Here is a 112,126-nt window from a genome sequence, read left to right on the forward strand (position 1 = left end):
GTCGCGACCAATCTGCTCGGCACGATCCGGATGACGTATGCATTCCTGCCGCTGCTGGGGGGCAAGGACGACGCGGTCGTCATGAACGTCACCTCCGCGCTGGCGTTCGTGCCGTTCCCGATCACGCCGACCTACAGCGCGACGAAGGCCGCGCTGCACTCGTTCTCCGAGAGCCTGCGCATCCAGCTCGCCGGTGCTGACGCCGGTGTCCAGGTGATCGAGGTGGTCCCGCCGAGCGTGCGCACGTCGCTGCTGGGCCAGCAGGACAGTGACCAGGCCATGCCGTTGGACGACTTCCTCACCGAGATCCTCGACCTGCTGCGCGAGAAGCCCGACGCGAAGGAGATTGTCGTCGAGCGCGCCAGGTTCATCCGCGACGCGGTGGCCACCGGCTCCTACGACGACGTCCTCGCCATGATCAGCAGCAGCTGACCGCCGACCTATGCCCGACGCGGAACAACAGCACGCAGGCGCGTCGGCCAGGGCGAGCGGCGAGGCCCGGGGCCGGTCCGAAGCGCTGGGTGTCCTCGACGGCGCACCGCCGACGGTCGGCGAATTCCCCAGCAGGCCATGCGGGTCAGGTGACCATCGGGTCGTCTGACTGCGAGCGCCCTCGGCGTCGGCCGTACGAGCGGCTTCGCGCGGGCGGGACAGGACTGCTCAGCCATGGATCGGTGGTCTCTGGATAGCCGGGCGGGATGCGGCGAGGATGGGGGCATGGACAAGAAGGAACTGGCGGAATTCCTGCGGCACCGGCGTGAGATGTTGCGCCCCCGCGATGTCGGGCTGATCGAGGGGCCGCGTCGGCGTACGCAGGGGCTGCGCCGCGAGGAGGTCGCGCAGCTCGCCGGCATGTCCACCGACTACTACGCCCGGCTGGAACAGGAGCGTGCTCCGCAGCCCTCCGTCCAGATCACCACGGCTCTCGCCCGGGCACTGCGGCTGACCCTGGACGAACGCGACCATCTCTTCGTCCTCATCGGCCACAACGCCCCGGCCCGCTTCCAGCGCTCCGAACATGTCAGCCCGACGCTGATGCGGGTCCTGGACCGCCTGGACGACACGCCGGCCCTGGTAACGACCGACCTGGTCGACACCCTCGCGATGAACCCCCTGGCCGTCGCGCTGCTCGGCGACCAGACCCGCCACACCGGTCTGGCCAGCAGCGGCTACTACCGCTGGTTCATGGACCCGGCCGAACGTCTGGTGTATCCCGAGGAGACCCACGAACGCCACGGCCGCGCCCAGGCGGCACGCCTGCGGGCCGCGCTGACAGCCGGCAGCGACACCCCCCGAGCCGCCCGGATCCTCGCCGAACTCCAGGAACACAGCCCCGAGTTCGTGCGCATGTGGGAACTTCAGGAGGTCGCCCGCTACGGCGACTGCAAGACCCTCCTCCATCCCGAACTCGGCCGCATCGACGTCGACGCACAGCTCCTGTACACCGAGAACCGCGCCCAGACCCTGGTGGTGCTGACCACTCGCCCCGGCACGGAGAGCCACAGCAAACTCGAACTGCTCTCCGTCATCGGGCACCAGCAGCTCACCCCCTGACGTCCTGGACCGGGGACCGGGCCGGGCTCGGCGCGGGAGGGGCCGGACAAGGGCACCCCGGAGTGGTGCGGCCCGCACGGCTTTTGCCCTGCGCTCTACGGCCAAATATGTCGGCCCCTGCGCTGTCCGGGCTCCGTGGCCGGGTCGCCGGTTTGACCGGATGCCGCCTCCGTTTTACTCTCGGATGCGTACGGAGGCAGCATCCGTTTTGATGCGGCCGCGGGATCATGGCAGGCAGGAGGGCGCATGAGCGCCGGTGAACAGCGGGGACGCAAACCCCGCGCGGACGTTCAGCGCAACCGCGCGGCCCTTCTGGAGACCGCGCAGCGTCACTTCCTGCAGCACGGGGTCGGCACCTCCCTGGAGGCGGTGGCCAAGGAGGCGGGCGTCGGGCCCGGCACCCTGTACCGGCACTTCCCCACCCGGGAGGCACTGCTGGCAGCCGTGCTGCAGACCCGCTCCGAGGAACTCGTGGCCCGCCAGGCGGACATCGAGCAACTCGGCGACGCCGCCGAGGCCTTGGAGCAGTGGCTGCGGGCGATGGAGGAGTACTTCAGCGCCTTCAACGGGCTGCCGGACCCGCTCATGGCCGCGGCCCGGGCGCAGGAGCCGGACAACCCGCTCACGATTCCCTGCGACATCCTCATCTCCGCCACCGACCAGTACGTGCGAGCCGCGCAGCTCACCGGGCGCGTGCGCGCGTCGGTGCGGGGGCACGACCTGTTCCTCGCGGCCTGCTCCGTGGCCTGGATCAAAGGCACCGGCACCGGGGAGGAGTCGCTGGACCGGCTCCGCACACTCATCGCGAGCGGCTACCGCCAGCGGGACACCCAGGCCTAGACCGCCGGCACCCCTGCCCCGACCCCCGCAACGCCAGACGGCACCACCGCACGGCCATCCCATCGCGCAGCCCTCAGGGGCGTGGCACAACCATTCAAGGAACAAATCATGAAAATTACTGTCATAGGCGCCGGTGCCATCGGCGGGAACCTCGCCGCCAAGCTCAGCACGGCCGGTCACGACGTCCAGGTGGCCAACGCCCGCGGCCCCGAAGCCGTCCGGGCGGAAGTGCTCGAGTCCGGGGCCCGCGCGGCGGACCTCGCCGACGCCGTCCAGGACCGGGACGTCATCGTCCTGGCCATCCCCTTCGGGGCGGCGGGCCAGCTGGCCGGCCTGTTCGCCTCGGTCCCCGACGAGACGGTGGTCATCGACACCGCGAACTACTACCCCGGCATGCTCAGCGAGCCGATCGAGGCCGTGGACCACGGCCAGGCGGAAAGCGTGTACACCGCCGAGCAGCTCGGCCGCCCCGTGGTCAAGGCATGGAACGCCGCCCTGGCCGAAACCCAGCGGACCAAGGGGGTTCCGGCCGGAACACCCGGCCGCCTCGCCATCCCCGTCGCCGGCGACACCGAGGAGGCACGGAAGGTGGCCATGCACCTCGTGGACGACACCGGCTTCGACCCCTACGACGCCGGCACACTGGCCGACTCCTGGCGCCAGCAGCCCAACGGCCCCGCCTACTGCACCGAACTGACCCTCGACGAACTGCCGGCAGCCCTGGCCGCGGCCGACCGCGCCAAGGACGCGGCCATCCGCGACAGCCTCCCGCAACGCTTCGCCGCCCTCGGCGCCAACCCCACCGTCGACGACGTCGTCGAGATGAACCGCGCCGCCCACCGCTGAGTCACCCGACGCCACTCTCGTCCACGCAACGACACGAGAGCGGCAGCGCCGGCACGCCACGCACACACACGACGAACACGAAGAGCGCACAGTCCCCCGCACTGCAACCCGCGTCCGCAGTCCGCCGCAGCCCCGGTCGCGCCGCAGGGACCAAGCCCCGGAACCCCGGCGAAACCCGAGGTTCCGTTCCGGACAAGGAGTTTCACCATGAAGATCGGCATTATCGGCACCGGGAACATCGGCAAGACGCTGACCAGGCGGTTGAGCGCGGCCGGGCACGAGGTGAAGGCGGCCAATTCGCGCGGCCCGGAGACGATCGAGGCGGACGTGCTGTCCTCGGGCGGACGCGCGGTGACCGCGGCGGAAGCCGTAGTGGACGTCGACGCCGTGATCCTCTCCATTCCCTTCGACCGCATTCCGCAGGTCGCACCACTGATCGCCAAGGCGCCGGCTGACACGGTTGTCATCGACACGTCGAACTACTTCCCGCATCGGGACAACGGAGTCGCGGCGATCGAGGCCGGCCAGGCCGAGAGCGTGTGGGCCGCCAAGCAGCTGGGCCGGCCCATCGTCAAGGCGTGGAACTCGATCGGAGCCGGGTCGTTCGCGCACAGGAACAAGCCGGCGGGCAGTGCGGACCGCATCTCGCTCCCCGTCGCCGCGGACAGTCAGCGAGAGCGTGACCTGGCCATGGCACTCGTTGAGGACACCGGGTTCGACGCCTTTGATGCGGGGCCGCTCGCGGAATCGTGGCGGCAGCAGCCCGGCACACCCGCCTACTGCACGGATCTCACCCGTCAGGAGCTGCCGGACGCACTGGCGACGGCCGACGCGGCGCGATCACCGAAGCGGCGCGACCTCGAGCTCGCCGTGGTTCAGGAACGCTTCGGTGCCGGCGTGCAACCAGAAGCGGAATACCTTGTCCGCCTGAACCGCGCGATCTCCATGTGAGGAGGGACGGGGTCCTAGGTTTCTTCGTCCCAGGCCTGGATGATGGTCTGGTCGACGATCTTGCCGTCCCGCAGCGACACCATCGACTCGGCGAGCACGCGTACCCCGTCGGGGTACTGGCAGGACTCGCTGAAGGCGGCGCGGTCCTCCTGGACGACGCACTGCTCGAGCTTGTGTGTCATGTCGCGGCCGTAGACGTCTTCGAGCATGTCGGCGATCTCGTCACGGCCGTGCAGGACCTTGGGGTGGCTGGGCTGGGTGTTGTGGTCCACGATGCGGAGCTCGGCGTCGTCCGCGTAGAGCGACAGAAGAGTCGACGCCGTCTGTCCTTCGATGCCCCGGCGGAGTGTTTCGGTGTCGAAGCCGGGGCGTGCCGTAGTGCCCATGGTGACCTCCTTCGGAGGGCGCGGCCCAGCGAGGAGAGGGGCCGCGAGGGGTCTCTCCTAACGAGGCTCCTCCGCCCCGGCGGGCTCGGCAAGCGCAGGCGGCGCGCTCCGCCTGACGGGTGAGCGGCGCCGGGCGGCCGTGTCCGCCGCGGGCCCGCCGCCGTTGCTGAAGGCATGATCTCAACACGACGTATCGTCGCCGCCGTGGGTCTTGCCGTCGGCGTCACCGGCCTGGCGGCTCCTCTCGCGAACGCGGCCGACGCGGGTGACCCGAACGCCGGCAGGTTCAATCCCGTCGCCACGCTCGACTCGCTCGTCCTGAGTGACATTCCCGCGGAGCACAAGGGCGAGGTCCCGCGGGTCTCCGAGCAGTTGTCCGCGTTCAACCGCGTCAATGATCTGAACAAGCTGAACGAACTGCACCAGGTCACCGACCTCGTCGCCCCGGTCACCGGGCTGCTCCCCGCTGTCGAGGCCTGACCGCGCGGCAGGCTTCCCGAGGGCCGTCCGGATATCCGGGCGGCCCTCGACGCATGCTTGCCCCTCTCGTCAGACGGACGTCGTGTCCAGGAAATGGAAGCCGGGCTGGGGATGCATCAGGAACTCGTGATGGGAGATGTTCCACGCGTAGGCACCCGCCAGTGCGAACACCACCCGGTCGCCGGCCCTGAGCCCGGGTGCGGGCACCCGCCGGGCCAGGACGTCCTTGGGCGTGCACAGCTGACCGGCCAGGGTGATCCATTCGCCCTCGGCGGCCGGCCGGGGCCAGGGATGCGGCCAGGATTCCACCGCCAGCACGGAACAGGGCTGGTCGTGGCCCTTGGTCGCCGGGGTCCGCAGGTGATGGGTGCCGCCCCGGACGACGGCGAACTCCTCGCCGTGACTGTGCTTCACGTCCAGCACCTCGGTGGCGTACCAGCCGCAGTACGCCGTCAGCGCCCGCCCCGGCTCGATACGCAGGGTGAGTTCCGGGTGCGCCTCGGTCAGCCGGGCGAGCCCGCTGCCGTAGGCGGCCCAGTCGAAGCGGCGCTCCGGGCGGGCGTAGTCGACGGTCATGCCGCCGCCTACGTTCACCTCGGCGAGCCGGACACCGAGACTCGTGGCCCAGTCCACGACGGTCTCGGCCACCGCGAGTTGCTCCTCGGCCGCCAGACCGCTGGCCAAGTGAGCGTGGACACCCCGTAGTTCGAGGTGCGGATGGCTGCCGTCGGCGAGGGACCTGACGACCTCGAAAGCCCGGCCGGGATCCATGCCGAAGGGTGCCGGACGGCCTCCCATCGCCAGCGAACTCCCCGCCAACGCCCCGTTCGGGACCGGCAGGTTGACGCGCGGCAGCACTGCCACCCGCCGAGCCGGGGCGTACCGCCGCGCCAGCTCGGCCAGCATGCGCAGCTCGTACTCGCTCTCGACATGGAAGCGGTCGACTCCCCGTTCCAGCGCGGCCGTCACCTCGTCCGGCGTCTTGCCGGGACCGCCGAAGGCGAGCGGCCGCCCCGGTACGGCCCCGCCGACGTGGGCGAGTTCGCCGCCCGAGGAGACCTCGTAGCCGTCGACGTACGGACCGAGCGCGGTGAGGATCTCCGGCTCGGGGTTGGCCTTGGCGGCGTAGTACAGCTCGACCCGTTCCGGCAGGGCGTCCCGCACGGCGGCGGCGTGCTCGCGCAGTGCCGCCAAGTCGTAGACGTACGCGGGCAGTTCGGTGGCGGGCAGGGAGCGGACGCGGTCGCGGACCGCGGGCGTCGGTTCGGTCATCGGGAGGTCGGTCATCGTGAGGTCGGTCGTCAGGAGTTCGGTCATCGGGCACCCCCGGCCGTGCCGCCCAGGACGTCCTCGGCCAGCGGTGACGGCAGCCGGACGTAGCCGGCCTCGCGGTCGGCCTTGCGCTCCCAGCGGGTGAGCAGGTTGGCCTTCGCGGGCAGGGGCACCCCGGCCAGCAGGGCGGACAGGCGCGGGGGACAGCCGCACCGGTCCGTGTACGCCCGAAGCGTGGCGCGCACCCGGCCCCAGAGCGCGGCCTCCGTCCGCGGGTGCAGGTCGGCGAGGGCGGCGAGCAGTTCGGCGACGTGGTTGACCAGCAGGCAGTACACGACCCGGTCCCAGCCGCGCTGTGCGTCGTACGTCAGCGGGCCCGCGACCTCGGGCGGCAGCGCGGCGAGCGTGTCCGCGTGGTGCTCGGGGACCAGCTTGGTGCCCTCCAGGTCGCGAAAGAGGACCTGGGCGGGCATGCCGTCGCCGTCGACGCAGATCAGGACGTTCTGGAGGTGCGGTTCGAGGACCAGTCCGTGGTCGAAGTAGGCGGCCAGCACGGGCGGGACGAGGAGGTCGAGGTACGCGGACCACCAGTCGAGGGCACGCCGGGAGTCCGCACCCTTCAGGAGGCGGGAGACGTGGGCGGGCCCGGTCGGGTACTCGTCGGCGACGGCGGCGGCGAGCAGGGGAGTGGTGCCCGGGGCGAGCCGTCGCGGCAGGCCCTCGCGGACGATGACGCCGAAGCCCTCGAACAGTGCGCGGTCCGGTGTCCCGTCGGGGCCGGGCAGGGCGAGCGTGCGGTAGGCGGGTTCGCGCAGCACCGCGCTCCCGGGAAAGCGTTCGGTCAGGTCGGTGAGGGCCGCAGTCAGGGCCCGGGTGAGGGCGACCGCGCCGCGCAGTTCGTAACTGCTGTTCTTGCGCAGGCAGTTGGTGATCCGCACGTTCAGGCTGAACTTCAGGAACGTCTCGCCGTCGTACAGGGTGCGCACGGAGGCGGTGGCCGCGAAGGGCTGTCCGCCGGGGCCGAGGTCGAGGACGTCGCCGCGGTCGAGGGCCGCGCGCAGGGCCGGGTGCTCCCGCAGCGTCTCGTACTGCCAGGGGTGGGCGGGCAGCAGCCGGTAGCCGTCCGGGACGTCCCCGCGCTGCCGGTCCAGCGGGGCGAGCGACGACGGCTCGGCGTACTCCTCGGCGATCAGGTGGGACCGGACGGCGAGGTGCCGCAGCGGGAAGACTGCGCCGGTCTCCGGCGCGTACGCGCACCAGGCGCGCGGGTCGCCGGAGCGGGCCTTGGGCGTCGGGTGGAAGCGGTGCCCGAACAGCAGCGACTGCTCGGAGGCGAGGTAGGCGGACAGGTCCTTCGGGGACCGGTCGGCCCGCGTAGCGGACAGCGTGGTCGCGATCGCCTCGTGGCTGGAGGCGACCTGCTCCAGGAACTCCTCGTTGCGCACCCCGGTACGCAGCCACAGCTCGTCGTGCGCGTACTCGGCCAGGTGCCGCCAGTCCACCTCCGCCCAGCCGCCGTCACGCCGCTCCCGCACCGGCCCGGTGAACCGGTGTGCGCCGATCAGCGAGGTACGGCGCAGGGCCACGCGCAGCAGGACCCCGCGGCGGGGCAGCCGCAGCAACAACCGCCCGTCGCTGACGACGGACTGGTGCTCGGGCCCCGACACCTCGCGCAGCAGGCAGTTCAAGAGGGTGTGGGCCACCACCTCGTCGGCGGCGGGCAGCCCGGCCGGTGCGACGGGGGTTCCCCCGGGAGCGAGCGCGCTCGACAGCTCGGTGGAGCTTGCGGGCGAGTGGGTCAGCGTGGGCATCAACGGCTCCAGCGGGTGCGGAACTTCAACGGGAGGAAACGATCACAACGACGGTGACGGCGGCACAGCACGGCTACGCAAGGAGAGGACAGGCTCAGCCCCAACTGGGTGCGGGGCAGCGGCCGCATCCGCACGGCCTCGGCGACGCTCATGCCCAACTCCGCGCAGGCAGCAGGTAATTGGGGCCACTGGTGTAGTGCTTGTTGATGTCGGCCGCCCCCGACCGCTCCTTGGACAGCAGCGTTCCGGCCCTGACCATCGCCTTGACCGGCAGCGTCGGCGCGTCCAGGACCCGGGCGCGCAGCTGCGCCCCCGCGTCCGAGCCGAGTCGGTCCACCGCCTCCGTCAGCCGGTCGCGTAGGAGACCCAGCAGGGTGTCGCGGTGTCGAGGGAGCCCGAACGCGTAGGCTCCCGCGCACAGATGGACGGTGATGGTGGCGAACAGGTCGGCGACCGGCCCGTCGTCCCGGCCGAAGATCCGTGCGTCGTCGAAGCCCCACGGCCCGGGCAGTACGGCGTCCAGCCGGTCGGCGTTGATCCGAGGCCCGTCGTTGTCCTTGAACAGCAGCCGCAGACTCCCCGGCCCCAGCACCAGCGAGATGTTCTGCTGATGCGACTCCAGCGCGATGCCGTACCCGAACAGCGTGGCCTGCCAGTCGAACAGCAGCGTCAGGCAGGCGTCGAGCAGGGCGAGCGGATCGCCGCCGTAGAAGCGGTCGGCGAGGTGATCGATGACGGGCCGTCCGTCCGGGGCCTCGGCGAGGAGCGCCGCCATCGATACGACCGTCGAGTCGTCGAGCCCGGCCGGGTAACGGCGGCACAGGACGGCGAGCAGTTCGTGCCCGGCGTGCGCGTAGGTGGTCTCGTCGGCGTGCAGGATCGTGTCCCGGAAGCGGGGTTCACGGGCGATCACCGCCTCGAACAGGCGCTGCCCCGCCGCGCCGTCGGCGAGGGTGCCGGGCTTGATGGTCCGCCTGTTCCGCAGGCCCAAGGTCGCGGTGGCCAGCGGGAGTTTGAGGTGGACGGACGGGTCCGCGACCGTCGCCACGGTCCGCATCGACAGCGTCGGTACGACGTCCAGGTACGCCCGGTCGGAGAGTAACGCGCCGTCCGGGAGGCCGGCGGCCCGCAGTGCGCCGACGGTCAACGGATGGACGGGCAGGGCCACATGGGTGTCCTGTACCTCGGGCAGACCGAGCGTCGCCGGTGTGGGCCAGAACTGCGGAAGCGTGCCCGTCAGGGAGACCGCCGCGCGGGGTACCGCGATCCAGCGCAGTGGGAACCGCGGATGGAACTCCGGTGCGTACGACCGCAGTTGTTCCTCCGTCAGCCCCGAGCGGCCCCGGGCGGTCGGATAGACGGGATGGTCGAGGCGGGCGGCCAGGGCGTCGTACGACAGGCCGCCGCGCAGGCCGGTCCAGTTCCCGAGCCTCCGCAGGAGCTCCGCCCCCGTCGCCGCGTGCAGCCGCACGGTCGCCAGCGTCTGGCGGCACTCCTCGGCGAACGCGTCGAAGCCGCCCCGGTCCTCGGGCTCGGCGAGCGCCCGCAGCGCGCCGAGCACACTCGCGTACGAGGTCAGCTCACCGCCGTCCGACTCGCGCAGCAGGAGGGGCCGCCGAGCGGCGTACACGCACTGGTACCCGTCCTCGGCGACGGGCAGCAGCAGGGCGTCCTCGCCCTCGGTCGGCAGCCGCAGCCAGTGACCGTCCGGCCGGGCCACGAGGGTGCTGCGCGTGCGCAGTCCGACCACGTCCTCGCGCAGGAGGGCGCTGAGCACACGGGTGAGCAGTTCGGTCTCGCAGCTGTCCGTGGTGGTCGGGGTCGCGGTCACGGCTGGATCTCCCAGCGCCGCGCGGCCAGGAACTCGGCCGAGACACGGTCGACCGCCGGCTGGTCGGTGCCGACGGCCCGCAGTACGCCGAGGTAGTCGCGGTTGGTTCGGTACAGCGCGTGCCGCTCGCCCACCGCACGCAGCGGACGGTACGTCAGATGGACGTCGTCCACGGTGAGTTCGGTGGCGGCCGGGGCGTCGGTGAGGAGTCCGGCCCGGTCGGCGCACGGGTAGTCCACACGAGCGGCACCGTCGCTGCGGGCGCCCAGGTCGGCGGGGAGCGGCTCGCCGAGGTGGGTGCGCAGGATGTGCTCGAAGAGCGGGATGCCCAGCAGCCGGGCCAGCAGCAGATCGCACTGGTCGCCGATGGCACGGTAGTTGACCTCGATGAGCCGCGCCCGTCCCGCGTGCACCACGAACTCGGTGTGGCAGGCGCCGAACCCGACGCCCAGCGCGTCCAGTTGCTCCAGCACCCCCGCGACGACCGGCTCGGGGTGCGCCGGGACGAAGGTGAGGCTCTCCTCGATGAAGTACGGCGGCGGCGACACCTCGGTGTGGAAGCCGCCCAGGACATGGCGCACGTCTTGGTCGCCGAGGGTCTCCAGGGTGTACAGCTCGCCGGGGAGATACTCCTCGACCACCAGCACGGCACCCGGGCGCCGGTCCAGGATCTCCTTGGAGCACGTGACCAGCTCTTCCGCGTATCCGACGAGAACCACGTCCTCGCTGGCCACGCCCTCGCGCGGCTTGACCACGCAGGGGTACGGAGCGTCGAGCGCGGCGGGTTCGGTGATCTCCGCCGACCACACGGTGTCCACGCCGGCGGCGGCGAGCCGGCGCCGCATCTCGGCCTTGTCCTTGGTGCGCAGGGCGGCCCGCCAGTCCTTTGCGGGGAGCCCGAAGTAGACGGCGGCGAGGGCGGCCTGGGTCTGGAGGTGGTCGCTGTTGGTGAAGACGGCATCGGGCCGGTGATGCGTGGAGATCCGCCTGATCACGGCCCGGACGTCGCGGACGTCGCACTCCAGGATCTCCACGTCCGGATACCTGGCGCGGTGCGCGTCGGGTTGGTCGGTGAGGACGGTGACGTCCAGGCTCAGCCGGCCGGCGGCGGGCAGGAAACCCTCGGTGACGGAGTCCGTCGGATTGAGGGCAAGCAGGTACAGGCGCATGACTGAGGAACAACTTCCGCTGGCGGGTGTGGCGGGTGCGCCCCATGGGGTCGCAGTCACGAAGCGTGAGCTTAGGTGAGCCTTGGCTTAGTTCTCAAAGCGGGAGCTCCTTGATCACCGTCGATTGATCTTAGGGGTAAGGTAAGCCTTGCCTTCGTAGATTTCCGTACGCACTCCCTGCCCTGGAGCTCCGATGCCCGTGGCCCTGAAGACTCCGCCGACCGGTGCCGTCGCCCATGCCCTTTCCGAGGTCTACCGGCGACTGGCCGATGTCTGTGAAGCGCTCACCGTGCGGGTCGGGGAACCGGGCGGCGAGACCACTCAAGCGGGCGTGTCGACCGCCGAGTTGATCTCGGATCAAGCCGCGCTCGACGCCTTCGTCGAGGCCGAGGCCGCCCGCGTCCAGGACCGCTACGGAACCGTCCCGCGCCGCGATGTCGCCGCCACCCGCGCCCTCCACGACTACGCCTGGTCCGTCGGGCTCCTGATGGGCGGCGTCTGGTACCTCGAACGCCGGGTGCCCAGCATCCGGCCCGAGGAGATACGGCTGGACCTCGCCTCGGGCACGTATACGATCACGCCCGGCACCGCACTCGCCTGCCTCGCAGACGATCCCCTGGCCGCCCGCCCTGGAGTGCTGACGCTCCCTCAGGAAGAGCAGCTGCGGGCCGCGTTGAGGATGGCGGTCGCCGATCACATGCGGCCGCTCCTGACCGCGCTCGGCCCCTGGGTGCGACGCGGGTCGCGCACCCTGTGGGGCATGGTCTCGGACGATCTCGTCTCCGGTATCTGGTACCTCGGCCGCATGCTCGGCGAGGAGGACGTCGCCCTGCGCGCCGCCACCGACGTCCTGCCGGCCGCCGTGCCCCCGTACCCCGCCGGCGCGGACTTCCGCTACCTGGAGGGTGACGACGGCCGACGGCACGCCACCCGTACCCGCGCCGGCTGCTGTCTCTTCTACACGATCCGGCCGGACGAGGCCTGCGTGACCTGTCCCCGCACCTGCGACGCGGAACGGCTGCGCAGGCTGGAGGACTGAGCGAGCGCTCAGGGCAAGGTCAGTCGACCGTCGCCAGGAACTGCGTGGCGGCAAGTTCCGCGTACAGCGGGTCGGCGCCCACCAGTTCCCGATGCGTGCCCACCGCCCGCACCCGGCCCGCGTCCATGACGACGATCCGGTCGGCCATCGTCACCGTGGACAGCCGGTGGGCGACGACCAGAACGGTGGTCGTACGCGCCACATCCGCCACCGTGTCGCGCAGCGCCGCCTCGTTCACCGCGTCCAACTGCGACGTCGCCTCGTCCAGGAGAAGCAGCCGGGGCCGGCGCAGCAGGGCGCGGGCGATGGCGACGCGCTGGCGCTCGCCGCCCGACAGCTTGGTGCCGCGGTGCCCCACCAGCGTGTCCAGACCGCTGGGCAGCCGGGCGACCAGTCCGTCAAGCCGGGTCGTCTTCACCACGCGGGTGAGCGCGGCGTCGTCCGCCTCCGGATTGCCCAGCAGCAGATTGTCCCGCAGCGAACCCGACAGCACCGGCGCGTCCTGCTCCACATAGCCGATCGCGGAACGGAGCCCGGACAGCTCCCAGTCCGCGAGATCCCGGCCGTCGAGGGTGATGGTGCCCGACTCGGGGTCGTAGAACCGCTCGATGAGCGAGAAGACGGTGGTCTTGCCCGCGCCGGACGGGCCGACGAACGCCGTCATGCCCTGCGCGGGCACGGCGAACGTCACTCCGTGGTGGACGTACGGCAGGTCGTCGGCGTACCGGAAGCGGACGTCGGTGAAGGCGAGCGCGGCGGGCTCGGCGCCGGGGGAGGGCAACGGCGCGGGCCGGGCCGCCGGTTCGGACGGCAGGTGCAGCGCCTCCTGGATGCGGGTGAGGGCCGCGGCGCCCGACTGGTACTGCGTGATCGCGCCTACGACCTGCTGGATCGGCGACATCAGGTAGAAGACGTACAGCAGGAAGGCGACCAGCGTGCCGACGTCTATGGCGCCGGTCGCGACCCGCGCCCCGCCGACCGCGAGGACCGTGATGAAGGCGATCTGCATCGCCAGCCCCGCCGTATTGCCCGCCGCCGCCGACCACTTGGCGGCGCGCACGCTCTGCCGCCACGACTCCTCGGCTGCCGCGTGCAGCGTCAGCTCCTCGCGGTGCTCGGCGCCGGACGCCTTCACCGTGCGCAGCGCGCCCAGGGTCCGCTCCAGCGAGGCGCCCATCACACCGACCGCGTCCTGCGCCTGCCGACTGGCCCGGTTGATGTGCGGCACGATCACGCCGAGGACTACGCCCGCGCCCGCGATCACCGCCAGTGTGACCCCGAGCAGCACCGGATCCACCAGACCCATCATGACCACCGTGGCGACGAGCGTGAGCCCCCCGGTGCCCAGGCCCACCAGTGAGTCGGTGGTGACCTCGCGCAGGAGAGTGGTGTCCGAGGTGATGCGGGCCATCAGGTCGCCCGGTTCGGTGCGGTCCACGGCCGCGACGCGCAGCCGCAGCAGATACGACGACAGGGCGCGCCGCGCGCCGAGCACGACGGACTCGGCGGTGCGCCGCAGGGTGTACGAACCCAGCGCGCCCAGCGCCGAGTTGGCGACCACGAGCACCGACATGAGGACCAAGGCCCCGGTGATGGTCCGGTCGTGCGACAGGTCGTCGATCAACTCCCGCGCCACCAACGGCAGCAGCAGCCCCGTGCCGCCCGTGACCAGCGAGAGCAGCGCGCCCGCCAGCAGGGCCCACTTGTGCGGTCGGACGTATCCGAGGAGCAGGCGCCAGGTGGGCGGGCCGGTCTCCGTCGTGGCGATGCTCACGGGGCTCCTTGGGTGTCTGTCGGAGCCACCAGGCTACGTCGGCGCCCTCGTACGGCGCCTGCCTGGTTCGTCACGGTGCGGGCGGCCGAGGGCGAAACCGAGTGGCCGGCCGGAGCCGGCCGCACATAGCGTCGGCCGCATGGCTGACGAGTGCTTCGAAGTGCCCCGGCTCGCCGCGGTCTACGACCCGCTCGACCCCGACCGCGGCGATCTCGACGCGTATGTCCGCATCGCGGAGGAGTTCGGGGCACGCCAGGTGCTGGACATCGGCTGCGGGACAGGCGTGCTCGCGCTCCTGCTGGCCGAACGCGGGATCGAGGTCGTCGGAGTCGATCCCGCCGAGGCGTCCCTCGACGTGGCCCGGGGCAAACCGGGCGGCGCAGGGGTGCGCTGGATCCACGGTGACGCGACGGCACTGCCGCCGCTGCGCGTCGACCTCGCGACCATGACGGGGAACGCCGCCCAGGCCGTCGTCGATCCGTGGACCTGGCGCGAGACCCTGCGCGGGGCCTACGCGGCACTGCGGCCGGGCGGGCATCTGGTGTTCGAGACCCGGGATCCGGCACGGCGCGCCTGGGAGGAGTGGAACCGCGAGTCCACGTACCAGGTGACGGAGATCCCGGGCGTCGGCACGGTCGAGAACTGGGGCGAGCTGGTCGAGGTGAACGAGCCGCTGGTGACGTTCCGCTCGACCTATGCGTTCGCCGCGGACGGACAGGTGCTGACCTCGGAGTCGACGTTGCGCTTCCGAGAGCGGCGGGAGGTCGAGGCGGATCTGCTCGCGCAGGGATACCTGGTGGAGGACGTGCGTGACGCTCCCGACCGCCCGGGCCGCGAGTTCGTCTTCGTCGCGCGGCGTCCGGAGGCCGGCTCGGTATGAGGCTCCCGCGAGGCTCATGATGTCGTGCCGTTACCGATCATTCACACGTAGGGTCGGAGCAGGGACGGATGGGTCGATGGAAGTCGACGGAAGTCGATGGAAGGAGCCAGCACCATGGCGCAGGAAGTACGCGGCGTGATCGCACCGGGCAAGGACGAGCCGGTGCGGGTGGAGACGATCGTCGTGCCCGATCCGGGCCCCGGGGAGGCTGTGGTGCAGGTGCAGGCCTGCGGGGTCTGCCACACCGACCTGCACTACAAGCAGGGCGGCATCAGTGACGACTTCCCGTTCCTGCTGGGGCACGAGGCGGCCGGGGTGGTGGAGTCGGTGGGCGACGGCGTGACCGACGTGGCCCCCGGTGACTTCGTGATCCTCAACTGGCGTGCGGTGTGCGGGCGGTGCCGCGCCTGTCTGCGCGGGCGCCCCTGGTACTGCTTCGACACCCACAACGCCGACCAGAAGATGACCCTCGCCGCGACCGGCCAGGAGCTGTCCCCGGCGCTCGGGATCGGCGCCTTCGCCGAGAAGACCCTGGTCGCGTCCGGGCAGTGCACCAAGGTCGACGCGTCCGTGGCGCCGCAGGTGGCGGGGCTGCTGGGCTGCGGTGTGATGGCCGGCATCGGCGCCGCGATCAACACCGGGAGCGTGGGCCGGGGCGACACGGTCGCGGTCATCGGCTGCGGCGGCGTCGGCGACGCGGCGATCGCCGGAGCCAACCTGGCGGGCGCCGCGAAGATCATCGCCGTCGACATCGACGACCGCAAACTGGAGACCGCGCGCTCGATGGGCGCCACCCACACGGTCAACTCCCGCTCGAGCGACCCGGTCGAGGCCATCCGCGAACTGACCGGCGGCTTCGGTGCCGACGTCGTCATCGAGGCCGTCGGCCGTCCGGAGACCTACCAGCAGGCCTTCTACGCCCGCGACCTGGCCGGCACGGTCGTCCTGGTCGGCGTGCCCACGCCCGAGATGAAGCTCGAACTCCCGCTCCTGGACGTGTTCGGCCGCGGCGGCGCCCTGAAGTCCTCCTGGTACGGCGACTGCCTGCCCTCCCGCGACTTCCCCATGCTGATCGACCTGCATCTGCAAGGCCGCCTGGATCTGGGCGCGTTCGTGTCCGAGACGATCGAACTCACCGATGTGGAGAAGGCCTTCGAGCGGATGCACGGCGGCGACGTCCTGCGCTCGGTGGTGATGCTGTGATGGCCGCCCGCATCGAACGCCTCGTCACCTCCGGCCAGTTCACGCTCGACGGCGGCACCTGGGACGTCGACAACAACGTGTGGATCGTCGGCGACGACCACGAGGTGATCGTCATCGACGCCGCCCACGACGCCGACGCCATCGCCGAGGCCGTCGGCGACCGCCGGCTGACCGCCATCGTGTGCACCCACGCCCACAACGACCACATCGACGCCGCGCCCGCCCTCGCCGAGCGCACCGGAGCCACCATCTGGCTCCACCACGACGATCTGCCGCTGTGGAAGCAGACCCATCCGGACCGGGATCCCGACGCCCGCCTCCTCGACGGCCAGGTCATCGAGGCCGCCGGCGCCGATCTGAGGGTGCCGCACACCCCCGGACACGCGCCCGGCGCGGTCTGCCTGTATGCCCCGGGCCTGGCCACCGTCTTCACCGGCGACACCCTCTTCAACGGCGGGCCGGGCGCCACCGGCCGCTCCTACTCCCACTTCCCGACGATCATCGACTCGATCCGCGACCGCCTCCTGGCCCTCCCGCCCGAGACGAAGGTCCTCACCGGCCACGGCGACCCGACGACCATCGGCGCGGAGGCCCCGCACCTCGAGGAGTGGATCGCCCGTGGCCACTGACGAAGCCGCCGAGTCCTTGGACGACGTCGTGCGCCTGCACGGCGTGCGCCTCGCCGTCGTAGGGGACGTCTCCCGCCACGTCAGCGGGAGCACGGCCCTGCGCGACTTCGTCCACGAGACGAATCATGGCGGCCACATCTGGTTCCTCGCGGACTTCGGAGCGCTGGACGAGAAACTGCGTACGACCAGGTGACCCGGGCGTAAAAGGCGACAGGAGATGTCCGGCTTCTGCGTCATGCTCGGAACGACATCGGGCACATCGGGCATACGGGAGGCCGGACATGTCACAGCCGCTGGAAGACAAGCCAGGCAAGCTGAAAGGCAAGATCGCCCTGGTCGCCGGAGCGACACGCGGAGCCGGACGCGGCATCGCCGTGGAACTCGGAGCGGCCGGGGCCACCGTCTACGTCACCGGACGCACCACCCGCACCCGCCGTTCCGAGTACGACCGCCCCGAGACCATCGAGGACACCGCCGACCTCGTCACCGCGGCGGGCGGCCACGGCATCGCCGTACCGACCGACCACCTCGACCCGGCACAGGTCCGCACGCTCGTGGACCGCATCGCGGACGAACAGGGCCGCCTCGACGTCCTCGTCAACGACATCTGGGGCGGCGAGAAGCTCTTCGCCTGGGACAGCCCCGTCTGGGAGCACGACCTCGACAAGGGCCTCAGACTGCTCCGGCTCGCGGTCGAGACACACGCGATCACCAGCCACCACGCCCTGCCCCTGCTGCTGCGCCACCGCGGTGGGCTGGTGGTCGAGATGACCGACGGAACCGCCGAGTACAACAGCGACACCTACCGCGTCAACTTCTTCTACGACCTCGCCAAGGCGTCCGTCCTGCGCATGGCCTTCGCCCTCGGCCACGAACTCGGACCACGCGGCGCCACCGCCGTCGCGCTCACCCCCGGCTGGCTGCGCTCGGAGATGATGCTCGACAACTTCGGGGTCCGCGAGGACAACTGGCGCGACGCCCTCGACCGCGTCCCCCACTTCGCCATCTCCGAGACACCGCGCTACGTCGGCCGCGCCGTCGCCGCCCTCGCCGCCGACCCGGACGTGGCGCGCTGGAACGGCGAGTCCCTCTCCAGCGGCTCCCTCGCCCAGGCCTACGGCTTCACGGACCTCGACGGCAGCCGTCCGGACGCCTGGCGCTACCTGGTCGAGGTCCAGGACACGGGCAAACCGGCGGACACGACCGGGTACCGGTGAGTTCGCGCAGTTCATGCAGTTCGTGCAGCTCCTGTGCGGCGTGATCGTTCCGGCACTACCTTTTGCCCCATGACGGACACAAGGCGTTTCGCCAAGTACGGAGTTCTCGTCACGGGTGCGGCCCGCGGCATCGGCGCTGCCACCGCGCGGCGGTTCGCCGAGGAGGGGGCGCGGGTGCTGGTGACCGACGTGGACCCGCCCGCGGCGGAGAAGACCGCGGCGCGCCTGCGCGAACAAGGGCTCGTGGCCGAGGCGCGGGTGTGCGACGTGGCGGACCGGGATTCCGTCGAGGCGGCCGTCGCCCACGCCGTCACCGCCTTCGGCTCCCTCGACGTCCTCGTCAACAACGCCTACAGCTGCACCCCCGACACCCCGCTCTTCGAGGACGAGCCCGACGAGGTGTGGGCACGCGACCTGGACGTCACCCTGACCGGCGCCTACCGCTGCGCCCGCGCGGCCCTCCCGCACCTGGCGGCCTCCGGACGCGGCGCCGTCGTCAGCATCGGCTCCGTCAACGGCCTCCAGGACTTCGGCAACCACGCCTACAGCGCCGCCAAGGCGGGCCTCGGCTCCCTGACCCGCACGCTCGCCGGACACGCCGCCGCGCGCGGTGTCCGCGTCAACCTCGTGGCGCCGGGCACCGTCCGTACGACGCCCTGGGAGGGCCGGGAGGACGACCTGGAAGCGGTGCGCGAGCTGTATCCGCTCGGCCGGGTCGGCGAACCGGAGGACATCGCGGCGGCCGTCGCCTTCCTCGCCTCGCGCGACGCGTCCTGGATCACCGGGACCACCCTCACCGTCGACGGCGGCCTCACCGCGGTCAACACGGGATTCCGCCTCGCGGTCAACCGCCCTGGGAACGCCTGAGCCCCGCCGAGGCCTGCGCGAGGGCGCTCAGCACCCGCTCCCCGTCGCCCTCCTTGGTCCGCCAGTTGCTGAAGGCCGCCCGCAGCGCCGGAGTGCCGTCGTACACGGTCGGCGTCAGGAACGTCTCGCCGGACGCGGCCACCGCCCGCGCCAGCGCGTCGACCCGCTCCTGGGTCGGCTCGTCGGCCAGGGTGAAGCAGACGACGTTGAGGCGGACCGGCGCCGACAGCCGCAGGCCCTCGACCGCCGCGATGCCCTCGCCCAGCGCCCGGGCGAGCGCGACATTGCGCTCGACGATCTCGCGGTGCCCGGCACGCCCGTACGCCACCAGGGAGAACCACGCCGGCAGGGCCCGCAGCCGCCGGGAGTTCTCCGGCGTCAGATGCACGAAGTCGGGCTCCCCGGTGGGCAGTCCCAGATACGGCGACGCGTTGTGGAAGACCGCCACCTGGAGGTCCGGGCGGCGGGTGAACTGGACGGCCGCGTCATAGGGCACGTTGAGCCACTTGTGCAGGTCGACGCAGACCGAGTCCGCCGCGTCCAGCCCGGCGACGAGATGCGCGTACGCGGGGGAGAGCGCGGCGAAGGCGCCGAACGCGGCGTCCACGTGGAGCCAGAACTCGTGCCGCTCCTTCAGGGCCGCGATCGCCCGCAGGTCGTCGAAGTCGACGGTGTTCACGGTCCCGGCGTTCGCCACCACGATCGCGGGCCGCCCGCCGAGCTCAGTCAGCGCGGCGTCGAGTGCGGCGACGTCCACGGCCTCGCGGCCCCCGGTCCGCACGGGCACCTGCCGCAGCCGGTCCCGGCCGATGCCCAGCACGGACAGCGACTTGCCGATGCTGGAGTGCGCACTGCCCGACAGCACCTCGACCGGCCCCAGCGCGGCGGCGCCGTCCCGCGACACGGACACGCCCAGCCGCTCGCCCAGCCATTCGCGGGCGACGGCCAGCCCCACCGTGTTCGACACGGTCGCGCCGGTCACGAAGGCTCCGCCGTGCGCCTCGCCGAGCCCGAACAGCTCCCGCAGCCAGGCCACCGTCTCCCGCTCCAGGGCCGTCGCCCAGGAGCCGGCCGCCCCGGACCCGTTCTGGTCGTAGGCGCTCGTCAGCCAGTCCCCGGCGACCGACGCGGGCGTCGCACCGCCCGTCACGAAGCCCAGGTAGCGCGGACCCGCCGAGCCGGAGAAACCCGGCGCCCACCGCTCGGCGAACCGCGCCAGGGCGCCCTCGGCCCCGGCTCCCTCGGCCGGAAGAGCCGCACGGCCGGGCGCCTCGCCGAGGTGGACGACCGGTCGGTCGGACAGCCCGGCCAACTCCCCGGCGGCGAGGTCGCGGGCGGACTGGAGAAGCTCGGGAAGCCGGACCAGATCGGCGGCGAGTGCGGGATGCATGACCGGCAGCGTAGGCGGACAGGATGGCCCGGGGCCCGGTCCAATCGAGGACGACTGGACCGGTCGGCCGCGCGGCGCGGATTGTCACCGTTTCGTCGCAGTGCGACCGGCGCTACAACCGATGCCTCCGGACACCGGTCTAGCTGGCAGACCGCACGCGACCGTTCGACATGAGGAGAATGCCCGCCATGGGGGACATACGCAGACGGGGAGCCGTCGTACTCGGGATCACCGGACTGGTGGTACCGCTCACGCTCGCGCTGGGCGCCGCGCCCGCGCAGGCCGCGAGTTGCACCACACAGACCGGCCCCTACCAGAAGCAGGTGGAGAAGTTCCTCGGCCGGCCGGTCGACGGCAAGCAGTCCGCCGCCGACTGCAAGGCGACCCAGGCCTTCCAGACCAAGCACGGCATCACGCCGAACATCGGCTACGCGGGCCCCATCACCTGGGGCGTGATGGACCTGATGAACAAGCAGAAGGCCGTCGGCACCAACCCCAACAAGGCCGGCAAGTGCCCGACCAACAAGGGCCGCATCGCCTGCGTGAACCTCACCCTCCAGCTGAGCTGGATCCAGGACGGCAGCAAGCTCGTCTACGGTCCCGTCCCGGTCCGCACCGGCCGCGACGGCTACGAGACCCGCACCGGCCTGAAGAAGATCTACTGGCGGCACATCGACCACGTCTCCAGCATCTACGACGTGCCGATGCCCTACAGCCAGTTCTTCGACGGCGGCCAGGCCTTCCACTCGGTCGGCCTCAGCATGTGGAACCCGCCGGGCTCGCACGGCTGCGTCAACATGACCACGACCACCGCCAAGAAGTACTGGTCGCTGCTGAAGAACGGCGACGACGTCTTCGTGTACGGCCGCAAGCCGGGCACCTGATACACAGGCGCCCGGCCCGCGCACCGCTACTGGGGCGCGTCCCCGAAGTCCGGGATCTCCAGCCTGGCCCCGCCCTGCCGCGCGGAGTCGTGCGCGACGATGCCCGGCAGGGTGTAGCGGGCGGCCATCCACGCGTTCACGGACGGCAGCGTCCGCGTGTTGACGGCGGTCACGAAGTCGTCCACCAGGAAGTGGTGGCTGCCCTCGTGGCCGTTGTGCAGGTTGTCGAACTCCCGCGGCAGCCGCGCCCGGTCGTGCACCGGCGCCGAACCGGAGGTGAAGGCGGCCCGAAGATCCGGCGCGATGTGCTGGAGTGACGGATCGTCAGGGGACATCGTGGGCTTGGGCTCCAGCAGCTCGCTGATGTCCTTCACCCCGTTCTTGTCCTGCCACAGGGCCACGGTGGCGAGCTGCTCCATGCTCGCTTCCGTTCCGAAGAACCGGAAGCGGGACTCCCTGATGTGCGAGGGGTAGCCGACCCGCCGGAACTCATTGGTCCGGAACGACCCGCCGCCCGCCACCTCGAACAGCGCGGTCGCGTTGGAGACGTCGTTGCCGAACTGGCTGACCTCCTTGTCGAAGACCCCGTCGCCGCGGTCGTCGACCACCCCGATCGCGGAGACGCTGACCGCGTGCGTCTGCCAGGCGCCCAGCACCCCGCCCACCGCGTGCGTCGGATACAGCAGCGGGGGATAGCTGGCGGTCGCCTTCCAGTTCTCGCCGCCGCTGTACTGGTACGCCTCGTAGAACCCGAGATCCATGTCGTGGACGTAGTCGCCCTCGGCGTAGAAGATCCGCCCGAAGGCACCCTCCGCTATCTGGTTGCGGGCGTGCACGGTCGCCGGGTTGTACTGGCTGGTCTCGCCCATCATGTACGTCAGCCCGGTCGCCTTGACCGCGTCGATGATCGCCGCGATCTCCTCGGCGGTGATCGCCATGGGGACGGCGGAGTACACGTGCTTGCCCGCGTTCAGGCCCTGGAGGACCAGCGGGCCGTGTGTCCAGCGCTGGGTGAAGATCGCGACCGCGTCGACGGCGGGCGACTCCAGCATTGCCTCGTACGACGGGAAGGTGCCCGTCAGGCCTTCGGCGGCGGCCAGTTGCTCGGCCCGTTCGGGCAGCAGGTCGGTGACGTACAGGTCACTGACGCCGGGATGGGCCAGGAACAGCTTGGCGAACTGGCCCGAGAACTGCCCGGCGCCGACGATGCCGAGGGAGAACGTCATGAAACGCGTGTCCTTCACTGGGAGAGGATGAGGTTGATCTGGCTGTTGGTCTGGTCGAGGCTGCTCACGGACTTGCCGTTGCCGTAGATGTCCTGCATGGCCGGGTGCATCAACGCGTACATGTCCGCCGAGTAGTTGGTGATCGGGAAGGAGAAGGTGGTGAAGTCCTTCTTGTCGGCGACCGGCTCGGTGAAGGCCGTGACGTCGATGTCCTTCTTCCGGTAGGCGGCGACGGCCGCCTTCGTGCCGTCGGGCGTGGCCGGGAAGACGATGCCGTAACCGCCCACCGTCTTCTGGCACTCGTTCGACGCCAGGTACGTGACCCACTTCTTCGCGCCCGCCTTGTTGTGGGCGTTCTTGGTGATGGAGTCGGCGAGACCGTTCATCATCGTGGCGCGCTTGCCAGTGGGACCGACCGGGGTGACGGCCGTACCGATGTCGAGGCCCTTGAAACCGTCGTACGTCGAGATCATCCACGCCCCGTCGAACGCGGCTGCCGCCTTGCCCGCAGCGACCTGCGTGTTGGCCTGGTTGGACTGGATGTTGTAGTCGGTGAAGGGCGCCATGTAGCCCTTCTTCGCCAGTCCGAAGTACCACTTGACGACCGACTGGAAGGTCTTGCTGTCGTACTGGTACTTCGTGCCCCACCGCTTCTTGTCGGTGTAGCTCCAGCCGGCGGAGGCGGCGAAGGTGCTCCACTGGGTCTGGCCGTCGCCGTCACCGCCGCCGTTGGTGGCCAGGCCGTACACCTTGACGTGGTTCTTGTCGAAGCCGGGCTCGTCGCCCCGCCTGCCCTTGTCGTCGACGGTGAGGTGCGCGACGGCCTTCTCGAAGGTGCCGCCGTCCTTCGGGTTCCAGGAGAGGCTGTTCAACTGCTCGGCGGTCAGGCCCGCGTCCTGCGCCAGCTTCCGGTTGTAGAAGAGGGCGACGGTGTCCCAGTCCTTCGGGGCGCCGTAGCGATGGCCGTCCTGGCCCATCCAGTTGGCGGCGAGGCCGGGCTGGTAGCCGGCATCTTTGATGCCCAGGTCGTCGAGCGGCTCCAGCACCTTCAGGTCGGCGAACTGGCCGAACTTCTGGATGTGGTCCGTGAACACGTCCGGCTCGGTGCCGGCGATGAAGCTCGCGGTGAGCTTGGTCCAGTAGTCGTCCCAGCCCAGCTGGGTGATCTTGACCTTCAGGCCCGGGTTCCGCCGCTCGAAGCCCTTGGCGCACGCCTGGTAGGCGGGCAGCTGGTTGGCGTCCCACAGCCAGTACGTCACCGTGTTCGCCGACGCCCCGGTGCCGCCGCCCTGGGCGCATCCGCTCACCAGGGACAGCGCCAGCGCTCCGGTCAGTGCCCCGACCGTACGCATACGAATACGCATCTCAGTCCCCTACTTGATTCCGGTGAAGCTGATGGAGCCGACGATGCGGCGTGCGAAGACCCCGAAGAGCACCAGCATCGGCAGGGCCGCGATGAGCGTCGCCGCCGTGAGCCCCGACCAGTCGACGCCCGAGGCCGGAGTCTGCGCCCGGAAGATGGCCAGGGCGACGGTGAGCACGCGCGAGCTGTCGCTGTACGACACCATCAGCGGCCAGAAGTAGTCGTTCCAGGACGTGATGTACGTCAGCACGGCCAGCGTCAGCACCGGCGTGGACGCCATCGGCAGCAGCACCCGGAAGAAGATCCGCACCTTGCCGGCGCCGTCGAGCAGGGCCGCCTCCTCGACCTCCTTCGGGATGTTCATGAAGAACTGCCGCAGGAAGAACACCGCGAACGGCGTCATGAACATCGTCGGCAGGGAGATCCCGAGCAGGGTGTCCACCAGGCCGAGTTGCTTGATGAGGACGAAGTTCGGCAGCAGGGTGAAGATGGTCGGCACCATCAGCCCGGCGAGGAAGAGGCCGAAGACCTTGTCCCGGCCGCGCCAGCGCAGCCGCGCGAAGGCGTAGGCGGCCATGGCGGAGAAGAAGATCTGGCAGCCGGTGACCATCGTCGAGACCGCCACCGAGTTGAGCAGATAGCGCCAGAACTTCAGTCCGCCGCCCGCGCCGCCCTCCGCGATCGCCTCCTTGGTGGACTGGAGGCCGAGGGCCCGGGCGAAGCCGGTGTCGGTGAGATCGACCGGCAGCGGATCGGTCGGGTGGGCGTTCAGGCCGGCGTTCGAGGACAGCGCGGTGCGCAGGATCCAGAAGAACGGCAGCAGGGTGACGAGCACGATCGCGGTCATCGCCGCCCAGGCCATGACCCGCCCGAAGGAGGGCCGGCGCCTGAGGGGACGTACGCGTGTCCGTGTCGTGGGTGCGGTCACAGTGGCCATGTCGACTCCTTCCGTTCAGCCGAGGTCGGACTGGCCGGCCCGGGTGAGCCGGTACTGGAGGATGGTGATCGCGCTCAGGACCACGAGCAGGGCCACGGACATCGCGGACGCGTAGCCGAACTGGAAGCGGCCGAAGGCGGCGCCGTAGATGTAGTACTGGAGCACGTTGGTGGCGTTCGCCGGACCGCCCGCGGTCGTCACGGCGACCGTGTCGAACACCTGGAACGAACCGATCACCGTCATGATCAACACGACCGCCAGCACCGGCCGCAGCAGCGGCATGGTGATGCGCCAGAACATGCGCCACTCGCTCGCGCCGTCCACCTTGGCCGCCTCGTACATGTCGCCCGGGATGGCCTGAAGACCGGCGAACAGCAGCAGCGCGGTGTAGCCGACGTGCCGCCACACGTTGATCAGCGCGATCGTCGGGATCGCCCAGGTCTCGTCGGCGAGGAACGGGATGCGGTCGAAGCCGAGCCCGGCGATGATCTCGTTGCCTATGCCGAGCTGGTTGTCCAGGATCCACAGCCAGACCAGACCCGCGACGACGTTCGACATCAGATACGGCGTGAGCACGATCCCGCGCAGCCACGCCGACTGCGTCAGCCGCTGGAGCAGCACCGCGATGGCGAGGGCCGAGACCGTCTGCACCCCGATGTTGATGGCCACGTACTCGACGGTGACCGCGAGCGAGTCCCAGAAGATCGGGTCCTGGACCATCCGCACGTAGTTGTCGAGGCCCACCCACTCCGCCGGGGTGAGCAGGTTGAAGCGGGTGAAGCTCAGGTAGATGCCTCGCAGCGTCGGCCAGAGCAGGAAGACCAGGAAGCCCAGCAGGGCCGGCGCGATGAACACCGCCGCGAGGCGGCCGTCGCCCTGGTTCTCACGGGCTCGCGCCCTCTTCCTCGGCTTGGTCCCGGCCCTCTCCGCGCCACTCAGTGGCAGACGCGACGGAGGGCTGCTGGAGGCGATGGTCATCGGGAGACTCCCTCGTCTGCGGCGGCTCGTCCTCGGCCACTTACTTTTGGGGCGGAAGAATCCTGTCGTCAAGGGGCGTGCAAACATCTTTTCCAGACATGCAAAACGTCTTAGAGTGGCCATGTTACTTTTATGGCGAAAGAAATCTTGGGGGTTCGACCTTCATGACCGCAGGTGCCGCCAGCTGGCTTCCGCTGAGCCCGGGCGAACGCTCGGTGGCGATCGAGGTGCTCGTCCACGGACCGCTGTCGCGCTCCGAGCTCGCCCGCCGGCTGGACCTGTCCGCGGGCAGCCTCACCCGGCTGACCAAGCCGTTGATCGAGTCGGGCCTGCTGATCGAGGTCCCCGAGGCGGGCTCCCCGGCCGAGGCCAGGCAGGGACGCCCCTCGCAGCCCCTCGACGTCGTCGCCGAGTCCCGCTCCTTCCTCGGCTTCAAGATCACCGAGGACATGGTCTACGGCGTCGTCACGACCTTGAGAAGCGACATCGTCGCCCGCTACGACCGCCCGCTCACCACCCACGCCCCGGCCGAAGTCGCCGACCTGGTGGCCGAGATGACCGAGGAGCTCACTCGCGCGCACCCCCGGATCGCCGGGGTCGGCATCGGAGTCGGCGGTCTGGTGCAGGACCGGTCCGTGGTGGGGGAGTCGCCGTTCCTGCGGTGGCGGGACGTACCGCTGGCCGCCCTCGTCGAGGAGCGCACCGGGCTGCCGGTGGTCGTCGAGAACGACGTCGCCGCCCTCATCGAGGCCGAGAGCTGGTTCGGCGCCGGCCGCGGCCTGGACCGCTTCGTCGTCCTCACCATCGGCGCCGGCATCGGCTACGGCCTGGTCCTGGGCGGCAAGCGGGTGCCGTACGCCGAGGAGGACCGCGGGTTCGGCCGACACTGGATCGTCGCCCCCAACGGCCCGCTCACCCCCGAGGGCGAACGCGGCAGCGCCGTGTCGCTGCTCACCATCCCCAACATCCGCTACCAGGTGCACGCCGCCACCGGCCGCGACCACACCTACGAGGAGATCCTCGCCCTGGCCACCGCCGCGGAGCCCATGCCCGCCCGTGTCATCGACGAGGCCGCGCGCGCCCTCGGCACCCTGGTCGCCCAGATCGCCAATTTCGCCATGCCGCAGAAGATCCTGCTCGCCGGGGAGGGGGTCGGCCTGATGGACGTGGCGGGCAAGGTGGTGGAGGACACCATCCGGGTCCAGCGCCATCCGCTGGCCTCCCCGGTCGACCTGGAGACCAAGGTGTCCGACTTTCACGACTGGGCCCGCGGCGCCGCCGTACTGGCCATTCAGGTGCTGGTGCTCGGGGCGGTGGAGGCGTGAATCCCGCGAGCGCGGCGGAGCCCGAACTCCCAGGCCGGCCTGGGCAGATGGACGTGATCAGCAACACTGTCCGAAATGCCGGGATAGCTCGTGATTACTCACGTGGCCTTCACCTGCACCGCCGTATGCTTCACATCATGTCCACCACTGTTGAACCCGCCGCCGAACGATCGGCTGACGAGGTCAACGAGGAGATCCGGGCCCTGTGGCACCGGTCGGGCGGGACACTGAACGGCGAGCAGCGCGAGGAGTACCAGCGACTCGTCCTGGAGTGGTCCGCCGCAGCCCCGCAGCCCGCACAGGCGGCCTGACCACAGTCCGAGGCCGCCCGGCCCGGGCATCGGACCACCCAGCCGGGGCACCCCTGACCGGATGGGTCCCCTCCTCGCTCTGGCCTCGGCGGTCTGCTACGGCATCGTCGACTACCTCGGTGGCCTGCTGTCGCGCCGAGCGCACTTCGCCGCCGTCTCCTTCCTCGGCCAGCTGGGCGGGCTGCTGCTCGCCTGCCTGGCCGGTCTCCTCCTGCCCGCCGATACCGTCCGCCCGGCCGATCTCGCCTGGGGTGCGCTCTCCGGCGTCGGCAGCGGCATCGCCATGCACTTCCTCAACCGCGGACTGAGCCGTGGGTCGATGAGCGTGGTGGTCCCCGTCAGCGCGGTCACCGGCGTCGCGCTGTCCGTGCTGTGCGGGGTACTCCTGGGCGACCGGCCCACGCCTCTGGCCTGGGCCGGCATCGCGATCACCGGGCCCGCGCTCTGGCTCGTCTCCGGCGGCGGCGCGAGCCCCGGCAGGGGGACGGCGGACGGACTGCTGGCCAGTGCGGGGGTCGCCGTGCAGTACATCGCGCTCGCCCAGGCCGGCCCGTCGAGCGGACTGTGGCCGGTGGCGGCGGGCCGCGTCGCCGCCGTCCTCGTGCTGCTGCCGGGCGCGGCGCGCCACACCGAGCGCCTGAGGATGCCGCCGGGACAGTGCGCCCAGGCGCTCCTGGTCGGGGCCGGTGCCGCCCTCGGACTCGTCCTGTATCTGCTCGCCGCCCAGCGGCAGTTGCTGGCCGTCGCCGTGGTGCTCGCCTCCCTCTACCCGGCTCTCCCCGTGGTCCTCGGGCTCGCACTGCTGCACGAGAAGGTCACCCCGAGACAGACGGCGGGCCTGCTGGGCGCGGCGGCGGCCACCGTACTGCTCAGCATCGGGTGAAGGGGCGGGTGAAGGGCCGGGTGAAGCGTCGAGTGAAGGCCCGGGTGAAGGACCGCCCCGGCGCGGGATCAACCCCATGTGGCCGAGTAGTAGCGCCGGTACGCCTTGCGGTCCTGTTCCGCGCGGATGTACCGGGTGGCCACCAACGCGACCAGGCTGCCCGCGATGACCAGCAGCCCGGGGCCGACGTTCTCGGGGTCCGTGATCCGGGCCAGCAGCGGCTGCCCCTGCGCACCGCCCGCCACCGGAGCCGAGGCCCCGGGCGTGGTCGCACCGGGGGCGATCTCGCTCTGCGTGGCGGAGGCGGACGGGGCCGGCGAGGCCGCGCCGCCGGCCTGCGGCGCCGACACGATCAACTTGACGTTCAGGTCGGACAGCGCCTTCGTCACCGGCTGGAAGAACGTCGTACCGCCGCTCGTGCAGTCGCCGCTGCCGCCCGAGGTCACCCCGAGCGCGATCCCGTCGGAGAACATCGGCCCGCCGCTGTCCCCGGGCTCGGCGCACACGTTCGTCTCGATCAGACCACTGACGGTGCCCTCGGGATAGTTCACCGTCGCGTCCAGCGCCGTCACCTCGCCTTCGCGGAGCCCGCTCGTGCTGCCGCTGCGGAACACCCGCTGGCCGACCTTCGGATCGGCCGCGCCGGTGATCTGCACTCCCTTGCCGTCCCCGATGGCCACGACGCCGGCGCCCTCGCCCGCCTTGCCGCCGTCGTACTGCACCAGGGAGAAGTCGTTGCCGGGGAAGCTCTGCGTGGTCGTCCTGCCCACCTGCCGGTTGCCCCCGTCGTCCCCGAACCAGACCGAACCGGTGGGACCGCAGTGGCCGGCCGTGAGGATGAAGTCGCTCTTCCCGTCGCTCACGTTGAAGCCCGCCGAGCAGCGTCCGGCGGTCGACAGGATCGGCTGCGCCCCGTTGATCCGCGTCGTGAAGGTGCCCTCGGTGCGCTCCATCCGGACGAAGCCGCCGATGCCGTGCGCGACCTGTGTCATCCGGGACCAGTCGGCGGACGACACGGTGCTGTCCCCCCGCACCACGATCCGGTTGGTCCGGTAGTCCATGGCCCACGCCGTACCCGCCACCCGGGGCGCCGAACGGAGCGTCGAGGCCGCCGACTTGAGCTCGTTCATGCTGTGCGACACGACCTTCGCCCTGGCGCCCGCACGCCGGACCTCGGCGGCCGTGTCCTCGTCCATCACCGCGACCACCGGCCGGCCGTCGGAGCCGACCCACGAGCCCGCCGTACGGGAGGACCCGAGCCGCGAGGCGAGAGACGCGCCCATGTCCGAGGCATCTGCGTACGTGCCTGGAACGGCGGTGGTGTCGGGAGGTTCGCTGGCCATGGCGCGTGTGACCATCGTCCCTCCCAGGAGGAGTCCGCCGACGGCCGCCAGCCGCGTAACTCGCCGGACGACCCGTCGTCGTGCGTGCCTCATGCATGGCTCCCGAACCCGAACACACGGTGAACACCGCGAGGGCCTCCGGTAGTTGAGGGCCCTCCTTCCATACGTGGGTGAGGGCGGGAGCGTTCACGGTGCAGGCGGTCTCCTTCCGGCGGCGGGCCTCGACCGGAGGACAGGCCCTTGTCGGACCTGCGTCAACCGGCGGTCCGGACGGCGGAGCCGGCCGCCGTGCCGTCCGGCGCGGGGCCCAGCCGGGCCCAGCTGCGCTCGTCTCCCCACACGGACGCCGTGCCGACGTAGGGGCGCAGTGAGGCGGTGAGTGCCGGATCGCCGTGTTCGTTCAGCTCGTCCGAGGCGATCTTGCGGGCGATCCCGGCGAGGAAGTCGGCGAGTTGCACCCGCGGGTCCTGCCGCGCGGCCACCAGCCGCAGCCCGCCGAGGCCCACCCCGGCCCGCCGGGCGGTCTCCTCGATCCAGGCGATGCGGTCCGGCGTCAGCATGTTCTGCCGGTCGTGGACCAGCCGGACGGGCCGTCCGCCCGCGCTCCAGTACGCCGCCGTGGCGACGATGGCGGGCAGCAGGGGATTGAGGACCGGAATCAGCGGCGGTCCCTCGCCGAGGCGCGCCCGATAGGCGTCGGCGAGGGGACGGGCCGCCGCGAGCCGGTCGAGGACGCCCGACACGTCCGTACCGGAAGAGGCGCGAGACAGGGTGTCCACCGCACGGAAGAACGTGTCCGCGGGCGCCTCGGGCTCCGCGTCGTTCCTGACCCGCAGCAGTTGGTTGGCTGCCGTGAGGAACTCCCGCCACCGCTCGTCCCCGAAGGTCCGCCGTCCCTCCCGGAACAGCAGGGCGGCCTGCGACGAACCCTCCGATCCGGCGCCGAGCAGCAGGGCGACCGCCCGGTCCACCACGAAGAACGTCTTCTCGGTGAGCTGCACCTGGGCGTGTCCGTGGATCGGCCCCGCGGGCGCGAGCAGCCATTCCAGCACCGCGCGGTGCTTCTCCCGCAGGAGATGGTTCGCCTTGTACTCCTCGGCGGGCGAGCGAATCCGGTCCCGGATCTCCTGCACGAACCCGGCGGCGGACCCCATCGGCAGCCGCACACTCGCGTGCGCGAAGACATCGGTGTTCCCCGCCGTGAGGTTCTCGCCGTCCGACCCCGACTCGTCGCAGGCGACCTCCAGGAGCCCGTCGGCCATCACCGGCTCCGCTCCCCGCACCCCGTCCTCACGATTCCAGGTCACCCCACGGCCCCCTTATCTTGTGCCCATGACCAGGATCCCGCACGAACGGCCCGGTGAACCGAATCCCCTGCGCGCGCTCACCCTCGACCGCCTGCGACGCCGTACGAGCATGAAGTGGCGCACCTACCCCGACGACGTCCTGCCGTTGTGGGTGGCCGAGATGGACGTACCGCTCGCCGAGCCCGTGGTCCGCGCGGTCACGGACGCGCTCGCGCTCGGGGACACCGGCTACCCCGCCGGCACCGCGTACGCCGAGGCGCTCGCCGCCTTCGCCGACAAGCGGTGGGGCTGGGACGGGCTCGCGGTGGACCGCACCGCGATCGTGCCCGACGTGATGCTGGGCGTCGTCGAGATGATCAAACTGGTCACGGGGCCCGGCGATCCGGTCGTCGTGAACCCTCCCGTGTATCCGCCGTTCTTCCAGTTCGTGGACCACATGGACCGGCAGGTGGTCGAGGCCCCGCTGGGTGCGGACGGGCGCATCGACCTCGGCATCCTGGAAGAAACCTTCCGGCGGGCCGTGGCGGACGGTCGCCGGGCCGCCTACCTGCTGTGCAGCCCGCACAACCCGACCGGCGCCGTGCACACCGCCGCCGAACTGACCGCCGTCGCCGCCCTCGCCGACCGGCACGGCGTGCGCGTGGTCGCCGACGAGATCCACGCACCGCTCGTCGCGGCCGGGGTCGACTTCGTGCCGTACCTGAGCGTGCCCGGCGGCGAGGACGGTCTGTCGCTGATGTCGGCGTCCAAGGCGTGGAACCTGGCGGGACTCAAGGCCGCGCTCGCGATCGCGGGGCCCGGGGCCGCCGCCGACCTCGCCCGCATGCCCGAAGAGGTCGGCCACGGGCCCAGTCACCTCGGCGTGATCGCCCACACCGCCGCCCTGCGCGAGGGCACCGCCTGGCTGGACGCCCTGCTCGCCGGCCTCGACGGCAACCGACGGCTGCTCACCGACCTGCTGGCCGAACACCTGCCCGCTGTCGTCCACCGCCCCGGCGAGGCCACCTACCTCGCCTGGCTCGACTGCCGCGCACTCGCCCTCGGCGACGACCCGGCGGACGCCTTCCTGCACCGCGGCCGCGTGGCGGTCAACTCCGGGCTCCCCTTCGGCACCGGGGGCGCGGGGCACGTACGCCTGAACCTGGCGACGTCGCCGGAGATCATCGAGGAAGGGGTACGGCGGATGGCGGCGGCGCTTCGATGACCAACGCCGGGACGCCCCCGCGCCCCGGCATCGGCGGGTGTCTAGACTGCCCGCCATGGACGACACGTCGCTGGAGCGGCTGGCCGCGGGCAAGTATCTGTTGATCACCAGCTATCGGAAGAACGGCACCGGAGTCGCCACCCCGGTGTGGGTGGTGCCCGACGGCGACGCACTGGGCGTGTGGACGGTCGCCGACTCCTGGAAGGTGAAGCGGATCCGGGCGCGCGCCGACGTGCTGGTCGGCCCCTGCGACGCGCGCGGCAACCCGACCGGCGACCAGATCCCGGCCACCGCCGAGATCCGCGATGCGGCCACCACCAACCGCTACCGCCAGCAGATCGCCCGCAAGTACGGCGTCGTCGGCCGCCTCAGCCTGTTCGGCAGCAGGCTGAGGCGGGGACTGCACGGGACCGTCGGCATCCGCCTGACGCCCTCGGCCTGACGGACATGCGGGGGCGGGCCGAGCGGCCCGCCCCACTGGGACTACGACCCGTCCAGCACCGTGCCGGTCAGCGCCGGCCCGCCCTCCTGCGGCTCACCTTCCTCGTCGAGGAGCTGGATGCGCCGGTGGCGCCCTTCGGGGCCACCACCTCGGCACGCATCTCGACCAGGGCGGGGAATCCGGGCAGGCTCACCGGGTCGAGGTCGTACTCGCCGCTGACCGTGCGGTACGAGCCCGGCTTCCCGGGGTCGACACTCGCCGCGGGCAGCGGGGCCGGCGGCTGGGCGACGGCGAGGGAGTCGCGATGGCGGGGCTTGCCGGTCGCATCCCCCGGGGCGTCCAACCGGCGCCCACCGGCGAGTGCTTGAAGGTCCGTCAGCCGCTCCGCGCGGGTTTCACCGAGGTCCAGCCGGAACGTCCGGCCGTCCTTCCCGGCCGCCGGCACCCCGAGGAAGCCGGCCCTCGGCATGGAACTCGACGTGCGCGTCCCCCATGGGCAGGCGCTCGGGCGCGCGCCAGACCAGCTCACGCGCGGCGCCCTCCCCGGTGATCCGCCACCCCGGCCGAAGCCCGCTGTCGGCGGTCACGGCACTGAACGGCCGGGCCTGGGGCCGTTGTTGGGCCTGTGCCAGTCCGGGCGACCCCGCCAGGGCTGCCAGCACGGCCACGGCGGTCACGCCTATTCGCCGGGCTCTGCTCAATGGTCCTCTCCTCAAACCGTTCCTAGGGACTGAGCGGGAGTGAGTCCTGTCGCCAGGTCTCATGCTCGGCCGAACGTCCCGAACGGTGTTGGGCGTTCTGGTTGCCCGCGTTCGCTCCGCGTCCGGCGCGCACGGATCGTGTCCGTGGTCCGGGGATGCGGGGGCGGGTTCCCTCACGCTCAGGGACCCCTGGTCCGGCCTGGACGGTCCGATGCCCCGCACGATCACTCCGGTCGTGTGGGGGCGGTGCCGTCCGTCGCCGGATCGGGTGTCCCTGAGCGCGCCTTCCGATCGCCACGGCGGCAGCATCGTGGCGAGTGGTCTTACGGGTCATGCTGGTGAGGGGCTTCTGCCAGTGCTGGGCGCCCCAGCGGCTGGTGTAGGCCGGGTCCACCGCGATGACCGCGATACCCGTGGCGTCGGCCATCGAGGCCAGCCGGGCACGGAGCTTCCCGGTGGGCATGCCGGAGACCAGCTGCCGGAAACGCTTTTTGCGGCCGTGCTTCTCCCGGGTCTTGTCCGCGGCGAAGTCCAGGTCCTCCACCGCGATCGCCTTGACGCCGCGGGCGCGGGCCCAGTGCAGCAGACGGGTCAGGGCGTGCCGGACCTGGGCGTCACGGTGCTCGGCGGTGCCGGACAGGTCGTAGAAGAAGCGGCGGGGATGGCCGGTCGGGTTGCCGTGGACGTCCAAGCGCCAGGCGGCCAGGTGGTCGGCGTTCATGTCGACGCCGATCACGCCGTGGGCGAGGGCGGCCTCGATGGGGAGGGTGGGGGTGGGCGGGAGCTGCCAGGAGGCGGTCAGGTACCAGCGGTCCCGGCCCGTATCCAGGTGGATGCGGTAGGCGATCGCCCGGTTGGCCGCGACGCGGTCGGCCCACTCCTCACCCCGGTGCGCGAACGCGACCCTGCTCGCGAGGACGTAGCGGCCGTGCGGGGCGTTGGCCAGATACGCGAGCGGTCCGGGGAGTTTGATGCTCGCCTCGCCGTCGGGGCTGACGCGGATCGTCTCGTTGCCGTACCGCTTGCCCGACTCACCATCAGCGGCCAGGAACCAGCGCTCCGCCTCCCAGCATCCACGCCACGCGGACTCCGTGAGTCCGGCGGCGTCCAGGTGGTGGCGGGTGCGGGCCAGGCGCTTGCCGCCGCGTACGACGTGCACGACCCCGGCCTCGCGGTCGGCCCGCGCGGCGGCCAGCCGGTCCTCCAGCACCCGCAGCCGCCGGGACTTCGCATGCCATTCCCGCCGCGACCGGTAACCGCCCGGGGCCTGCTTGGTCCCCTTCTGCCCGACCGGCTGGGACAGCCGCTGCTCGATGGTGCGGACGCCCGCTTCCAGGTTCTGGATGTGCGCCAGCTGGCAGCGGCGGGCCAGCGCCCACTGGTCGTGCGTGGCCTTGGTGATGCTGCCCGCCCAGCGAGCCGACGCGAGCGGCGTCAGCTCCCGCTTACGCACCGTCCACGCCTCAGCCGAGTGTTCCAGACCGTCCCGGCAACGGGCCTTGAGGTCCTTCGAGGCCAGCGACCCCAGATGCGCGCCGACCAGGCGCAGCACTTTCCCGTCGTTCGGCGTCAGCTGCTTGAGGCGGGCGCGGAGGGCCACACCAGACGGCACGGGCGCGACGAAGGGCAGTGCCACGCTCCTCAGCTCACCCACCCCGCCACCCCCGCCCGAAGATCCCGTCGCCATGGGAAACGAGCGCCGCCCATGAAGGTCACGCATTCGATGAGAGAACGTCAGTTCCTTACTGAAACCGACACCACGGCCGGAGTACGCGACACGACACGGACCACCCACGCTCACTCCCGCTCACCTGGATACCTCTGAACGCACTCCAGCGGCAGCAACTCCAAACCCCCGAGCGCAGGCGCCCCGTCGGTCCCGGGGGCCTCTCGCGTCACAGAGGAGGGTGAGAGGTGCCTGTGGGTTGTCTGTGCGGGGGAGCCGACCGGGGCCGAGCGATGCGATCAAGCCAGTGGGCGGCGCGCAGGACTGGCACACCGTACGGCGGGAAAGGCCCCACCATGAGCCGAACTCCCCGCCACCGCGCAGCCGTCGTCGGCACCGGCCACCGCGCCCAGACCTTCACCCGCGGCCTCGCCGAGCGCCCCGGCCACCTCGTCGCCGCCCTCTGCGACCCCAGCCCGACCCGGATGGCCTTCCACAACCGGCTGCTGGCCGCGGCCGGCGAAAGCGCCGCCACCCAGTGGGAGCCCGAACGCTTCGCCGACATGCTGGTCAAGGAGGACATCGACGAGGTCGTCGTCACCACCGTCGACGCGGAGCACGACCGCTACATCGTCCCGGCGCTGAAGGCCGGCTGCCGGGTGGTCACCGAGAAGCCCATGACCGTCGACGCCGGCCGCTGCGCCCGCATCCTCGACACGGTCCGCGACACCGGCAACTCCCTGACCGTCGCCTTCAACTACCGCTTCAACCCCGTGCACGAGAAGGTCCGGGCGCTGCTCGCCGACGGCGCGATCGGCGAGGTGTTGTCGGTGCACTTCGAGTGGCTGCTGGACGTCCGGCACGGCGCGGACTACTTCCGCCGCTGGCACCGGGAGAAAGAGCGCAGCGGCGGCCTCATGGTGCACAAGTCGAGCCATCACTTCGACCTGGTCAACTGGTGGCTCGCCGACGCACCCCAGGAGGTCTTCGGCTATGGACGGCTCGGCTTCTACGGCCGTGCGGCGGGCGAACGCCACGGCCTGCGCCGGGACTACGACCGCGCCCACGGCGCCGCCCCGGCCGCCGACGACCCCTTCGCCCTGGACCTCGCGGCCGACGACACCCTGCGCGCCCTCTACCTGGACGCCGAAGCGGACGACGGCTACGTCCGCGACCGCAACGTCTTCGACGGCCCCGTCACCATCGAGGACGACATGGCGGTCCTCGTCCGCTACCTGCGGGGCGCGACGATGACGTATCACCTCACCGCCTACTCCCCGTGGGAGGGCTACCGGGTGATGTTCAACGGCAGCGCCGGCCGGCTGGAGCTGGAGGTCGAGGAGAGCCGCTGGCAGCCGCCCCGGATCCGGATCACCTCGGACCGCGGCGCGCTGCACGGCGACACGGCCGCCGAGCACGCGGGCGGAGCACGCCTCACGCTGCGTCCGCTGTGGCAGCCCCCGGTCGACGTCCCGCTCGTGACCGCGCACGAGGCCCACGGCGGCGGCGACCCGCGCATGCTCGACGCGCTCTTCGGACCCGTGGCGGCAGGGGAGCCGTCGGACACCGGGGCCGGCACCCACCCGACGGCCACCGAACGCGACGGCGCTCTCGCGCTGGCGGTCGGACTCGCCGCGAACCGGTGCTTCGAGACGGGGGGACCGGTGCGCGTGAGGGACCTCGTGCCCGGAGTTGAGCAGAGATGACGGCCGGTCAACTCCAGGCGCGGTAGGGCTCGTCGACCAGCTGGAAGACCGGCTCGCCCCGGACCGGGTCCTTCGCGGTGGACAGCCGCACCCGGTCCCCGCTGTGGATGCCGATCGGCGGGCCGATGACCCGGCCGCGCACGACGAAGCCCTCCGCCATCTCTATCAGGGACACATTGCGCGCGGCGGGAGTGTTGCGATGCACCACCGTGGAGTGGCGGACCGTCCCCGTGCCCGCGCTGGGCTCCGTGCGCAGATCGCTGCCCTGGCAGACCGGGCACAGCAACCGGTGGTACATGGCGGTGCCGCACCAGGTGCAGCGCTGGAAGAGAAAGGCCTCCGAGTCCGGGCCCCTGGAATCGTTCCGGGAATCGCTCCAGGAACCGCTCCTGGAATCCAGTACGCCCGTCGCGGAGCCGGCTGTCTGACGGGCCACGCTTGCTGAGGGGTGGTACACGCTGGTCAACTCCCTGCGCTCGGCCGGAATCCCACGTGCGCGGATTCACCGTGCACGGACGTGCCCGGTTCGCCGTGCCACCGTGCACAGCCTCAGGGTATGGCACGGAGTGCCACGCGTAAAGGCACTCCGTACCCTTTGATGGGTCGCCCTCTGAGGGGTCAGTCGCGTCCCAGGGTGGACTCGATCTCCTGGACGACCCGCCACAGCGGGGCCCCGCGCCGGGAGACGACGACCACCACGTCCTCGGGTTGCTCGGCGCCGGGCCGTGCCGCTGCCGCGCCGAAGGCGGACCGCACATACCCGAGCGCGTGGTCCACCGTGGCGCTCGCGTCGCCCTGACCGTCCGAACGCAGCCAGGAACGCAGCGCGTTGTTGTGCGCCGCGACGACGGCCGCGGCGATCACGTCGGCCTCCAGGGTCCCGTCGCGCCGGCCCGCGAACCGCGCCCGCAGGTATTCGGCGAGGGCGCGCTCGTAGCGCCACACCACGGACAGCTCGTACGCCCGCAGGCCGGGCACCTTCTTGGTGAGGCGGTAGCGCTGCACGGAGAACGTCGGGTTCTCGGCGTACATCCGCAGCACCAGCCGGGCCGCGTCGCAGACCCGCGCCACGGGTTCGTCCGCGACGTTCCCGGCGGCCAGGAAGGCCGTCATGTCGGCCAGGCACCGCTCGTGGTCGGGGAAGACCACGTCCTCCTTCGAGGGGAAGTAGCGGAAGAACGACCGCCGCCCCACTCCCGCCAGCGCCACGATGTCGTCGACGGTCGTCTGCTCGTATCCGCGCTCCAGGAACAAGCGGAAGGCCGCCGCGACGAGCGCGTCCCGCATGGGCGGCTTCGCGGCCGCCGCCTGCGCCTTCTCGCCGCGACGGGGCGCCGGGCTGCTGGAGCTCATGGACGGGAACGTAGCACCCGACCGGGACGCATGGCACTCAGTGCGGCGCCGAAGGGGAACTGAGTGCCCTCGGTGAACCCCGAAGGCGGCCACTGAACCTCCCGCGGGGCAGCCACGTATCAATCCCCGGGGGATGGCGGAGGTCCCTGCGCAGGGGACGGAAGGAGAGAGCAGCATGCCGACACCGCCCGACCGGGGGCAGCCGCACGAAGGTCCGCCCATCGAACCGATCCGTGTGCTGCGCCCTCGCCGCACCGACGCCCTCGCCGAGCTGATCAGGGAGTACCGGGAGAGCAGCGGCCACTACGAGCCGGTGGCGCTGCCAAAGCCGCCGCGCGGAGCCGAGGCGCAGACCCAGGAACTGCCTCCCGTCTTCGACGACGAGCGCCCCGCCGCGCGCGGGGACCGTTCCGGCCGAGGGCCGGGCCCGCGCCGCGCCACCGTCGTGGCCGCCGTCGCCGCGGCCGGCCTGGTCGGCTTCGGCTGCGCCTTCCTGCTTCCCGGCGACAGTGACGAGAGGGCCGCACCGGCTCCCGGCCCGGCCGCGACCGCGCCCGCCGCGCCCACCCCGACCGCCTCGGGCGCGACCGACCCCGACGGCCCCGGCACGCTCCGGGAAGGAGCCACCGGCCCTGAGGTGACCGACCTCCAGCAACGTCTGCTGCGCATCCCGAACGTCTACGACAACGGCGCCACCAGCGGCCGCTACGACGCGGACCTGACCGCCGCGGTGGCCCGGTTCCAGCTGTGGTACGGCATCCGGGGCGACGAGAACGGTGTCTACGGCAACGACACGCGGCTCGACCTGGAGTCCCGTACGGGCGGCGGATGACGCGGGCCGCGCGCGCCCGCCGCCCGGTCCGGTCTCGTCGTCTGCCGTCGTCTGCCGTCGGATGGCATCCGTGCCCGTGCCATGGTGAGCTGATGCCGGGACACCGACCGCGGGTGAGAGGCGCGGGTGAGAGGGCGAACGGGAGCGGAGCGGGCATGGCGGACACGGCGGGCATGGACGCGTTCATCGGCCGGCTGAACCCCGACATGTGCGTGGTGACCGCCGCCGCGCACGGTGAGCGGGCGGGCTGCCTGGTCGGGTTCGCCTCCCAGTGCTCCATCCGGCCCCCGCGGTTCGTGGTGTGGCTGTCCAAGGAGAACCACACCTACCGGGTGGCACGCTCCGCCCGGTGTCTCGCCGTGCATCTGCTCAGCCGCGATCAGCGCGAACTGGCCGAGCTGTTCGGCGCCCGCACCGGCGACCGGACGGACAAGTTCCGGCACGTCCGCTGGCGGGAGGGCCACGACGGGGCCGTCGTCCTTCAGGACGCGGCGGCCTGGTTCGTCGGCACGGTCGCCCTGCGCGCCGACGCGGGCGATCACGTCGGTTTCGTCCTCGACCCGGTGGCCGGGGGCGAGCGGGCGGAGCCGGACGGCGGGCCCCTGCTGCGGCTCGACGAGGCCCGCACCATCCCGCCCGGTCACCCGGTGGACTGAAGCCCCGCACCCGCACTCGAACGCAGGGCAAGGCCTCGGGAAAGTGGTGGCGCCTCGGCCCGCGCACCGTCATCATGGGCAGCCTCTTGCGAGGGCTCTGCCCGTTCCGAACCGAAGGCCACGCCGATGACCGGTTCCCGTGTCCCGGGCCTGGTGCTGCCCGCCGTATATCTCCTGGCCATCGTCGTAGGCGCGTTCTGGTACTGGAGACATCGCGGGGACGACTGAACGAGGCCGGGGAGGCCGGCTCGTCACTCCGGCTCGGTCGGCACCCGGATGTCGAGGACGCAGACGTCGTCTCGCCGCTCCCCTTCCAGCAACGCGGCGAGCAGTGGCCCCAGGGAACCGGTCTCGTCCGTGTGATGGGCCACGACGGCCTGGGCGAGCCGCTCCAGACCCTGGTCTATGCCCTCCGTAGGCCGCTCCACCAGCCCGTCCGTGTACAGGATGAGCCGGTCCCCCGGCTCCAGACGGCACTCCGCCTCCTGGTAGACCGGCGTGGAGCTCGCCCCGAGCAGCACCCCACCCGGGCGGCCCAGGAACCCCGCCTTGCCGTCGCGCAGCAGCAACGGCGGGGGATGGCCCGCCTGCGCCCAGACCAGGCGCCGCTCGCCGGGGTGGTAGCGGGCCAGCACCATGGTCGCGGTGCCGTGGGAGTCCCGGGAGTGCAGCAGCAGCGTGTTGAGCCGGGCCAGCGCCCCGGTCAGCGACGATCCGGTGATGACCATGCCCTTGGCGGTGAAGCGCAGTTGGGCCATGGTGGCCACGGCGTCGATGCCGTGGCCGGCGACGTCGCCGACCACGAACAGGGCGTCGCCCTCGGGCAGTTCGATGGCGCTGAACCAGTCGCCGCCCACGTGCAGCCCCGACTGGGCGGGCAGATAGGCGACTTCGACGCGCAGTCCGGCCAGCCGCACGGGCCGGGTGGGCAGCGGCAGCAGCGCATGCTGCAATCGAGCGGCCAGCGTCCGCTCGGCGCGCAGCACCCCGTGCTGGGCCAGGATCTCCTGCTCGCTCTCGACGAGGGCGAGCTCCGCGCTGCGCTGCGCGGTGAGGTCCTGTAGGAAACCGTGCACCTCGACGGGTGTGCCGTCCGCGTCCGGCACCGCCTCGGCGACGACCCGCAGATGCCGGATCCCGCCTGCCGTCCTGATCCGGAACGGTACGTCGAACGGCCGCCCCGCCCGCACCAGTTCCCGCATGGCGCGCGCCAGAGTCGGCGCGTCCTCGGGCACCGCGCGGCCCGGGAACTCCGCCAAGGGGATCGGCCCGAGTGCCGGGTCCCGGTCGAAGATGGTGAAGACCTGGGACGACCAGCCGGCCTCGTGCGTGACCAGGTTCCAGTTCGCCCAGCCCAGATTGCCCAGCCGTTGCACGTGCGCCAGCCGCTGCTCCTGCCGGTCCGAGGACTCGCCCCGGATCCAGGTGACCACCAGCCCGCCGCCCAGCCGCGCCGCCCGGATCGAGTACGGGGAGGGCTTCGCGGCACCACCTGCCACGACCTCCTCGCGGCCGAACGGCTCGCTCTCGTAGGGCTCCCCGGTGGCCAGCGTGCGCAGGCATCCCTGCCACAGCTCCTCGCCCGCCATGCTCGGGAAACACTCCAGGATCCGCCGGCCGACCACGTCGCCGCCGGTGCGGCCGACGACGTCGACCGCCTCCGCCGTGGCGGCGTCGACGCGGTAGTCCTCGACCTCTCCCGAGGCGGCCCGCAGCGGTGTGAGCAGCATCGCCGCGCCCGGCAGCGAACCGAACACCGACTGCGCGGCGTGGGCCGTAGCGCTCGTGGCGTGCTCGTGCCGGGCGTCGAACGCGCGCAGGCGTCCGGCGCACAACCGGGCCACCGCTCGCAGGAGATGCCGGATCGGCGGGGTGAACGGCCCGCCGTCAACCCGCAGGACGCCGACGCAGACGTCGGCCGTTTCCCCGGCCGGCACGGGCAGCCAGGCACGGGAGCGCCAGCGCTCGGGCGGATCACCGATGAGCAGGTACCGTTCCCGGTCCGTCTCGATGTCCTCCAGCCAGCGCGGCCCCCGCGCCCGCAGCGCGTCGAACGGGGCGAGCCCGCTCAGCGGAGGCACCCGGCTCCACTGGGCGGCCAGGGTGTCGTCGATACCGGCGTGTCCGACCAGAGCGAGCCCTCCGGCGGGCAGGCGCTCGTAGAGCATGACCGCGTCGGCGCCCACATCCGGAACTAGGTGTTCCAGCAGGCACCGGGCGAGCTCCTGCGGTGTGCCGACGTGCACCAGTGCCTCGCCCAGGCGGCCGAGCACGGCGAAACCGCCGTTCGTGTCGTCCGGGTCATCTGTGTCGTGCGCGTCGGCCGCGTCCCTGGTGGCCGGGATCCCGGGCCCGGGCGAGACGGACGAGGAGTCGCCGGGTACGGCGATGGCGGGCCCGGGTTGCGGTGCGGTGGTGCGCAGCGGGGGCACCAGACCCCCGAGCGTGATCCAGCACTCCTCCAGCAGGGTGCGGCTCGCGGCCTTGGCGCGCTGCGACAGCTCCTCGCCGGCGGCGTCCGGTGAACACCCGGTCAGCGCCATCAGCGCGCCCTTGGCCCGCTCCACGACGGCCGCCGTCGCCGCCTGGTCCCGCAGCCGGTCCAGCTCGGCGCGCCGGCGCGCCACCACCTCGGCCGGCGCGGTCGTGTCGGGCGCGGCGCCGGGTTCGGCGGGACGCGCGGGCTCGCTCGTCACGGGACGAGCATCGCACATCGAGCGTCATTCGATCGGGGGCTTGTTCCGTATTCGGGGGCCCGTTCCGTATACCGCGCGCATCGGGAATCCGTACCGCGGCGGGCTCCGAGCGCCGCCCGGCCGTGGATCGTCACCGGTCAGGCGGGGGGAACAGCCACAGCCGCAGCAGACGACTGAGCGAGGGCATCACCAGGTACGTCAGCACAGGCAGCAGGATCACCGGGAACACGGCGGCGCGCAGCGCCAGGGGCCACGCGGTCGTGGCGGGCGTGACCAGCCACTGGATCAGGAACGTGCACGGATAGGCGCCGAGGAAGGTGGTGAGCACCATCTTCCAGCGGGGCGGGGCCCGCACGGTGGTGCCGGGCAGGCTGAACCAGGTCTCCATCCCGGTCGTCGACTGCCGCTCGCTGCCGATCTCCGTGGCGACGCCCTCGATCCGCTCGTGCCAGTCGGCCCGCTCGTCCGACTCCAGCCAAGCGGTGAGCCGGTGCGGATCGGACCAGCGCAGCACCGCGTGATAGCGGTGACCGTTCTCCGGCCGCAGCCAGGAGACGCCCTCGTTGCCCGGGAACCGTCTGGCGCAGCGGGTGATCCCGTGTGTCCAGCGCTCGAACTCCTGCTCCCGGCCCGGGCGCACCCGCCAGGTGAGAACCGTGGTGACCGGCTCGCCCCGCCGCACTTCGGTGGTGCTCATGGTCACCACGTGTGCCACGCGAGACGCGGGTCATGCCCGGCGCGCGGGCCCCTCGCGTCCTGGGAACCCCGGCGTCAGCGACTGTGACCGTGCTCGACCAGGGCCTGGGTGACGGCCCGGACGCTGCGCGCGATGTGCTGGAGTTGCAGCACCTCCGCCGCGTACAGCTTGATCGTGTGCTCGATGACCGACTCCGGCAGTCCCAGCGCGGGCAGGTCGGCCCGCGCGGTCTGCAAAGCGGTGCGGGCGACCCGGATCTCGTGCTGGACCTGGATCTGCGCGTGCCGGGCGAGCAGCACCGGGTGCCGGATCAGGGCCGGGTAGCTGGCGTACCGCGCCGGCACCAGTTCGCGCAGCCACTTGGCCGCCGAGCGCTCCCAGTCGTAGCTGCCGGGCGTCTTGACCTGGCACGGCCAGTCCGAGCTGATGCGCGTGGTCGTCCGCGTGGTCGTGAGGGTCATGGTCATCGCTTCCGGTGTGCGGCGTAACAAGTGAGCAGTATTTATATATGCCGTCCACTTTGCAAGAGGTATGAAAACATTCATGCAGTAAATGGTACGAAAGATCCTATTATGTCCTGCCTGGATATCAGTCGCGCAGAAAGAACTGATGCTGGTCGGAGATCTGCTCGTACTCCTCCAGCCGGGCCTGGGTGCGCTCCGGATCGGCGTCGATCATGGCCTGCAACAGCGCGGAGGCCATCACGCCGGGCGCGGCGTAGGAGTCGAAGACCAGGCGGGAGCCGGTGCCGGTGGCGAAGACGACGTCCGCCTCGTCGGCCACCGGTCCGAGCGCCAGGTCGGTGACCAGGGCGACCTTCAGTCCGGCGCTGCGCGCGACCCGTACGGCGGTGAGGGTCTCCTGGGCGTGCCGGGGCATCGAGAACGCCAGCACCCAGGTGCCGCCGGCCTCGCGCGACTGAAGCAGTGAGTCGTAGGCGACGCTGCCGCCCCGCGTCACCAGCCGCACATCCGGGTGGACGCGGCGCGACGCGTACGCGAAGTACTCCGCCAGCGAGGCCGAGATGCGCAGGCCCAGGACGGTCAGCGGGGTCGACCGGGACAGCTTGCGGCCGATGTCGATCACCTGGTCGGGATCGGCGAAGTCGCGACGCAGGTTCTCCAGGTTGTCGATCTCGGCGTCGACCGCCGACTGGAGCTCATTGCTCCCGTTCTCCTCCGCCGCCGCGGGGCCGCCGGCGAGGGTGCCGAGCGCGATCGCCTGGAGCTTCTCTCGTAGCGCGGGGTAACCACTGAAGCCCACCGCGGCCGCGAACCGCGTCACCGACGGCTGGCTCACCCCGACGCGCTCGGCGAGATCGGTGATCGAAAGGAAGGCCGCCTCGGTGATGTGCTCGATCAGGTACTGGGCGATGCGCCGCTGTCCCGGGGAGAGCCGGGGCTGGTCGAAAAGCGTCCTGAGCTGGGAAGTCGGGGAGGCCTCCGCCTCCGGCGCGGTCTTTCCCGAGGTGATCGCGGATGCCTGTGCGCGCGCCTGCTGCGACGATGGCTCCGGTGCGCCTGCTTTGTCTCCCACAGTGCCTCAACATAGCTCACACACCGTGGCGACCAGGGCTTGCGCGGAAGCATCCGGTGACCGGGAAGGACCGGGGAGAAGGACGGATACCCGCGCGCGAGGCGGGAACCCGCCCGCGACGCACAAGCCCCGACAGGCCGGGAGGTGAGAGGCGAATGAGCGCGATCAGCGCGCTGGAACAGGCCCTGGAGAACCGGTGGGAGGCGCTGTGGGCGCGGGTCTTCGACAAGGAACCCGTCGAACTCCTCGACGCGCTGCGACACGAGTGCGACAGCAACGCGGTCGTGTGCAGCGAGACCCTGGTCGTGGTCCCCAACGCCTACGACATCGAGCTCGCCGCCTGGGTGCACGACGAACTCACGCGCCGCGGCAGCCGCGTCGGCCAGGCGCTGACCGACAGCCTGATGCGGCACGCCGAGCGCCACGGCTACGCCTGGGCGGGCCCGCTCACCGTGCACATCGCGAGGTCCCCGTACGTCCCCAACGGCCGCTACCGCGTGGCCAGCAGCGTGATGCCCCACGTGAGCGCCGAGGGCTTCCAGCGCGCCGCCCGGTAACACCGGTGCCGGGGGGACCGCATCGCCGGTAGATCGTGATCGAATGACCGACCTCGTCGATCGCGCGGCTGCTGTCGATCAACGCGGCCAACCGCCCGTTCGCTTTGGCAACCAGGGAATCCGAAACGGCCATGAGCCGTCATCCGCCCCGCGGCGACACCGCCAGGGCGGTGGCGGGAGCGATCCGCAGGCGTCTCATGCGCCTACTGTGCATCAGCTCCCGCCACGCGGGGCGCTACCGCTTCAGGAGTCGTACCGACAGACCTTCCGCCGTGTAGACGGGTACGGCCCGCAGCGTGTCGGAGTTCAGCTCCACGCGGTCGAACTGGCCGCGCAGCACCGGAGCGCCGAGGACGCGCACCGTGCGCCCCGCGGCCGGTGGCCTGTCGGTGTCGAGGCGCAGGGACAGCGTGCTGCCCCGGCCGAGCACCGCCCGGCGCGTCACCTCCAGGACCGGCTCCTGGCCCGAGCGCAGCGTCACCTCCAGCGTGCCGGACTCCTGGGTGTACGTGCCGTGGACCTGGAGCGACTTGCCCAGCTTCAGCGTGCCGCCCGACACCCGTACGTCACCGTGGCCCAGGGCGTGGGCCGACGCGGCGACGAGCACACCGTCCTGAATCGAGGTGCCGCCCGTGTACCCGTTGTGGCCCGTCAGGGTCAGCGTGCCGGTGCCGCGCTTGGTCAGACCGCCGCGGCCGTCGATGTCGCCCCGCCAGCTGTCGGCCGCCCCAAAGCCCCCGGCCGCCGCGTCGAGCGTGACGGTGACATCGGAGTCGAAGGCCCCGTAACCGTCCGCCGCGGCGAACAGGTTGAGCCGCCCCCACTGCTCGAAGCCGTCCAGCAGGACGTACCCCGAGGGCAGCGCGGTCGTGCGCAGCACCTCGCGGCGCTGGGCCGCGTCCAGGTACGGCAGCCGGGTCTCCAGCAGCACCTCCGCGCCCTTCGGCACGGTCAGGGGCTCGTCGCGGCCCTGCCGGGTCAGCACGTACGTCAACCGGGGCATGACGGCACGCTCGTTGGCGTCCCGGTCGGCATACGCGTCGGAGCCGTCCGAGTGGGCGTACGCGTACAGGGTGTCCGCCGTCGTGCCGGTCTTCTCCTCGAAGTAGGCCAGGGCCTGCGCGCGTGCCGCGGCCTTGAGATCCGCGTTCGCCGGGTCGGCCAGCGCGGCGGCGGCCAGGGCGGTGGCCATGATCCGGCCGCCCAGGACGTCGACCGTGGAGTGCATACCCGCCATGATCCGGGTGTGGCTCAGCTCGAAGGCGCGGGTCACCAGTTCCTGGAAACGCTCGGGCACCGCGTACGCGAAGGCCAGGGCCGCCAGGTGGAAGGCGTTGGTGTGGCCGCTGGGGAAGCCGCCGTCGTCGACCGCGCCCTCGCCGCGCTGCCGCAGCAGCTGCGTCGTGACGATCACCTCCGAGTCGTACACCGGGTAGCCGAGGGCGTCGGTCCTCCCCGTGTCGACGACCTCGCTGTCCTCGTTCATGCGCCACGGACGCGGGTACTGGAAGGCGTACTTGCCGGGGTTGCCGGAGGCGAACGGACCGCGCACCGTGTCGACCAGCTTGGCCACCTGGCCGAGCGCCGAGTCGTAGGAACCCGCGCCCAGCGCGGACCCGGCCGGAGCGCCGGCGGGCACGGCGTCGCTGATCTTCCCGGCGGGGATGCCGTCCGGGGCGCTGGTGATCGACGTGACCGCCTTGGCGCCGGACTTGTACAGCTCGGCCAGCGGGCCCAGGCCGGCGATCATCGCGTAGCTCTGGTGCTGGCGGTCGTAGACGAACGCCTCCTTCGCCTGCGCCTCGGTGCGCGCGGACGTGATCCGGGCGCAGTAACGCATGTTGGCGCGCAGCACCTCGGGCATCAGCGGCGTACCGGTGTTCCAGTCGGCGCCGGTCTTCCACACCTTGGCCATGCCGCCGAGGACGCGGACCACCGCGTTGGTCTCGGGGGTCAGGTTCGCCATGACGTTGGACTTGTAGTCGTCGACGAACGCGGCGGCGCCGGCGGCGGCCTGCGCGTCCGCGGCGGCCAGCCAGGTGGCGAAGGTGGGCACGGCCAGCACTCCGGCCGAGGCACCCAGGGACGTCTTGAGGAATCCCCTTCGGTTCACGGCGCGGTCACGGACCGACGTAGGGGAGCGGTGCCCGGCTGGTGACGGCATGCGTTGCCTCTCTTGAGTTCTTCGGCCCTGCGGCCGGGGAGGATGTGCGATCGAGGGCGGCTCGCGGCGCGGCGCGTGACGAAGAGGTCGAACGCGCTTTCCCGAGCCGTACGAGCGAAGATCTACGGGCGAGTTGTGTCGGACCGGGGAGGATCCGGCGGCCACCGCATGTCATACGAGTGAACGGGCCATCGCCACCGCCCCCTCGACCGGCGGCACCGTGAGGGGCCTGGGCCGGGCCCCCGGCACGCGCTGGGCCAGGGATGCCACGAAGGCGTCGTACAGGGCGGGTTGGGCGAGGACGGTGCTGCCCGCGACCACGACGTCGTCGACGACCACTCCACGCGCGGCGAGCCGTTCGACGAGCGCGGCCAGCGACCGGCCGCCCTCGGCGATCACCCTACGGGCGAGGGACGAGCCCGCTTCGGCGGCGGCGAACACGACGGGCACGTGGCGGCCCCACTCGGCGGAGATGTCCCGGGCGCTCTCCAGCGCGGCGCCGAGCGCGGGTACTTCGCTGACGCCGAAGGCGGTGACGAGGCCCTTGGCCAGTTCGTCGGGTTCCGCTCCGCGGTCGTGCGCGGCCCATACGGCGCGCGCGGCCTCGCGGACGAGACCGGCCGCGCCGCCCTCGTCGCCGAGGGCCGCGCCCCAGCCGCCGACCTGGACGGGGCTGCCGTCGCCGAGGCGGGCGACCGCGACGGAGCCGGTGCCGGCCACCAGGCCGACGCCACGGTCCAGACCGGCGGCGGGTACGAGAAGTTCGGCGTCGCCCATGACGAGCGCGGGCGCGTCGAAGTGGAGTTGCAGGGCGGTGCGTATCTGGCCGCACTGCCGGGGTGTCTCGCAGGCGTGTCCGCCCACGGCGACGGCGGACGGGCGGGAGCCCGCCGGCAGGGCCTCGGCGATCAGCGCGGCCAGCCAGCCGGCGGCGGCCACGGGGTCGTGCGGCCGCCAGCCGCTGCTGGGCCGGACGTGATCGGCGACGGAGTGCTCGCCCGCGAAGGCGCGCAGGTGCGTCTTGGTGCCGCCCACGTCGATGCCGACCACGAGAGTGCCGGCGGGGGAAGCGTCCTGCACGGGTCCTCTTTCGTCGTTGCGCTGGGCTGCGACGGTGGGCGAACCGTACCTGGAACAAAGGGAGTTGAAGCACTAGGGAAGCCCCGGGACGGGCCTCTGACGGACCACGGCAGGCGAGTACCGTGACGTTCGTTAGGAAGTTAACTAACCAAGTACAGTGCGTCAAGAGGCATCGCGTGATCGATCACCGCAGCGGCTCGTGCAGACCGCCGGGGGACGGGAAACCGCGAGGCCAGGGCATCCCATCGCCGCAGCCCGCGGGGACGGCCTTTCCGGGCGTGCGGCCCTTGACCTGTGTGGGAGAACTGTGGAACACGACGTGGCGAAAGCCTCCCGCCTGACCGAGAGCGCGAGCGCGGTGTTCGCCGTGCTGGCCGGCGCCGGCCGGGCGACCCGGCCCCAGCTCGCGAGCCTGGCGGGCCTGTCGAAGCCGACGGTGTCCTCCGCCGTGGCGGAACTGGAGAGTGCCCGCCTCGCCGCCCACTCCGGCACCGCCTCCAGCGGCACCGGCCGCACCGCCGCCGTCTACCGTCTCGGTCCGGCCTCCGGGGCCGTGCTCGCCGTCGACCTCGGCCCCGCCCTCACCCGGGTGCGCGGCTGCGCCCTGGACGGCACCCTGCTGGCCCAGGCCACCGGCGCCCGAAAGGACGCCGCCGACGTGGTGCGCGAGGCCCTCGAAGCGCTGCCTGGCGACGCCCCGCTGCGCACCATCGTGGTCGCCGTCGGTGACGTCACCGCGCAGGAGCACGAGGGTGCCGTGGAGCGCCCCGCGACCGCCAAGGCCCGCCCCGTCTTCGACGCCATGGCCGTCGCACTGCCCCCGGGTGTGCCCGTGCACCTGGAGAACAACGTGAACTGCGCCGCGCTGGCGGAGCTGCACGAGGGCGCCGCCCACGGCCACCACACCTTCGGCTATCTGCGGATCGGCGTGGGTATCGGCCTCGGCATCGTGGTCGGCGGCCAGGTGCTGCGCGGAGCGAACGGCGCCGCCGGTGAGCTGGCCCGGCTGCCCTATCCCTGGGACGACGACCGTGAGCCCCGCCAGGAGGCCCTGGAGGAGTACATGGGCGCCCGTTCGCTGCTGAGGCGGGCCGCCGAGGCCTGGCCGGACGGCGACGGGCCGTGCCCCGACACCGCCGAGCGGCTCTTCGCCCTGGCCGGGGAGGGCCGGGCCGCCGCCCGCGCCGTCGTCGGCCGCCATGCCGCGGACGTCGGCCGGCTCGCCGCGGCCGTGGCCGCCGTACTGGACCCGGGACTGATCGTGCTGGGCGGGAGCACAGGGGCGGATCCGCAGCTCCTGCCCGGGGTCCGCACCGAGCTGGAACGGCTGAGCTGGCCCACCGAGGTGGTCAGCAGCACGGTCGGGGATCTGGGCACCGTCGTGGGCGCCGCGCGCCTCGCGGTCGCCCGGGGAGTCCAAACCGTGACCGAGGCCGCGGGGCCGTAAGGATTGACGGTTTCGGACTCGGTCTGCCAATGTCCGGACAAGCGCTTTCTAAGTCGGCCGGGACGTCGGCTTGGAGCGAGCGTCCCGCCCGTACTCGGACGTACGGCAACCGCACCAGGGCGTGCTTGTGCGGCGACGGGCCACAGCGGCCGGGGACCCTCGTCCGTCAGGATGACGCGGCCGGGCGAGGCCGCGCCCTCGGAAAGCACAAACCTCCTGCACAATGCACCCGTGCCGCCTCGGTCGGCGCCGTGCTCCGTCTCGTACGACGAAAAGGGATCGAAGATGACCACCTTGGGTGTGCGGCGCTCCCGCCGACTCGGCCGCGGCGGCATACGCCGCCTGGTTCCCCTCGCTGCCGTGGCCACGGCAGGTGCCCTGTTGCTCTCCGCCTGCGGCGGGTCGGGATCCGGCTCGGGCGGGAACTCCAAGTCGCTGACGTTCTGGATCTCCACGGTCCCGGGGCAGGACGCGGGCTGGAAGAAGATGGTGGCGCAGTACAAGAAGGAAACCGGCGTCAAGGTCAAGCTCGTCAACATCCCCTACGACGGCTACACGACGAAGCTGCACAACGCCGCGCAGGCGAACTCCCTGCCCGACGTGGCGGCCGTGCCGGGGCTGGACCCGATCTGGTCGAGCAAGCTGATCGACCTGAGCTCCATCGCCAACAACAAGAGCAACAAGATCAACGCCAACTTCCTCGCCAAGGACTCGTCGGGGAAGGTGCTGTCCATTCCTTCGGATGTCACCGCGTCCGGCCTGTTCATCAACGAGTCGCTGTTCAAGAAGGCCGGCGTCTCCTTCCCGGCCTCGCCCCAGAAGACCTGGACCTGGACCGACTTCATCGCCGCGGCGAACAAGGTCCGCGAGAAGACCGGCGCCAAGTACTCCCTGACGTTCGACCAGTCGCCGTCCCGGCTCCGCGCCATGGTGTACGAGTTCGGCGGGAAGTACATCCACGAGGACTCCTCCGGCAAGTTCTCGGCGGACGCCGCGACCAAGAAGGCCGTGAACTGGTTCGTCGGACTGAACGACGACAAGACCATGCCGAAGTCGGTGTGGACGAGCGGCGCCGACCCGTCGGCCATGTTCCAGAGTGGTGACGTGGTCGCCTACTGGTCCGGCGTGTGGCAGGTTCCCGCCTTCGCCGAGAGCATCAAGAAGTTCGACTGGGCGAGCGTCCCGACTCCCGCCGAGCCGGTGCAGGCCAGCGACGTCAACAGCGGCGGCATGACGGTGGGCTTCAACAACAACGGCGACGCGGCCACCGCCGCGACGAAGTTCCTGTCCTGGCTGTACGAGCCGGCCCACTACCAGGCGCTGTGCGAGGCGTCCGGGTTCCTGCCGGTCGAGAGCGGTCTGAACCCGAAGTACCCCTTCAAGTCCGAGGCGGCGCAGGCGGCGTTCAAGCTGTACAACGAGGAGATCCCGCTCTACGCCCCGATCTCCGGGTACTTCAACACCGCGCAGACGGGCTGGGCGCTGAAGGGCAAGAGCCTCACCGAGGACCCGACCAAGACGGAGCTCGGCAAGGCGATCAACGGCCAGCAGTCGGCCGACAAGGCCCTGGAGAACATCGTGTCCGGCTACAACCAGCAGGTCGGCGGCTGATCGTAGGCCAGCGGGCCGGGCGGCGGGTCGAGACACCGCCGCCCGGCCTGGGCGCCCGCGCAATGCCGGGCTCATGGCGTGAGCCCACAGGAATCCATTCCACCAGCACGGAGTCAGGAAGATGACAAAACGCGCCTCGGCCGTGTCCGCGAGCCCGCCCAGGAGACGCAGTAAGTACACCCTTGCGCCGCTCGTCCTCATCGCGGCCAATGTCGTGCTCTTCGCGCTGTTCTTCGTCTGGCCGGCGGTGATCGGGCTCGTCTACTCCTTCACGAACTACACGGGTGTGGGGGCGTTCCAGTACATCGGACTGGACAACTACGACAACCTGTTCGGGGACTCCACCTTCTACGACGCGCTGACCCGGACGCTGCTGTACGCCGTGCTCTTCGTTCCGCTGAACTTCGCGCTCTCGCTGCTCGCCGCCAACTTGGTGGTGAGCAAGCACGCCAAGGGCGCGTCGGTAGCCCGCGTCATCTTCTTCATCCCGTGGCTTCTGTCGCCCATCGTCGTGGGTGTCCTGTGGCGGTGGCTGTTCGGTGAGAACTTCGGGCTGGTCAACTACGTCATCGAGAAGCTCGGCGGAAGTGCCGTTCCGTGGCAGTCGAACGCGGACCTGTCGTTGATAGTGGTGGTGATGGCGGCGTCCTGGGCCTGGACGGGCTTCTCGATGCTGCTGTTCATCGCGGCGATCAAGAACGTACCGGTGTCGTACTACGAGGCGGCCTCGCTCGACGGCGCCGGCCCATGGCGCCAGTTCATCAGCATCACGCTGCCGAGCATCGCGCCCACCTCGTTCATCGTCATCCTGCTCAACACGATCAACGCGATGAAGGAATACCCGACGTTCGTCGCCCTCAACAACGGCGGACCCGGAACGTCGAACAACCTGATGGTCCAGTACATCTATGAGACCGGCTTCAAACGGGGCCAGATCGGCTACGCGAGCGCCGCGTCATTCGTGCTCATGCTCATCCTGATGGTCGTCGCGATCATCCAGCTGATCGTCAACCGGCGGGTGGAGAACCGATGACAACCACAGACATGCCCCGCCCGGTCGACGCCGATCCCGGGCGGGCCGTCTCCAAGAAGCGGCCCCGCGGCGGGGGCAGCGGTGGGCTCCGGCGGGCGGTGCCCGCGACGACACTGATGTGGATCCTGGCGTGCCTCTACGGGCTGCCGGTGCTGTGGTTCATCCTCAGCTCCCTCAAGCCGAGCTCGGATCTGTTCTCCTATCCGCTGACGCTGGTTCCGCACAACCCCACTCTGTCGGGTTTCAAGGCAGCGTGGGACAGCGCCAACTTCTCCCAGTACTTCATCAACACGGCCATCGTGTGCGTGATCACGACGATCCTCACGGTGGGAGTCAGCTGCTGCACCGGGTACGCGCTGGCCAAGTACGACAACAGGTGGCTCAAGGCCTTCTTCATCTGCATCCTGGCCACCACGATGCTGCCGTCCGAGGTCATGCTCGCCCCGGAGTTCCTGGTGGTCCGCAACCTCGGCCTCTACAACTCGTTCGCCGGCATCATCCTCCCGGCCGTGCTCACCGCGACCGGATGCTTCATGTTCCGCCAGTTCTTCCTGACGGTTCCCGACGAACTCGTGGAAGCCGCACGCATCGACGGCGCCCGCGAACTGTCGATCTTCCTGCGGATCATGGTGCCGCTCTCCCGGCCCATCATGCTGACCCTGGCCATCCTGTCCTTCCAGTGGCGGTGGAACGACTACATCTGGCCGCTGCTGATGCTCAACGACCCCAACAAGTTCACCGTGCAGATCGGCATCCAGTCCATCGTCGGCGCGCAGAACATCAACTGGTCGGTACTGCTCGGCGCATCGGTCATCTCCATGATCCCTCTGATCGCCATCTTCCTTGTCTTCCAGCGCTACGTCATGAGCGCCGACATCAATGCCGGACTGAAGGACTGACCTTGCCCACCCCGCTCGACCACGAGTTCGTCCGCGCGGTGGCCGGCGCCGCCGACCGGCTGGCCGCCCCGCTGGCGGCCGGCCCCGACGAGGAACCCGCCGGTGTGCCGCACCGCGGCCTGGCCCGCCGGGTGAAGACGCTGGTCGCGGCGTACCGCTCCTCGGACTCGGCACTGCACGGCAGCAGGCAGGCCGTCGCCGCCACGATGACCCATCTCCGCGCCCTGAGGGCCGTACAGACGCCCACCGGCCTCTTCGCCGGCGGCGACAACGTGCAGTCGCCGCCGGATTCCGCGTTCACCGTCAACGACGTGTGCGACGCGCACGTCCTCGCCGCCGGCGCGGGGCCCGAACTGCGCGAGGTCACGGCCGAGCTCGCCGAGATCGCCGGCGCCGCCTCCGACGGTCTCCTGACCGGTGGGGTGCACACCCCGAACCACCGCTGGGAGCTGTGCGCGGCGCTGGCCCGGCTGCACCGGTCGTTCCCGGACGACCGGCTGCTCGACCGCGTCGAGGAGTGGCTCGCCGAGGGCGTCGACATCGACGCGGAGGGCCTGTACTCGGAACGGAGCGCCAACTACGCGGCCCACGTGTCCAACCCGTCGCTGCTCCTGCTGGCCGAGGTCCTCGGCCGCGCCGACCTGCTGTACGCCGTCGAACGCAATCTCGCCGCGACCCTGGACCTGATCAGGCCGGACGGCACGGTGGAGACCGTCCACTCGCGACGGCAGGACCAGAACCACCCGTTCCCGCTGGCGCCCTACCTGCCGCACTACCGGCTGCTCGCGATCCGCACCGGCCGCGGCGACTTCGCCCGGGTGGCGCGGCAGGCGGCCGCCGGCGGCATCGACGATCCCGACCTGCTCGCCGAGACCCTCCTCACCCCGGACCTGTGCCGCGCCCTGCCGGCCCCGACTGCTCAGGCCCTTCCGCGCGACCGGTACCTCACCACCGCACGCCTCGCCGCACGCGCCTCGGCCACCGCGCACACGGTGGTGTACGGCGGCTCCGACGTGCCCGGGTACCGGCGCATCCGCTCGGGCCTCGCCTGCAATCCCACCTTCCTGCGCCTGTTCGCGGGCGACGCCGTCCTCGACGCGGTTCGCCTCTCACGGGGGTTCTTCGACCTGGGCCCGTTCCGCGCCGCCGACATGCAACAGCTCGCCGACAACCGGTACCGGCTCACCGAAACCCTCACGGCCGCCTACTACCAGCCGCTCCCGCCGGACGAGCGACGGGACGACGGCGCCTACCGAATGGCGGACGAGGGACGCTTCTCGGCCGCGATGGCCTTCCCGGACCGCCCTCGAGGCGAGGTCTCGCACACGACCCGCGTCGAGGTGGACCTGAGGGAGGACGGTGCCGACCTGCGGATCGACATCAGCGGACCACGGGTGCCCTGGGCCCTCGAACTGACCTTCCGGCCGGGCGGCGTGGCGCAGGGCGCGGTACCGATCGGCGACGGACGCCGGTGTCTGACGACCGGGCCGATGACCTACCGGGTCGGTGACGACGAGATCCGGGTCGAGGCGGACGTCGAGGCAGGCGAACCGCTCGCCGGGCCGGACCGGAGCCACGTACTGCGGTACGACCCCGGTCAGGACTACACCGTGGTGGGCGGCACCGACGCGACGACCGGGAACCGCGTCTACATCGGTGGACTCGGCCCGCACACACTGACCGTCGCCGTGCGCGCCCGCCGGTCCGCACCTGTCGTGTGACCTCGACGAACCACTCCGGTCTGCCGTACGCCCGTCACACCCTCGCGCCGGGCGCGCACCCCATCGGCTCTGGCCCGCGCCGACCCAGCAACTACGGGCCCTGTCTCCCTGTTACACGCGGTGCGGCTTCGGCCCGGTCACCGACGGCACGACCCTGTGGACGACGGTCGCCGTCGAACGCCTCGACGGGACGCAGTACCTGCTGGCCGGCCTGCCGTACCAGGCCGGTCCGCACCGGATCAGGCCCACGAGGTGGGCGTCCGATCCCCGTCCGGCCGCTCCACGACGCCCCCCACCACCAGATCCGCCCGCTCCCGGGTCGCGGCGACCAGTTCGGCGTTGCGCTGGTCGCTGCCGAGCGCCCAGGCCACCGCCTCCTCGTGGCCCTTGCCGAACTCCTCGTGCCGGGCGACCAGGCGCCGGACGCGTTCCTCCTCGTCCGGCTCGCAGAACCACACCTCGTCCAGCTGGGCGCGGACGCGGACCCACGCACCGGTGCCCAGCAGCAGGTAGTTGCCCTCCGTCACGACCAGGCGAGCGGTCGGCGGGACCGGAATCGCCCCCGCGATCGGCTGCTCCAGCACCCGCTCGAAGCCCGGCGCGTACACGACCTCGCCGTCCGACTCCGGGGAACGCAGCCGCCGCAGCAGCGCCGCGTACCCCGCCGCGTCGAAGGTGTCCGGCGCGCCCTTGCGGCCCCGCCTGCCGAGCCGGTCGAGTTCGATGTCGGCGAGGTGGAAGCCGTCCATGGGGACATGCGCCACCCACGGGTCCCCGCCGGAGTTCAACGCCTGCGCCAAGTGCTCGGCGAGCGTCGTCTTGCCCGCGCCGGGGCTGCCGGTGATGCCGAGGAGCGCACGGCGGCCGGGGCGCGTGAGGGCGCGGGCACGCGTAAGCAGGTCGTCGAATGTCAGCGGCACAACCAGAGTGTGCCACCCGGCGCGGCGGCGATGATTTCCGGCCGCCGGGAGGGTCTTCTGAGGGAGGGGAGAACGGAGCCACGTCATGTACGACGACGAAGCACAGGTCCGCACACTGATCACCCGGTGGGCGGCAGCCGTCCACTCGGGCGACCTCGACGGCGTCCTCGCCGATCACACCGAGGACATCGTGATGTTCGACGTACCGCCGCCCCACGACGGCATCCGGGGCCTGGCCGCCTACAGCGCGACCTGGCCGCCGTTCTTCGAGTGGCAGGCTCAGGGCGCCTGCTTCGACATCGACTCCCTCGACGTCACGGCCGGCACCGACGTCGCCCACGCCCACGCGCTGCTGCGGTGCGGCACGCCGGAGGAACTCGCGGCGCACCCCACGCTGCGCCTGAGGCTGACGTTCGGCCTGCGCAAGGAGGGTGGCCGCTGGCAGGTGTCCCACGAGCACCACTCGTTCCCGCACGACTGACCTCCGGCGCACGACCGACCTCCCGCGCGCTTCGGGCGCGCTTCGGGCCGTAAGAGTTTGTCGTGAAGTGCTCCCTATGTGGCGTGCGCCACCCACTGGACGCGCCTCGACGGGGAACCGTGTCCTGTATGACGGAGCTCGGTCTACCCGAAACCATCCTGGCCGGCCTCTTCGACCTCGACGGGGTCGTCACCAAGACGGCCGTCGTGCACGCGGCCGCCTGGAAGGAGATGTTCGACGCGTTCCTGCGCGAACGCGAGGGTGAGCACTTCCGGCCGTTCAGCGACTCCGACTACGACGAGCACGTGGACGGCCGCCCGCGCGCCGACGGCGTCCGTACCTTCCTCGCCTCCCGTGGCGTCGAACTGCCCGAGGGAGACCCCGGCGACCCACCGGACACCCCGACGGTCCACGGCCTGGGCAACCGCAAGAACGACCTGCTCCTGGAGAAGATCCGCACCGACGGCGTCGAGGCCTACGACGGCACCCTGCGCTACCTCGAAGCCGTCCGCGCACACGGACTGCGCACCGCGATCGTCTCCTCCAGCGCCAACTGCCGTGACGTCCTGCGCGCCATCGACGCCGAGGGCCTGTTCGACGTACGCGTCGACGGCGTGGTGGCCGCCGAGCGGAAGCTGCCGGGCAAACCGCACCCGGACACGTTCCTGGCCGCAGCCCACGACCTGGGCGTTCAAGCCGCGCGGGCCGCCGTCTTCGAGGACGCGCTGGCCGGCATGGACGCCGGCCGCGCGGGCCGCTTCGGATACGTCGTCGGCGTCGACCGCGTCGGACAGACCGACGCCCTGTACGCGCACGGCGCCGACCGGGTCGTGCAGGACCTCGCCGACCTGGGAGGCAAGGCGTGATCACCCACAGGTCCTACACCGTCGAGCCCTGGGCCGTGCGTGAGACCGACCTCAACCTCGACGTGCTGGCCCAGAGCGAGTCCGTCTTCGCCCTCTCCAACGGCCATGTCGGCTGGCGCGGCAACCTCGACGAGGGCGAACCGCACGGCCTGCCCGGCTCCTACCTCAACGGCGTCCACGAACTGCACCCGCTGCCCTACGCCGAGGCCGGATACGGCTACCCGGAGTCCGGCCAGACCGTCATCAACGTCACCAACGGCAAGGTGCTGCGGCTGCTGGTCGACGACGAGCCGTTCGACCTGCGCTACGGCCGGGTCGTCGCCCACGAACGCACCCTGGACCTGCGCGGGGGAGTGCTCGAGCGGACCTGCGAGTGGATCTCCCCGGCCGGTTCCCGGGTGCGGGTGCGCTCGACGCGGCTCGTCTCCCTCACCCAGCGGGCGATCGCCGCCGTCGCGTACGAGGTGGAACCCGTCGACAGCCGCACCCGGGTGGTGATCCAGTCGGAACTCGTCGCCAACGAGAGCCTGCCCGAGCCGGACGGCGACCCGCGCGCCGCCCGGGCGCTGAAGTCGCCGCTGGAACCGGAGGAGGACTTCGCCGACGGCCCCCGGCTGCGCCTGGTGCACCGGACCCGCCGCAGCGGTTTCCGGGTCGCGGTGGCCGCCGACCACGTCGTCACCGGGCCCGGGCGGACCACGACGAGCAGCGAGAGCAACGTGGACGTGGCCCGCCTGACCATCACCTCCGTCCTGGAGCCCGGACAGTGGCTGCGAGTGGAGAAGCTGGTCGCCCACGGCTGGTCCGGCGCCCGCTCCCGGCCCGCGATGAGCGACCAGGTCGAGGCGGCGCTGGCGGCGGCCGGGCACAGCGGCTGGCAGGGGCTGCTGGAGGAACAGCGGGCGTCCCTCGACGACTTCTGGGCGCGTGCCGACGTCGAGGTCGACGGCGACGAGGAGATCCAGCAGGCCGTCCGCTTCGCCCTCTTCCACGTCCTCCAGGCGGGCGCCCGCGCCGAACAACGGGCCATCCCCGCCAAGGGACTGACCGGCTCGGGCTACGACGGCCACGCCTTCTGGGACACCGAGACCTACGTGCTGCCGCTGCTGACCTACACCGCGCCCGCCCCCGTGGCCGAGGCGCTGCGCTGGCGGCAGAACACCCTGCCCGCCGCCCGGGAACGCGCGGCCCAACTCGGCCTCGACGGCGCGGCGTTCCCCTGGCGGACCATCGAGGGGCAGGAGGGATCCGCGTACTGGCCCGCCGGCACGGCCGCCTTCCACGTCAACGCCGCCATAGCGGACGCCGTGGTGCGTTACACGGCGACCGGCGACCTGGACTTCGAGCGCGACACCGGCGTCGAACTGCTGGTGGAGACCGCCCGGTTGTGGCGGTCGCTCGGCCACCACGACCGCCGGGGCGTCTTCCACATCGACGGCGTCACCGGCCCCGACGAGTACAGCGCGGTCGCCGACGACAACACGTACACCAACCTCATGGCCCGGGCGAACCTGCTGGCCGCGGTCGACGCCTGCGAGCGCCACCGGGAGCAGGCGGCCCGGCTCGGCGTCGACGACGAGGAGAGCGCGGCCTGGCGCGACGCCGCCGGCGCCGTGCACATCCCCTACAACGACGACCTCGGCGTGCACGAGCAGCACGCGGGCTTCACCCGCTACCAGCGCTGGGACTTCGACGGCACCGGCCCCGACCAGTACCCGCTGCTGCTGAACTTCCCCTACTTCGACCTCTACCGCAAACAGGTCGTCAAGCAGGCGGACCTGGTCCTGGCGATGTACCTGTGCAGCGGCTACTTCGAGGAGTTCCACGACGAGGAGCAGATCGCCCGCAACTTCGCCTACTACGAGCCGCTGACCGTACGGGACTCCTCGCTGTCGGCGTGCTGCCAGGCCGTCGTCGCCGCCCAGACGGGACATCTGGACCTCGCCTACGCCTACACGGCCGAGGCGGCGCTGATGGACCTGGCGGACCTGGAGCACAACACCCGCGACGGACTGCACATCGCGTCCCTGGCCGGCACCTGGACGGCCCTGGTCGCCGGCTTCGGCGGCCTGCGCCGGGACGGCGACTCGCTCCGGTTCGCACCCCGCCTGCCCGAGCGGCTGAGCCGACTGGCCTTCACGGTCCAGATCCTCGACCGCTGTCTGCGCGTGGAGATCGGCCCGGACAAGGCCACGTACACCTTGCTGTCGGGCCAGCCTCTGACGATCCGTCACCACGGCACTGCGCTGACCGTGAACGGCGACGGCCCCGCCGTCCGCCAGGTCCCCCCGCAGCAGCCGCGCCCGGCTCCGCGGCAGCCGCCGCACCGCTGGCCCAACGCCCGCTGACTACGCGGGAGTCCAGTCGGCGATCAGGTCCAGCAGGCCGGGGAAGCGGGCGTCGAGGTCCGCGACGCGTACCTGGCTGCGGCGCTCCAGCCCGTACTGCCGCTGTCTGATCAGCCCGGCCTCCCGCAGCGCGCGGAAGTGGTGGGTGAGCGACGACTTGGGCCGGTCCAGGCCGAACCAGCCGCACGGGTGGTCGTACGCCTGCGCCCGAAGCAGCAGCGTCCGGACGATGCCCATCCGCAGCGGGTCGCTCAGCGCCCCCATGACCGCCTCCAGTCGCAGCTCCTCCCGGGCCGGCTCGGGCAGCGGCTCGGGCAGGTCGGCGGGCGCCGGGAACGGTCCGGCGAAACGGTGGGCGGCCGTGGCCTGTGCCATCTCGATCACCTCTTCCAGTACGAGTTGAATCGTACAGCCTTCTATGTTCGACTGCGGTCGTACCAGTGCGACTTTTCTCGTACTGATTCGCTGTTTCTCGTACCGCATCTCGGATGCTCTCGGAGGAGTGCCCATGCCTGCCGCCCGATCCGCCGCTCCGTCCGCCGAAGCGGCGCCCTGGGCCACCCCGTCCCGACGCGCGGTGTGGCTCGCCGCCTGGCCGGTGACCGCGGTGTTCGTGCTCTCCAACACGGCCACCCCGCTGTACGTGCTGTGGCAGGACCGGCTGGGTTTCTCCTCCGGCATGCTGACGCTCGTCTTCGCCTGCTACATCGTCGGCCTGCTCGCCGCGCTGCCGGTGGCGGGTGTGGTCTCCGACCGCCTCGGGCGCAAGCCGGTGCTGCTGCCCGCGCTGGCCCTGGGGGTGGCGGCGAGCGTGCTGTTCGCGACCGCCGACTCCGTGCTCGTGCTGGCGGTGGCACGGCTGCTGAGTGGACTCGCGGTGGGCGCCGTGGTCTCGGCGGGCATGGCGGCCGTCGCCGACGTCGCCGGACCGCACCGCAGGCGGCTCGGTGCGCTGCTCGCTTCCGCGGCGATGGTTCTCGGTGCCGGCACCGGCCCGCTGCTGGCGGGCATCCTCTCCGAAACCGTCCCCGGCCCCACGGTCACCGTGTTCCTGCTGGAGATCGTCCTGCTCGCGCTCGCTGTCCTGGTGGTGTGGCGGATGCCGCTGGGCCGCCCGGCCGGACCGCGCGCCGGAGCGTGGATCCGCGTGCCCTCGGTGCCGCGCGCCCACCGCACCCGCCTCCTGATGGGCATCGCGGTCTTCGCGCCCGGCATCACCTCCACGTCGTTCGTGCTGTCCCTGGGTCCGTCCCTGCTCGCCGACGTGCTCGACACGACCAGCCGGATCGTGGCCGGCGCCACCGCGTTCGTCATGTTCACCACGGCCACCGCCGTCCAGTTCGCCGTGCGGCGGCTGAGCGTGCGCACGATCCTGCTGGCGGGAGCGGCCTCGGTCGTCGCCGCGACGCTCCTCCTGGCGGCGGCCGTCCAGCTCTCCTCGGCACCGCTGCTGGCCGCCGCCGCGATCCTGGCCGGCGCGGGCCAGGGCCTCGGCCAGCTCGGCGGCCTCACGCTGCTCGGTTCGCACGTCCCGGCCGAGCGCCTCGCGGAGGCCAACGCCGCCCTGAACGTGGGCGGGTACGTGCCCGCGGGACTGCTGCCCGTCACGGTCGGCCATCTCGGCGACACGGTGGGCCTGCCCGCGGCGACGACCGCGTTCGCCGCGACGCTCGCGGTCGCGGGGCTGGCGGGTGCGCTGTTCGTGGCCCGCGGCACGGCCGACTGATCGCCCTGCGTCCGCACTTGGCCGTATTCCACCCTGCACACATGTCCGAAGCGGGTTAACTTATCCGTGTTTTGCGTTATCTCGGTATCTCGTCATCGCGTTGTCCCGGGTCCCGCCTGTGAGGTCTTGGAAGCCCTACGACGTGTAGGGGTGAGAGGTGGACGATGGCCCACGACACAAACGCCATGCTCGTCCGCATGCGACGACGCGAACCGGCCACCGTGCCCGGCGCGTCCTGGCGGACGCGCGGCGCGTGGCCGCTCGCGGCAGTGGCCGCTGCCTTCACGCTCGCCCAGCTGGTCCTCGTCCGCCCGGGCATGGGCCTCGGCTGGGACGAGTCGGTGTACGTCAGCCAGGTCGGCACCCAGGCACCGGCGTCCTTCTTCAGCGCGCCCCGCGCCCGGGGCATCTCGCTGCTCGTCGCACCCATCGCGTCCTGGTCGACCTCCACCGAACTGCTGCGCGTCTACCTCGCGCTCCTGTCCGGCCTCGGCCTCTACCTGGCCCTGCGGGTCTGGCGAGGACGGTTCCCGGACGGCGTGCTGGCCCTGGCCGGCGCACTCTTCGCCTCCCTGTGGGTGACGCTGTTCTACGGCCCGCAGGCCATGCCCAACTACTGGGTCGCGATCGGCGGTTTGGTGTGCGTCGGCTGCGTCCTGCGGGTCCGTGCGAACCGCGGTGACCGGGCCGCCCTGTGGGGCGTCGCGGCGGGCGCCGCGCTCATGGCGTGGATGCGGCCCACCGACGCCGTCTACGTCACGCTGCCGCTGCTCGTCCTGGTGGCGGCCTCCCGCTCCTGGCGACTCGCGCTCGCGCTCCTGGCCGGCCTCGCCGCGGGCGCCGGACAGTGGGTGATCGAGGCGTACATCGACTACGGCGGTCTCGGCCAGCGGCTGTCCGACGCCTCCCGCATCCAGGGCGGACTCGGCTGGTACTTCGCCGTCGACGACCAGCTGCGCAGCCTGATCGGCCGGACCCTGTGCCGCCCCTGCACCGGGCCGATGCCCAACCCGGTGGTCTGGGCCTGGTGGTTCGTCCTCCCGCTGCTCGCCGCCGTCGGCCTGGCGGTCGCGCTCCGGGCCCGCCGCCCCCTGCCCACGCTGCTCCCGCTGGCCTGCGCGACGACGGCCGCCGTGCCGTACCTGTTCCTGATCGGATACGCGGCCCCCCGCTTCCTGCTGCCCGCCTACGCGCTACTGGCGATCCCCGTCGCCGACGCGCTGCTCCACCTGGTCACCACGCGGAGCGGCCGGTGGCGTCCGGTGGCGGCGACCCTGATCGCGCTCGGGCTCGCGGGACACCTGGTCGTGCAGTACGCCGTCCTGGACCGCACCGTGGACCGCACCACCGCCGACCGCCGCGACTGGGAGCGCACCGCGACCCACCTGCACCGCCTGGGCGTCCGGTCGCCCTGTCTGCTCACCGGGTACCAGGCCCTTCCGGTCGCGTATTACACCGGCTGCTCCTCGGCCGCGACGACCGGACCCAACGAGAACAGCACCGAGGCGGCCATCCTGCGCACCGCCGACCGGATGCCGACCGCCGCCCTCACCAGGCCGGGCAGCCCGCCACCCGCCTTCGCCCGTGGCTGGGAGGTTCACCGGTCGGCCGGCCCGGACCTGTACCTCGCGCCGTCGGCGCGCGAGGACGGATCACCATGACGTCCGAGCAGGTCACCGTCGCGCCCACCCGAAGACGCGCCTACTGGCACACGGGCGTCCTCCTCGCCGTCGTGGTGGCCGCCGGCTGGCTGGCCCGGCGCCACTGGCCCGTGCTGGAGACCGGCGCTCTCCGGCTCGCCGTGGCCGACCAGGGCTGGCTGCTGGTCGGCGCCGCCGCCGCGGGCCTGACCTGGGCGTGCGCGGCACTCGCCCAGCAGGGCGCGGTGATCCGGCGGCTGCCGCCGGGGCGGCTGGTGGCCACGCAGTTCGCCGCCTGCGCCGCCAACCACGTCCTGCCCGCCGGTCTCGGCGCGGGCGCGGTCAACCTGCGCTTCCTCATGCGCTGCGGCCTGTCGGCCGGCCGTTCGGCGACCGCCGTCGCGGTCAAGGCCACGGCCGGCGGGATCGCGCGGAGCGCTCTGATCGTCGTACTGGCCGCCGCCTGTCCAGGCATCCTGCGCATGCCGCACATCTCCGGTCTCTCGAGTGTCTCCGGTGGTTGGGCGGTCGTCTTCGCCACGGTCCTGTGTGTGGCCCTCCTGCTGGGCATGCGGTGGTGGTCCCGGTGCCGGCCCGCCTTGGCCGCGGTGCTGGCGGACATCAAGGCCATCCATGCGCGACCGCGGCGGGCGGCGGCCCTGTGGGGCGGTTCGCTGGCCTTCGCCGCGCTGCACGCGCTCGTGCTGATCGCCGTCACCCGGGCCGTCGCGCTGCCGCTGGCCCCGGCTCGGGTCGCCCTGCTCTACCTCGCCGCGAGCAGTGCCGCCGTCCTGCTGCCCACCCCGGGCGGCCTCGGCTCCCTCGACGCCGCGCTCGGCCTCGCGCTCGCCTCCGCCGGAGCGCCGGCCGCCGCGGCCGCCTCCGCCGTGCTCGGCTACCGGCTCCTGACCATGTGGCTCCCGTTGGTCCCGGGGCTGCTGGTGCTCGGGGTGCTGATCCGCCGCAAGGCGCTGTGACCCCGACCGGCGTTCCCTGCCCGTGTTTCCCACCGGTGAGCTTCTGGTAGGAGTCCGGTTGTCGGTGACCGGAGGCGAGGGGGAGTGGCATGACGTGGAACGAGCACGGCGGGCGGCTGGGGGAGGAGTTCTTCACTCCGGGCACCTCGTCCTTCTCCGAGTTCCTGGCGGCGCACCGCCCCGAACTGCTGACCACCCGCCGCGTCCTGCCGGACGGCGTGCGGGCCGCGCCCGACCAGGTGCCGCACGGCACCACCGTGCTGGCCCTCGCCTTCCGCGACGGCGTACTGATCGCCGGCGACCGCAGGGCCACGATGGGCAACCTCATCGCCCAGCGCGACCTGGAGAAGGTGCACCCCACGGACGACTACACGGCGGTCGCCTTCGCCGGCACCGTCGGACTCGCCGTGGACATGGTGAAGCTGTACCAGGTCGAGCTGAAGCACTTCGAGAAGATCGAGGGCATCCCCATGACCCTCAACGCGAAGGCCAGGCGCCTGGCCGGCATGATCCGGCAGAACCTCGGCCAGGCCATGCAGGGCCTCGCCGTCGTACCCCTTCTCACCGGCTACGACCCCTCGGCCCCCGAGGGCGAGCGCGGCCGCATCTTCAGCTTCGACGTCGTCGGCGGCCTGTACGAGAAGACGGACTTCCACGCCGAGGGCTCCGGATCCCCGTACGCCCGCAGTGCGTTGAAGAAGCTGTTCCACCCGGGCATGGACCGGCGCGAGGCCGCCCTGGCCGCGCTCCAGGCGCTGTACGACGCGGCCGAGGAGGACTCCGCGACCGGCGGCCCGGACATCAACCGCCGGATCTTCCCCATCGTGTCGGTCATCACCGAGGACGGCTTCGAGCGGCTGCCCGAGCCGGAGACGGAGGAGCTGACCCACGAGATGGTCGAACAGCGCCGCGGCAGGCCGGACGGACCGAACGCGAACGCGTGACACATGCCCCGTGACAGGGGGCTTTCCCCTCTCGTGGCGAAGACCTGCCACGGCCTTTACTGCACATGACTTGCAAGTGCTGGAGGATGGCACGAGGCTGCACAACGCGGCCGTACGACCGAGAGAAGGATCCTCCCGCCGATGACGGCCGCCCCTGATTCCGCTCCGTCCCTCCTCCCCGCCACCGCCCCCGGGAGGGGCTCGGTCTGGCGCCGCGTCCGTGGCTCCATGACGCGGCAGGAGTGGATCAGGGTGGGCGGGATGGCCGCCGTCGTCGTCGCGTTGCACGTGATCGGCTGGTTCACCCTGGTCGCGATCGTCGCGCCGCACCACTACAGCGTCGGCGAGAAGTCCTTCGGGATCGGCATCGGGGTGACCGCGTACACGCTCGGCATGCGGCACGCCTTCGACGCCGACCACATCGCGGCGATCGACAACACCACCCGCAAGTTGATGGGCGAGGGGCAGCGGCCGCTGTCGGTCGGCTTCTGGTTCTCGCTCGGCCACTCCAGCGTCGTCTTCGTCCTGGCGCTGCTGCTGTCGCTCGGCGTGAAGACCCTCGCCGGGCCGGTCCGTGACGACAACTCCCGGCTCCACGACGTCACCGGCCTGATCGGTACGACCGTCTCCGGCACCTTCCTCTACGTCATCGCGGCGATCAACCTGGTCATCCTGGCCGGCATCTGGAAGGTGTTCCGCCAGATGCGTTCCGGCCACTACGACGAGACCGCGCTGGAGGAACAGCTGAACAACCGCGGCTTCATGAACCGCCTCCTCGGCCGCGTCATGAAGTCCATCACCAAGCCCGGCCAGATGTACCCGCTCGGCCTGCTCTTCGGCCTGGGCTTCGACACCGCCACCGAGATCGCCCTGCTCGTCCTGGCCGGCTCGGGCGCCGCCTCCGGCCTGCCCTGGTACGCGATCCTGTGCCTGCCCGTGCTGTTCGCCGCCGGCATGTCGCTGCTCGACACGATCGACGGCACCTTCATGAACTTCGCCTACGGCTGGGCCTTCTCCAGGCCGGTCCGCAAGGTCTACTACAACCTGACCATCACCGGCCTGTCCGTCGCCGTCGCCCTGCTCATCGGCACCGCCGAACTCCTGGGCCTGCTCGCGGAGAAACTCGACCTGCACGGCGCGTTCTGGGACTGGATCGGCGGCCTCGACCTGAACGTCCTCGGGTTCGTCATCGTCGGCCTGTTCTTCGCCACCTGGATCGTCGCCCTGCTGGTGTGGAAGCTCGGCAGGATCGAGGAGAAGTGGACGGCGGGCCTGGCGTCACCGCCCGCCGACCCGGCGAACAGGAACGCCCCGACTGACTGGCGCTGTTGACCACCGCCGCGGGTCTCGCGGGCCAACTCCAGGCCTGGCCGACGACTTGGTCGAGGACTACGTCGAACACTGCCGGATGCACGGCACCTCGTGGACGGAGATCGGAGCGGCGCTCGGAGTCACCCGGCAGGCGGTGCAGCAGCGCTTCCACGCCCCGCACAAGCGCTACGGCCCCGAGACGATGTCCGAGGACCTGCGCTTGCCGATGTAGTTGTTGCGGTGCTGCACCGCCGCCCGTTTGACGTGGACCATCGCTGGAGAGCGCGGGCGTGGCTCCCGCGACCGTTCACCGCGCCGTGGCGTCCCGGCTCACCCTGGGCGCCTCCCAGGCGGACGAGCGGATCGCCTGGACTCCCTACTCCCGCAAGGCCATCGCCCTCGCCGAGGCCCGCTCCGAGCAGGCCGGCGCCGCGCACATCGACTGCGCCGACCTGCTCGTCGGGCTTGCCCGGGTCGGCCGGGGCGTCGCGGCCACCGTCCTGACCGAAGCGGGCTTCGCTCAGGAGGCGGCAGAGGAGCACTCCTGAAGGCCACTTCCGTTCCTCCTTCGACGAGGTTGCGAGGTTGGGCTCGGCGTACCTGGAAACGCGGATCAGGACACCGGAGTGAAGCGAGCCGACGCAGTGCACGAGGGAGGCAGTCCATGGGCAGGGAACCGATGGCGGACGACGCCTACCAGCCCACCCGTACCAACGAGGAGCAGGAGGACGCGGCACCGCTGGACATGCAGGACGCGATCGACGAGCGGACCTACGACGAGACCCTCGCGGAGGGCTACTCCCCGCCGGAGAAGCCCCTAGGAGTCACCAAGCACGGCACCACGGCCGCCGAGCAGCACGACGGCGAGACCCTGGACCAACGGCTCTCCCAGGAAGCCCCCGAGGTGACCGAACCCGCCGGCGACGGGGTCGGCGACACCCCCGAGGGCGAGGGCGAACCGATCGACCCCGAGGCGGGCACGGACCGAGCAGGCCGTCTCGTCGCCCCGGACGAGGGCGCCCACCCCGACACCACCAAGGAGGAGGTCGCCTCCGACGTCGGCATCGACGCGGGAGCCGCCGGCGCCGAGGAGGCCGCCGTGCACGTCGTCGAGGACGACAGGGAACTGCCGGACGGCGAGGGGAGTTGACCGGCGCGCTCAGTCCCCGATCCGGTCGATCAGCCGGAGCTTGTTGGTGGCGTCCAGGGCGGCGACCTTGTAGGACTCCGCGAGGGTCGGGTAGTTGAAGACCGCGTCGACCAGATAGTCGACCGTGCCGCCGCAGCCCATCACGGACTGTCCGATGTGGATGAGCTCGGTGGCGCCGGTGCCGAAGCAGTGCACCCCGAGCAGGGTGCGGTCCTCGGGGGAGACCAGCAGTTTCAGCATGCCGTGCGAGTCGCCCATGATCTGGCCGCGGGCCAGTTCCCGGTAGCGGGAGACGCCGACCTCGAACGGCACGCAGTCGTCGGTGAGTTGGTCCTCGGTCCGCCCCACGAAACTGATCTCGGGGATGGTGTAGATACCGATCGGCTGGAGGTTGTGCATCCGGGCGACGGGCTCCCCGCACGCGTGGTACGCCGCCGCGCGCCCCTGTTCCATCGAGGTCGCGGCCAGCGCCGGGTAACCGATGACGTCGCCGACGGCGTATATGTGCGGGACCTCGGTGCGATAGTGCTCGTCCACCGTGATGCGGCCGCGCCGGTCCGCCGAGAGCCCGGCCTTGCCGAGGTCGAGGTCGTCGGTGAGGCCCTGGCGGCCCGCCGAGTACATCACGGCGTCGGCGGGGATCTTCTTGCCGCTCTCCAGGATGGTGAGCGTGCCCCGGGGGTGCCGCTCGACCGCGGCCACGGTTTCCCCGAAGCGGAAGGTCACGGCCAGGTCCCGCAGGTGGTACTTGAGCGACTCGATCACCTCGACGTCGCACATGTCGAGCATCCCGGCACGCTTCTCGACGACGGTGACCTTGCTGCCGAGCGCGGCGAACATGGACGCGTACTCCATGCCGATGACACCGGCACCGACGATGACCATGGAGCGCGGCACCTGTTCGACGGCGGCCACGTTGTCCGAGTCCATGATCGTCCGGCCGTCGAACTCGACGGTGTCCGGCCGCGCGGGGCGGGTGCCGGTGGCGATGACGATGTGCTCGGCGCTGAGCAGCCGTTCGTGGCCGGTGGTCTCGCGCAGAGCGAGGGTGTGGGCGTCGACGAAGCGGGCGGTGCCGGAGTGCAGGGCGACGTGGTTGCGGGAGAGCTGGCTGCGGATGACGTCGACCTCGCGGCTGACCACGTGCTGGGTGCGGGCGGTCAGGTCGGCGACGGTGATGTCCTCCTTCAGCCGGTAGCTCTGTCCGTACAGGTCGCGCTGGGTGAGACCGGTGAGGTACAGCACCGCCTCACGCAAGGTCTTGGACGGGATGGTCCCGGTGTGGATGGAGACACCGCCGACCATGTCGGGGCGGTCGACGACACCGACCCGGCGGCCCAGCTTGGCCGCGGCGATGGCGGCCTTCTGACCACCCGGACCGGATCCGATGACAAGCATGTCGAAGTCGGGCACCTCAGGAGTCTGGCAGTCCCGAGGGTTCCTTCGGAAGGGCGAACAGGTAACCATCAGTCGCACGGAGCCGCTCGGGTGAACTCCCGGAGCGGCAGTGGTGGTTGTCGCGCCCGGTGCGGACGCCATGGCGGCCACGGCCCGGGCGGAGGGAGTCCACGACGGCAGGCCGCCACTCCCGGACGGGGCGCCCGTCCGGGGCCGGGCCGACGCGGGCCGCTGTCCTAAGGCAGCATCTTGTCGAGGGCCGCCGGGCCCTCCGCCGCCAGCTTGCGCCTGGCCCATTCGAGATTGCGCGGAGTGATGTCCCTGCCCGCGGCGAGCACCAGGTCCTCCGGAGACACTTCGGTGCCGGTACGGGTGTGGAGCAGGGCGTCCGGGGTGACACGGTCCTCGGACGGCCCGGACGCGTCGGGCTGTGACGTCGGCATTGTCTGCTCCTCGGATCCGGATCGTTTCTCGGCCCCGTGTTTTTCACCGGGCCCGATATCACCATTCATCGCGCGGGCGCACCGTGCATCCGGAAGAACCGGGGCGCCCGGCTGAGCCGCCCGTGGCGGTGTAGGTCCGGAGTACCGTCCCGCGACGGAAAGTAACCCTCCCCGGACCTCGCCCTGCGCTCCCCGCCGTGATCGTCAGGGGCTGTCCCGTGCGGTGGGCGCCAGGACGAGCACCGTGACATCGTCATGGAGGGTCCTGCTGTACCGGACGAGGTCCGCCCACACGTGCTGGGCGAGGACGGCCGGCTCGTCGTCGGCGAAGTCCGCGAGCCGCTCGGTGAGGGGATAGAAGCTCCCCGTGTCGTCCCGTGCCTCCCAGACCCCGTCCGAGGCCAGCAGGAGCCGGTCCCCGCGCCGCAGCGGCACCGTGAGCCCGACGGGCGGCCGGGTGCCGGACAGGCCGAGCCCCAACGGGGTGCCGGTCGGGACCTGGAGCTCGACGACCCCGCCCTGGCGCAGCACCACGGGCGGCGGATGCCCGCACGTCACGATCCGTATCGCGTCCGCCTCGGCGGAGAAGTCGAGCAGTACGGCCGTGGCGAACAGCTCGGAGTGCGGCACACCGGCGGAGTCCACCACCAGCCTGCGGTCGAGACGAGCGGCCAGCGACTCGGGATCCCGCTCGTCGAGCACCGCCTCCCGGAAGGCCCCCAGCAGCGCGGCGACCGTCGCGACGGCCGCCAGACCGTGCCCCTGCACGTCGCCCATGACCGCCCGCACACCGCGCGGGCCCGCGCGCACGTCGAAGAAGTCGCCGCCGACCAGCGTGCCGCGCTCGGCCGCCCGGTACAGGCCCGCACACCTCACCGGCCCCACCCGCTCCGGCAGCGGCGGCATGACGGCACGCTGCGCCGCCTCCGCCACAGCACGTTCGGTGACCAGCTGGGCGTCACGACGGCTGCGGACGAACGACACGACCACGCTGAGCGCCGCGACGAAGCAGACGGTGAGCAGATCGGTACTGCCGGGGTCGTTGAGGTGGAAGGCCGGGATGCTCAGCACGGCCACCACCAGACCGCCCAGGGCCGCGGTCGCCACGGGCCCGTACGACAGCACGGCCAGCGGCGGGATGGCACCCAGCAGAAAGCCGATGTCGAGCCGCTCGGGGTCGGCGAGCGTCACCACGCACACACCGGCCAGCAGCGCGACCGGCAGCACCCGCACCCAGCCCGGCGGCGGCGCACCCCGCAGCCAGCTCCGCCGCTCCCGGTCGTGCGGCGACCACCGGCCGCTCTGTTTGCTCACCCCTCTACGCTGCTACGGCGGCCCGGCCCCCGCATGCCGGGGCCGGGTGCCGGGTCAGAAGGGCGTGAGCGTCAGACGTATCCCCGTGGGCGCGGTGTCCTGGATGTACGAGGCGAAGTCGGCCACGTCGTCGAAGGCGAAGCCGTACGCCTTGCCGTCCTCGGTCGCCGCGTGCATCGCCTTGGCGTAGTGGTTGGTGAGGTCGGTCCGGTAGAACGACGCGGCGTCGGTCGTCGGCTGCGCGGGAGCGCTCAGCAGCGTCGAGCGGTTGAAGCCGGCACCGAGGACGGCGGCGACGGGGCCGGTCGTGCCGTCGTTGGGAGCGGCCAGGCTGCCGTCGCAGAAGAGCACGTCCCGGGTGGACGGCCTGGCGAAGGAGACCGACGCGGGCCCGTCGAAGGTGAGCCGCTCGCCGCGGACCCGGCCGGTGAAGGTGCCCGCGTTCGTGGTGACGGTGAGGTCTTGGCCGGTGTACGCGCTCCACACCTCGTCGATGTACGGCGCGAAGTAGTCCGCGGAGAACAGTCCCGCGTCCAGCCCGTGCCCCGGAGCGATGACGCGCGTGTCGTCCACGACGAGCGGCGCGAACTCCTCGACCTGCTTCAGAGCGGCGAAGACGTCCGCACGCCCCGAGGCGCGCAGCGTGCCCGTCGTCTGGTCCTTGGCGCCGGTCAGCCGGATGCTCAGGGGCACGCTGAACATGTCGACCATGGTCGTGTTGCAGAACATGCCCGCCGAGTTGTACGTGAACTCGGCACAGTCGTGCACGACCGGATAGTTGGGGTCCGAGGTCACCCAGCCGGCCGGGTACTGGAGCGCGGCGTCGCCGTTGCCGTCCGTGACGGCCTTGAACTTGAGTTTCTCGCCCAGTGACACATAGATCCGGCCGGACATGTAGGGCAGGGACAGCTGAGTCTCGCCGCTGCCGGCCAGACTGATCGCGTAGTCGGTGTAGCCGTCGGCGCCGTTGTCCGACACGGCGATGGGCGCGAGGGCCCCGTCGGGGGTGACCCGGACCTGCCTGCCGTCCTGGTTGCCCACGATGTAGACGTGGACGTTCGCGTTGTCGAAGGACCCGCTGGCGTTGGCGATCGTCAGCGGAAGGGCACCGGCCGCCGCGGTCTCCTTTCCCGCGGCGGAAGTGCCCGCGAGGGCGTGCGGAGCCACCGCGGCGACGGCGGGTGCCGCGACCACGGCCCCGCCGAGGGCGAAGAGGAGCTTGCGACGGCCGAGACTGCGCTGGTGACGTGCTGTCATGTGGGGGGTCTCCCGGGGTACTGGGGCGGGTACGGGATCGGCGCGCGGGCGAGCGAGCGGCCTTTGAGAGCGCTCTCCTTCCGCGCGGCCGGGCCCGATGCTACGGACGGCGACCGGCCCGGCCAACCCCTCCCGCACCAGTCCAAATCCCCTTGACCTGCGGGTATTTGGAGACAGCGGCCAACATCGTGGTCGCTTAACCCGGCTTTAAGGACCTCTTAAGCGGTGCCGAGGGGAATCCGGCCGCCGAAAAGCGATGGACGTCCGTCGCGAAGCCCCCGTCCGTGTGACGCCAGGCCACGCCACGCCGCGAGACCCGCTTCACCGCCGCTCGCGCGGCCGGACACGAACTAGGGGTGGAACGCTTCCTGTACCGGTGGACACAGGAGTGCGGACTGCCCGAGCGGCCCGGCCGCCTGGTCTTCCGCCCCGAACGGGACGACGCGGTGTTCTTCGACGCGCTGCGCCGCATCCCTGGATCTGGCCGCCCAGGAGGACCTGGACTTCTTCCACTGGTGCCCGGCGCCGCGGGAGTGGTGGCAGGTCGCGCACGCTCCGCGGGGAGATCCGGTGGGCATCCACATCCTGGCGCACCATCCGTCGGGACCCTGCGTCGGCTTCATCGGGGTGCTGCCGGAACAGCGCGGACACGGCTACGCCTACGACCTGCTGACCGAGTGCACCCACTTCCTGGTCGACTGGGGCGCGGAGTCGTAGAGGAACGCCTCAACTTCCAGCCCCGCCGCATCGGCTGAGAGCCCGGTGGAGCGACGAGCCGGTCGGTCGATCAGCCGGTCTCGCCGCCGAGCATGCCTTCCGCCGTGGCGAGGACCTCGGTGACCCGCAGGGCGAACGCGGCGTCGCACGGATGCGGGCGGCCGGTGCGGGCGGCGCCGAGCAGGGCGTCCGCGGCCCGGGTCAGGGCGGGCAGGACCCCCTCGGAGCTCTCCGGAAGGAGCGTCACCCCCGCCTCGCCCCGCAGCTCGACCGCTGCTCCCGCCGCCGCGGGCGGTGCCGTCAGGCTCAGCGTCAGCGTGCTCGACGCGCCGCCGGCGTGGTCGAGGACGAGGTGCACCGTGTCACCAGGGCCGGGCGCTGCCGCGGCCACCCGCCGGACGTCACCGAGTACCGGCAGCAGCACGGACAGGGCATGCGGACCGACGTCCCACAGGGCGCCCTTCTCGCGCCGCCACGGCGAGTCGGCGAACGGGCTGTCACCGGAGAACACCGACCCCAGCCACTGCGCCCGCGCGGTGAACCAGCCCTCCGTGCTCGCCTGTTCGGTGATCCACGCCTCGGTCTCGGTCAGGAAGCGGCTGGTGAAGAAGACGACGGAGGCGACGCCGGCCTCCTGGGCCGCTTCCACCACGGCACGCCCCTCGTCGACCGTTATGGCCAGGGGCTTGTCCAGCAGCAGATGGCACCCCGCCCGCGCGGCCCGCACCGCGAGCTCGGCCTGCACCACCGGAGGCAGCGCGACGGCGACGGCGTCCACGTCGGCGAGCAGCGCGTCCACATCGTCGTAGGCACGAGTGTCGTGCAGGCCGGCCAGTTCCTTCGCCGCGTCCGGGCGGCGGCCCCACACACCGACGAAGTCCAGCTCGTCGTGTGCGGCGAGGGCGGGGGCGTGGGCCATCCGGGCCCAGGGGCCGGTGCCGAGCAGTCCGATGCGCATGCCGTCGCCTCTCCATGCCGTGGAACTTCCTGACGACCGATGCCGGGTGGCCGGCCGGTCGAGCCAGAGCGTTTCACACCGACGGGGCGGTTGCGAAGCCTGTGCCGGTGCGCGGACGCGGCACGTCAGGTGGCAGGCACCGGGCCGCCCTGCGGTGGCACGCGCACACCGCGGCGGAAGCCGGGATTCAGCGGCCCGGCTGCTGAATGCGTTCTCATTCTTCTATTGGACCTCCGGGGCGCGGGCAGCGAGGCTGGAGAGCGTCCGGTGCCGTCGTGAACCCTGTCCGGCGCATCGGACGCCATCGGTACCGCGCGACAGCCGAAAGAGGTCACGACCCCATGCACACTCGCCGCATCGGTGACATCGAAGTCAGCGCGATCGGCCTGGGCGCCATGCCCATGTCCATCGAGGGGCGACCGGACGAGGAGCGGTCCCTCGCCGCCGTCCACGCCGCGCTCGACGCCGGCGTGACACTGATCGACACCGCGGACGCCTACCACTCGGGCGCGGACGAGGTCGGCCACAACGAGACCCTGATCGCCAAGGCCCTCGCCTCCCACGACCGGGGCGGGGACGTCCTGATCGCCACCAAGGGCGGCCATCTGCGCCCCGGAGACGGCAGCTGGACGCTGGACGGCAGCCCCCGCCACCTCAAGAACGCCTGCGAGGCCTCCCTGCGCCGGCTCGGCGTGGAGGCCATCGGCCTCTACCAGTTCCACCGCCCCGACCCGAGCGTGCCGTACGCGGAGTCCGTCGGCGCGATCCGCGATCTCCTCGACGAGGGGAAGATCCGCATGGCGGGGATCTCCAACGCCGACCCGGCGCAGATCAGGCAGGCGAACGAGATCCTCGGCGGCCGGCTGGTCTCCGTGCAGAACCAGTTCTCCCCGGCCTTCCGCTCCAGCGAGCCCGAACTGCGCCTGTGCGACGAACTCGGCATCGCCTTCCTGCCCTGGAGCCCCCTCGGCGGCATCTCCCGGGCCGGCGAACTGGGCTCCGCCCACGCCCCGTTCGCCCGGATCGCCGAGGCCCACGGGGTGAGCCCGCAGCGCGTGTGCCTGGCCTGGATGCTCGCCAAGTCGCCGGTGGTCGTGCCGATCCCGGGCGCGAGCCGGCCGGAGACGATCCGCGACTCGGCCGCCGCCGTGGACCTCGTCCTCACCGCGGACGAACTCGCGGCACTGGACGCCGTCTGACAGACAACGGACCGGGGGCGCCCGCCCGGGCGGCGCGCCCCGGCCAACCACCGTCACCCCCGCTCACCTCGCGTTCATTCGCGGCCGAATCGCAGGTGGACTGGCACCGGCAAACGTCCGGTCCCTAGGATGGACTCCCTGTCCTGCCAGTCCAGTTGGCGCGGCACGAAGCTGGGGGAAAGATGGATACCGGTAAGCAGCTGTCCACGTCGATCGACGCCACGGTGCCCACCGCCGCGCGGATGTACGACCACTATCTGGGCGGCAAGGACAACTACGCGGCCGACCGGGCGGCATGCGAGGAACTCGACAAGGTCGTTCCCAGCACGCGGGTGCTGGCCGTGAACAACCGGCGCTTCCTCCAGCGGGTCGTCAAGACGCTCGCGCAGGACTACGGAATCCGGCAGTTCCTCGACCACGGCTCAGGCCTGCCCACCCAGGACAACGTCCACCAGGTCGCCCAGCGCATCGACCCGACCTCGCACGTGATCTACGTCGACAACGACCCGATGGTGCTGGTCCACGGCCGGGCCCTGCTGGAGCAGGACGAGCGCACCGCGGTCATCCACGCGGACATGCGGGAGACCGAGGCGATCTTCTCGCACCCGGACACCGAGCGGCTGATCGACTTCACCCAGCCCGTCGCCGTCCTCTTCAACTCGGTGATGCACTGCATCCCCGACAGCGAGACGGACGGGCCCCTCGCGGTGGTCCACCGCGTGGCCGAACGGCTGGTGCCCGGCAGCTTCATGGTGATGTGCCAGCTGGTCAGCGAGGAAGCCGAGGTCCGGGAGTTCGTCACCGACTTCATGGACAAGGCGACCCAGGGGCACTGGGGCCGGGTGCGGCAGGAGAAGGACGTCGCCGAGTGGTTCGAGGGTCTGGAGATCCTCGAACCGGGCCTGGTGGAGGTCTCCACCTGGCGACCCGATTCCGAGGTGGCGCCCCGTCAGCTCACCCATGAATGGATCGAGTTCGGGGGCGTCGCCCGCATCCCCTAGGGAAACGCCCCCGCCACAAACAGTGCCGCCCCTTGCCCGGGCCTCAGCGGTCCGGCAAGGGGCGGGCGTTCGCCGTCTCACGCGCCGTAGCGCTGCTCCATCGTCTCGCGCAGCATCCGCAGGGAGTCGCGCGGTTCGAGCGCTTCGTCGGCCAGCCGGTCCAGGGCGAGCCGGTACTCCTCCGTCTCGTCGCGGTCCTCGAGGAAGTTGGCGCTCTTGATGTGCTCCAGGTAGACCACGTCGGGCAGGTCGCCACCGAAGCGGAGATAGGTGACCGGGATGGACGGCGCCGAGGCGTTCGTCACGTCCAGTGGCACGATCTGCACGGTCACGTGGGGGCGCCCGGCCATCTCGATGAGGTGCTCGAGCTGCTCCCGCATGACGTCACGGCTGCCGAGGACGCGCAGCAAAGCCGACTCGTCGATGATCGCCCACAGTTTCGGAGCGTCATCGCGCTCGAGTAACCGCGCCCTGCGCGTGCGCAGTTCGACGCGGCGGTGGACCTCGCCCGAAGCCGCGGCGGGCAGACCGCGCTCCACCACCGCCCGGGTGTAGTCCGGGGTCTGCAACAGGCCGGGCACGTGCTGGATCTCGAAGGTACGGATCGCGACGGCCGCCTCCTGAAGACCGACCAGCCGGTCGAACCACTCGGGCATCAACCGCTTGTCGTATCGCTGCCACCATCCCGGCTCACCGGCGCGCCGCAGCAACTTGAGGAGCACCGAGGCCTCGTACTCGTCGGTGCCGTACAGCCCCAGCAGGGCGCGGACATCGCTCTCCGCCGGGGGCCTGCGGCCCTTGCCCGACTCGATGCGGGACAGCTTCGCCGCACTGAACCCGAGCTCCCGCGCCGCCTGGTCCTGGGCGAGACCGGCGTCCTCGCGGAACCCCGCAAGCTGCACGCCGACGAGCATCTTCAGCAGGGTGGGGGCCGGTTCGGGCCGGTCCAGATACGGCTGAAGACGGGAGATGCGATGCGACTCGGCGGACATCCTGACTCCCAGTAAAACCGGCACAGAGACGCCTTACATTATCGCACTGAACCGTGTCGCACCGCATCCATCCGCACACGCAGGGGAGTTGATCACCGGCTCACAGCAGGTGGTCGAACTCGCCCTCCTTGGCACCGGCGACGAACGCCGCCACCTCGGCCGGCGTGTAGACGAGTGCGGGACCCTCGGGATCACGGGAGTTGCGCACCGCGATGTCCCCGCCGTCCAGAGTGGCCACTTCGACACAGTTGCCCTCGGCGTTGCTGTGCCGGCTCTTGATCCAGCGGACGTCCAACGAACTCGCCCGCACTCCGTTCCGCACTGGTGGCACCGCAGTCTCCTCGCTGTTCACGTTCCTCGCCGGATGCTGACCCGGCCTACGGGAAGGGACGGGCCGGATTTCTTCGGCCCCTCCCGCCCCACTCATCTTCGTGCAATTTCTCGTGCAATTGCACGCGAGCGCTTTCAGCGTGGATAATAGCTCCGGCGTCAACCCCCCCGGTCGGCGCCCCCTCTTGACGTCGCATCAGGGAGATGCCGTGTCATCACCTGCGAACCACGTGCTCCGGCAGCCGGGTCAGGCTGTGTCCGAGGCAGGGGGAGCGGGCCTGACCGGCGAGCTCCCGCCGCGATCGGCGGACGCGAGTGACCAACGGACCCTGAGGCCGGTGCACCCGGGCGACGGCGCGCACTCCGCCGTGCTGCGCATCAGCTGCGGCAGGGAAGGGTTCGCCCTGGCCCGGGCCTTCACCCGGTCCACACTGAACCGCTGGTCGCTCGACCGCCACAGCGACGACGCCGTGCTCGTGATCACCGAACTCGCCGCCAACGCCGTCGCGCACGGGGTGCCCAGGGCCGCCGCGAGCGAGGCGAACGTGTGGCTGGGGATCCTGCTCGACCCCGCCCATGTGCTGCTCACCGTCTCCGATCCGGGCGACGCCCCACCCAAGTACACGGCCGCCGACGACTCCGCCCTGCACGAGCACGGCCGTGGCCTGTGCATCGTCGACGCCTTGGCCGAGGAGTGGGGCTGGACCCTGAATCCCCCGGCCGGCAAGACCGTCTGGGCCAGGTTGCCGACCTGCCCTCCCTCCCTTCTGACATGACCGCCGCGGAAAGGCCTCACGCCATGCGCACCGCTCCGACACACCAGCAGAGCAACGAGCGCGCAGATCGCCACCAGCCGGCAGGCGGGGTGGCCAGGACCACGCCCCTGATGTCCCTGGACCGGGTGCCGTGGCGCGACATCCAGGACTCCACCGGCTGCGCGGCCGCCATTCCCCTGCTCCTCAACGGCGTCGCCTGGGGCGACGCCGAAACCTCCCGAGCCGCACTCGGCGACCTGCGCAGGCGCATCTGCCAGTACGGCTTCGTCGTGGAGCAGGCGACGGCCGCCACGGTTCCCTTCCTCTGGGAGCTCGCCCAGCTGCCCCACGTGACCTGCCGCGCGGAGATCATCCAGTTGCTCAAGAGCATCGCCGACGCCCGGCAGTGGGAGAGCACGGCCGCCGTCTACCCCAAGCTGCTCAACCACCGCGAGAACCACGTGGTGTGGGAGCGCAAGGCGCGGCAGGCCGTCCGCGACCGGCGCGGCGCCCTGCGGCGGCTGATGGCCGACGACGACACCGAGATCGCCCACGCCACCAGGGAACTCGCCCGCACTCTGGGCGAATAGGGCCCACCGGCCCCGTACGGCGACTCACTCGGCGAACCGAACCCCACCCCAAGGCCCTCCCGGCTGCCCGGTGTACTCCTGGCGGACCAGGGAAGAAAGCGCTTGCCCTGCATACGGCAACTGGGGAGGACCACCGCCGATGGCGCCGACGCCGCAGAGACCACTCGACCATCGCTACCGAGGCGAACACCCGATACGCACGCTCGCCTACCTACTGCGCGACGACCGCCACCGCGTCGCCGGGGCGGTCGGCGTCTTCACGGTCAAGCACAGCCCCATTTGGCTGCTGCCGCTGATCACCGCGTCGATCATCGACACCGTCGTCGAGCACCAGCCGATCTCCCGGCTGTGGACGAGTACCGGGATCATCCTGTTCATCCTCCTCGTCAACTACCCGCTGCACCTCCTCTACGTACGCCTCCTGTACGGCAGCGTGCGCCGCATGGGCACCGCCCTGCGGTCCGCGCTGTGCACGCGCATGCAGCAGCTGTCCATCGGCTACCACTCCCGCGTCAGCGCCGGCGTGTTGCAGGCCAAGGTGGTGCGCGACGTCGAGACCGTCGAACAGATGGTGCAGCAGACCGCGGAGACCGGACTCGGGGCGATCACCGTGCTCGTCGGCGGTCTGGTCATCATCGCGATCCGCACACCGGAGTTCGTGCCCGTCTTCCTCGTCGTCGTCCCCGCCGCGGCCCTCGTCGTCGCCCGGCTCAGGTCCCGGCTGCGCAGCCACAACGAGCACTTCCGGCATGAGGTGGAGACCCTGTCCTCCCGGGTGACGGAGATGACCCGTCTCATCCCGGTCACCCGCGCCCACGGCCTGGAGGGCAAGGCGCTGCGCCGCATGGACGGCACCCTGCGCCGGCTGCTGACCTCCGGGATGCGCCTCGACCTCGTCAACGGCCGGTTCGGCTCGCTGGCCTGGGTGGTCCTCAACGTGGTCGGCGTGCTGGTGCTGGCCGGCGCCGCGCTGGTCTCGTACTACGGCGTCTGGGGCGTCACCCCGGGCGACGTCGTCATGCTCAGCGCCTTCCTGACCACGCTCACCAACTCCACGACAACGTTGGCAGGGCTCGCCCCCGTCATCACCAAGGGCCTGGAATCCGTCCGTTCGGTCGGCGAAGTCCTCCAGGCCCCCGAACTGGAGGACAACGAGGGCAAGTCCGAGCTCACCGCCCTGCGCGGTGCCGTCTCCTTCGAAGGTGTCGGCCACGTGTACGAGGACGGCGACCGGCCCGCCGTACGCGACTTCACCCTGTCCGTGACACCGGGCGAGACGGTCGCACTCGTCGGCGCGTCCGGCGCGGGCAAGTCCACGGTCCTCAACCTCGTCATCGGCTTCATCCGCCCGACCTCCGGCCGGCTGCTGCTCGACGGGACCGACATGAACACCCTCGACCTGCGCACCTACCGGCGCTTCGTCTCGGTGGTGCCGCAGGAGTCGATCCTCTTCGACGGCACCATCCGCGAGAACGTCGCCTACGGCATGGACGACGCCGACGAGGAGACGGTGCGCTCCGCTCTGCGCGACGCCAATGCGCTGGAGTTCGTCGAGCGGCTGCCGCAGGGCCTCGACACCCTGGTCGGCGAGCGCGGGGCCAGACTCTCCGGCGGGCAGCGGCAGCGCCTCGCCATCGCCCGCGCCCTGATCCGCGACCCCCGGGTGCTGGTCCTGGACGAGGCGACCTCGGCCCTCGACACCCAGTCGGAGGCGCTCGTGCAGCAGGCGCTGGCCCGGCTGCTGCACGGACGCACCACGTTCGTGGTGGCGCACCGGCTGTCCACCGTGCGCGGCGCGGACCGCATCGTGGTGCTGGGGGACGGCCGGATCCAGGAGATCGGGACGCACGAGGAACTCATGCGCCGGGGCGGGGCGTACACGGCCCTGCACAGCGGACAGGTCGCCTGACGGCCAGGCGGAAAGTAACGGAATCGCGCCAATTGCGCGCCGGGGAGCGACGAAGGCGAATGATCCGCCGCCGTTCGGGCATACGCAGCGAAACTCGAGAGAGGGGCTCTACGTGCTCGTTCCGGACCCGAAGGCCGTCAGGAAACTGCTGACCCGATACGCATCACTGCGGATCGCTCAGGCGGAGAGGAGGAGGCAGACGACGGCACGCGAACTGGAGGATGTCAGCTACACGCTGTGCGTGATGACGGGCACGACCGACATCCACGAGGCGGTCGCCAAGGCGGACGCCCTGCTCCTCGCCGCCGGCCGCCCGGCACCCGCGCCGACGGACACGGACGAGGAAGAGGGCTTGCAGCTCGCGGTATGACACCGCACCGCCCCAGGGTGTGCCGCGCCTAGGGACGCGCTATCGGGACGACGGCTGAAGGTGTGCTCGCTCATCCCCGAGCGCGCCGCCGTCGCCGCCAGGGGCGAGCTTCGCGGTACGGGCGGGTACTCGTGCACGATGAACCGCGCGTGCCCGCCCCGGCGGTCTGGCGCAGCGGCGCCACCACGTCGGCGGAAGGCGGCCCGGCCACCTCGGAACAGCCCGGCACGATGATGGTGTCCGCGTCCGCCGCTGTGTGATCACGCGCGGTATTCATGGGATGGGCCGGACCCGTCACCGTCGCGGCCGGCATGTTCCCGCCCGCCGCCCGCCGCTTCGTCGAGCGCGACAGCACCGTCCAACTTGCCATGTTCACACGCCTGTTCAACCTGCTGTGGGGACGACCGTCACCGCGAGTGGACCCGTGGGTGACGTCAAGTCCCCCGCCGGAATGCGTCCTGCGATGTCCGGGGCGCCTAGACTCGTCAGCTGTGCCCATGTGTGTGGGCAGTCATACGAAAGGCGAGTTGACGGGTGTTCCAGGATTCCCCCATCTACGACCGACTCGTCGCGGAGCGCGGCGACGTCCCCACTCACGCCCGCAAGGAGGCCGAGCGGGTGATCCGGGAACTGGAGTACGTCATGCGACCACTGCAGTCCTACGGCGCCTCCCTCCCCACCGAACGTCCGGCCTCCCCGGGCGCCGGCTGGCAGCGGGCGGCCCTGCCCGGACCCAGACCGCACTGACCCGGCGTCAGCGCACCGTCGTATCAGCATCCTTGACGTCGGCCCCTCGCTCAGGACCGGGACGGGCCAGCCACTCGGCGACGCTGAGCGCGATCGGCTGACCCGTGTCCACCTCGACGAAACCGAACTGCCCCGACTGGTTGCACTCCAGAAACCACCAGGTGCCGTCCGCGTCCTCGGCGAAGTCGAAGGCGCCGTAGGCCAGTTCGGCGTCACGGACGTATGCCTGGATGGCCGTGGCGAGGCGTGGCGGGACATCGGTGGCGCGCCAGAGCGAGGCGCTCGGCGTGAAGCGGACGTCGACCTCCTCGGGGTCCGCGTCGTCGGCGACCGCCTTGCGGGCGGCCAGCATCCGCTCGCCCACGACGGTGAGGCGGATGTCGGCCCGCTTGGCGACCCGCCGTTGCAGCAGCGTGGGACCGAAGGCGACGGCGGAGAAGTCGGTGTCCGGGGCGACGCGGCTGGTCGGCACCGCCCTGGGCGGATCCTGTGGATGCGCGCCGGAGACCGGCTTCACCACCAGGTCCGGGTAGCGATCCGCGAACTCGCGGGCCGCCTGCGGGAACGTGGTGATGACAGTGGCCGGCACCGGCAGGCCGCAGCGCTGGGCCAGACGCAGTTGATAGGGCTTGTGACGGGCCCGGCGGGCCGCGTCGGGATGGTTCATCCAGCGCGCGTCACAGCCGCGGAGCATGCCGTAGAGCGCCTGCGAGGCCTCCTCGGTCAGCCAGGCTGACGGCTCGGCCGCCCGGGCGGCCGGGATCCCGGGCCGGCGCACCCAGACGGAGCGCAGCCCGCCGATGCTCACCAGGCGGCCCGCGGACGAGAGATGCCCGCGGAACGCACCGTGCACATACTCGCCGGACAGCGCGACACCGCCGGTCAGATCGGCGGGGTCGAACCGGACCACCGGGATCCCGGTTGCGTTGAGGTGCACGATCACCATGTCGGCGGTCACGTCCTCTTCGCAGGTCAGAATCAACACGGTCATCGTCGACGGCCCGTGTTCAGTCGTCGAAGTGTGTCTTGGAGCCCGCGGTGGATGTCGTGGTCCCCAGTTTCCTCATCAGGTCGTGGTCACAGGCGGCGATCCGCCCGTCCAGGAGCACGTTCAACTGCAGTCCGGAGTCGTAGACATACGGAGTGGTGGTCTCCAACTCCGCTGCCGGACGTGCGTAGTTGAGCGCGAACGGTTGCATCGTCTCTCCCTCACCGGTGTTGCTCGATCACGCGACGCCCCACCCCGCGGCGTCGCTCGGTCCGCCGACTTCCTTCGGCTTCCAGAGACTTATACGAATCGAACGGGTGAATGGTTTCCTTACGTTGTGTAGTCAGGGCCGGCGTGGTGCCTCGTGATCGCGTTCGCCGGGAGAGGTGCGCAAGGTGCGCAACGCCAGAAGCAGTACGCCGATGTCGTCCAGGTAGACCGGGTCGGGCAGCAGGTCGGTCGGCAGTACGAAGTACAGCAGGGCACCCCAGAAGACCCAGCGCGGCCCCGCCGGAAGTCCCGCACGCCGTAGGCTGCGCCGGGCCCGCACCAGCCGTACCAGCAGGACGACGGCGACGGTCAGGGCGAGTGCCGCGAGGAGCGCGGCGACGACGATCACTGCTGTGGTCGGATCCACGGGCGGCCTCCTGGTCCCCGGCGTGCCGCGCTGCGGGCCCGCCATGAGTCGGATTCCCGGTTATGGCGCCCGTATGGCCTGCCGAACGTGTGTCAGCACGCGCAGAGGGACGGTCGGTCCGGTGGCTGACGGCCTGTCGAGCCGCGTTCACACCTGTGGGTCACCCGGGTGGCAGGCCGCAGCCAGGCGGCCTAGTAATGGTCACCGTAACGTCGCGTGTCGCATTTCGGGGGCGCCAAGAGCAGACGAACTCTTCCTCTGGAGCAGAGCATGAGCACCGGCCCTACATCAGCCCACTCGAACGAAGCCGCCATACCCTCGACCGGATCGACCGGCGCCGACGACCGGGCCGAGTCGGAGTACGCCGACATCGAGCGCTCCGACGTCGAGCACGTCGAGCACGTCGAGCACGCCGACGTCGAACACGCCGACTCCGAGACCTCCGAGTACGGCGATCCGGTCGGCGAACTGGTGCGTGCGGCCGTGTCCGACCGGCCGCTCGAGGACATCGCCCACCTCATCACGCTGCTGGAACAGTCACCCGAGTACGCCGAGGCCACGGTCGCCGCCCTCCGCGCGGTCGGTGTGGGCCGGTCCGTGGAGGACGTCACCCGGCTGGTCGCCCTGTTGACCCGGCCGCCGCGCGACGCCGCCAGCGCGGACGAGGCGATCCGTGCCGCTGCCGAAAGCCGCCCGGTGGCGGAGGTGACCCGGCTGCTGGCACTGCTGCACCGGACCCCGCTGGAACCCCACTGCGGCGAGGAGGCGGTACGGGCCGCTGCCGCGGGCCGGCCCGTGGAAGAACTCGTGGACCTGATCGGCCGGTTGGCCGACGAGCAGCGGCGGACACGCGCGGAACCGCCGCAGCGGGAGCCGGCGCCGCAGCCGGCGGAGGCCGCGGAGGGCCTGGATACGCACAGTGGTCCGGTCGGGCTCGTCGAGGCTCCCTCCCGGGGCCTGCGTCGGACGGGCCGCCCCGTCTACCGTCGGCAGTACCGGGCGCCGGATCCGGCGACGATGCCGGTAGCGCGGCCGGTTCGGTTCGCCGTCCTGGCTCTCGGCGCGTGCGCCGTGCTCAGTTTCCCGCTGGACCGGGACGGAGCGTCCGCCCCGGTCTACGGATTCGCCCTCGCCGTGTCGGCCGTGTGCGCGCTGCTGGCGTTCGCGCTGACCGTACGGCCGAGCGTGCCGATGCTCGCGGCGGCGGTCGTGGTGCCGGCGGCGCCGGCCGCGGGCCAGTTGTTCGAGGGCAGGGTGGACTCGGCCGAACTGTCCCGGGTGTTGGACCTCCCCCTGGCCCCTGCCTGGCTCGCCGGTACGGCCGCCGTGTGCGCGTCCCTGGTGGCGTTGACGGCCCTGGTCGCCTGCCTGGCGGTACAGCCGCCGCGCCGCCCGACGCCACGGCCGATGGCCGAGGCGCAGCGAGTGCGGGACTGACCCGGCACCGCGCTCTTCGTCCACCCGCCCTGGTCACCGACAGCCCCGCTGATCACCCGACGGAACGAGAGCATCCACTACCTCGACCTCGTCAGGGAGCTGTGCACCGCCCGCGCCCGTAGGCGGCAGGCCGCCTTACCTTGGTGCGCGCCGCGACCGGGCGCGCACGCTTCTCGGCTAGTGCTCGGAGGGATCCGGTCCGCGTTCGTCCTGTGTGTCGGGCGCGGGGCGGCGCGCCTTGGCCGTGCTCTTGAGGCGTTCCAGCGTGCGGGTGAGCTGCTGGAACGGGGACGTGGGGTGCGCGGCGGGCGGATGTGGCGGCTCGGAGACCGCGGCCGCGGACTCGCGGTACGCGGCCAGCGCCTCGTGGGCCCGTTCGGCGGCCTCCCGGTACAGGTCCCGGGACTTCGTCATGGCGTCGAGCGCCTCGGCGTACATGGTCACGAGCTTGCGCTCGCGGGCGAGCTCCTCTTCGAGGGTCAGCAGCTGCCACTGCTCGCGCAGCGCGGTGAGGGCGTCGACGGCACCGTCCGGCAGCGGTCTGGGCGAGGTGGCGAACCGGGTCAGGGCGTCGATCAGTTCGGAGGGCTCCGAGCCGTCGAGGAAGACACTGCGTACGGAGAAGTCGTCCCCGGTGTAGTCGGGCGGGGCCGGAGTTCCGGGCAGGACCACGGCGCCGCCCCGGGGCACCTGCACGCCGATCTCGCGCAGGGCCCAGTTCACGGCGCGCAGCTGGTGCGGTGCGGCGCGGTGCTCCACCACGCGGTGCCGCAGACTCTCCGGCAGCAGCCGGGCCAGCGGCAGACGGCCGCGTTCGTCCGGCGTCATCGCCTCGTGGACCACGACGTTGACGGCCCAGCTGCCGCGCACGGCGTCCCGGAGCACGCGCCGCATGGCCTTGTCGTCGGCGGGGAGGTGGTTGACGTCCCGGAAGCGCAGGCCGGTGGCGGCGTCGTGGTCCCAGCCGGTATCCGCCGCGTCGGGCCAGAACACGGTGGCGGGGGAGGGCCACCGCTGGTCCCACGGACTTTCCGCCTCCGCCGTCAGCACCCATTCGTGCCCGCCGCCCGAGTCGGCCGCGATCGTGAGCCGGGCCCGCACGGTCACCCCCTCCGAGACCCGCCAGCGGGCTTCGAAGAGCGGCTCCCGGCCGCCCTCGGTCTCGGTCTCGGGTTCGAGGTGGTCGTCGATGGTCCCGGCGTCCTTGAGGTGCTGAAGACGGCGCCGGATGACGTCCTGCGGATCGGGTCCGATGTGGCGGCCACGGGCCAGCCACACCGTGGGGGGAAGCGTGGGACGGACGGTGCGGGAGGTCGGCATGAGTCCAACTGGAAGCAGGGGCACGTGCGAGTACCAGTATCGCCGCCGTTCCTCGCCGCCGATCACGTGGGGTACCCGTAGTCGGTCGGCCGGGTGCGCGCTTGCTCCCCGCACCGCCAGGCCCCATCTGCGAGGACGTGGATCGTCCGAGATCGTGGGCAGGAGCACTCCGGACCACCTGGCTTCACGACAAGGAGTGACCTGGCCGACTGGACAAGAGCGTCGACCAGTTGCGGACCGAGGTGCCGGACGGGGAGTTCGTGGCCGTCGCGGTGGACCTCGGCACCGAGGAGGGCGCGGCCCGGGCCGTCGACGGCGGATACGTCGACTCCATCCTCCCGTAGCCCGTCCGGCGGCCCGCCGCACACGGGGTGTGCGACGGGCGCCCCGGACAGCGGGCGTTCACTCGTACCACGCGCGCGGCGGGACCACCACAATGGCTCACCGAACAGGGCCCGCCCACCATCCGCATTGGGGCGGGCCCTGTTCGCCGTACTGCGAACGAATCCAAGAGCATGACCCACGCGACGTTCTTCGTCCTGACCGTCGCCGTGCTGTGACGCCCCGCCGGCGTCCCTGCCCTTCGGTTCGCCCGGGCTTGTCTACCCGGCCTGCTGCGTGGTGATGGGCGCCTCCGTCGACTTGCTGCCCCTCGCGTTCGACTCGGGCTGGGCGCCGGCCACCTGCTGTGCCGCACCCGGCGCACGTACCGGAGCACCGCCTGCGGGGCGATGGCCCTGGCCGTACTCGGCCTGCTGATCCTCGCGGTGCGCCTCGCCGCGTTGCATCCGTGGCTCGGCGCCTCCGTCCTCGCCGTGGTCCTCGGCGGCACCCTCGGCCAGGCGGCCGTATCGGCGCCCCGTGTCAGCGAGCGGCGAGGTCGCGACCGCCCGCCCAGGCCGGCGCCGCGACCAGCCCCCGCACGAGACGACCCGGGACGGCACGCCGTCGGCCGGAGCGGTCGCACAGGACCGCTCCGGCCGACGGGACCGTTCGAGCCGTTCTAGTTCCTTACGCGCCGCTCTCCTTGAGCATGTCCTCACGCTCGACGAGCTTCACGCGCTCGCGGCCCTGCGGCTCGCCCAGCGCCTTCTCGGCGGCGTCCAGCTTGTACCAGCCCTCCCAGGTGGTGAAGCGGACTTCGCGCTCGGCGAGGAACGCGTCCACCGCCTCGGGAGCGGGCGAAGCCGGGGTGTGCAGGCGGCCGTTCGCGTGGTCGGCCAGCAGGTTGGACACCGTCTCGTTGGCGTCGCCCTTGGTGTGCCCGATCAGGCCCACGGGGCCGCGCCGGATCCAGCCGGTGACGTACGTCGACTGGAGGTGCTCGCCGCTCTCCTGGATGACCCGGCCGCCCTCGTCCGGAACCGTGCCCGAGTCGAGGTCCCAGGGCAGCTTGGGCAGTTTGTCGGACAGGTAGCCGACCGCGCGGTAGATCGCGGTGACGTCCCAGTCCTTGAACTCGCCGGTGCCCTTGACGTTGCCGGTGCCGTCCAGCGCCGTGCGCTCGGTGCGCAGGCCGGCCACCTTGCCGTCCTCGCCGAGGATCTCGGACGGCGACTCGAAGAAGTGCAGGAACAGTTTGTGCGGCCGGTCGCCGACATCGCGGATGGCCCAGTTCTCCAGGGTCTTGGCGACCATGTCGGCCTGCTTGTTGCCGCGCCGGGTCTCGATCGAGCCGGCGTCGTAGTCGATGTCCTCGGGGTCGACGATGACCTCGATGTTGGGGGAGTGGTCCAGCTCCCTGAGCTCCATCGGGCTGAACTTGGCCTGCGCCGGACCGCGGCGCCCGAACACGTGGACCTCGAGCGCCTTGTTGGCCTTGAGTCCGTCGTGGACGTTCGGCGGGATCTCCGTCGGCAGCAGCTCCTCCGCCGTCTTGGCCAGGATGCGCGCCACGTCGAGCGCGACGTTCCCGACGCCGAGCACGGCGACCTTCTCGGCCTGCAGCGGCCAGGTGCGGGGCACGTCCGGGTGGCCGTCGTACCACGAGACGAAGTCCGCCGCTCCGTACGAGCCGTCGAGGTCGGCACCGGGAATGGACAGCTCGCGGTCGGCCGTCGCGCCCGTGGAGAAGATCACGGCGTCGTAGAACGCCCGCAGGTCGTCCAGGCTGATGTCGGTCGGGTAGTCGACGTTGCCGAAGAGCCGGATCTGCGGCTTGTCGAGGACCTGGTGGAGGGCCTTGACGATGCCCTTGATGCGGGGATGGTCGGGGGCCACGCCGTAACGGATCAGCCCGAACGGGGCCGGCATCCGCTCGAAGAGGTCGATGGACACGCCGGGTTCGGCGGCCACCTCGGACTTGAGCAGGGCGTCGGCGGCGTAGATTCCGGCGGGGCCGGCTCCGACGATGGCTACCCGCAGGGGGCGGGGCATGGTCAGGTTCCCTTCGAGCGGTGATAGATCGACTCGGTGGGAAGCCTAAACTAAGGCAAGCCTAACTTGGTACGCGGGTCCGGTCTATGAGGTCATAACCTCACTTTATGAGTGGCCCGGCGTCCCGCGGCAGGGACTGTTCGGCCCAGATGACCTTGCCCTCGGGCGTGTAGCGGGTGCCCCAGCGCTCGGAGAGCTGCGCGACGAGGAACAGTCCGCGTCCGCCCTCGTCCGTCATGGCCGCGTACCGCAGGTGGGGTGAGGTGTTGCTGCTGTCGAAGACCTCGCAGATCAGGGTGCGGTCGTACAGCACACGGACCTGAATGGGCTCCCCGCCGTAGCGGATCGCGTTGGTGACGAGTTCGCTCAGCACCAGCTCCGTCGTGAACGTCAGCTCGTCCAGGCCCCACTGGGCCAGCCGACGGCTGACCGAGGCGCGTACCTCGGCGACGGCCGCCGGGTCGGACGGCACCTGCCACTCGGCGATCCGGTCGGCGGCCAGGGCCCGGGTGCGCGCCACGATGAGGGCGATGTCGTCGCTCGGCCGGGCCGGAAGGCGGGCGTCGACGACGGCCTGGCAGGTCTCCTCGGGCGATCGGCCGGCCTGTTCCAGCGCGGTGCGCAGCAGTTCGAGGCCCACGTCGATGTCGTGCTCGCGGTCCTCGACGAGGCCGTCCGTGTAGAGGACGAGCCGGCTGCCCTCGGCCAGTTCGAGGTCCACCGTCTCGAACGGCAGGCCCCCGAGCCCCAGCGGGGGACCGGCCGGCACGTCCGGGAACTCCACGGTGCCGTCGGGACGGATCAGGGCCGGCGGCGGGTGGCCGGCCCGGGCGATGGTGCAGAGCCGGGAGACCGGATCGTAGACGGCGTACAGGCAGGTCGCGCCGGTGACCGGGGCGCTCGATCCCTCCTCGGTCTCGTCCTGGTCGATGCGCCCGACCAACTCGTCGAGCAGCGAGAGCAGTTCGTCGGGCGGCAGATCCAGGGAGGAGAAGTTGTGCACCGCCGTACGCAGCCGGCCCATCGTGGCCGCCGCGTACAGCCCGTGGCCGACGACGTCGCCCACCACGAGCGCGACGCGCGCGCCGGACAGCGGCAGGACGTCGAACCAGTCGCCGCCCACGCCCGCCTGCGCGGGCAGATACCGGTAGGCGATCTCCAGGGCGTCCTGCTCGGGCAGGCTGCGCGGCAGCAGACTGCGCTGGAGCGTCACCGCCATGCTGTGCTCGCGCGTGTAGCGGCGCGCGTTGTCGATGGAGACCGCGGCCCGGGCGACCAGTTCCTCGGCGAGCTCCACCTCGTCGGAGTCGAAGGGTTCGGGCTTCTGGGACCGCCAGAAGCTGACCACGCCCAGCACCAGGGTGCCCGCCCGCAGCGGCACGGTGATCAGCGAGTGGATGCCGTACTCCACCACCTGGGCGGAACGCTCCAGGTCCTGTGCCCGCCAGCCCTGGGCCTCGCTCAGGCGCGGCTCGATGACGGCCTGCCCGGTGCCGAGACTGCGCGCCTGCGGAGCGGAGTCGACGAGCCGGATCTGCTCGCCCACCGCGTACAGCGGCGCGTCCTTGCGGATCCCGCTCGCCGCCGCGCGGCGCAGCGCTTTCCCCGCTTCCGGCTGCCCGCCGCTCAGTACGGCGCTGTACAGGTCCACCGAGACGAAGTCCGCGAACCGGGGCACGGCCAGCTCCGCCAACTCCTCGGCGGTACGGGTGACATCCAGACTCGTACCGATGCCCACCCCGGCGGCGTACAGCATGTTGAGGCGCTCGCGGGCCGCTTCGGCCCGGCCGGAGAGGGCGCGCAGCTCCGTGGAGTCGCGCAGGGTGGCGACGCTGCCGGGCGGGCCGCCCTGGCTGTCGGTGGACCGCTGGTTGATGGCCAGCAGCCGGTCCTTGACCAGGTGCACCTCGTCCGTGGCGATCCGCCCGGAGGCCAGCAGACCGGCCGTGTCGGGGGTGAGGCCGAGGTCGCGCACATGCCGTCCCTCGGCGTCGTCGGGCAGCTCGAGCAGGCGGTGCGCCTCGTCGTTGGCGAGCAGCAGCGTGCCTTCGCCGCCGACGATGAGGACTCCCTCGCGTACGGCGTGCAGCACCGCGTCGTGATGCTCGTACATGCGGGTCATCTCGTGCGGGCCCAGGCCGTGCGTCTGACGCAGCAACCGGCGGCTCACCAGCGCGGTGCCCGCCGTGGCGAGGGCGAGGCCCGCCGCGGCGGCTGTCAGCACCAGCGGCATCTGCTGGTTCGCGGCCCCGCCCACGCTCTCGGTCGTGATCCCCGCCGACACCAGGCCCACGACCTTGCCGTCGGCGGCCCTGACGGGCACCACGGCCTGCACCAGCGGGCCGATGGTCCCGTCGATCTCCTCCGTCACGGTGCGGCCGGCCAGCGCCGGGGCGATGGTCCCGACGAACTTCTTGCCGATGCGGTCCGGCCTGGGATGGCTGTAGCGGACCCCGTCGGTGTTCATGACGACGATGAAGTCCACCTCGGTCGCCTTGCGGGCCGCCTCGGCCCGCGGCTGAAGCACCGCCGACGGATCGGGACCGCGCAACGCCTCCACGGTGCCCGGTGCGTTGGCGAACGCCTCGGCGACGGCGACCGAACGGTTGCGGGCCTCCTTCGTGCTGTCGTGCCGTACCTGGAGCACCAGGGCCACCACCGCGGCCACGACCAGCAGCAGCACGATCACCACTTGCAGGACGAACACCTGACCGGCGACGCTGCGCCCGCTCAGCGCGGACCGCAGGTGCGACGTTCCTGTGTCGCGCTGCGGTGAGGGAGAGGGACCGGTTGTCTGTGAAGGACGGGGACCGCTGGGACGACGGTTCGGCCGGGCCCCGGATCGACCCAAGAGTCGCACCATGCGCCCATGTCTACACTGCCGGGCCGCGCGAGGCGAGAGGGCATCTCGTGGGGTGACAGGCCGCACTCCCGTCCGGACTGTCGGACGGCGGCGTCTGTCACCGCTCCGTACGGCGGGTGGCGAGCAGGAGCGCGATGTCGTCGGGGCGGTCGACGGTGTGCCGGGCCGTGGCGGTGAGCCGGTCGGCCACGCCCGCCAGCGAGCGGCCTCCCGGACGGGCGGCGGGAGCGCCGGCCCTGGACAGGGCGACGCGCAGCGCGGTGATGCCGTCGTCGATGTCGCCGCCGGGCCGCTCGACCAGCCCGTCGGTGTACAGCGCCAGGATGTCGCCGGGGTGCATCCGCAGCTCCGTCACCGGATAACGGGCGCGCGGGTCCACCCCCAGCACCACGCCGCCGGGCAGATCCAGCGCGTGCGTGCGGCCGTCGGGCCGGCGCAGCAGCGGCGGGAGGTGCCCGGCCCGGGCCACCCGGGCCAGCCCGGTGGCGGGGTCGAGGCGCAGGTAGCAGCAGCTCGTGAACAGCCCGGGATCCAGGTCGATGAGCAGATGGTTGGTGCCGCTCATGACCTCGTCCGGCGGCCGGTCGCCCAGCGCGAACGCCCGTACCACACTGCGCAGTTGGCCCATGGTCGCCGCCGCCTGCACCCCGTGCCCCTGGACGTCGCCGATGACCAGGGCCAGACCGTCCCCGGCCTCGACGACGTCGTACCAGTCCCCGCCCACCTCCATGCCCTGGGTGCCGGGCAGGTAGCGTCCGACGGTCTCCACCCGCGGGTGCGCGGACAGGCGCCGGGGGAGCAGGGCCTGCTGGAGCCCGCGGGCGAGCGCGGCCTCGTTCTCGTAGCGCTGCGCCTTCTCCAGGGCGTGGGCGATGAGCCCGGCGAGCGCGGTGAGCACCGTACGTTCCTCGGTGTCGAAGCTGCGCGAGCGGTCGAAGCCGAGGATGCAGGAGCCGACCGGCCGGCCGGAGGCGATCAGGGGCAGGAAGGCGCGGGCGCCCTCCGTCGCGTCCAGCGCGATGTCGGGGTAGGCCGCGGCCAGTTGCCGCATCGAGTCGAAGAACAGCGGGCGGCCCGTCGTGAGGGTCTCGACGCCGGGCAGGTGCGCGTCCAGGCCCACGCCCTCGAACGGGGCGAGGAACCCCGAAGGGAAGCCGGCCTCCCAGGCCAGGTACAGGTGCCGGTCCTGGAGCAGGTAGATGGCGAGCCGGCCGCCGCCGAACGCGGGCAGCAGCTCGCGCATCACCACGGCGGACACCTGGCGGGCGGTGACCGCCTCCGTCAGCGCGATGGCGAGGACGATGGGGCGGTACGCGGGCGCCGGCGCGGCGGCGACACCGGACGCGGCCGTGCCGACCTCGGGGGCGAGGTCGGCCGGGGCGGTGTCCGGAACGCGGCTTGCCGGGCGGATCGTGCAGGTCAGCTTGTCGGGGCCGGGGTGGACGGACAGGGACAGCCAGTCGCCCTCGGAGGGCCGCGGCGCGGCCTCGGGATCGGGCGCGGGCGGCCGCCGCACGTGGAAGTGCACCGGCTCCGGCGACAGCAGGGCGCCGCGCAGATGGTCCTCGACGTCGGGCCCGCAGATCCACGGCACCGCCTCCCACAGGGCGCTCCCCAGCAGCTCGGGCCGGGACCGGCGCAGCAGCTGGGCGGCGGGCGGATTCGCGTAGACGACCAGCCCCGCCCGGTCCAGACAGAACACCCCGTCCGGAAGCTGGTCGGCGGCAGCGTCGGCCACCGCGCCCGGGCCCGGATCGAGGACGATGCCCTTCACCGGCCCCGTATCGGGCCGTACCCCTGAAGGGGCGGCGTCGTGGTACGTGCTCCACAGGTCCATCAGCCGCAGCGCGCCGTCCGCGGCACGCAGGTACAGCGGCAGAGGCGGCGGCCGGCCGGCGGCCGTCCCGCGCAGCGCGGCCAGAACGCGGTGCGCGTCGGAGGGGGACACGGCCTGCGCGAAGGCCTCGCAGGTTCCGGGAAATCCGGCAGGCGGCGCGCCCAGCAGGGCGTGCAGACCCTCGTCCAGGGTCACCGCGGCCGTGGCCGGATCCCAGGCGAACCGCCCCATGCGCTCCACCCGCGAACGCGCGGCCGACGGCCGCACGCACACGGGGTCGCCCTCCCAGACGACGGACTCGTCACCTCCCCCCTCCAGGCTCCGCAGGGCGGCCCCCAGATCCTGGGCCAGCGCGGCCATGCGCTCGCGGGCGGTCAGCACCTCGGCCGCGTCCGCGACGGAGGGGCGCAGGACGGTGAGGACGCCGAAGCGGTCCGGGCCCGCCACGACCGGCACGTAGAGGGAGCCGAACTGGAACGGCAGACCGGCCGCGAACTGGGGGTAGCGGCGCATCGTCTCCGTGGCGTTCGGCAGCACCACCTGGACGCCCAGCCGATGGGCGTCCGCGGCGGGGAACGGACTGTCCACATGCAGCCGCCACCAGGGGCGGAACAGGGGGCCCGGCAGTCCGGCGAGCACGGCCAGCCGCAGCAGTCCGGGCGGGCGGGAGCGCAGATATACCCCTCCCGCCAGGCCGCCGGCCGCGTTGACCGCCTCCGTCGAGGAGTCGATCAGCAGGTCCGTCAGCCGTCCGGGCGTCGGATGTGGCGCTTCGGCGCTCCCAGTCATCGGCCCTACCTGTCCGTGCGCCGTCACACGGGCGACTACACAGCCAGAATGCGCCCCCCGGCCCCCGGAGCGCATCCGGGCGGACCCGGGTGACAGGTTCCGGCTCCCACCGGGTGCCCCGTTTGCGCGGGGCGCCGAGGAGCAGGGCGATCGAGGCGCGGCCCGGGCCGATCCGTGGGCACCCGGGGGAGCATGGGCAACGCCGCGCTGATCGTCATCGACATGATCAACACCTACGACCACGACGACGCCGAACTGCTTCTGGAGTCGGTGCGGACCGTGGTACCCGTGGTGGCCGGCCTCCTCGACCGCGCGCGCCGCTATGGTGTGCCCGTCATCTACGTCAACGACAACTTCGGCGAGTGGCGCTCGCACCACGGCGAACTCCTCACCAAGGCCCTGGACGGCCCGTACGGGCACCTCGTCGAGCCGCTGCGCCCCGACGACACCTCCCTGTTCGTGGTCAAGGCCCGCCACTCGATCTTCTTCGAGACACCGCTCAACTACCTGCTCGGCCAGCAGGGCATCGACCGGCTCGTGCTGTGCGGCCAGGTCACCGAGCAGTGCGTGCTGTACTCGGCCCTCGACGCGCACATCCGCCACCTGCGGGTGATCGTTCCGCGTGACGCCGTCGCCCACATCCACGCCGACCTGGCCGACGCCGCGCTGTGCATGATGGAACGCAACATGGACGCGCGGGTGTGCGACAGCGGCGATCTGTGGGCCGGCTGACGGGCCGGCTGCCCGTGGTCCCGAAGGGCCGCATGCGCGCCCGCCCTGATAGGTGCATCCGGCACCATTTCCTACGCTGAGGCAACGGCCGGGCGACGCCGCGATGGCGCAGGTCATGGCTTCGCCAAGTCCATGCGGCTCCTTGGCCGCATGTTCACCAACTCCCCTGATGTGCTCGTCGACCCGGGCGGAGAATGATCAGCGGCCGGTGTCCCGGTACGGGAACCGCCACCTCTCCCCCCTCATCGCATACTGCTCAACAAGGAACAAACATGGCTGAGTTGACCCGCCGCAGACTCCTGGGCTCGGCCGCGGGCACGCTGGGCGGCGCCGCGGCGCTCTCGCTCCTTCCGCCGAGCGTCCAGCAGGCCGTCGCCGCCGAGCCGCCGAAGAACGGCTCGCTGCGCGACATCGAACACGTCGTCATGCTGATGCAGGAGAACCGGTCGTTCGACCACTACTTCGGCACCCTGTCGGGCGTCCGCGGCTTCGCCGACCCGAACGCGCTGCGGCTCGACACCGGGCGCTCGGTCTTCTACCAGCCCGACGCCGAGAACCCGACGGGATACCTGCTGCCCTTCCACCTCGACACCCACACCTCGAGCGCGCAGGCGATACCGTCCACGAGCCACGCCTGGTCGGTGCAGCACGAGGCCTTCAACGGCGGCAGGATGGACCAGTGGCTGCCGGCCCACCGCAAGGCCGACGGCGTCAACGGCCCCTACGTCATGGGCTACTACACCCGCGAGGACATCCCGTTCCAGTTCGCGCTGGCCGAGACCTTCACGATCTGCGACAACTACTTCAGCTCGGTCTTGGGCCCCACCTGGCCCAACCGTCTGATGTGGATGACCGCGAGCATCGACCCCGACGGTACCCACGGCGGACCGATCACCGGCAACGTCGCGCGGACGCCGTACCGCTGGACGACGTACGCCGAACGCCTGCAGGCCGCCGGGATCAGCTGGAAGGTGTACCAGCAGGACGACGACTACGGCTGCAACATGCTGGAGCGGTTCCAGACGTTCAAGGACGCGCAGCCGGGCTCCGACCTGTACGAGCGGGGCGTGCGACCGCAGCCGGAAGGCACGTTCGAGGACGACGCCCGCAATGACCGCCTCCCGGCGGTGTCGTGGATCATACCGACGAGCTATCAGTCGGAGCACCCCCACTACCTGCCCGCGGCCGGCGCCGACTTCGTCGCCTCCAAGATCGAGGCCATCGCCGCCAACCCGAAGGTGTGGCGCAAGACCGCGTTCATCCTCAGCTACGACGAGAACGACGGCCTGTTCGACCACGTGGTCCCGCCGACCCCGCCCGCGGGCACGCCCGGCGAGTTCAACAAGGGGCTGCCGATCGGCGGAGGCTTCCGGGTCCCCGCCGTCATCGTCTCGCCCTGGACCGTGGGCGGCTGGGTCGCCTCCGAGGCCTTCGACCACACCTCGGCGCTCCAGTTCCTGGAGAGCTTCACCGGTGTGGCGGAGCCCAACATCACCGACTGGCGGCGGTCCACCTTCGGCGACCTCACCTCGGCCTTCCGCTTCTCCGGCGCCAGTCCGCGTCCGCCCCGGCTCCCCGAGGACACCGCCGGGCAGCTGGAGAAGGCGAAGGAGGAGGTGGCGACGCTCCCCAAGCCCACCCTGCCGGGCGCCGACCAGCGGTTCCCGCACCAGGAGCACGGGCGCCGCCCGCACGTGTAGGAAGCATCGCGCAAGGCGGACTGGGCCGCTGGGACGTCGGCTTCACCCGGATGGCGCTCCCGCTGAGATGTGCGGCCGAACATGGGGTCTCCTGGAGGGGCAGCCGTCGAAGGAGGAGTCCCCCATGTACGAAATGTGCGTAGGTCCGGAGACCGAGACGGGTGCGCTGGTCTGGCACGTGATGGAACGGCATCAGTCCAGCAGCCTGTGTGGCGTCGACATATCCGGCGACGCGCGAGCCGCCGGGACCGAGACCGACCGTCACTGTCTGCCCTGCATGGCACGGTTCCAGGAGTACCTGGACACCGGGAGCGGTGTGCAGTCGCGGTGACCCGCGTTCCCAGTTCCGGGCGGGTGGTCCCGCGGCAGCCGCGGGACCACCCGCCCGGTGCGGGCTACTTCGGCAGACCGGCCGGGTCGCTCGCCCAGCGGGTGTTCGGCTGCTGCGCCAGGCGGAAGGTGAGCGTGCCGCCCAGGAGAGTCAGGCGCGGGCCCGTCCAGGAGGCGTCGTGGGCGCGTCCGTCCAGCCGCACCGCGTCGACGTACAGATGCGTGGCGTCGGCGGCCGGCGCCTTGATCGTGATGTCGCTCGCGCCCGCCCGGTCCAGGACGGCCTTGGTGAACACCGGCGCGCCCAGCAGGAGGTTCGCGCTGCCCGGCGTCTGCGGGTACAGGCCGAGGGCGGCGAAGACGTACCAGGCGGACATGGTGCCCAGGTCGTCGTTGCCCGGCAGGCCCGAAGGGCCGGTGCCGTAGACCGTGTCCAGGATCTGCCGGACCGTCTCCTGTGTCTTCCACGGCCGGCCCAGGGCGTTGTAGAGCCACGGGGCGTGGATACCGGGCTCGTTGGTGGCGTCGTAGCGCAGCGGGTCACCGCCGCGCAGCGACCAGGAGCCGTCGGGCCGGTGGAAGAACCCGTCCAGACGGGACGCCGCCACGTCCCGCCCTCCCATGGCCTCGGCGAGTCCCCGCACGTCCTGCGGCACCATCCAGGTGTAGGTGGCGCTGGTGCCCTGGGCGAAGCCGACGTCGGTGCTCGGGGTGAAGGGGGTCCGCCAGGAGCCGTCGAGGTCGCGGGCCTGGATGTAGCCGCCGTCCGTCGTCGCGTCGGGGTTGAAGACGTTGCGCCACGAGGTGGCCCGTTCCCCGAACGCCCTGGCCTGCGCGTCCCGGCCCAGCAGGCGCGCCCAGTCGGCGAGCGCGGAGTCGGCGACGGCGTCCTCCAGTGTCTCCGCCGCCCCGCCCCAGCAGTGGCACACGTCCTGGGCCGCGTAGTGGGAGTCCAGGTACTGGGCCAGATTGGGGCGTTGGCCCACGCACTGGCCGGGGCAGCCGGCGTCCGACAGCCCGTCCGGATGGGGCACGGTCGCCTGGCGCACCAGGGAGTCGAAGGCGCCCTCGTAGTCGAAGTCGCGCACGCCCATGGCGTAGAAGGTGGCCAGGGTCGCCGCCGACGGGTCGCCGGTCATGACGTGGGTCGCGCCGCTGATGTGCACCCAGCGGTCCCAGACCCCGCCGTTCTGCCGCGCGAAGTTGTACAGGGACTGCGCGAAGTCACCCGCGACCTTGGGTTTCAGCAGGGCGAGCAGCTGGATCTGGGCCCGGTACTGGTCCCAGCCGGAGAAGTTGCTGTACTGCGCGCCCTGCCGGGACGTCACGCGGTGGACGGCCTGGTCCATGCCCCGGTAGCGGCCGTCCGTGTCGCTGATCAGGTTGGGCTGCATGAAGGAGTGATAGAGCGCCGTGTAGAAGGCCGTACGGCGGGCCTCGGTGCTCCCCTCGACGCGGACCGTGCCCAGCTCGCGGTCCCAGGCCCGGGCACCCGCCTCGGCGACCTGGGCCACGCCGGCCTGCGGCGGGATCTCCTCGCGCAGGTTGGTCTCGGCCCCGGCGAGACTGACGTAGGAGATGCCGATCCGCATGCGGACATCGTTGTCGGCGCTCGGGTCGAAGCCGACCCAGCCGCCGGAGCCGCGCCCCGCGCGGTCCGCTCCGGTCGCGTATCCCTCGCCGCCGGACGCGGACGTCGCTCCGGGGGAGAGGGTGCCGTCCTTCCAGGTGCCGACGGAGGAGAAGGCGCGGTCGAAGGACGCGCTGAAGTACAGCTTGTAGTAGCTCTTGCGGTTGTTGACGCCGCCGTTGGCCCGCCGGCCGCAGAAGGCGCCGGTGTGCACCCAGCCGGTCACCTTGCGCCGGTCGGCGTCGATGTCGATGTGCGCGTTCTCGCTGCCGTTGAGGGAGTTGGAGACGCGGAAGAGCAGATTCGCCGGCCGGTCGCCCGGGAAGCTGAAGTCGGCGACGCCCGCGCGCTTGCTGACGGCCAGGTCCGCGGCGGCGCCGGAGGCGAGGCCGAGGGTGTAGCGGCCGGGCGTGGCCTTCTCGTCGGCGTGCGAGAAGTCCGCCGCGTAGACGGCGTCCTTGGTGTCCGCCGAGGGCGATGAGGTGACGTCACCGACGAACGGCATGATCGGTACGTCGCCTGCGGCTCCGGGGTTGCAGCCGGCGCCGTTGACGTGCGTCAGGCTCAGGCCCCGGATGCGGGTGGTGTCGTACTGGTATCCGTTGGCCGCTCCCGTGCTGGTCTGATCGCCGGTCGTGCTGGTGGGGGACCAGGCGATCATGCCGAACGGCAGGGTGGCGCCGGGATAGGTGTTGCCGCCGTTCGCCGAGCCGAGCAACGGGTCCACGAACGTGGAGGGCCGGGGTGCCGCGTCGCTGGTCGCGACGGCCGGGGCCGGGGTGCCGATGGCGAGGGCCGTGGCGAGGATCGCGGCTGCTGAGCGTGCCGTGACACCTCTCGAGGCGCGTATGCGGTGCAGGCGCATGTGCGGAGATCACCCTTCGTCGACGGTGGTTCGGGGCGGCCGGGGCGCCGGATCCGCGCTCGGCGCCCTTCGGGCCGGACGCAAGGGTAGGAAGCCGCCTTGTGCGCTTCGCGAGGCGTCCCCGTCGTACCGGTGAAGGTGGGGTGAATGACGCGTGAGGCTACGGGCTGGTTACGTTGTCCGCAAACCTTGATGGACGGAGGGTGATCTCCTCATGATGAACGCATGACGACTGGCTTGCGGGCCATGACCCGACTGACGGACTGGCCGGACCTCGTGGAGGCCCCGCCCAGTTGTGGCACGGGTCGCGCACTGCGCACCGACGGCGCCGAGATCGCGCACTTCCATTCGGACCGGGCTGTCGACGTGCATCTCTCGGCACCGGCGATCTGGCGTCTGCGGGGCGACTTGAAAGGCTCGACCGCCATTCGGCTTGTGCCCGGTTCCCACTGGGTGACCGTCCACCTGGAGTGCGAGTCGGACATCGACCTGCTGATGACCTTGGTGAGCGTCGCCCTCAAGGCCCACCAGGGGGCCTCCGCTGTCGACGGCGTGTCACCCGCGCGGTGCAACGATCACCGAGGTGTGACGATCGGTCAGTGAGCCGTGCCGGCCGGTGCTCGAAAGCGGCCGGCCGGCCCGGCTGTGACGACGCGTCAGCCGTGGAAGTTGATGTACCCGTTGCCGTCGGGGTCGGATCCGCTCTTCGTGTAGGAGTGCGCGTCGGCCCGGCTGCCGGAAGACTTGACCAGGTAGATGGTGTCCTTGTCGTTGTTCCAGATGAAGTTGCAGTTCTGGCGGTAGACGACGTTGTTCGCGTCGGAGTCGGTGCCCCTGCCGCCGCGCAGCTTCACGTAGTCGCCGGGCTGCAGATAGTGGCTGGCGGGGAAGACGAAGCGGTTGCCGGCGGCGTCCTTGACGACATAGCCCTTGAGGTTGACGGTCGTCGCGGACGAGTAGTTCTTGACGGTCAGGTACTCGCTCTTGGTGTTGCCGGTGGAGCAGTTGTTGGAGTCCGAGCCGGGCGCGTCGTACTGGACGCCCTTGACCTTCAGCGCCGACGAGTATTCGGCGGCCTGTGCCGGAGCGGCCGTCACGGCCGCTATCAGACCGGCGGCGGTGGCCGTGGCCGCCAGGACATGGCGCATACGCATGAGGAAACCCCCCTGTTGTGCGAATAGAGCGACAGGAGCCTACATCTTTGGTGAAGGTCAGATGATGTGATCGTGTAGGGAATGTGAAGGCGGAAGGGGTTCCTGTGGGCATGGAGGCGCAGGAGAGTGCCCAGGGCAAAGACCCGGCGCACGCGGCCGAAGGGGCCGATCCCAGGCGGTGGAAAGCGCTGTGGGTGACGCTGGTGGCCGGATTCATGAGCCTGCTGGACGTGACGATCGTCGCCGTGGCCCTGCCGTCCATGCGGGAGGACCTGCACGCGTCGGCACCCGCCATCCAGTGGGTCGTCTCGGGGTACGCCCTGGCGTTCGCCCTCGTCCTGGTGACCGCGGGGCGGGTGGGCGACGCGATCGGCAGGCGCCGTGTCTTCCTGCTGGCGCTGACGGCCTTCGTGGTGTGCAGCGCGGCGGCGGGCGCGGCCGGCTCGATCGGGCTGCTGGTGGCGGCCCGGCTGGCCCAGGGCGTTGCCGCGGGGTGTCTCGCTCCGCAGAACTCCGCCCTGATCCAGCAGATGTTCCGGGGTGCCGAACGCGGCCGGGCCTTCGGTCTCTTCGGGGCCACCGTCGGCGTCTCCAGCGCGGTCGGCCCGGTCACGGGCGGGCTCATCCTCATGCTCGCCGACGGGCCGCAGGGATGGCGCTGGATCTTCCTCGTCAACGTACCCGTCGGTGCGCTCGCGCTCGTGCTGGGACTGCGGCTGCTGCCGAAGCTCCCACCCGGCCGCGGTGAACGGCTCGACCTGCCGGGGGTCGCGCTGCTCGGCGCCGGGGTGCTGGCGCTGATGCTGCCGCTGGTGATGGCGGAATCCGGCGGTGTCCAGCGGCTGTGGTGGCTTCTCCTGGTGGGCGCGGCGCTGCTGGTGGCCTTCGCCCGCTGGGAACGGCGTGTCGGCTCGCGGGGCGGGCAGCCCCTGCTCGATCCGCGGCTGGTCACCGCCACCCGCGGATACGCCGCCGGGGCCGCCATCGCGACCCTGTACTTCGTCGGCTTCAGCGGTGTGTGGCTGGTGTTCGCCCTCTACTTCCAAAACGGTGAGGGGTATTCGCCGCTGCGGTCCGGGCTGGCGGTGACGCCGTTCGCCATCGGGTCGGCCGTCGCCGCGGTGGTGGCCGGACGCCTGGTGGAGCGGCTGGGCCGGCTGCTGACCGTGTGCGGACTCACCGCCGTGGTCCTCGGCCTTGGCGCGACGGCGCTGATCCTGCGCTTCGTTCCCGGCGACACCGCGGTGTGGCTCGCGGCTCCCGCGCTGTTCGTCGGCGGCATGGGCAGCGGCTGCGTCATCTCGCCCAACGTCACGATGACCCTGCGGGAGGTGCCGGTACGGATGGCGGGAGCCGCGGGCGGCGCACTCCAGACCGGGCAGCGGCTCGGCGGGGCCATCGGCACGGCCGCCCTGCCGGGACTCTTCTACCTGGTGCTGAGCGCGGGCGGCGACGACTACCGGTCGGCGATCGCGATCGCCCTCGGCTCCGGCATCGCGGCGGTGCTCGCCGCGCTCGCGGCGGCGGTGCGCGACTGGCTGCGGGACCGCAGCGCGCGGCAGCGGTCGTGCCCGCCCGAGGTGTCCCACAGCCCCGTGCACGCGAGTCAGAGCTGACCCTTTTCAGGCGCGGGACCCCACGGCATGAGTGAGCCGTACGCGGCGATAAGGTCCCCGCATGATTCACGCAGACGTGGGGATCGTGCATCCCGGCTCCATGGGAGCCCGCGTTGCCGCGCAGGCCGTGGCAGCGGGCGCCACGGTGTGGTGGCTGCCGCAGGAACGTTCGGTCGCCACGCGGGAGCGGGCCGCCGAGCTGGGCCTCAGGCCCGCCGGCAGCATGGCGGAGCTGACCGCCGAGTGCGCCGTGGTCCTGAGCGTGTGCCCTCCGGCCGCCGCTCTCGACGTCGCCCGGCAGGTGGCGGCCACCGGCTTCGACGGGATCTACGTCGACGCCAACGCGGTCAGCCCACGGCGTACGGAGCAGATCGCCGAGGTGGTGGGGAGCAACGGGGCGACCCTGGCCGACGGAGGCATCACCGGGCCGCCGCCCCGAGAGGCCGGCACCACGCGGCTGTACCTGTCGGGTGACGACGCGGCCATGGAGACGGTCCGGACGTTGTTCGACGGCACCCTGCTGACCCCGGTCGTCCTGGCCGGTCCGGCAGGCCGGGCGTCGGCGCTCAAGCTGGCCTTCGCCGCCTACAACAAGATCTCGTACGCACTCGCCGCCCAGGCCTGCGCCCTGGCCGACGACCACGGGGTCCTGGACGATCTCCGCGACCTCGCCGCGCACCTGCTGCCCGGCACTCCGCTGGCCGGGCCGCGGCAGCTGGCGAGCGCGGGTCCCAGGGCCTGGCGCTGGGAGCCGGAGATGAGGGAGATCGCCGAGGCCTGGCGTGCGAGCGGCCTGCCCGGTTCCTTCGCGGATGCGGCGGCGGAGACCTTCGAGCGGTGGGAGGCCCACAAGGACGACCGGACGGTGACGAGTGAACGGCTGATCGCCGACCTCAGGGGGCGAGGGCCGGGGGAGACAACCTGACGGTCAGGTCAGTTCCACAGCTGATACGTCACCACCCGCTCCAGCCGCTCGGGCCGGTCGGCGGTGTAGGTGATCTTCATCCGGTCGTAGCGTTGCTGGTGCGGATGCTTGGTCCACTTCTCGGGGTGGTCGAGCCGGACGACGACCGGATACGAGTGGAACCGGCCCGCCGCGCAGTCGTTCACGAGGTTGCGGCCCTTGGCCACCGCCTTGTCCGTGTCCCACTGCGACCAGCGCAGTGAGGTGAGGCGGCTGTTGCCGTCACCGCAGGCGAGGACGAAGTCGGCGGGGCGTACGTGGGGCTTCCAGAGACAGTCGACGAGCACGGTGTCCTTGGACGGCTGTGCCACGGCGTGCACCGCCGACGGTGCCGCCCCGGGGGCGGCGGAGGCCGTACCCATCGTCGCCGCGAACGCCACGGCCGCACAGAGCGTGACCGCCTTGGTCACCCTGAGTCTCACCATGTCCGCTCCCGGCCGTTCGTGCCCGCGCCTGCCGGTACCGACGGTACGACCGTGACGGGGGACGCACCACTCGAACGGAGCAACGTGGCGTCCCCGGCCGTCCGCCCGACGGCCGGGGACGCCGATGGACCTAGTCCGCCGTCGCCGCGGTCACGTCCGTGACCGTCCAGCGCTGGTTGGCGCCGGAGTTCGGTGACCACGTCGTGACGGCCGCGCCCTCGTTCGTCGCCTGGCCGCCGACCTCCAGGAGGCGTCCGGTGGCGGCGTTGACCAGGGTCCAGGTTCCGTCACCGGTGGTCGACATGATCCACTCGGTGGCGGCGTCCCGCTCGCCGGTGTCGGCCTCCACCACGGGGACGTTGTCCCGCACGGCCAGGCGCTTGTCCTCGGCCGGGTTGGTGAAGACGTACCGCTGGCGGGCGCCGGTCTCGCCGTACCGGCCGCTCAGCTGCCACTGCTGGGCGGTCGTCCCGTTGCCCGCGCCGATGACCAGGTTCGTGCCGTTGCCGGCGACGGTCACCGCCTTGCCGCTCTGCACGCCGGTCAGGGTGTAGTCGTGGCCCTTCTTCAGCAGCGGGGCGTCCTTCGCGACGCCGGACACACCCTTGACGACGAAGGACGTCACGGACTGCGCGGGCACGGTGAAGGTGGCCCGGCGGTCGCCGACCTTGATCGGCGCGTGCCGCTGGAGCTTGCCGTCGGCGTCGGTCACGACGGGCGTGACGGTCGCGTACCGGCTCACCTCACGGAACTTGGACAGGTCCACGGTGACCGTGCGGGCCTCGGTGGTGCTGTTGACGTGGACGAGCGAGGCGCCCTTGCCGTCCTTGGTCACCGCCGCCGCGCTGGAGGTGTCGTTCGTCTTGATCAGCCGGTCGCCCGGCTTGATGAAGTGGGTGAAGTTGCGGGCGGTGTCGAACTTCGTGTTCGTGTAGATCGGGCAGGACTCGAGGGTGTCCTTCGACGTGCAGCTGAACGGCAGCTGGATGCTGCCCCAGTTGCCGCCCTTGGCGGACTCGCCGCCGGGCTTCATGTTGTCGTAGTCCTCGACGGGCTGCCAGAACACCCAGGCGCTGGGCTCCAGTTCGCGCAGGTCGTTGACGATCTGCTGGGCGAGGCCGAGACCGGGCCGCATGTCCGTGAAGCTCTGGCCGTCGCCCCAGTCGCCCTCGACCTCGCTCATCCACAGCGGCTTGTCCGCGGCCTTGGACAGGTCCCGCGCGGTGGTGCGCTGACCGGTGCCGTAGGTGTGGACGTTCATCTGGTCGACGAGGTCGCGGGACTCCTGCGAGTACGTGTTCCAGTTCTGCGCGAAGATGGACGGGTTGGTCTCGTCCATCGCCGAGATCTCCGCCTTGACCTTCGCCTTCTTCAGCTCCGGTGCCAGCGCGGCGAGCACTTTCTGCTGGAGCTCGGGGCCGATGTGGGCCCCCTCCTGACGGCCGCCGACCGGTTCGCCGTCCGCGCCCAGGCGGGTGCTCCAGTAACCGGTGTTGGGCTCGTTGAACGGGTCGACGGTGTCGACCTTGATGTCCTCCGCCTTCTCCAGCCGCTTGGTCGCGCCGGCCATGTAGGCGGCGAAGTCGTCGACCGAGTCAGCCTTCAACTGGTCGGCGTTGGCGTCGAATCCGCCGGATACGTAGCCGCTCTCGGTCATGAACCAGGGCGGGGAGTTGCTGAAGGTCTCCCAGTGGGTGATGTCCTTCTTGATGCGGTCCACCCACCAGCGCTGGGTGGCGTCGGCGTCCTTGTTCCAGTCGGCGGGATCGTCGGCGCTCCACCAGTCGGTGTCCTCGCGGGTGGTGCCCGCGGGCGCCTTCCACCAGCCCTCGACCGCGCCACCGGCGCGCAGGTAGTCCTTGACGTCGGGAGCGTTGCCGCCGCCGATGTTGTAGCGGGCGATGTTCAGCGCCAGGCCGTCGTCGCCGAAGAGAAGCTTCGCCAGCTTCTCGCGTATCTCAGGCGGGTAGTCGCCGGTGGCGTTGGCGAACCAGACCAGGCTGGTGCCCCAGCCCTCGAACTTCTCCTGCTGGTACGACGGGTCCGGCTGCACGGTGACGGAGGCGGCGGCCTCGGCCTGCGCGGGGACGCTGAGCAGGGCGGCCCCGGTGGCCAGGGCCGTCAGGGCGGCTGCCCCGAGGAACCGTCTGCTGCGGGTACGGCGTGCCATCGATGTGCTCCCAACTGAAGTGTGGTCGCTGTCGTGGCCCCTCCCGCCACGCGAGCGGGAGGGACGGCCCTCGAACGGGTGCGTGCCGTCCGAGGAGTCGTGGGTGCGCGGGTGCGCCCGGTGCTGGGCCTCAGCCGGTGGGCTGTCGCAGTACGGCGACGGCCCTTGGCCCGAGGGTGAGCGTGCCGTCGGCGCCTGCGGTGCCGAGCAGGACATCGCCGGTGAGACCGGGCACCGGCACGGCGCTGTCGGTGCGGTTGACCAGGAACAGGAACCGGCTGTCGGCGCCGCGGCGCACGGTCAGTTCGACCAGTCCGCGTACGTCCGTGGGCAGTTCGCTCTCCACGCCGGCCGGCCCGAGCAGGCGCGGCAGCAGGGCGGTGAGCCCCGCGACGCCGAGCCGCGTGGACACGTAGGCGGCCGAACCGCCGCCCGTCCGCCGCCGGGTGACGGCGGGTCGGCCGGCCTGTACGCCGGTGCGGTAGTGGGCCAGGACCTGTGTCTGAGGGTCGGTGACCGTGATCCGGTCGGTCCACAGGCTGCCGGTGGTGGCGTCGTCCAGTTCGACCGTGTCCCCGGACAGCAGCGGGCCGAACTCCTCGACGCGGATGCCGAGCAGATCGCGCAGGGCGCCCGGGTAGCCGCCGAGCCAGATGTGGTCGTTCTCGTCGACGACCGCCGAGAAGTACGTGGTGATCAGATGGCCGCCCTGCTCGGCGTAGCGCGTGAGCTCCTTGGCGAGGTCGGCGGGGACCATGTGCAGCACGGGGGTGATCAGCACCTGATGGCGGGTCAGGTCGGCGCGGGTGGTGACGAGGTCGGCGCGGATGCCGAGGCCGAGCAGCGCCGAGTACCAGTCGAGCGCCTCCTGGCGGTAGTCGAGCAGGGCGGTGGGGTGGGAGTCCTGCTCGCTCGCCCACCACGACTCCCAGTCGTAGAGGATCCCGACCCGGGCAGGCTCCCTTTCCGACCCGGCGACGGGGGCGAGGGTCCTGAGATCCGCGCCGAGGCCCACCACCGCGCGGAACAGCTCGCTGTCCTCACCGGCGTGCGGGACCATCGCCGAGTGGTACTTCTCGGCGCCGGCCGCCGACTGCCGCCACTGGAAGAAGCACACCGCGTCGGCGCCGTGCGCCACGTGCAGCAGCGAGTCTCGGGCCAGCTCGCCGGGCCGCTTGGCGACGTTGACGGGCTGCCAGTTGACGGCGCTGGTGGAATGCTCCATCAGGAACCAGGGCCGGCCGCCCGCGATGCCGCTGGTGAGGTTGGCGGAGAAGGACAGCTCGTCGCGGTCCTGCGGGCCGGGGTGGACGTAGTGGTCGTTGGAGACGAAGTCGATCTCCTCAGCCCAGTCCGGGTAGTTCATGCCCTTCGTTCCGGGCGTCACCATGAAGTTGGTGGTGACGGGCACATCCGGCGTGAGCTCGCGCAGGATGTCCCGTTCGGCCCGCAGATAGTCCTTCAGCACGTCCGACGAGAAGCGCTTGAAGTCCAGCTGCTGGGTGGGGTTGGGATGGGAGGCGGCCAGCCGGGGCGGCAGGATCTGCTCCCAGTCGCTGTAGCGCTGCGACCAGAACGCCGTTCCCCAGGCGTGGTTGAGGGCGTCGATCGTGGTGTAGCGGGAACGCAGCCAGTCCCGGAAGGCGCGGGCCGCGTCGTCGGAGTAGTCGTAGATGTTGTGGCAGCCCAGCTCGTTCGAGACGTGCCAGGCCACCAGGGCCGGATGACCGGCGTATCGCTCGGCCATCGTCCGCACCAGGCGCAGTGCGTGGGTGCGAAAGACGGGCGAGGTGGGCCGCCAGTGCTGCCGCGCCCCCGGCCACACCGTCTCACCGGAGGCGGTCACCGGGAGGATTTCCGGGTGCGCCGTGGTGAGCCAGGGGGGCGGGGACGCGGTAGCGGTGGCCAGGTCGACCCCGATGCCGCCCTTGTGCAGCAGATCCATGACCTCGTCGAGCCACCCGAAGTCCCACTCGTCCTGGGCCGGCTGGATGCGGGCCCAGGAGAAGATCCCCACGGAGACGATGGTGACGCCGGCTTCGTGCATCAGCCGGATGTCGTCCGCCCACACCTCGCGCGGCCATTGCTCCGGGTTGTAATCGGCGCCGTACGCGATACGGGGGGTGGAATCACCGTCCGGCCCGTGCAACTGGGACAGGAGGGTGGAGATCATGGTGGTCCTTCCGGTGTGCGCCGAGCCGGGCGCGGGGTACGGAGTGCGGGTTACTTCTCGACGGTGAAGCCCTGCTCGTTCCCGTACTTGATGGACGCGTCCTGCCAGGCCTTCAGGCCGTCGGCCAGCTTCGTGTTCGAGATGTACGCCTTGCCGACGGTGTCGTTGAAGATCGAGTTGGCGTACTGCTGGAAGGGCAGGTACGACCAGTCGTCGGCGACGTTGGCGGCGGATTCGGCGAAGATCTTGTTGGCCTCCTGGCCGCCGAAGTAGTCGAACTTGGTGTTCTGGAACGCGGGGGACTGGAGTTCCGCGTTGGTCGCCGGGAAGGCGCCTTCCTTGATGCGGGTCTGCACGCCGTCGCCGGCGTTCGCGTACTCGACGAAGGCGTAGGCGAGTTCCTTGTTCTTGGCCAGCTCGGGCACGGTCAGCGAGCTGCCGCCGTTCTCCGCGCTCGCCTTGTCACCCTTGGTCCAGGCCGGCAGGGGGGCGGCTCGCCAGTCACCGGAGGCGTTCGGCACGCCGGTGACGAAGTTGGCGGGCATCCAGGCGCCGCTGGGCAGGGTGGCGATGGTGCCGTCGCCCAGGCCCTTGTACCAGTCGTCGGTCCAGCCGTTGATGGGCGCGACGAGCTTCTCGTCGATGAGCTTCTGCCAGGTGTCGGTGTACTTCTTGGCGCCCGCGTCGGCGAAGTCGATCGCCACCTTGGTGCCGTCGACCTTGTAGGGGCGCGAACCGGCCTGCCACAGCAGGCTGGTGGTCAGGCCCGCGTCGCCGGCGTCGGCGGCGATGAAGACCTTGGGGTCGGCCTTGTGCAGCTTGCGGGCCGCCTCGACGTACTCGTCCCAGGTGGTCGGCACCGCGACCTTGTACTTGTCGAAGACCTTCTTGTTGTAGTACAGCGCCATGGGGCCGGAGTCCATCGGCAGGCCGTAGACCTTGTCACTGCCCTGGGTCACGGCGTTCCACGGGCCGGGGGTGTACTTGGCCTTGAGCTTTTCGGCACCGAAGGGCGCCAGGTCGGTGAGGCCCTTGGTGAGGGCGTACTGGCCCATCGCGAAGTACTCGACCTGGGCGACGTCGGGGACGCCCTTCTGGGCCGAGATGGCGTTCGACAGGGCGGTGTAGTGCTTGTCACCGGACCGCTCGCCGACGAGGTTGATCTTGACCTTGGGGTACTTCTTCTGGAAGTCGGCGGCGACCGTCTTGAGCGTGGGCTCCCAGGCCCAGACCGTGACCGAGCCGCCCTTCTTCAGGGCCGCCTGGATGTCCTGGGCGGAGACCGGCTTCTGGCTGGAGCTGTCGTCGTCGGAACCGCCGCAGGCGGTTGCCCCCAGGGCGAGGGCGGAGAGGAGAGCGATGCCGCGCAGCAGGCGGCCGGTGTTTCTGCGCATGGAGGTGCTTCCACTTCTTCGTGGGTGGGACAGGGCGAGGGGAAAGAGCGAGGCTGAGGGTGTGGGGCCAGTGGGTGGGTTACTCCTTGACGCTTCCGGCGGCGAGCCCGGACTGCCAGTACTTCTGGAGCAGCAGGAACGCGGCGATCAGCGGCACGATCGTGAGCAGCGAGCCAGTGATCACCAGGTTGAAGATCACGTCACCGCCGATCGTCTGGGCCTGGTTGTTCCATGCGTCCAGACCCAGAGTCAGGGGGTACCAGTTCGGGTCCTTGAGCATGATCAGCGGCAGGAAGTAGTTGTTCCAGGTCGCGACCGTGGTGAACAGCAGGACGGTCACGATGCCGGGGGCGAGCAGCGGCAGGGAGACCTGGAAGAAGGTGCGCACCTCGCCCGCTCCGTCGATGCGCGCGGCCTCGAGGAGTTCGACGGGGATCGCCTCCGTGGCGAAGACCCACATCAGATACAGGCCGAACGGCGAGACGAGCGAAGGAATGATCACCGCCCACGGGGTGTCGGTCAGCCCCATCTTGCTGAACATCAGGAAGGTGGGGACCGCGAGGGCGGTGCCCGGCACGGCGACGGCACCGATGACCACCGCGAACACGGCGCGCTTTCCGGGGAAGTTGAACTTCGCCAGCGCGTAACCGCCCAGGATCGCCAGGAAGGTGGCGCCTCCGGCACCGAGCACGACGTACAGCAGGGTGTTCAGCAGCCAGCGTACGAAGATGCCGTCGTCGTACGTGAACGTCTGGCTGATGTTGTCCCAGAGGGCGAAGTCGTGGGCGAACCACAGTCCGGACGAGTCGGCCAGACCTTCCTGGGACTTGGTGGAGCTGATCACCAGCCACACCAGGGGCACCACGGTGTAGAGCATGATCAGGCCGGTGAGGACGGTCAGCAGGACGCTGCGCTTGGGGCGCCCGGGAACATGCTTCTTGCGGGGCGTGCGCAGTCGGGCCGCGCTCTTGGATCCGCCGGCTGCCTGAGCGGACGCGGACTGGGAGCCTGTGGTGACGGGGCTACTCGTGCTGCTCATCGGGTCACGCTCCCTTGCGCATGCCGCGGAGCTGCACGACATAGGCGATGACCATGGTGATCAGCCCCATGATGATGGCGACCGCCGCGGAGTAGTTGTGCTGCTGGCCGTTGAAGGACAGCGAGTACGTGTAGAAGTTCGGGGTGAAGTCCGTGGTGATGGCGTTGCGCGCCAGCGGCCGCAGGATGCTCGGCTCGTTGAAGAGCTGGAAGCTGCCGATGATCGAGAAGATCGTCGCGATGACGAGGGCGCCGCGGATCGCGGGGAGCTTGATGGCGGTGACGACACGGATCTGCCCGGCGCCGTCGATCTCCGCGGCCTCGTACAGCGAGGCCGGGATGACCCGGAGCGCGGAGTAGAAGATCAGCATGTTGTAGCCGATGAACTCCCAGGTCACGATGTTGCCGATCGACGCCAGGACCAGATCGGCCGAGAGCGGATCGGGCATCGTGACATCGAAGGCCGAGTTGATGTCGCCCACCAGCCCGTACTTCGTGCCGTACATGAATCCCCACATGAGGGTGGCGACCACGGCGGGCACGGCGTACGGCAGGAAGATCGTGATGCGGAAGAAGTCCCTGCCGTAAAGGCGTCCGCTGTCCAGTGCCAGTGCGACGAGCAGGGCGATGCCGAGCATGATCGGCACCTGGATCAGCAGGAACAGCGACACCCGCTCCAGGGACGACCAGAACTGGTCGTCCTTCAGGGCCTGCGTGTAGTTGTCCAGGCCCACGAAGCTCGTGCCGCCGATGAGCTTGTCGCGGAAGAGGCTGAGATAGATCGAATACCCGATGGGAGCCAGGAAGACGAAGGCGAACACCACCGCGAAGGGGCCGATGAACCCCCACCCTGTCCAGGAGCGGCGGTCTCGTTTCGCCGGGGGTGGTACCGGCCGGGGCTCGGCGGCCACCGGCGGTTGCAGCGTCGTCATGTCGTTCCTCGCTCGTCCACGTTCTGGAACCGGTGGATACGGCCGGACGCCTGTCGCGTGGACCGCACCACCGATGTTTACGCAAACATCGACTGCTCCGGAAATGCCGTGAGCTGTTATGTTTACGTAAACATCCGATGGCGGCATGTCTACACTGCCCCGTTGACAGGGGTCAAGGGTCCCTTGCGGAACCTGCGGAAACCGTGACGTAACAGCGGCGGAGAGGTGGCGGACGGCGAGTGGACACGGCTGAGAGAACGCCGACAAGCGTGCCCGGACCGGCCGCGGGGGCGGCGGCGGGCGGTTCGGGGGAAGCGGCCGGCGACGGTCCGAGGCGCGTCCGGGGCCGGACCGGCGCCTCCATGGCGGACGTGGCGCGGCTGGCGGGAGTCTCGTCGCAGACCGTCTCCCGGGTCTCCAACGGCTATGCCGGCGTGAACGAGGAGACCCGCCGGCAGGTGCTCGCGGCCATGAAGGAGCTCGGCTACCGGCCCAACAGCGCGGCCCGGGCGCTGAAGCGGGGCGAGTTCCGCACCATCGGCGTCATCACCTTCTCGCTGTCCACCACCGGCAATGTGCGCACGCTGGAGGCGATCGCCAACTCCGCGGCGCACGAGGGATACGCGGTGACTCTGCTGCCGGTCGCCGTGCCGACCCAGGACGAGGTGCGGGGCGCCTTCTCCCGGCTGGAGGAACTCGCGGTCGACGCGGTGATCGTCATCATGGAGGTCCACCTGCTGGACGCGGCGACCGTCACCCTGCCGCCGCACGTCCAGGTCGTGGTCGTCGACTCCGACGCCGGAGACCGCTACACGGTCGTCGACACCGACCAGGCCGGCGGCAGCGGCACCGCCGTACGCCATCTCCTCGACCTGGGGCACCGGACCGTATGGCATCTGGCCGGTCCCGAGGGCTCGTTCGCCGCCCAGCGCCGTGCGGACGCCTGGCGCGCGGCCCTCACCGAGGCCGGCCGGAGCGCGCCGCCCCTCGTGCGGGGCGACTGGTCGGCGGAGTCCGGTTACCGCGTCGGCTTCGAACTCGCCGCCCAGCAGGAGTGCACCGCGGTCTTCGCGGCCAACGACCAGATGGCCCTCGGCCTGCTGCGCGCCCTCCACGAACACGGTCGCCGGGTGCCCGAGGACGTCAGCGTCATCGGCTTCGACGACATCGCCGAGGCGAGCTCCTTCCTCCCGCCGCTCACCACGGTCCACCAGGACTTCGCCGAGGTGGGACGGCTCTGCGTGGAGGCGGTGCTGCGCAAGATGCGCCAGGTGGGGCCGGAGACGGGTACGACGCTGGTGCCGACCCGGTTGGTGGTGCGGGCGAGTACGGCGCCGCCTTGCGGTGGGGAGGGTGGGCGGGTCTGAGGTTGGTGCCGCGACCGATGGCCGGCCCGGTCGCCCAGGTCTCGCCGGTCTGACCGTTCCCGGTGGGTGTCATCCGCAGGACGCCCGGTGTGGCCGAAGCCACTTCGCCGACGAGGTCCGGCTCATGTCTTCCTGATCGCGCCTGGGGCTACCGTTCGGTGCAGTCCCCCCTGTCCTCACCGCAACGCAGTTCGGACGGCCCGGAAGTGCTCGCAGATCTCTCTCCGCTCATCGCGGCGACCGCCCAGTGGCTGACGTGCGCCTACCCGTCGGGCGGCGGCGCGCTCGCCGCCGCACTGTGCGAGGTGCAGGCGCGGCAGGCCGTGACCGTCGCGGCCTGGCTCAGATA

At 71.3% G+C, this 112,126-nt stretch carries 101 protein-coding genes and 3 pseudogenes (1 of these 104 cut by a window edge); 56 read left to right on the forward strand and 48 right to left on the reverse strand.

Going from position 1 to position 112,126, the window contains the following annotated elements; all coding sequences use genetic code 11:
* The 5 genes from AB0I77_RS25355 to AB0I77_RS25375 form a co-directional block, all read left to right on the forward strand.
* The coding region (locus AB0I77_RS25355; protein WP_363284963.1) for an SDR family NAD(P)-dependent oxidoreductase at window positions 1-432 on the forward strand (432 nt) is incomplete at its 5' end.
* 285 nt (window positions 433-717) lie between these two features.
* On the forward strand, window positions 718-1,554 hold the full coding sequence (locus AB0I77_RS25360) for a helix-turn-helix transcriptional regulator (protein WP_363284964.1): 837 nt from the start codon (window positions 718-720) through the stop codon (window positions 1,552-1,554).
* Window positions 1,555-1,800: 246 nt separating this feature from the next.
* Complete coding sequence (locus AB0I77_RS25365; RefSeq protein ID WP_363284965.1) at window positions 1,801-2,394, forward strand: helix-turn-helix domain-containing protein; 594 nt, start codon at window positions 1,801-1,803, stop codon at window positions 2,392-2,394.
* 108 nt (window positions 2,395-2,502) lie between these two features.
* The gene (locus AB0I77_RS25370) at window positions 2,503-3,240 is read left to right on the forward strand and encodes an NAD(P)-binding domain-containing protein (protein ID WP_363284966.1); all 738 of its coding nucleotides are present in this window, start codon (window positions 2,503-2,505) and stop codon (window positions 3,238-3,240) included.
* A 207-nt stretch (window positions 3,241-3,447) separates the two neighbouring features.
* Entirely contained in the window at window positions 3,448-4,191 is a 744-nt protein-coding gene (locus AB0I77_RS25375) for an NAD(P)-binding domain-containing protein (RefSeq protein ID WP_363284967.1), read from the forward strand.
* 14 nt (window positions 4,192-4,205) lie between these two features.
* On the opposite strand, the gene AB0I77_RS25380 is transcribed toward AB0I77_RS25375, so the two are convergent.
* On the reverse strand, window positions 4,206-4,577 hold the full coding sequence (locus AB0I77_RS25380) for a nuclear transport factor 2 family protein (protein ID WP_363284968.1): 372 nt from the start codon (window positions 4,575-4,577) through the stop codon (window positions 4,206-4,208).
* Between the two features lie 174 nt (window positions 4,578-4,751).
* On the opposite strand from AB0I77_RS25380, the gene AB0I77_RS25385 reads away from it, so the two are divergent.
* Window positions 4,752-5,057, forward strand: a complete 306-nt coding sequence (locus AB0I77_RS25385; RefSeq protein WP_363284969.1) for a hypothetical protein — start codon at window positions 4,752-4,754, stop codon at window positions 5,055-5,057.
* Window positions 5,058-5,126: 69 nt separating this feature from the next.
* On the opposite strand, the gene AB0I77_RS25390 is transcribed toward AB0I77_RS25385, so the two are convergent.
* From AB0I77_RS25390 to AB0I77_RS25405, 4 genes are all read right to left on the reverse strand, one after another.
* Window positions 5,127-6,329 carry a type III PLP-dependent enzyme gene (locus AB0I77_RS25390; protein WP_363285178.1) on the reverse strand — a complete coding sequence of 401 codons (1,203 nt, stop codon included), beginning with the start codon at window positions 6,327-6,329 and terminating at the stop codon, window positions 5,127-5,129.
* A 41-nt stretch (window positions 6,330-6,370) separates the two neighbouring features.
* Window positions 6,371-8,140: an IucA/IucC family protein gene (locus AB0I77_RS25395; protein WP_363284970.1), complete on the reverse strand. Its 1,770-nt coding sequence runs from the start codon at window positions 8,138-8,140 to the stop codon at window positions 6,371-6,373.
* A gap of 148 nt (window positions 8,141-8,288) precedes the next feature.
* Entirely contained in the window at window positions 8,289-9,971 is a 1,683-nt protein-coding gene (locus tag AB0I77_RS25400; RefSeq protein ID WP_363284971.1) for an IucA/IucC family protein, read from the reverse strand.
* Window positions 9,968-11,140, reverse strand: coding sequence for an ATP-grasp domain-containing protein (locus AB0I77_RS25405; protein WP_363284972.1), 1,173 nt, complete (start codon window positions 11,138-11,140; stop codon window positions 9,968-9,970). The genes AB0I77_RS25400 and AB0I77_RS25405 overlap by 4 nt, the downstream gene beginning before the upstream one ends.
* Before the next feature lie 193 nt (window positions 11,141-11,333).
* Here AB0I77_RS25405 and AB0I77_RS25410 point away from each other — a divergent pair, with 193 nt between their 5' ends.
* Window positions 11,334-12,179: a (2Fe-2S)-binding protein gene (locus AB0I77_RS25410; protein ID WP_363284973.1), complete on the forward strand. Its 846-nt coding sequence runs from the start codon at window positions 11,334-11,336 to the stop codon at window positions 12,177-12,179.
* Window positions 12,180-12,198: 19 nt separating this feature from the next.
* On the opposite strand, the gene AB0I77_RS25415 is transcribed toward AB0I77_RS25410, so the two are convergent.
* A complete protein-coding gene (locus tag AB0I77_RS25415) occupies window positions 12,199-13,953 on the reverse strand; it encodes an ABC transporter ATP-binding protein (protein ID WP_363284974.1) in 1,755 nt (584 codons plus the stop codon).
* Between the two features lie 139 nt (window positions 13,954-14,092).
* Here AB0I77_RS25415 and AB0I77_RS25420 point away from each other — a divergent pair, with 139 nt between their 5' ends.
* The 6 genes from AB0I77_RS25420 (at window position 14,093) to AB0I77_RS25445 (ending at window position 18,749) form a co-directional block, all read left to right on the forward strand.
* Window positions 14,093-14,833 carry a class I SAM-dependent methyltransferase gene (locus AB0I77_RS25420; RefSeq protein WP_363284975.1) on the forward strand — a complete coding sequence of 247 codons (741 nt, stop codon included), beginning with the start codon at window positions 14,093-14,095 and terminating at the stop codon, window positions 14,831-14,833.
* 114 nt (window positions 14,834-14,947) lie between these two features.
* Window positions 14,948-16,036, forward strand: coding sequence for an S-(hydroxymethyl)mycothiol dehydrogenase (locus AB0I77_RS25425; RefSeq protein ID WP_363284976.1), 1,089 nt, complete (start codon window positions 14,948-14,950; stop codon window positions 16,034-16,036).
* Window positions 16,036-16,665 carry an MBL fold metallo-hydrolase gene (locus AB0I77_RS25430; RefSeq protein ID WP_363284977.1) on the forward strand — a complete coding sequence of 210 codons (630 nt, stop codon included), beginning with the start codon at window positions 16,036-16,038 and terminating at the stop codon, window positions 16,663-16,665. The genes AB0I77_RS25425 and AB0I77_RS25430 overlap by 1 nt, the downstream gene beginning before the upstream one ends.
* A complete protein-coding gene (locus AB0I77_RS25435) occupies window positions 16,655-16,858 on the forward strand; it encodes a DUF4180 domain-containing protein (protein WP_363284978.1) in 204 nt (67 codons plus the stop codon). Before AB0I77_RS25430 ends, AB0I77_RS25435 begins: the two co-directional genes overlap by 11 nt.
* Before the next feature lie 88 nt (window positions 16,859-16,946).
* Window positions 16,947-17,882, forward strand: a complete 936-nt coding sequence (locus AB0I77_RS25440; RefSeq protein WP_363284979.1) for an SDR family oxidoreductase — start codon at window positions 16,947-16,949, stop codon at window positions 17,880-17,882.
* 69 nt (window positions 17,883-17,951) lie between these two features.
* Window positions 17,952-18,749: an SDR family NAD(P)-dependent oxidoreductase gene (locus AB0I77_RS25445; protein WP_363284980.1), complete on the forward strand. Its 798-nt coding sequence runs from the start codon at window positions 17,952-17,954 to the stop codon at window positions 18,747-18,749.
* Here the strand turns inward: AB0I77_RS25445 and AB0I77_RS25450 are convergent.
* Complete coding sequence (locus AB0I77_RS25450; RefSeq protein WP_363284981.1) at window positions 18,727-20,139, reverse strand: pyridoxal-dependent decarboxylase; 1,413 nt, start codon at window positions 20,137-20,139, stop codon at window positions 18,727-18,729. The genes AB0I77_RS25445 and AB0I77_RS25450 overlap by 23 nt on opposite strands.
* 188 nt (window positions 20,140-20,327) lie before the next feature.
* Here AB0I77_RS25450 and AB0I77_RS25455 point away from each other — a divergent pair, with 188 nt between their 5' ends.
* Window positions 20,328-21,023, forward strand: a complete 696-nt coding sequence (locus AB0I77_RS25455; protein WP_363284982.1) for a L,D-transpeptidase — start codon at window positions 20,328-20,330, stop codon at window positions 21,021-21,023.
* 26 nt (window positions 21,024-21,049) lie between these two features.
* Here the strand turns inward: AB0I77_RS25455 and AB0I77_RS25460 are convergent, their stop codons facing one another.
* The 4 genes from AB0I77_RS25460 to AB0I77_RS25475 are packed head-to-tail and all read right to left on the reverse strand — an operon-like array spanning window position 21,050 to window position 25,527.
* Window positions 21,050-22,249, reverse strand: coding sequence for a Gfo/Idh/MocA family oxidoreductase (locus tag AB0I77_RS25460; RefSeq protein ID WP_363284983.1), 1,200 nt, complete (start codon window positions 22,247-22,249; stop codon window positions 21,050-21,052).
* Window positions 22,250-22,263: 14 nt separating this feature from the next.
* Entirely contained in the window at window positions 22,264-23,607 is a 1,344-nt protein-coding gene (locus tag AB0I77_RS25465; protein WP_363285179.1) for a sugar ABC transporter substrate-binding protein, read from the reverse strand.
* Between the two features lie 15 nt (window positions 23,608-23,622).
* Window positions 23,623-24,549, reverse strand: a complete 927-nt coding sequence (locus AB0I77_RS25470; RefSeq protein ID WP_363284984.1) for a carbohydrate ABC transporter permease — start codon at window positions 24,547-24,549, stop codon at window positions 23,623-23,625.
* Between the two features lie 15 nt (window positions 24,550-24,564).
* Window positions 24,565-25,527 carry a sugar ABC transporter permease gene (locus AB0I77_RS25475; protein ID WP_363284985.1) on the reverse strand — a complete coding sequence of 321 codons (963 nt, stop codon included), beginning with the start codon at window positions 25,525-25,527 and terminating at the stop codon, window positions 24,565-24,567.
* 164 nt (window positions 25,528-25,691) lie between these two features.
* On the opposite strand from AB0I77_RS25475, the gene AB0I77_RS25480 reads away from it, so the two are divergent.
* The 3 genes from AB0I77_RS25480 (at window position 25,692) to AB0I77_RS25490 (ending at window position 28,046) form a co-directional block, all read left to right on the forward strand.
* The gene (locus AB0I77_RS25480; RefSeq protein ID WP_363284986.1) at window positions 25,692-26,852 is read left to right on the forward strand and encodes an ROK family transcriptional regulator; all 1,161 of its coding nucleotides are present in this window, start codon (window positions 25,692-25,694) and stop codon (window positions 26,850-26,852) included.
* Window positions 26,853-26,977: 125 nt separating this feature from the next.
* Window positions 26,978-27,163, forward strand: coding sequence for a hypothetical protein (locus tag AB0I77_RS25485; RefSeq protein WP_363284987.1), 186 nt, complete (start codon window positions 26,978-26,980; stop codon window positions 27,161-27,163).
* A 61-nt stretch (window positions 27,164-27,224) separates the two neighbouring features.
* Window positions 27,225-28,046 carry an EamA family transporter gene (locus AB0I77_RS25490; RefSeq protein WP_363284988.1) on the forward strand — a complete coding sequence of 274 codons (822 nt, stop codon included), beginning with the start codon at window positions 27,225-27,227 and terminating at the stop codon, window positions 28,044-28,046.
* A gap of 68 nt (window positions 28,047-28,114) precedes the next feature.
* Here AB0I77_RS25490 and AB0I77_RS25495 read toward each other — a convergent pair whose 3' ends face one another.
* Together AB0I77_RS25495 and AB0I77_RS25500 are read right to left on the reverse strand one after the other, a co-directional pair.
* On the reverse strand, window positions 28,115-29,482 hold the full coding sequence (locus AB0I77_RS25495) for a S1 family peptidase (protein WP_363284989.1): 1,368 nt from the start codon (window positions 29,480-29,482) through the stop codon (window positions 28,115-28,117).
* A gap of 161 nt (window positions 29,483-29,643) precedes the next feature.
* Complete coding sequence (locus tag AB0I77_RS25500; protein ID WP_363284990.1) at window positions 29,644-30,696, reverse strand: hypothetical protein; 1,053 nt, start codon at window positions 30,694-30,696, stop codon at window positions 29,644-29,646.
* Between the two features lie 25 nt (window positions 30,697-30,721).
* On the opposite strand from AB0I77_RS25500, the gene AB0I77_RS25505 reads away from it, so the two are divergent.
* Entirely contained in the window at window positions 30,722-31,900 is a 1,179-nt protein-coding gene (locus AB0I77_RS25505; RefSeq protein ID WP_363284991.1) for an aminotransferase class I/II-fold pyridoxal phosphate-dependent enzyme, read from the forward strand.
* Window positions 31,901-31,955: 55 nt separating this feature from the next.
* A complete protein-coding gene (locus AB0I77_RS25510) occupies window positions 31,956-32,342 on the forward strand; it encodes a PPOX class F420-dependent oxidoreductase (RefSeq protein ID WP_363284992.1) in 387 nt (128 codons plus the stop codon).
* Window positions 32,343-32,463: 121 nt separating this feature from the next.
* Here the strand turns inward: AB0I77_RS25510 and AB0I77_RS25515 are convergent.
* Together AB0I77_RS25515 and AB0I77_RS25520 are read right to left on the reverse strand one after the other, a co-directional pair.
* Window positions 32,464-33,043, reverse strand: a pseudogene (locus AB0I77_RS25515) (hypothetical protein); the annotation flags it as partial.
* A gap of 22 nt (window positions 33,044-33,065) precedes the next feature.
* Window positions 33,066-34,697: pseudogene (locus tag AB0I77_RS25520) on the reverse strand (IS200/IS605 family accessory protein TnpB-related protein).
* Window positions 34,698-35,065: 368 nt separating this feature from the next.
* Between AB0I77_RS25520 and AB0I77_RS25525 the strand changes: the two are divergent.
* Window positions 35,066-36,415, forward strand: coding sequence for a Gfo/Idh/MocA family oxidoreductase (locus tag AB0I77_RS25525; protein WP_363284993.1), 1,350 nt, complete (start codon window positions 35,066-35,068; stop codon window positions 36,413-36,415).
* Between the two features lie 7 nt (window positions 36,416-36,422).
* Here AB0I77_RS25525 and AB0I77_RS25530 read toward each other — a convergent pair whose 3' ends face one another.
* Both AB0I77_RS25530 and AB0I77_RS25535 read right to left on the reverse strand, forming a co-directional pair.
* The gene (locus AB0I77_RS25530; RefSeq protein ID WP_363284994.1) at window positions 36,423-36,872 is read right to left on the reverse strand and encodes an OB-fold domain-containing protein; all 450 of its coding nucleotides are present in this window, start codon (window positions 36,870-36,872) and stop codon (window positions 36,423-36,425) included.
* A 161-nt stretch (window positions 36,873-37,033) separates the two neighbouring features.
* Window positions 37,034-37,768 carry a TetR family transcriptional regulator gene (locus tag AB0I77_RS25535; protein ID WP_363284995.1) on the reverse strand — a complete coding sequence of 245 codons (735 nt, stop codon included), beginning with the start codon at window positions 37,766-37,768 and terminating at the stop codon, window positions 37,034-37,036.
* 175 nt (window positions 37,769-37,943) lie between these two features.
* Here AB0I77_RS25535 and AB0I77_RS25540 point away from each other — a divergent pair, with 175 nt between their 5' ends.
* On the forward strand, window positions 37,944-38,600 hold the full coding sequence (locus AB0I77_RS25540; RefSeq protein WP_363284996.1) for a peptidoglycan-binding domain-containing protein: 657 nt from the start codon (window positions 37,944-37,946) through the stop codon (window positions 38,598-38,600).
* Between the two features lie 155 nt (window positions 38,601-38,755).
* Entirely contained in the window at window positions 38,756-39,256 is a 501-nt protein-coding gene (locus AB0I77_RS25545; RefSeq protein ID WP_363284997.1) for a flavin reductase family protein, read from the forward strand.
* A gap of 251 nt (window positions 39,257-39,507) precedes the next feature.
* On the opposite strand, the gene AB0I77_RS25550 is transcribed toward AB0I77_RS25545, so the two are convergent.
* The 4 genes from AB0I77_RS25550 to AB0I77_RS25565 all read right to left on the reverse strand — a co-directional run bounded on the left by AB0I77_RS25550 (window position 39,508) and on the right by AB0I77_RS25565 (window position 44,185).
* Window positions 39,508-41,970 (reverse strand): SpoIIE family protein phosphatase, encoded by a 2,463-nt coding sequence (locus tag AB0I77_RS25550; protein WP_363284998.1) that lies wholly within the window; start codon window positions 41,968-41,970, stop codon window positions 39,508-39,510.
* Between the two features lie 112 nt (window positions 41,971-42,082).
* Window positions 42,083-42,649 carry an antibiotic biosynthesis monooxygenase gene (locus AB0I77_RS25555; protein ID WP_363284999.1) on the reverse strand — a complete coding sequence of 189 codons (567 nt, stop codon included), beginning with the start codon at window positions 42,647-42,649 and terminating at the stop codon, window positions 42,083-42,085.
* A 74-nt stretch (window positions 42,650-42,723) separates the two neighbouring features.
* The gene (locus AB0I77_RS25560; RefSeq protein ID WP_363285000.1) at window positions 42,724-43,116 is read right to left on the reverse strand and encodes a hypothetical protein; all 393 of its coding nucleotides are present in this window, start codon (window positions 43,114-43,116) and stop codon (window positions 42,724-42,726) included.
* A 121-nt stretch (window positions 43,117-43,237) separates the two neighbouring features.
* Window positions 43,238-44,185 carry a MurR/RpiR family transcriptional regulator gene (locus tag AB0I77_RS25565; protein ID WP_363285001.1) on the reverse strand — a complete coding sequence of 316 codons (948 nt, stop codon included), beginning with the start codon at window positions 44,183-44,185 and terminating at the stop codon, window positions 43,238-43,240.
* A 155-nt stretch (window positions 44,186-44,340) separates the two neighbouring features.
* On the opposite strand from AB0I77_RS25565, the gene AB0I77_RS25570 reads away from it, so the two are divergent.
* The gene (locus AB0I77_RS25570; RefSeq protein WP_363285002.1) at window positions 44,341-44,742 is read left to right on the forward strand and encodes a DUF3662 domain-containing protein; all 402 of its coding nucleotides are present in this window, start codon (window positions 44,341-44,343) and stop codon (window positions 44,740-44,742) included.
* Between the two features lie 235 nt (window positions 44,743-44,977).
* On the opposite strand, the gene AB0I77_RS25575 is transcribed toward AB0I77_RS25570, so the two are convergent.
* Together AB0I77_RS25575 and AB0I77_RS25580 are read right to left on the reverse strand one after the other, a co-directional pair.
* Entirely contained in the window at window positions 44,978-46,906 is a 1,929-nt protein-coding gene (locus AB0I77_RS25575; RefSeq protein WP_363285003.1) for a phosphatase PAP2 family protein, read from the reverse strand.
* Between the two features lie 171 nt (window positions 46,907-47,077).
* Window positions 47,078-47,986, reverse strand: coding sequence for a BadF/BadG/BcrA/BcrD ATPase family protein (locus AB0I77_RS25580; protein WP_363285004.1), 909 nt, complete (start codon window positions 47,984-47,986; stop codon window positions 47,078-47,080).
* Window positions 47,987-48,305: 319 nt separating this feature from the next.
* Here AB0I77_RS25580 and AB0I77_RS25585 point away from each other — a divergent pair, with 319 nt between their 5' ends.
* The 5 genes from AB0I77_RS25585 (at window position 48,306) to AB0I77_RS25605 (ending at window position 54,697) form a co-directional block, all read left to right on the forward strand.
* Window positions 48,306-49,433 carry an ROK family transcriptional regulator gene (locus tag AB0I77_RS25585; RefSeq protein ID WP_363285005.1) on the forward strand — a complete coding sequence of 376 codons (1,128 nt, stop codon included), beginning with the start codon at window positions 48,306-48,308 and terminating at the stop codon, window positions 49,431-49,433.
* 285 nt (window positions 49,434-49,718) lie between these two features.
* Window positions 49,719-51,044 (forward strand): extracellular solute-binding protein, encoded by a 1,326-nt coding sequence (locus tag AB0I77_RS25590; protein WP_363285006.1) that lies wholly within the window; start codon window positions 49,719-49,721, stop codon window positions 51,042-51,044.
* A gap of 121 nt (window positions 51,045-51,165) precedes the next feature.
* Window positions 51,166-52,077: a sugar ABC transporter permease gene (locus AB0I77_RS25595; protein ID WP_363285007.1), complete on the forward strand. Its 912-nt coding sequence runs from the start codon at window positions 51,166-51,168 to the stop codon at window positions 52,075-52,077.
* A complete protein-coding gene (locus AB0I77_RS25600) occupies window positions 52,074-52,976 on the forward strand; it encodes a carbohydrate ABC transporter permease (RefSeq protein ID WP_363285008.1) in 903 nt (300 codons plus the stop codon). The genes AB0I77_RS25595 and AB0I77_RS25600 overlap by 4 nt, the downstream gene beginning before the upstream one ends.
* Window positions 52,977-52,978: 2 nt before the next feature.
* Window positions 52,979-54,697: a hypothetical protein gene (locus AB0I77_RS25605; RefSeq protein ID WP_363285009.1), complete on the forward strand. Its 1,719-nt coding sequence runs from the start codon at window positions 52,979-52,981 to the stop codon at window positions 54,695-54,697.
* Between the two features lie 239 nt (window positions 54,698-54,936).
* On the opposite strand, the gene AB0I77_RS25610 is transcribed toward AB0I77_RS25605, so the two are convergent.
* Window positions 54,937-55,617, reverse strand: a complete 681-nt coding sequence (locus AB0I77_RS25610) for a nucleoside/nucleotide kinase family protein (protein WP_363285010.1) — start codon at window positions 55,615-55,617, stop codon at window positions 54,937-54,939.
* An 85-nt stretch (window positions 55,618-55,702) separates the two neighbouring features.
* On the opposite strand from AB0I77_RS25610, the gene AB0I77_RS25615 reads away from it, so the two are divergent.
* From AB0I77_RS25615 to AB0I77_RS25625, 3 genes are all read left to right on the forward strand, one after another.
* Entirely contained in the window at window positions 55,703-56,098 is a 396-nt protein-coding gene (locus AB0I77_RS25615) for an SgcJ/EcaC family oxidoreductase (RefSeq protein WP_363285011.1), read from the forward strand.
* A 128-nt stretch (window positions 56,099-56,226) separates the two neighbouring features.
* Window positions 56,227-56,964 carry a beta-phosphoglucomutase family hydrolase gene (locus AB0I77_RS25620; RefSeq protein ID WP_363285012.1) on the forward strand — a complete coding sequence of 246 codons (738 nt, stop codon included), beginning with the start codon at window positions 56,227-56,229 and terminating at the stop codon, window positions 56,962-56,964.
* Complete coding sequence (locus tag AB0I77_RS25625; RefSeq protein ID WP_363285013.1) at window positions 56,961-59,312, forward strand: glycosyl hydrolase family 65 protein; 2,352 nt, start codon at window positions 56,961-56,963, stop codon at window positions 59,310-59,312. The genes AB0I77_RS25620 and AB0I77_RS25625 overlap by 4 nt, the downstream gene beginning before the upstream one ends.
* On the opposite strand, the gene AB0I77_RS25630 is transcribed toward AB0I77_RS25625, so the two are convergent.
* Entirely contained in the window at window positions 59,313-59,687 is a 375-nt protein-coding gene (locus AB0I77_RS25630) for an ArsR family transcriptional regulator (protein WP_363285014.1), read from the reverse strand.
* A gap of 133 nt (window positions 59,688-59,820) precedes the next feature.
* On the opposite strand from AB0I77_RS25630, the gene AB0I77_RS25635 reads away from it, so the two are divergent.
* The 8 genes from AB0I77_RS25635 to AB0I77_RS25670 all read left to right on the forward strand — a co-directional run bounded on the left by AB0I77_RS25635 (window position 59,821) and on the right by AB0I77_RS25670 (window position 67,060).
* Window positions 59,821-61,038 (forward strand): MFS transporter, encoded by a 1,218-nt coding sequence (locus AB0I77_RS25635; RefSeq protein ID WP_363285015.1) that lies wholly within the window; start codon window positions 59,821-59,823, stop codon window positions 61,036-61,038.
* A 164-nt stretch (window positions 61,039-61,202) separates the two neighbouring features.
* Entirely contained in the window at window positions 61,203-62,699 is a 1,497-nt protein-coding gene (locus tag AB0I77_RS25640) for a hypothetical protein (RefSeq protein ID WP_363285016.1), read from the forward strand.
* Window positions 62,696-63,655 carry a lysylphosphatidylglycerol synthase domain-containing protein gene (locus tag AB0I77_RS25645; RefSeq protein ID WP_363285017.1) on the forward strand — a complete coding sequence of 320 codons (960 nt, stop codon included), beginning with the start codon at window positions 62,696-62,698 and terminating at the stop codon, window positions 63,653-63,655. Before AB0I77_RS25640 ends, AB0I77_RS25645 begins: the two co-directional genes overlap by 4 nt.
* Window positions 63,656-63,744: 89 nt before the next feature.
* The gene (gene prcB, locus AB0I77_RS25650; RefSeq protein ID WP_363285018.1) at window positions 63,745-64,599 is read left to right on the forward strand and encodes a proteasome subunit beta; all 855 of its coding nucleotides are present in this window, start codon (window positions 63,745-63,747) and stop codon (window positions 64,597-64,599) included.
* 141 nt (window positions 64,600-64,740) lie between these two features.
* The gene (locus AB0I77_RS25655; protein WP_363285019.1) at window positions 64,741-65,931 is read left to right on the forward strand and encodes a HoxN/HupN/NixA family nickel/cobalt transporter; all 1,191 of its coding nucleotides are present in this window, start codon (window positions 64,741-64,743) and stop codon (window positions 65,929-65,931) included.
* Between the two features lie 76 nt (window positions 65,932-66,007).
* Window positions 66,008-66,142 carry a hypothetical protein gene (locus AB0I77_RS25660; protein WP_363285020.1) on the forward strand — a complete coding sequence of 45 codons (135 nt, stop codon included), beginning with the start codon at window positions 66,008-66,010 and terminating at the stop codon, window positions 66,140-66,142.
* Window positions 66,143-66,200: 58 nt separating this feature from the next.
* Window positions 66,201-66,458 (forward strand): hypothetical protein, encoded by a 258-nt coding sequence (locus AB0I77_RS25665; protein WP_363285021.1) that lies wholly within the window; start codon window positions 66,201-66,203, stop codon window positions 66,456-66,458.
* Window positions 66,459-66,574: 116 nt separating this feature from the next.
* Window positions 66,575-67,060 carry a DUF5709 domain-containing protein gene (locus AB0I77_RS25670; RefSeq protein ID WP_363285022.1) on the forward strand — a complete coding sequence of 162 codons (486 nt, stop codon included), beginning with the start codon at window positions 66,575-66,577 and terminating at the stop codon, window positions 67,058-67,060.
* A gap of 9 nt (window positions 67,061-67,069) precedes the next feature.
* On the opposite strand, the gene sthA is transcribed toward AB0I77_RS25670, so the two are convergent.
* From sthA to AB0I77_RS25690, 4 genes are all read right to left on the reverse strand, one after another.
* A complete protein-coding gene (gene sthA / locus AB0I77_RS25675) occupies window positions 67,070-68,473 on the reverse strand; it encodes a Si-specific NAD(P)(+) transhydrogenase (protein WP_363285023.1) in 1,404 nt (467 codons plus the stop codon).
* Between the two features lie 221 nt (window positions 68,474-68,694).
* Window positions 68,695-68,901 carry a hypothetical protein gene (locus AB0I77_RS25680; RefSeq protein ID WP_363285024.1) on the reverse strand — a complete coding sequence of 69 codons (207 nt, stop codon included), beginning with the start codon at window positions 68,899-68,901 and terminating at the stop codon, window positions 68,695-68,697.
* Window positions 68,902-69,105: 204 nt separating this feature from the next.
* Window positions 69,106-70,215, reverse strand: a complete 1,110-nt coding sequence (locus AB0I77_RS25685) for a PP2C family protein-serine/threonine phosphatase (protein ID WP_363285025.1) — start codon at window positions 70,213-70,215, stop codon at window positions 69,106-69,108.
* 54 nt (window positions 70,216-70,269) lie between these two features.
* Entirely contained in the window at window positions 70,270-71,472 is a 1,203-nt protein-coding gene (locus AB0I77_RS25690; protein ID WP_363285026.1) for a glycoside hydrolase family 64 protein, read from the reverse strand.
* Between the two features lie 311 nt (window positions 71,473-71,783).
* Between AB0I77_RS25690 and AB0I77_RS25695 the strand changes: the two are divergent.
* A pseudogene (locus AB0I77_RS25695) lies at window positions 71,784-72,183 on the forward strand (GNAT family N-acetyltransferase); the annotation flags it as partial.
* Between the two features lie 76 nt (window positions 72,184-72,259).
* Here AB0I77_RS25695 and AB0I77_RS25700 read toward each other — a convergent pair.
* A complete protein-coding gene (locus AB0I77_RS25700) occupies window positions 72,260-73,147 on the reverse strand; it encodes a Gfo/Idh/MocA family oxidoreductase (protein WP_363285027.1) in 888 nt (295 codons plus the stop codon).
* A gap of 341 nt (window positions 73,148-73,488) precedes the next feature.
* On the opposite strand from AB0I77_RS25700, the gene AB0I77_RS25705 reads away from it, so the two are divergent.
* Entirely contained in the window at window positions 73,489-74,346 is an 858-nt protein-coding gene (locus tag AB0I77_RS25705; protein ID WP_363285028.1) for an aldo/keto reductase, read from the forward strand.
* Window positions 74,347-74,528: 182 nt separating this feature from the next.
* Window positions 74,529-75,347 (forward strand): SAM-dependent methyltransferase, encoded by an 819-nt coding sequence (locus tag AB0I77_RS25710; protein ID WP_363285029.1) that lies wholly within the window; start codon window positions 74,529-74,531, stop codon window positions 75,345-75,347.
* A 77-nt stretch (window positions 75,348-75,424) separates the two neighbouring features.
* Here the strand turns inward: AB0I77_RS25710 and AB0I77_RS25715 are convergent, their stop codons facing one another.
* Complete coding sequence (locus AB0I77_RS25715) at window positions 75,425-76,339, reverse strand: helix-turn-helix transcriptional regulator (protein ID WP_363285030.1); 915 nt, start codon at window positions 76,337-76,339, stop codon at window positions 75,425-75,427.
* A 100-nt stretch (window positions 76,340-76,439) separates the two neighbouring features.
* Window positions 76,440-76,670 (reverse strand): DUF397 domain-containing protein, encoded by a 231-nt coding sequence (locus AB0I77_RS25720; protein ID WP_363285031.1) that lies wholly within the window; start codon window positions 76,668-76,670, stop codon window positions 76,440-76,442.
* A gap of 337 nt (window positions 76,671-77,007) precedes the next feature.
* On the opposite strand from AB0I77_RS25720, the gene AB0I77_RS25725 reads away from it, so the two are divergent.
* The 5 genes from AB0I77_RS25725 to AB0I77_RS25745 all read left to right on the forward strand — a co-directional run bounded on the left by AB0I77_RS25725 (window position 77,008) and on the right by AB0I77_RS25745 (window position 81,040).
* Window positions 77,008-77,445 (forward strand): ATP-binding protein, encoded by a 438-nt coding sequence (locus AB0I77_RS25725; RefSeq protein WP_363285032.1) that lies wholly within the window; start codon window positions 77,008-77,010, stop codon window positions 77,443-77,445.
* Between the two features lie 23 nt (window positions 77,446-77,468).
* Window positions 77,469-78,014, forward strand: coding sequence for a hypothetical protein (locus tag AB0I77_RS25730; protein WP_363285033.1), 546 nt, complete (start codon window positions 77,469-77,471; stop codon window positions 78,012-78,014).
* A gap of 139 nt (window positions 78,015-78,153) precedes the next feature.
* A complete protein-coding gene (locus AB0I77_RS25735) occupies window positions 78,154-79,923 on the forward strand; it encodes an ABC transporter ATP-binding protein (RefSeq protein ID WP_363285034.1) in 1,770 nt (589 codons plus the stop codon).
* A gap of 112 nt (window positions 79,924-80,035) precedes the next feature.
* Window positions 80,036-80,293, forward strand: a complete 258-nt coding sequence (locus tag AB0I77_RS25740) for a DUF5133 domain-containing protein (RefSeq protein WP_363285035.1) — start codon at window positions 80,036-80,038, stop codon at window positions 80,291-80,293.
* Window positions 80,294-80,827: 534 nt separating this feature from the next.
* A complete protein-coding gene (locus tag AB0I77_RS25745; protein ID WP_363285036.1) occupies window positions 80,828-81,040 on the forward strand; it encodes a hypothetical protein in 213 nt (70 codons plus the stop codon).
* A gap of 7 nt (window positions 81,041-81,047) precedes the next feature.
* On the opposite strand, the gene tgmB is transcribed toward AB0I77_RS25745, so the two are convergent.
* The 3 genes from tgmB to AB0I77_RS25760 form a co-directional block, all read right to left on the reverse strand.
* Window positions 81,048-82,031, reverse strand: coding sequence for an ATP-grasp ribosomal peptide maturase (gene tgmB, locus AB0I77_RS25750; RefSeq protein WP_363285037.1), 984 nt, complete (start codon window positions 82,029-82,031; stop codon window positions 81,048-81,050).
* Between the two features lie 16 nt (window positions 82,032-82,047).
* Complete coding sequence (gene tgmA, locus AB0I77_RS25755) at window positions 82,048-82,239, reverse strand: putative ATP-grasp-modified RiPP (RefSeq protein WP_363285038.1); 192 nt, start codon at window positions 82,237-82,239, stop codon at window positions 82,048-82,050.
* Between the two features lie 132 nt (window positions 82,240-82,371).
* The gene (locus AB0I77_RS25760) at window positions 82,372-82,665 is read right to left on the reverse strand and encodes a YkvA family protein (protein ID WP_363285039.1); all 294 of its coding nucleotides are present in this window, start codon (window positions 82,663-82,665) and stop codon (window positions 82,372-82,374) included.
* Between the two features lie 270 nt (window positions 82,666-82,935).
* Here AB0I77_RS25760 and AB0I77_RS25765 point away from each other — a divergent pair, with 270 nt between their 5' ends.
* Complete coding sequence (locus AB0I77_RS25765) at window positions 82,936-84,102, forward strand: hypothetical protein (RefSeq protein ID WP_363285040.1); 1,167 nt, start codon at window positions 82,936-82,938, stop codon at window positions 84,100-84,102.
* A gap of 177 nt (window positions 84,103-84,279) precedes the next feature.
* Here AB0I77_RS25765 and AB0I77_RS25770 read toward each other — a convergent pair whose 3' ends face one another.
* The 5 genes from AB0I77_RS25770 to AB0I77_RS25790 form a co-directional block, all read right to left on the reverse strand.
* Window positions 84,280-85,422, reverse strand: coding sequence for a hypothetical protein (locus tag AB0I77_RS25770; RefSeq protein ID WP_363285041.1), 1,143 nt, complete (start codon window positions 85,420-85,422; stop codon window positions 84,280-84,282).
* A 602-nt stretch (window positions 85,423-86,024) separates the two neighbouring features.
* Complete coding sequence (locus AB0I77_RS25775) at window positions 86,025-86,366, reverse strand: hypothetical protein (protein WP_363285042.1); 342 nt, start codon at window positions 86,364-86,366, stop codon at window positions 86,025-86,027.
* A 67-nt stretch (window positions 86,367-86,433) separates the two neighbouring features.
* Window positions 86,434-87,798, reverse strand: a complete 1,365-nt coding sequence (locus tag AB0I77_RS25780) for an FAD-dependent oxidoreductase (RefSeq protein WP_363285043.1) — start codon at window positions 87,796-87,798, stop codon at window positions 86,434-86,436.
* Window positions 87,799-87,898: 100 nt separating this feature from the next.
* The gene (locus AB0I77_RS25785) at window positions 87,899-90,661 is read right to left on the reverse strand and encodes a SpoIIE family protein phosphatase (RefSeq protein ID WP_363285044.1); all 2,763 of its coding nucleotides are present in this window, start codon (window positions 90,659-90,661) and stop codon (window positions 87,899-87,901) included.
* Window positions 90,662-90,758: 97 nt separating this feature from the next.
* Entirely contained in the window at window positions 90,759-93,287 is a 2,529-nt protein-coding gene (locus tag AB0I77_RS25790) for a SpoIIE family protein phosphatase (RefSeq protein WP_363285045.1), read from the reverse strand.
* 192 nt (window positions 93,288-93,479) lie between these two features.
* Here AB0I77_RS25790 and AB0I77_RS25795 point away from each other — a divergent pair, with 192 nt between their 5' ends.
* From AB0I77_RS25795 to AB0I77_RS25805, 3 genes are all read left to right on the forward strand, one after another.
* Window positions 93,480-94,019: an isochorismatase family cysteine hydrolase gene (locus AB0I77_RS25795; protein WP_363285046.1), complete on the forward strand. Its 540-nt coding sequence runs from the start codon at window positions 93,480-93,482 to the stop codon at window positions 94,017-94,019.
* A gap of 272 nt (window positions 94,020-94,291) precedes the next feature.
* Window positions 94,292-95,719, forward strand: a complete 1,428-nt coding sequence (locus AB0I77_RS25800; RefSeq protein ID WP_363285047.1) for an alkaline phosphatase family protein — start codon at window positions 94,292-94,294, stop codon at window positions 95,717-95,719.
* A 124-nt stretch (window positions 95,720-95,843) separates the two neighbouring features.
* Window positions 95,844-96,050 (forward strand): hypothetical protein, encoded by a 207-nt coding sequence (locus tag AB0I77_RS25805; RefSeq protein WP_363285048.1) that lies wholly within the window; start codon window positions 95,844-95,846, stop codon window positions 96,048-96,050.
* Between the two features lie 64 nt (window positions 96,051-96,114).
* Here the strand turns inward: AB0I77_RS25805 and AB0I77_RS25810 are convergent, their stop codons facing one another.
* A complete protein-coding gene (locus tag AB0I77_RS25810; protein WP_363285049.1) occupies window positions 96,115-98,544 on the reverse strand; it encodes a GH92 family glycosyl hydrolase in 2,430 nt (809 codons plus the stop codon).
* Window positions 98,545-98,769: 225 nt separating this feature from the next.
* Here AB0I77_RS25810 and AB0I77_RS25815 point away from each other — a divergent pair, with 225 nt between their 5' ends.
* On the forward strand, window positions 98,770-99,147 hold the full coding sequence (locus tag AB0I77_RS25815) for a luciferase family protein (RefSeq protein WP_363285050.1): 378 nt from the start codon (window positions 98,770-98,772) through the stop codon (window positions 99,145-99,147).
* A gap of 53 nt (window positions 99,148-99,200) precedes the next feature.
* Here the strand turns inward: AB0I77_RS25815 and AB0I77_RS25820 are convergent, their stop codons facing one another.
* Window positions 99,201-99,698: a lamin tail domain-containing protein gene (locus AB0I77_RS25820; protein ID WP_363285051.1), complete on the reverse strand. Its 498-nt coding sequence runs from the start codon at window positions 99,696-99,698 to the stop codon at window positions 99,201-99,203.
* A 110-nt stretch (window positions 99,699-99,808) separates the two neighbouring features.
* Between AB0I77_RS25820 and AB0I77_RS25825 the strand changes: the two genes are divergently transcribed.
* Both AB0I77_RS25825 and AB0I77_RS25830 read left to right on the forward strand, forming a co-directional pair.
* Window positions 99,809-101,314: an MFS transporter gene (locus AB0I77_RS25825; RefSeq protein WP_363285052.1), complete on the forward strand. Its 1,506-nt coding sequence runs from the start codon at window positions 99,809-99,811 to the stop codon at window positions 101,312-101,314.
* 61 nt (window positions 101,315-101,375) lie between these two features.
* Window positions 101,376-102,239 carry a DUF1932 domain-containing protein gene (locus tag AB0I77_RS25830; protein ID WP_363285053.1) on the forward strand — a complete coding sequence of 288 codons (864 nt, stop codon included), beginning with the start codon at window positions 101,376-101,378 and terminating at the stop codon, window positions 102,237-102,239.
* Between the two features lie 8 nt (window positions 102,240-102,247).
* On the opposite strand, the gene AB0I77_RS25835 is transcribed toward AB0I77_RS25830, so the two are convergent.
* The 6 genes from AB0I77_RS25835 to AB0I77_RS25860 all read right to left on the reverse strand — a co-directional run bounded on the left by AB0I77_RS25835 (window position 102,248) and on the right by AB0I77_RS25860 (window position 110,410).
* Window positions 102,248-102,703, reverse strand: coding sequence for a hypothetical protein (locus AB0I77_RS25835; RefSeq protein ID WP_363285054.1), 456 nt, complete (start codon window positions 102,701-102,703; stop codon window positions 102,248-102,250).
* Window positions 102,704-102,833: 130 nt separating this feature from the next.
* Window positions 102,834-104,873, reverse strand: coding sequence for a glycoside hydrolase (locus AB0I77_RS25840; RefSeq protein ID WP_363285055.1), 2,040 nt, complete (start codon window positions 104,871-104,873; stop codon window positions 102,834-102,836).
* Window positions 104,874-105,003: 130 nt separating this feature from the next.
* Window positions 105,004-107,046: a beta-galactosidase gene (locus AB0I77_RS25845; RefSeq protein WP_363285056.1), complete on the reverse strand. Its 2,043-nt coding sequence runs from the start codon at window positions 107,044-107,046 to the stop codon at window positions 105,004-105,006.
* Between the two features lie 50 nt (window positions 107,047-107,096).
* Complete coding sequence (locus tag AB0I77_RS25850; RefSeq protein ID WP_363285057.1) at window positions 107,097-108,440, reverse strand: sugar ABC transporter substrate-binding protein; 1,344 nt, start codon at window positions 108,438-108,440, stop codon at window positions 107,097-107,099.
* Window positions 108,441-108,519: 79 nt separating this feature from the next.
* Complete coding sequence (locus tag AB0I77_RS25855; protein ID WP_363285058.1) at window positions 108,520-109,479, reverse strand: carbohydrate ABC transporter permease; 960 nt, start codon at window positions 109,477-109,479, stop codon at window positions 108,520-108,522.
* Window positions 109,480-109,483: 4 nt separating this feature from the next.
* The gene (locus AB0I77_RS25860; protein ID WP_363285059.1) at window positions 109,484-110,410 is read right to left on the reverse strand and encodes a sugar ABC transporter permease; all 927 of its coding nucleotides are present in this window, start codon (window positions 110,408-110,410) and stop codon (window positions 109,484-109,486) included.
* A gap of 362 nt (window positions 110,411-110,772) precedes the next feature.
* On the opposite strand from AB0I77_RS25860, the gene AB0I77_RS25865 reads away from it, so the two are divergent.
* Together AB0I77_RS25865 and AB0I77_RS25870 are read left to right on the forward strand one after the other, a co-directional pair.
* The gene (locus AB0I77_RS25865) at window positions 110,773-111,777 is read left to right on the forward strand and encodes a LacI family DNA-binding transcriptional regulator (RefSeq protein ID WP_363285180.1); all 1,005 of its coding nucleotides are present in this window, start codon (window positions 110,773-110,775) and stop codon (window positions 111,775-111,777) included.
* A gap of 206 nt (window positions 111,778-111,983) precedes the next feature.
* Window positions 111,984-112,126, forward strand: partial view of a hypothetical protein gene (locus AB0I77_RS25870; RefSeq protein ID WP_363285060.1) — the 5' portion only. Its footprint extends 385 nt past the window's final position; the window shows 143 of its 528 coding nt (coding positions 1-143); its start codon is at window positions 111,984-111,986; the stop codon falls past the right edge of the window.

The organism is Streptomyces sp. NPDC050619 (assembly GCF_040654815.1).
Lineage (GTDB): Bacteria > Actinomycetota > Actinomycetes > Streptomycetales > Streptomycetaceae > Streptomyces.

Bases quoted from the DNA above. Each gene is read 5' to 3' on its own strand.
- AB0I77_RS25795 (WP_363285046.1), top strand. From the start codon at position 93,480: ATGGGCAACGCCGCGCTGATCGTCATCGACATGATCAACACCTACGAC.
- AB0I77_RS25700 (WP_363285027.1), bottom strand. From the start codon at position 73,147: ATGCGCATCGGACTGCTCGGCACCGGCCCCTGGGCCCGGATGGCCCAC.
- AB0I77_RS25655 (WP_363285019.1), top strand. From the start codon at position 64,741: ATGACGGCCGCCCCTGATTCCGCTCCGTCCCTCCTCCCCGCCACCGCC.
- AB0I77_RS25800 (WP_363285047.1), top strand. From the start codon at position 94,292: ATGGCTGAGTTGACCCGCCGCAGACTCCTGGGCTCGGCCGCGGGCACG.
- AB0I77_RS25735 (WP_363285034.1), top strand. From the start codon at position 78,154: ATGGCGCCGACGCCGCAGAGACCACTCGACCATCGCTACCGAGGCGAA.
- AB0I77_RS25380 (WP_363284968.1), bottom strand. From the start codon at position 4,577: ATGGGCACTACGGCACGCCCCGGCTTCGACACCGAAACACTCCGCCGG.
- AB0I77_RS25595 (WP_363285007.1), top strand. From the start codon at position 51,166: ATGACAAAACGCGCCTCGGCCGTGTCCGCGAGCCCGCCCAGGAGACGC.
- AB0I77_RS25790 (WP_363285045.1), bottom strand. From the start codon at position 93,287: ATGACTGGGAGCGCCGAAGCGCCACATCCGACGCCCGGACGGCTGACG.
- AB0I77_RS25550 (WP_363284998.1), bottom strand. From the start codon at position 41,970: ATGTGCGATGCTCGTCCCGTGACGAGCGAGCCCGCGCGTCCCGCCGAA.
- AB0I77_RS25865 (WP_363285180.1), top strand. From the start codon at position 110,773: ATGGCGGACGTGGCGCGGCTGGCGGGAGTCTCGTCGCAGACCGTCTCC.
- AB0I77_RS25835 (WP_363285054.1), bottom strand. From the start codon at position 102,703: ATGGTGAGACTCAGGGTGACCAAGGCGGTCACGCTCTGTGCGGCCGTG.
- AB0I77_RS25475 (WP_363284985.1), bottom strand. From the start codon at position 25,527: ATGACCATCGCCTCCAGCAGCCCTCCGTCGCGTCTGCCACTGAGTGGC.
- AB0I77_RS25480 (WP_363284986.1), top strand. From the start codon at position 25,692: ATGACCGCAGGTGCCGCCAGCTGGCTTCCGCTGAGCCCGGGCGAACGC.
- AB0I77_RS25490 (WP_363284988.1), top strand. From the start codon at position 27,225: ATGGGTCCCCTCCTCGCTCTGGCCTCGGCGGTCTGCTACGGCATCGTC.
- AB0I77_RS25510 (WP_363284992.1), top strand. From the start codon at position 31,956: ATGGACGACACGTCGCTGGAGCGGCTGGCCGCGGGCAAGTATCTGTTG.
- AB0I77_RS25660 (WP_363285020.1), top strand. From the start codon at position 66,008: ATGCACGGCACCTCGTGGACGGAGATCGGAGCGGCGCTCGGAGTCACC.
- AB0I77_RS25620 (WP_363285012.1), top strand. From the start codon at position 56,227: ATGACGGAGCTCGGTCTACCCGAAACCATCCTGGCCGGCCTCTTCGAC.
- AB0I77_RS25820 (WP_363285051.1), bottom strand. From the start codon at position 99,698: ATGCGTATGCGCCATGTCCTGGCGGCCACGGCCACCGCCGCCGGTCTG.
- AB0I77_RS25690 (WP_363285026.1), bottom strand. From the start codon at position 71,472: ATGACAGCACGTCACCAGCGCAGTCTCGGCCGTCGCAAGCTCCTCTTC.
- AB0I77_RS25525 (WP_363284993.1), top strand. From the start codon at position 35,066: ATGAGCCGAACTCCCCGCCACCGCGCAGCCGTCGTCGGCACCGGCCAC.
- AB0I77_RS25410 (WP_363284973.1), top strand. From the start codon at position 11,334: ATGCCCGTGGCCCTGAAGACTCCGCCGACCGGTGCCGTCGCCCATGCC.
- tgmB (WP_363285037.1), bottom strand. From the start codon at position 82,031: ATGACCGTGTTGATTCTGACCTGCGAAGAGGACGTGACCGCCGACATG.
- AB0I77_RS25845 (WP_363285056.1), bottom strand. From the start codon at position 107,046: ATGATCTCCACCCTCCTGTCCCAGTTGCACGGGCCGGACGGTGATTCC.
- AB0I77_RS25715 (WP_363285030.1), bottom strand. From the start codon at position 76,339: ATGTCCGCCGAGTCGCATCGCATCTCCCGTCTTCAGCCGTATCTGGAC.
- AB0I77_RS25390 (WP_363285178.1), bottom strand. From the start codon at position 6,329: ATGACCGAACCGACGCCCGCGGTCCGCGACCGCGTCCGCTCCCTGCCC.
- AB0I77_RS25405 (WP_363284972.1), bottom strand. From the start codon at position 11,140: ATGCGCCTGTACCTGCTTGCCCTCAATCCGACGGACTCCGTCACCGAG.
- AB0I77_RS25430 (WP_363284977.1), top strand. From the start codon at position 16,036: ATGGCCGCCCGCATCGAACGCCTCGTCACCTCCGGCCAGTTCACGCTC.
- AB0I77_RS25710 (WP_363285029.1), top strand. From the start codon at position 74,529: ATGGATACCGGTAAGCAGCTGTCCACGTCGATCGACGCCACGGTGCCC.
- AB0I77_RS25375 (WP_363284967.1), top strand. From the start codon at position 3,448: ATGAAGATCGGCATTATCGGCACCGGGAACATCGGCAAGACGCTGACC.
- AB0I77_RS25705 (WP_363285028.1), top strand. From the start codon at position 73,489: ATGCACACTCGCCGCATCGGTGACATCGAAGTCAGCGCGATCGGCCTG.
- AB0I77_RS25460 (WP_363284983.1), bottom strand. From the start codon at position 22,249: ATGACGTTCTCCCTCGGCATCGTCGGCGCCGGGCAGTTCTCGGGCCAG.
- AB0I77_RS25395 (WP_363284970.1), bottom strand. From the start codon at position 8,140: ATGCCCACGCTGACCCACTCGCCCGCAAGCTCCACCGAGCTGTCGAGC.
- AB0I77_RS25615 (WP_363285011.1), top strand. From the start codon at position 55,703: ATGTACGACGACGAAGCACAGGTCCGCACACTGATCACCCGGTGGGCG.
- AB0I77_RS25470 (WP_363284984.1), bottom strand. From the start codon at position 24,549: ATGGCCACTGTGACCGCACCCACGACACGGACACGCGTACGTCCCCTC.
- AB0I77_RS25600 (WP_363285008.1), top strand. From the start codon at position 52,074: ATGACAACCACAGACATGCCCCGCCCGGTCGACGCCGATCCCGGGCGG.
- AB0I77_RS25630 (WP_363285014.1), bottom strand. From the start codon at position 59,687: ATGGCACAGGCCACGGCCGCCCACCGTTTCGCCGGACCGTTCCCGGCG.
- AB0I77_RS25575 (WP_363285003.1), bottom strand. From the start codon at position 46,906: ATGCCGTCACCAGCCGGGCACCGCTCCCCTACGTCGGTCCGTGACCGC.
- AB0I77_RS25420 (WP_363284975.1), top strand. From the start codon at position 14,093: ATGGCTGACGAGTGCTTCGAAGTGCCCCGGCTCGCCGCGGTCTACGAC.
- AB0I77_RS25830 (WP_363285053.1), top strand. From the start codon at position 101,376: ATGATTCACGCAGACGTGGGGATCGTGCATCCCGGCTCCATGGGAGCC.
- AB0I77_RS25570 (WP_363285002.1), top strand. From the start codon at position 44,341: ATGAGCGCGATCAGCGCGCTGGAACAGGCCCTGGAGAACCGGTGGGAG.
- AB0I77_RS25445 (WP_363284980.1), top strand. From the start codon at position 17,952: ATGACGGACACAAGGCGTTTCGCCAAGTACGGAGTTCTCGTCACGGGT.
- prcB (WP_363285018.1), top strand. From the start codon at position 63,745: ATGACGTGGAACGAGCACGGCGGGCGGCTGGGGGAGGAGTTCTTCACT.
- AB0I77_RS25680 (WP_363285024.1), bottom strand. From the start codon at position 68,901: ATGCCGACGTCACAGCCCGACGCGTCCGGGCCGTCCGAGGACCGTGTC.
- AB0I77_RS25590 (WP_363285006.1), top strand. From the start codon at position 49,719: ATGACCACCTTGGGTGTGCGGCGCTCCCGCCGACTCGGCCGCGGCGGC.
- AB0I77_RS25850 (WP_363285057.1), bottom strand. From the start codon at position 108,440: ATGCGCAGAAACACCGGCCGCCTGCTGCGCGGCATCGCTCTCCTCTCC.
- AB0I77_RS25450 (WP_363284981.1), bottom strand. From the start codon at position 20,139: ATGCATCCCGCACTCGCCGCCGATCTGGTCCGGCTTCCCGAGCTTCTC.
- AB0I77_RS25810 (WP_363285049.1), bottom strand. From the start codon at position 98,544: ATGCGCCTGCACCGCATACGCGCCTCGAGAGGTGTCACGGCACGCTCA.
- AB0I77_RS25360 (WP_363284964.1), top strand. From the start codon at position 718: ATGGACAAGAAGGAACTGGCGGAATTCCTGCGGCACCGGCGTGAGATG.
- AB0I77_RS25370 (WP_363284966.1), top strand. From the start codon at position 2,503: ATGAAAATTACTGTCATAGGCGCCGGTGCCATCGGCGGGAACCTCGCC.
- AB0I77_RS25365 (WP_363284965.1), top strand. From the start codon at position 1,801: ATGAGCGCCGGTGAACAGCGGGGACGCAAACCCCGCGCGGACGTTCAG.
- AB0I77_RS25495 (WP_363284989.1), bottom strand. From the start codon at position 29,482: ATGAGGCACGCACGACGACGGGTCGTCCGGCGAGTTACGCGGCTGGCG.
- AB0I77_RS25645 (WP_363285017.1), top strand. From the start codon at position 62,696: ATGACGTCCGAGCAGGTCACCGTCGCGCCCACCCGAAGACGCGCCTAC.
- AB0I77_RS25770 (WP_363285041.1), bottom strand. From the start codon at position 85,422: ATGCCGACCTCCCGCACCGTCCGTCCCACGCTTCCCCCCACGGTGTGG.
- AB0I77_RS25815 (WP_363285050.1), top strand. From the start codon at position 98,770: ATGACGACTGGCTTGCGGGCCATGACCCGACTGACGGACTGGCCGGAC.
- AB0I77_RS25545 (WP_363284997.1), top strand. From the start codon at position 38,756: ATGGCGGACACGGCGGGCATGGACGCGTTCATCGGCCGGCTGAACCCC.
- AB0I77_RS25505 (WP_363284991.1), top strand. From the start codon at position 30,722: ATGACCAGGATCCCGCACGAACGGCCCGGTGAACCGAATCCCCTGCGC.
- AB0I77_RS25860 (WP_363285059.1), bottom strand. From the start codon at position 110,410: ATGACGACGCTGCAACCGCCGGTGGCCGCCGAGCCCCGGCCGGTACCA.
- AB0I77_RS25805 (WP_363285048.1), top strand. From the start codon at position 95,844: ATGTACGAAATGTGCGTAGGTCCGGAGACCGAGACGGGTGCGCTGGTC.
- AB0I77_RS25555 (WP_363284999.1), bottom strand. From the start codon at position 42,649: ATGAGCACCACCGAAGTGCGGCGGGGCGAGCCGGTCACCACGGTTCTC.
- AB0I77_RS25780 (WP_363285043.1), bottom strand. From the start codon at position 87,798: ATGCCCCGCCCCCTGCGGGTAGCCATCGTCGGAGCCGGCCCCGCCGGA.
- tgmA (WP_363285038.1), bottom strand. From the start codon at position 82,239: ATGCAACCGTTCGCGCTCAACTACGCACGTCCGGCAGCGGAGTTGGAG.
- AB0I77_RS25455 (WP_363284982.1), top strand. From the start codon at position 20,328: ATGGGGGACATACGCAGACGGGGAGCCGTCGTACTCGGGATCACCGGA.
- AB0I77_RS25560 (WP_363285000.1), bottom strand. From the start codon at position 43,116: ATGACCATGACCCTCACGACCACGCGGACGACCACGCGCATCAGCTCG.
- AB0I77_RS25540 (WP_363284996.1), top strand. From the start codon at position 37,944: ATGCCGACACCGCCCGACCGGGGGCAGCCGCACGAAGGTCCGCCCATC.
- AB0I77_RS25840 (WP_363285055.1), bottom strand. From the start codon at position 104,873: ATGGCACGCCGTACCCGCAGCAGACGGTTCCTCGGGGCAGCCGCCCTG.
- AB0I77_RS25670 (WP_363285022.1), top strand. From the start codon at position 66,575: ATGGGCAGGGAACCGATGGCGGACGACGCCTACCAGCCCACCCGTACC.
- AB0I77_RS25765 (WP_363285040.1), top strand. From the start codon at position 82,936: ATGAGCACCGGCCCTACATCAGCCCACTCGAACGAAGCCGCCATACCC.
- AB0I77_RS25730 (WP_363285033.1), top strand. From the start codon at position 77,469: ATGCGCACCGCTCCGACACACCAGCAGAGCAACGAGCGCGCAGATCGC.
- AB0I77_RS25640 (WP_363285016.1), top strand. From the start codon at position 61,203: ATGGCCCACGACACAAACGCCATGCTCGTCCGCATGCGACGACGCGAA.
- AB0I77_RS25440 (WP_363284979.1), top strand. From the start codon at position 16,947: ATGTCACAGCCGCTGGAAGACAAGCCAGGCAAGCTGAAAGGCAAGATC.
- AB0I77_RS25385 (WP_363284969.1), top strand. From the start codon at position 4,752: ATGATCTCAACACGACGTATCGTCGCCGCCGTGGGTCTTGCCGTCGGC.
- AB0I77_RS25535 (WP_363284995.1), bottom strand. From the start codon at position 37,768: ATGAGCTCCAGCAGCCCGGCGCCCCGTCGCGGCGAGAAGGCGCAGGCG.
- AB0I77_RS25825 (WP_363285052.1), top strand. From the start codon at position 99,809: ATGGAGGCGCAGGAGAGTGCCCAGGGCAAAGACCCGGCGCACGCGGCC.
- AB0I77_RS25635 (WP_363285015.1), top strand. From the start codon at position 59,821: ATGCCTGCCGCCCGATCCGCCGCTCCGTCCGCCGAAGCGGCGCCCTGG.
- AB0I77_RS25855 (WP_363285058.1), bottom strand. From the start codon at position 109,479: ATGAGCAGCACGAGTAGCCCCGTCACCACAGGCTCCCAGTCCGCGTCC.
- AB0I77_RS25425 (WP_363284976.1), top strand. From the start codon at position 14,948: ATGGCGCAGGAAGTACGCGGCGTGATCGCACCGGGCAAGGACGAGCCG.
- AB0I77_RS25785 (WP_363285044.1), bottom strand. From the start codon at position 90,661: ATGGTGCGACTCTTGGGTCGATCCGGGGCCCGGCCGAACCGTCGTCCC.
- AB0I77_RS25485 (WP_363284987.1), top strand. From the start codon at position 26,978: ATGCTTCACATCATGTCCACCACTGTTGAACCCGCCGCCGAACGATCG.